Raw genomic sequence first — 115,343 nt, 5'->3', positions numbered from 1 at the left:
ATTGCGATAACACTTGCGATAGATGCAGCTAAGGCATCAATATAAATATTCACTTTAGCTTTGTGCATGCGTAACATGTTGTAAATAGCATGACCTTCAAAAACGTTACCACCAGCAGAATTAATATGAACATCAATTTCATTTACGTCACCTAGCTCATCCAGTCCTTCTTTGAATTTAACAGCCGTAACATCTCTGTCTTCCCACTCATAAGAAACAATGTCACCGTAGATATAAATCTCGCCTTTGTTGTTAGCTTTCCTGTTCATTTGGAAGTACTTCTGATTGCTTTTCATTATTATCACCACCTTTCAATGATTTACGCATTTCTATTGGCATATCAATTGGATATAGGTCACCACTAATTAATGGTTTATCACCATTTTCAACAGGTGGTAAATCTTCCCACCCACGAATTTCATTGATCGTATAGTAACCACTGCGCAATGCTTTGAAGTAAACTTCTGCTTGCGTTGCACTATCAGCACGTAGATATGATTTCACATTGAATTTGAAATAACGTCCCTTTTTCCTATCGTTTACTGTTAGTAGCTTTCGATTGAATTCTTCTTCATACTGCTTAATGATAGGTAATAACGTATGTTGTAAAAAGAACCTATTCAGTTCTTCATTTTTAGTAAAACTTGCTTTTGTATCCGCATTTAAAAAAATGGACGGTATTTGAAAAACATTTGCAACACGTTCCCTAGTCAAATTTTCTGAAGCGACAATATCTTCTGAGACATATTTTCTAGGTAGTTGTTCAATGTCTACACCAGGCTCACGAAAAAGTATTCCACCATTCTCTTGGTAGAAAGCTTTAAAGTCGTTTATAACTTGACTCCGCATTTCCTTATCGACATTACTTCCATAAGTCAAAATAAACGAATCTGGCTTATCCATCTCTTTTAAATTGAATGATCGTAAGGCTCTGTCGAAGTCCATAGTATTTTTAAGTACATCGATTGGACTTATACCTTTAACCATATTCGAAGCAACAATATGTTTGAAATGCAACACGTCCGTATTGTGCACGTATAAGTGTTTTCCTGATGCAGCGTGCACAACAAAATAAAGTTCGTTTGAATTATTCTCTATCGCCATCTCAACAATATCTGGGTTTAATAAATACAATTTTTGGGGTTGGTAATAAATATCACGTTCAATTAACACATAAGCATTTCCTTTTTCATTTCTAACGGTTTCAATTTGATTTATAAAATCAAAACTATTTAATGAATTGTTGGGCGATACGGTAATCAATTCTGACACTTCTGTACTAATCACTTCAAAGTTCTCATACAATTTTATTGGCATACTTGCCAATGAATTTGACAGTTTAGTCACAGCAGAAAAGATTGTTTCATTAGTTTCTAATGTGTTATTGATAATGCCCCAAAAACTTTTGTTTTTCCAAGGCGTGAAGTCGTACATATTATTAACCGTATTGTCTACCCAGTTACCTACTAACTTCTGCTTGATTCTCGTAAAAATGTTTTCAGCTATTTTCATCACCCCCTTAACTTCTTAGATCTTTAATACTAATAAATTCAATTTCTGATTTTGAAGTGTCGTTTACTATCTTGTTCATAATATCTGTGTAGGTGTTAAGTAATGCTGCAAAACCATCAATTTTACGATAACGACCTTGTTTAGATGGCAACCAGTTACCATTGCGGTCTTTTTTAAGATGAACGTTGTTGATGTACCACTTCATCAAAGGGTTGTTGTTAAAAACAACTTTGCCATCCAGAAACATTTCTTTTAAATCTTTTAACGCTGGACTAAGTGTTAGTGAACCTTGTCTTGTTTCTTCTGTTAAAAAACCATAATTTTTCAATTCTTGATTTAATTTATAAGCATTAGCACGGTCATAACATATCTTCTCGACAGGATGATGCTTGTTGATTTTTACTATCCAATCAAATACATCTTGATAATCGATATAAGATTTATCTTGAATAGTTAAAAACCCATCTTCTTCCCATTCTCTATATGGTATACGCTCGTTTGACAATTCAACTTTCTTCTTAGGTATCCAAGAATGAGAAAAAACTGCAATTCTACCGTCATCTAAAGCGAATGTAGCAACTGCTGCCGTGAAGTCTTCCGTTTCTGAAAGATCATATCCAACAGTACACGGTTTACCAACTAACTCATCAAAAGAAATAACATCATTGTTTTTCTTTAAAGTATCATAATCAATAAAACCCATTTCATCATTGTTAGCAAAGATATTGAAGCGTTTAGTAACGAAGTCACTTCGTTCAGCAGGTACACGTTTTGCTTTATTCCATTCTTCCTTCATTTCATCAAGGTTGATAGAAACGCCTAAATTAGGATTAGCTTTGATCCAATTGTCAGGATCATTAATATCATCAGAATCATCTAATGAAGCTAGAAAATAAAATGTACGTTCATCTTCAATTGCACCATCTAAAACATCTCTACCCGCTTCAACCATGTCGATTAATGGTCCGTCTAACACCGTACCTGCTGTCGTTATATAAATGATTAATGGTTGTTTTCTTGCAGCTCTTGAGTTTTTAATAACGTTGATAAGCTTATAATCTTTAAACTCATGAATTTCATCAAAAATGGCCATGTGTGTGTTCAGTCCATCTAGCTTTTCACTATCGGAAGCTTGCGGCATAATTTTAGAAAATGTTTTATCATAACGTATTTCATCTCGTAATGGTCTGAAATTCTGATTTAACTTAGGGCTTGCTTGAATCATTGCTTTAGACTCATCAAACAAAATTCTTGCTTGTTTCATAACATTTGCTAACAAATGAACTTCTGCTCCATTTTCACCATCTTGAGATACTCCGTAATTGGAAACGCCTGAATTCATTGTTGTTTTACCATTTTTACGCCCCATGAAAATTACACCTTCTTTGAAACGCCTGATTCTTGTTTCTTTTTGAACCCAACCAAACAAACTGCCAATAATAAAATGTTGCCAGGGTTGCAAAATCAAGCTATCAAAGTCGCCTTTAGATGGTTTACAAAATTTCTCGATAAATCGAATTGGCCTATGTGCTAATTCTTCATCAAACACCCAATTACTATCACTTTTCAAGTATTTCAAGTGTCTTTCACATTCTTTCTTAACATACTCACTTGCCACCATTTTCTCTTGAACAACTTGTTCTGCGTACCATGTTGTTAATAACTTAGGAGAGGGTTTGTTTAATATTTTAATAGTCACCGAAACCATCATCCTGTTTGATTACTTTTTCACGTTGAGATGCAGTCAGTCCAAGTGATTTTAACAAGTTATTCAAAGTCTGAACGGTCTTAGTAAGTTCAATACTTAATGGGTTTTTAACGATATTACTTGCTCCAGCTTTATTTGTATGTTCAATCATTAAATCAGATTTTTTTAATTCATCTCGTAATCTGCAATAAAATTCGTAAGTTTCGATATAAAGATTGATTAATAAATCATCAGATTTTTGATAGTCATCTAAATAATTAATCAATTGTTTCTTAGTCAACTTCATTGCATCGACCCCCTTTCATAGAAAAAATTCGTGATTGCGCCCGTATGGCCCACTCCGCTCCCAGACAAATGTTGTTATATCAACGTTTGTAGGGGGGCATGTTTTTCAGAGCTTCTTTCACATTTTTAAAACACGAACTTTTAAGCTGTTTTCTTTTTTATAATTTGTATCTTTTGCATGTATTTGATTGTGGCATTTTTGGCAAACAGACATCAGATTATCTATTTCTAACGCTTTACTAAAATCATGATCTACGTACACAATGTGATGTACGATTTTCGCATCTGTTATTTCACCATGTTCTAAGCACATTTGACATAGATAATTATCTCTATCTAAAGCAATTTCCCTAATACGCTCCCACGCTTTAGAACGATAGAACCAATCATGTTCATATTGATAGCGACCATTCTTACGTATGTTGTTATGATTAGTCATTATCTCAACTCCCTTCAAATAAAAAAGAGAGCTAGGCATAAACCTAACTCTAGTTCAACGCTAACATATTAACAATAAAGGAGTGAATATAGTGCAATTGCGCAAGGGCTACGTTGTGTGCTTTACTTGCACAATATCATAATATCACTTTATTTTATGCTCTATGCACAATCGATGCACACACTATTTCATCCCGACTTCATATGCTACTGCCTTTACAAAGTTCTTCCGTATCTTGCCTGCTGTGTTCCTATGCATATTACATTCATCAGCAATATGCTCCATCTTCATTCTACGATTAGGTTCCCAATACTTTAGATAAATAACCTTCTTGTATTCATCAGGAAGTTTACTGTACGCATACTCTATCGCATGAACCATCTCTTCCATATTCCGTAGCATCTTATTAGTCATAAGACGTGTCGCCATTAATTCCGTAGTACGTGTAGGTTCTCCAGATTGAAGCGGTCCATACACAATGTTCTCATCAATGGCTTTACTAGGATTAAGTATTTCCAAACGCAATCGTTTAATCTCACGTTTAGTAGATTCTAAATTATATATCTCACTTTCAATATATCTGAAAGTACCTGGTTTAATCTCGGTCATTGAATGCCCCCATAATTATTTTAAAAATATTACTTCTGAATTGGATGGAAAGGTCATAACTTCATATCCTTCAAACTGGTTCTCTAAATAGTTAAAGAAGCCCACTGTTTCTTCTGAGCTTGGTGGAATACCACCGATATGTTGCGGTATCACAATAATCTTTTTAGCATCTTCTTTAAATACAACTTTAAACATCATCTCACTCCTTCACTGTAATGATGGCATTATGCGCCCCGTAATCTATGCATTGCGTTCTATCATCCCTATACCACATTCTTATATATGGCGTGATTGTCAACTTTTTTAAACGTGGTATCTCTTCTAGCATTTCTAACCAAGTTGAACCAGATTTAACTTCACCTAGTTTTATGCCACGTTTATGATGGTCTTTTTTTAAATAAACTTTAGAGTATTTAGTCATCCACTCACCTCTGCTCTGATCCTGTTCAAATCTATATGATCGTATTCATTAAACACTTCATCACTATCTACTTCGTCATTGGCAGTGAAACGTAAATACAATCTATAAGTCATCAGTATTATTACGATTACTGTTAGTGTTAAAAAAGTATTTTTCAATGTCATCCCCCTCTACATCAATTCGTGATTTTATTTTTAGTTGGTCTACTTGCATCTCATTTACCGCATCGAAAAATTTAAGACAGGCTTTTTCTAAAAATTTAAGTCTTGCAAACAACATAGCAAATATCATAATGCAAGGCACTGCCATTTGACCGTGTTTTTCTCCTAATATTACACCAAAACCCATAAGTATATAACCAATAAATTCACAAGTGGCCACAACATATTTATTCTTATGATTTACATCCTGCAAAAAGTATCCAATAAACACTAGTATAGTAGTTACAATATAAGCATTAATATCCACTTGAACCAAACCCCTTTTCACCCCTATCCGATTCACTATCGAAATCTTCCACTACTTCTAATTCTGGCGTCCAAATAGGTACGATTACCAATTGTGCTAGTTTATCGCCTTTGTTTATTTTGTAGCTACCAGTCATAACTTCTTCTGAATCTAGTAGTGTAATATTCCCTTCGATATCTGATGCAACATTACTAAAATGATAAGAAACCCATTCTTCTAAAATCTCCTCATCATTCTTAATATTAATCTTCATATTTCCATGAAACCCTGCATCAATCTTACCTGTTTCAATCACAAGGTCTGTCTTGCTACTTACACCACTTCTTGATGTTAGTAGTCCTACATAGCCTTTTGGAATGTTAACAGCAATATCCGTAGCGATTAACGCTTTTTCTTGTGGTTCTAGTATAATCGTTTCTGCTGCGTAAATATCAAACCCAGCATCTGTACTGTGATTCCGTGTAGGCATTGTTGCGTTATCCGATAATAATTTGATTTGTAACTGATTACTCATTTCTCAATCTCCTTTAAAATATTTTGTAATTCATGTTTCAAATGGACGTACCAAATCCCATTGTTAGTAACTGCTAGCTTATACCTTAGATGTCGATTGAATAAATCAACCACTTTATCAAGATTGTCTTTAAGTTCATCCTTTTCTTTTCTCAACCTTGCAACATCTTCAATAAGCGAATCACGTTCTGCTTTGTAATCAAACAACGAATTCACCGTCTTTCCAAATTAGCTGCATTGTCATGTCGTCTTGTAAGATGTAAAAAGCTTTTATTGTATGCGCATGCTCTCCCTCAATTCTTATAATTTCTTTAATAGATATTGGGTCATCATAGTCAAAAAAATCTAGGCATTCTCTCCAGTTACATACCATTACTAAATTATCTAACTTAGTATTCTCATCAATTTTTTCCCAAATTACTACTTCTCCAAAAAGCTCATCTGGATTAGTTTTCTTGCCAACTTGACACATTTTTGACCCAGAATAGTCGGAAAAAACCACAAAATTATCTTCTTCATTAATGTATTTCCCACCTTCAATTTTCCCATCAAGGTATGAATCAATCAGCTCTCTCGCAGTTACTTTCTTCTTCGTTTTAATCTTCGGCATACTATTCTCCTTTCAATGTTTTAGATTCTTACCAGACCAGAACTTCATTATTGTTTGCGTCAAGAACATAAATAGACTTAATATTGTGTGATCCAAGATACTTATCCAGCACCTGCTTAATACTTGCACTCTTCTTAATTTTCAAAAGCCCACCATAACTATCATCTTTGAAAACTATTGCTAAATTATCGAACACCATATCATGTGTTACATTTATTTCTGTTAATACTTGAAACTTCTCATCTAAATCAACACTGTCTACCGTCAATGTGTTTTCATATTCATCCAATGCTACGCCAGAAAACTTCTGCTGTTTGTCTATCAATTCGTTGTTGAGTATTATTTGTAATAACTCAAGCAAACTTACTTCTTTCATCATTTTAACTTTCGTCACGACCATTCCCCCATTTCTTCTTTTCCCAACAATTAATCAATTCCTTATTCTCAACTTCTTTACCGTTCTCATAATCAACAATGGTTAATACGTCATCAACACTTAAATAACCTAAAGGCTCACATACTGTCCCGTCTTCTTTAATATAAGCTATCTCATATTCGCCTCGTTCGTAACCGTATGAACCCAAGCACCGAATGACGCTCAAAATACCACCACTGTTCGTACTAAATTCATATTTTTCACCTTCAAAACGTTCATACTTTTCAATGAAGTATGGCGATTTTAAAAATCGTTTCTCAAATTTAATCATCTCATCACTTCCTGTTCTATCAATATCTATACTTTTTCCAACGGATGATGCTAGTTCTCTTATATTTTCAGCCAATTGTTTTGCTCCTAATTTGTCCAGTGCATTACTCTTAATAAAAGTGACAACACCTTCCCATACTTCTTGCTCTTCCCTAGACATTTTCTAATCCTTATAATCCGGCTTCACTGGAATCCACATTTTAGGGTTGTAATTAATTTCATATTGATACTTGCTCACGTTTTTCGTAGTTACATCTTCCACAACGTAAGATACATTGTCGGACAATCCTATAATATGTTTTTGATATTCACCGTCTTGCTTTTCAACAACTACTTCCAACTGATTATCCTTTGTATCTGCTTTAATAGACATACGTCCAGACATTTGGAAAATAACGTCTTGTTTAATCGCATTGATAACGGTTATTTTTCGAACTGTGTTAAAGCTGTCTGATTCTTTTGTAAGATTCTCGTTGACTCTGTCGGCTTGCGAACAAGCACCCAATAAAATTGTTAATACTACTATTACTCCAATTAATCTTTTCATTTACATTTCATCTCCCTTAATAATTCTGGGTTTTCAAACACCTCGTCATTAATGTAAAAATTCTTTCCCGTTAATCACATCAATTGCCAAATTTAACTTCTCACGCAATTTTTCTTTAGTATCGTTTACCGAGAAAAACAAAGCTCTCTCTCCATAATCGCTGTACGCTCTATGATGATGTCTAAAAACAATGCCCTCTAAATGATACTCAATGTCTATTCTCTCTTTACTTTCCATAGATTTAATAAGTAAAAGTTGAGCAATGCTTGCAAGATTAGATATATCATTTAATTTAATAGTGAAGTTTTTAATATCTTGTGGAGCTAAAAATTCATTATCTTTTAGCCACAATAACCAACCGTCTCCTTTGAACTTCAACCCCGTCTTTTGATTAGCTACAAACCATTCTGCCATGACACGTGCCACATCATTTGTTGCTTCACGTTTATTATCAATAGACATCATGCCATCTTCTTCTATTTCAGCCATATAAATCTCATTTGTGATAGCTGATAAGACTAATTCTATATTTTGTAATGACATATTATTCCCCTTTTCTCCCTAGCTCTTCTAATCTATTCTTAACTTCGTTCCACGATATATAACCCTCTCCGTTTGTGAGTTCCAGAACCATACCGTACACAAATTGATTTGTGCTAAATTCTGCTCTGTCGGGATCAATATACGACTTACGATGCCCTTGTCGCGTGTCGGAACAGTAGCATAGAACAGGTTTGTTTAATATTTTTTCTTGTTCTTTAATCTCATCTTGTAAAACCCAATAAGTTTCTGGAATATCTCCGTTAATGTCAAATCTATTAATATCAGCTACCTTTTCTAAACGTTCAATCGTCTCTTGTGCCTGATACTTCATTCCTAGTACTATGCCTAATTCGGCAATAGTACCTAGCCCTTCATTGAGTACGTCGAATACGAAAATATCCGATTCTCTCATTGCTTTAAAGTCGTTAGCTAAAATACGTTCTGCTAGCCCTTCTTGCTTAGCATTAGCCTTATCATTGATTGATTTGTCTTGATGAGGTGAATAAGGTCTAACACCTTTAATCTCAGATATTTCTTTATGTTGCTTATCTCTATATTCAACCATCGCTTGATTTAAAATGTGTCCACCTAAATAGATTACTTTGTCTTTACTCATAGGAATGCCCTCCTATTATTTTTAATATCTTCACGATCAACCAACATAGTCACTCTGTCGTGATTCACTTTCACGACAAAACCTTCTACACCTTTGCCTTCTAATTCCTTCTGCAACTGCGTCGGTGTCTTTCCTGTTGTATTTACACGATAGCGTTGCTTAACATTATTAGTTAAATCACGTGTGTACGTTTCTCTATGCATTAGTCAGTACTCCTACTATTGCATCAACAACATTGACTGTTACCGCATTACCTGCTTGTTTATACAATTGTGAATTGCTTACACCTGCATTTTTAGCTTTATAAAATTGTTCATCTGAAAAACCTTGTAATCTCCAACATTCCAGTGGTGTGAGTTTTCGTATTCTTAGGCCACTTGATATTGGTAATATTGCAGTTTTAAAACCTTCTGGTCTTGTCGTTAACGTTGGACTTAACCCAGAATTATCAAAAGTTTTGTTATAAGCATTTATCGTCATACCATCTTTGATGATGTCTTTATTCTCATTTAATGTTTCGACCGCCTGTTTACCAAACCTTCCATACACTTCTTTTGGTACGACAACTCCTTGATTCACTTCACCTGCTTGAAGTGTATGTGCAATTTGTTTTCCAACCCTTCCACGCCTTGTCTCGCTTTCCGGATACGATACATTTACACTGTCTCCAACTTCTGCCATAGCATATCCTTTTTTAGTAGCTTCACAAACAGCTATACCATGACGATCTTGTGATGTTAAAGTGAACATTGGTTCACCATCCCTTTTAAATCTGCGACCATTTTGTCGCTTATTTATACGATCAGGTGTTAACACTGGGACTGCAATCTTCGGCTGTCTATCTCCGCCCTGCATAGCGTTTAATGTAGGACTGACTTTATTTATGCTATAAACTTTATCTCTATTGTTGTAGTCATACTTATTCAACTTACCACTTAGATCTTGATCTAACGTTAACTTCTTTGTCTTTTCTTTTGACAAGTAATACTTTTCATCAACATCTTGCTCTAGCACATCAATTAATCTCGTTGTAACATCAGTTTGTTTTTTCAATAAATCGAACAGTTTAAATCCAGTAAATAGATCTTTTCTAGTTACTAAGATGTACACTCTTTCTCTATTTTGCGGAACTCCCCAAAATTTAGAGTTAAACAAACCCCACTCGATGACATACCCCAATTCATCCAACGTTTGAATGATTGTTCCAAACGTTCTGCCTTTGTCGTGTGATAATAAACCTTTGACGTTTTCCAATAATACAAAAGATGGTTTGACTTCTTTAATCGCCCTTGCAATGTGGAAGAATAACGTCCCCCTCGTATCTTCAAACCCTGCACGTTTCCCTGCGATACTAAAGGTTTGACACGGAAATCCACCTGTGATGATGTCAACTTTCCCTTTGTATTTTCTCCAATTTTCGTTTGAATATTCTGTAACATCTCCTAAATTCTCCTCATTTTTAGTATTGTAAATGGCCTGGTAACTTTGCTTTGCGAATTTGTCTATTTCTCCATAAGCCAAACATGTGTGACCATGCTTTTCTAATGCGGTTCTAAATCCACCGATACCACTGCATAAATCAATAAAATTCATATTTTAAATCGCTCCAGTTCTTCAACAGTATATAAATTACTTTTGTGTTTAATATGCTTGAGCTTTTTTTCTGAATAAACACCGTCATATTGTTTGTAATAAGGACCATAACCTAACACACGTACATGTTCCTTTGCTGGTATAACTAACAATGCTGGATAGCCTTCTTTGTCGTATAAACGGTATCGAGCTAATAAACCATAGTTACTTCTCATTGGTTTCAGCCACCTTTTTTAAGTGATCACGATAACGTGTTGTATAATCAATAATCTTGTCTAATTCATCAATTTCATCATCTTTGTAACCTAATCGGTCAGTGTATTTTGATAGTTGAGATTTAAATGCACCACGCAGTTCTTCTTTCGAGTATCGTGTGCACCAATAATCAATTAGATCAAATTCAGCATCTCCGTAGTGTTTAGGACGTTTCTTATTTTCTAGTTTTTTACTAGAAGGTATTTTCTCCCAATCTGTTTCGTACGAGAGCCAACAGTTATCCCCTTCATCTGTAGTTACAACAAAACCATCATTGTACGTATCTAGAACCTTCGCTATCATATATCCATTTTTAGTATTAACCTTTATTGTATTTCCTATTTTTAGTCCATCCACATTCATCACTCCTCTAAATTAATTGTGTATTTCCATAAACGTCTGTTTTTATACGTGCAATAAGTGGTTGACCCATTAAATATCTTCCATACTCGCTCAACTTAATCTGCTGTGGAACACCTTTAATACGATTCATTCGCTCCTGCGCCTTCTTCGCTCGGTACCGTTTCAATGCTTCAGCGCACTTCCTTTCTTCAATGCTTTCTGTGTAATCAAGGTCATCGTTTGAATACTCTAAAGGTGTGTTCATCGCATCTTTTAAAGTCATCCCTTTACCAACTCGAATGCTAATAGTTCTAGCTGTAATGCCCCTTTCTTCTAACTTCATCAATTGTTCGTACGGAATTTCAATATCAATTCCACCAGCTTTTGTTTTGTAGACAATATTATCTACTGGACCAACGTAATTTAGTCCTAATTCAAGCGCCAAATCGATATCCCAACCATCAGCTAATCTTTGTTCAATAATTGCACTCGTAAGATTAACAGTGCTCTTCTTTTTTACTTGCGCTTTAGTTAGTTTTAATTTCGGGCGTTGCTTTAAGATATCTTTTATCGGCACGCCATTTCTCAGCTTTTTTCGAACGACAGATGCGCTTAAACCTGTGTATTTAACCATTTGATTAACACTAATGGGTTTACCGTTGTATTCGTATTTCCGTGATTTATCATTAGGTATTACTGGTAGTTCCATGCTATCCCTCCAATTCTTCGATAATTAACGCTGTGCGTGGTATACTCTCATATTTTTTGAATGTTCTGATTTCTACGATTTGATTATCGTCTTTCCACAACTTACCGTTACCTGCATCTAATACAGTTTTAAGTAAGTTATCTAGGTCTGGTTTAGTGCGCTTATATGAAAACAACCTTTCTCTCAATCGTTTTTCAGACCAACTTCGCAATGGTGGGAAGTAAAACTCTACTGTCAATCTGATAGACGACTCTATCTGTAAGTCAGGCATTTGCTCTGCTATAAAATGTTTGTGCCGTGTGTAATTGTTAGGCATGTATGTTCTGACAAACCGTCCTGCTCTAGTAAAGCGTGGACGTGGCGAAGCCATTGGTTTGTTTAAGTGTTTTTCGTCTTTATAAAAGATTTCAATTCTAGTTTCTCTCATTTTTGCTCCTTTGGTTCACATCTAATTCATCAAAAATCAATTCACTTACTTCATCATAGTCGTCAAACGGGCTTATACGCTCGCTCACAAGCAATCTATCGACCGCCCAACCCAATTGCACCATAAACAATTGCATGCGTGTGTTGTGGCTGTATTCAACGCTGAAGAGGTGTCTCAAAAAGTCTTTGAATTCTAGTACCGTCATGTAAAGAACCTCTGCGTTGATTTGTAGTATTCAAATTTCACAACACCAGTTGATCCATCTTTGTTTTTAGCTACGTTAACTTCTAATTCAGATTTATCATCTTCATGCACTTCATCACGGTTATAATAGTCATCACGATATAGCATAAATATCATGCTGGCATCCGCTTCAATACCACCCGATTCTTTTAAGTCGCTCATCATAGGACGTTTATCGTTACGTGACTCTACACCCCTATTCAATTGTGATAACAAGACTATGACGCAACCTGTTTCGTTCGCTATGATTTTAAGGTCACGACTTATCTTCTCTACGTCTACACGTCTATCATTAGAAGGTGTATCAGACGTCATCAGTTGCAAGTAGTCGATAAATATGACTTGTGGTTTATCCGACTCTTTAGATGCTTGCTCACGTATCCTAGATGGTGTTAGGTGGCTCTCATCAAAAATATTTATATTAAACTGCTTTATTTTATTCAGCGCGTTCATGACTTTATTCGTATTCTCTGTGCTTAATTCTGTTGGGCGTTTAATATCTGACAATGGAACGCCTTCAATCATTGCAACTAAGCGTTCTACAACAAGGTTTCCGGTTGTTTCTAAACTGAAAAATGATACTTCATAGCCAGACTTTGCAATGTTCCACATTGTGTTTAATGCAAATCCAGTTTTGCCCATTGACGGCCTTGCTGCTATTACATTCAATTGTCCTTTTTCAAAGCCGTATATTTTGTAATCGAGTAGTCCGTATCCAGTCTTAATCAACTCTTTTGGTTTATCACTCAATACTGATTCCATGACTTCTGCTAAAAACTCATCTGTTCTATTGCCTTGTTCAATGTTGATGTCTTTAAGACTATTTAATTGATCGAGTAAATATAGGTATTCTGTTTGATTAGGATTACTCAAAAAACCTTGAGAGTATTCTACAGCTTTACGCGTCACATAGTCGTTCAGTAGGTTGATTTGATCGTTCATAAAAAATGATAGGTCCGTACCCTTTGACTTACTAATCTGTGTTAAGCGGTCTACATTAACAAAACCTTGCTCGTCACGACATTTAAAGTAAATCTCATTGGGATTTACTTTCCCGACTTCAACAATGTAGCTAATAATCTTACTCACATCTTCATCAACAAACATGTAAGGCTTTAATTTGAATTTTGCATACAAGTCAGGCCACTTCATCAAGTTGCATAAAATCGACTCTTCTGTACTCAAACGATCAATCATTGTGACGCAACTCCTTGATGAAAGTCCTAGCTTTATCCCTAACCGCTTCATATTCTTTTTTATACGCAGGGTCATGCTCTAATTTGTACTGGTGTGTTTCTTCTACTGGTTTTTCTTTTATTTCAAATGCTTTAGGCTTAGTTGCTAATACGTCAGCTAATGTTGGTTTGTATTTACTTTGTTTGATGTAATTTCTTAATTTCTTTTCAGAGGATTTGTAATCGCCATCTTTAGTAAGGATAGATACCCACGCCTTATATTTAGATTCGTGGAATTCTATATTGTAGGTATCACTCACTAATGAGATAAGCTGGAAAGCCTCTTGCTCTGTCATAGGCATAGAATCAACCTCCGAATAACTCTTGTCTTTTTTGGGTTAAAAAGTCATTTGACTTACTAACTTTTTGGGGTGTTACTTTCTTTGTGGCATCTTCTTTATTACGCACACCTTTTGCAGCCCAATCTTCTAAAATTCTTATAAGGTAGCCGATACCTTTTTTATTCTTCTTGCAGTAATTAACAGCAACTTCCACTATATCTACCTTATTTTCATTAAAACGGGCTATGGCGTGTTCTAGTAGTTCTGCATTTAAAGGATTTTGTATAATCCCTAATTCGTCACTGATCATCATAAATAAAATCGACATCTCGTCCCTGTCTCTATTAATACTTGTATTATTATTACTTGTATTATTCTCTTTGACATTTGCGTCAATAGGGGTATTGACAGAATTATCAATAGGGGTATTGATTTTTGCGTCAATAGGTACTGACGATTGCATCAATGGGTACATTTTTCTTTGTTTGATTTCATTACCTTCTCTAATGATTTCGATGTGTAAATAACCAAATTTAGCAAGTTTAGATATTCTGCGGGATATAGTTTCTTTTACTACGTCATACAACTTCGCAAAGTAACCGTTGCTTGCTGTGCAGTAACCGTATTTATTGCTTAACGATGTGATTTCAGCGAATAATAACTTTTCACTGTCTGTAAGGCGGTTGTCGTATCTAACATTAGCTGTAATGATTGAATAGTAACTTGGTTGATCAGTCATTTGTATTCTCCTTTCTGGTATAATTTTTCTGAATGCTTTTGCATCAGATTGGGGGTGATAAAATGTATATCGATCCATTAAAAGATATCAGACCAATATTGAATAAAAATATTTCCAACTTAAGAAACACCGTGTTCGAAGCAACAAAACCTTCTAAAGAATTAAGAAAAACTATTAATCAGATGACAGAATTCAATAATATTTACAAAAATACGCTACTAAGTATTGATACTTCAAATTTGGTGAAAATCAAAGTGCCTACTATCGACATCTCGATGAATTTTAGAAATAATTTATTTTCTGAAAATACACTTCAAGCATTTAAGACCCAATCGAATTTTCCTATAAAGGAAATTACGCGAATTAACAATATACTTCGCTATTCTTTTATCAATACTGTTAACTTTCCTAGCGTTAGTGACTCCTTCAATTCTTCCTATCCAATAAATAATAAAAGAGAAAACAGAAAAGAAGATGACGTCGACGATACAAAATTGCAAAAGTATGCACCTCCAACTAAAAAAATGATTAATGCAACTTCATTAGTCTTCACCCCAAATATTTCGTGGGCTTTATTCTCTGGAGCAATGTATAATGAATCCGTTAATGTTCCTATTTCAATATTCGTGTTACTTATTTCATTAGTTTGTTTTTACTTAACATTTGAATACAAAAAAGATGATGAATAATTAATTTCTCGAAAAAGGCTTGCCTATAGCTTTTTTATAATTTCTAGCATTCCTAATCTCTTCCGCCAAGATGATATTAGGAGTGCTATTTCTCTCCTTTCAGCATTTTATTTAAACGTTCATCTACATCAACCCAACTGTCGTGTAGATGGTATTTATCATTAAAACTATCAATACCTATGTTGTGTTGCTCTGTGTGGTGGTCTGAACATAAAGCCAACACTTTATTTCCTAAGTGACTAATCTTACGTCTATTTCTACCTCTACCAACTGCTTGGTAGTGTGCTAGTTGTGAATGAGGTTTACCACATATTACACAGTTACGATTTACTGTTGACCAGTAGAGGAATGATTTGTCCTGCTTTAGTAAATCACTTGTCTTGTAATTAAGTGGTATATCGTTGTGGAACACCCAATCTAATATCACTTCGATGACTTGATTTGCTTGTGTCCGTGTACAGTTGCTTAATGAAATCTGTTCATCATAGCCGTAGTATGTTCTTACATACTCGATAAACATATGTCTCATATAGTCCATAGGCTGCCCTGTATGCGCCTCTATGTCGTTGCACAAGGCGAATATCTTACGACGTTGTTTGTCGGTGATTTTGAATGGATCTACGACATTTACATCAATCTCTACATCGAACCCGTTATCGAGTAGCAACGTTTCCTTATCGCCTAATTCAACACCCGAAATGACAACAGTTGTAGTGCCGTCATCTTGAGTGATGTAGCTAGTAATTAAAGGCATCTAATCACGTCCTAGAAAGGTAAATCCGAGAACTCGTCATCACTGTTATCAAAAGGATTATTCTGCGCTTGTCCTTGTTGTTTAGGTTGATTGTTAGATTGGCTATTATTTTTAGGTTCTAAAAATTGCACGCTGTCGCAAACGACTTCAGTTACATAAACACGTTGACCTTCTTTATTTTCGTAACTGCGTGATTGCATCCGTCCATCAACGCCTGCTAATCTACCTTTACTTAAAAAGTTTTTAACATTTTCAGCTTGCTTGCGGAATACAACACAATTGATGAAATCAGCCTGTTGTTCTCCATCTTTACTTTTGAAATTGCGATTTACCGCAAGTGTGAATGTTGATACGTCTACACCTGATGGCGTCGTTCTGAATTCAGGGTCTTTTGTTAATCGTCCTACTAATACAGCTCTGTTAAGCATTGTTATTTCCTCCAGTAATCGTTTTTGCATTGTTTCGTATTTTATTAAGGGCATCTGCCGCTTGTTTTTCTGTTAACTTATAGTCGTTTATGTTAAATTTTTGTTCTACTACATTTTGTGGTGCTTCTTTATCTGTTCCTTTAATCAAATTTGTAAAAGCTATAACTTCTTTTTTTAAAGTTCCTATTGTTTCGCTACTAGCCCATTGGGTTCTATTCTGTTGCTTGGGACTGTTGTTCTTTCCACTTGCTGCATTACCGTCATCATCTTGATCACTTGTAATGCCGAATATTGCAGATAATGAGTAACGTTTGAGGTAACTAATCAATGAACCAGCGCCTTGTGGTGTGTTCTTTTCAGCGTTCATAAAAACAGGGTCATACTCTATATATTCGCCACTTTCATGCATGAGCATTGTAGCAACACCAATTCGTCCACTGTTATCGTTTAATGCCCATTGTGTGTAAGAGAGTCCATGTGGCGTCGCAGCTTCGTCAATGGCTTCTACGACGTTCTCTAAGGGAACGTATTTAGATTTGAAGAAAGGATTACTTTTATCTTTAATCGGTTGTTTTACCTCTTTTCTAAATGCTACCATCGCCTTATTTATCTCAATTACTGATTCGGATTTCTTCATTTTGGAATCACCAAACTTTCACTCGCACTTAGTTCAGCACCTTCAACATCTACACCAGCTTTAATGTCCTCTTCAATTTGCTTTTTGTTTAACTTTGGTGGTTGTGGAATGTAGTATGCTTTATCGATTAAAGATTCATTAGTAACAACAACACTCGGTTTATTCTTACGTTTGTAAATATGATTAGTAGGTGTCTTGTATTTTCTTAAACCACGTTGTTCAAGCATTGTTGCTAGATAGCCTTTCAATCTGTCTGACAGATTTTCTTTCTGTTTTTTCATTTTCTGCAAACGTTTGATTTCTGCATCGATTACACCAACGTCCCCATCAACGCTACGCTTTAAGCCAATAATATTGTCGACTTTCTCGTGCGTTTCCGCTTCGATCGAGTCTAATGTATCTTGGATAATTCCAGGTTCTACGTCATCCCACATATCTAAGACTTGTAGGTAACGTTCATTGATTTCGAATAAATTAGTCATACTCATACCCCTTTCTTTTCAGTTCGTTTAACTCGATTTTTACGTCTTGCAATTCATCTTCTAATTGAGCTATTTCTTCCTTATAACGTGCTTCTGCTGTAATAAGTCGTTTTAATTCAAGGTAATCAATTGTCACTAAATCCATTTCGTTCACTCCTATTGTTTGTGTTATACTTTGTCTAGAATGTTTTTTAATTGTTTGACTGTTTGCTAATTGCTGTTAGCACTCAGTCTTTTTTAATTCATTCAGTACATAATGCGTGCTGTGATACGTCACTGCACTACTGATTAGTACTGATGCTATTAATGTCGTAAAGTATGCCCCACCGAATATCATCACGGTTGATAAGATGGCGCTAATCGCAACTACCATTACGTATGCTATTAATTCTTGTCTCATGTTAACCACCTCCTTTCAAATTTCTGTTTCTTTGAACATTAAGTTTTTCTCGATAAGGTCAATCGCTTTATCAACTTTGATATATCGCTTGTGACCTTTACCAAAGCGATACACACATTCTTTCTGAAAATCTGTATTGCATAGAACCTTTCGTTCTAAGTCATTCACAGAAAGCCCACTGATTTTGATAAAGTCATTTACATCTGCGAAGCCTATAAAATTCATTGTGATCACTCCTTTTTTTGTTATAATCACTTTTATTCCTGGTCTTTGATTGGAACTACAACTTCCCAATCATTTGCCATTAAGTCATCGGTTTTGTCGCTTCTTGAATATTCATTAGTACATCTCCTAAATTTCGAATTCCATTTGCTTGATCACGTACATCGTTGATTGTGACGGGAACCAGTTAGCAATCATGTCCATCACATCATTAAAATGTTTTTGGCGTATCTGTGTTCTCGTTTTAATCCCTGCCATTGTATTAATGTTGTTATTGATGTCTTTATACAATGGTTTGTTCACTTCTTTGCTATTAGGTAGTCCGTACAACTGTCTTATGTTTGCTACTCTCTGATGAACTGTTTTAGATAGAAAGCCATACTCTCCTGCGTCTAACTTTTGATTCTCTTTTAAATCAATCACATCAGCTTTTACACTTTTAATTTGCTCTCTTGTTTCTTCTGTTGCTTGAAACATCAATCTAAGTGCTTCCATTGGTTCGGTCGGCACTTGATAGCTACCTGTCTTTCTTAGTGTTGGCAAAACTTCTGATGTAACCCAACGCTTGAATCGTTTTGCACTTTCTAATTTTGATGAAAAGATTAGACTGTAAAGTCCTGATTCGTTGATGATAGTTTGATTTCTATTTTGACCTGCCGTAACGATTCGTGACGTCAGCTTATCATCTACATCTACGTGATCAGATAAAGCTTTTCTTGAGTTTGAGTAACCTAAAATGTCAGCCACATCTTTCCCTACAAAATATGGTTCATCATCAATTATTAATGTCCTCACTGGTAATTCTTCAAAATTAAAAATCTGTAATTCTTGCATCATTTGACCTCCTTTATTCAAAGTCATCGAGTGAAAGTTTACTCATGCGCTGTTCGTATAGATATAAATAATATTTTTTTAAATTTCGATACATTGTTGCTGCTTCTTCATATTCATCTTCTGACAAGTCAGAATTAAGCGTCACTCCAAAAATTGAAAGTGTTAGTTTTCTGATTAGGTCATGTATATCATTGACATAGCCTTTGTTGTGTTCGTAATGATCAAGATAGCGCTCATATTTTTTTAAAGATAACGGGTAATCAAGATCTTCAAGTAAATGTTTTGTAAAATCGTATTTCACATTAATCTTTTTGAAATCTCTGCAATCAATCCTTACCTCATTAAAATTAAGCGGGGAGTAATTGTATTCTTAGTAGTTATAGCTTTTCTTACTTCTTTCGCTATAATTTCTTTTAATTCTTCTTTGGTTAATGTAATTTGTTCCATAGTTTCCTCCTTAATTTGGTTGTTCGATTGTGGTTAGGTTGTTGCTAAGTTGTAATCCGTTCAATCGTATATGCTCCTTTCTGGTATACTCCTAATAAGGAGTTGAATAACTATGCTTACTAACGAAGCAAATTTTGTTTTGCATCATTTTTATCAAATATATAAAGACCGTTTAGATGAAGGGTATTCTGAAGAAATGGCTCGTTATTTTTATGATGATGAACAAGTGCATCATGATTATTTTTTAGGTTTTAATTTTGACGACTTTGTGACTTACACAAAAGAGCTTTCTTCAAATGAATACGTTACACTTGGATATGGCGATGGTGGGTTCGCTGAACTAATAATCAATCCAAAATTAATTATTGAAATGGAAAATTTATATAAAAATAATGTTAAAAAATTCATAAACGCTTTAATAGATTTAAAAAAACTAGTAGGAGCTTAATTCCTCTCCTGTCACAAACCATTCATCAGATACTAAGTCCTCTGCTAACGGTTGCCATCTTTGCTTATAGGACTTTTTATCTGGAATGGTATACAGCATACCGTGATGCGAGTCGTTTGTAGGCAAGATTTCGCCTCTTAACCCTTTATTTCTTAAATCTTTTCTATAAATAGATTTGCCTTTTTCTAAAGCTAACTTTGTTGCCTCTTGAATATTCATTAGTACACCTCCTAAATTTGGAATTGATTTAATTTTTCTAATATTGCATAATCACCATGACGTTTGGCAGTTTCAATTTGATTGTCAGTAAGTTTTAAATAGTTTCTAGGTAAATCTTCTAAAGTTGTGTCTTCAATAAGACACATTGCCTTTTCAAAATCTATATGCTTAATTGTTGTATAAGTAATTGAGTTGAAGTGTTTATTTAACCTGCTGTACAAACCCGTGATAAAATGGCAGCGCTTTTTGTGGTAAAGTTCATTCGATACCGCCGTACCTAAAAATTCATTTACTAATTGATACGATTTTTCAGCAACTTTGGCTTTAATAAATTTTCCTTCACCATGAGTGATTGCAAGATTATTTTCTAATTTATCCAACCTATTACTTGCACTGTTTTTTATTTCAATTACCTCTGCTTTAATATCGAGCGTCTCTTTCCACTGTTCATCCATTTTCTTATCATGCGTCAACATTTTTTCTTCGTGTTCAACCATCTTATTTAAAAGTTGTCTTGTATACTGTGCTTGTTGTACTAATTGATCCGCTTGCTTTACACTGATATCTATCAAATTTTTAGACATCTATAACATCTCCTTTATTAATTTGTTGGTTTATTTTTTTAGATAAATCTAGTAAATCTTCTGCTATTTTTTTGATTGGTTTTATTGCATATTCATTATTTAAAATATGTTCATCATGAATGAAGTAACACATAGGCGCTATTTCTTTAATAAGGTCATTACTTTTTCTCACTAGGTCATAGACTTCTTTCTGAGCTTTCAATCGACGCTGTCCATCATCTAATTTTCTGTTCATATCATTCAGTGCATTATTCAGTTGATCATACTTTGCTGATTTTTCGCTAACTTCATCTCTACGTTGTTTCATTTCTGCAATTTCTTTTTCTAATTTTTCATTGCGTTGTTCGATAAGTTTTTGATGATGACGTGATTGCTCTAAGGCAGCCTTTGTTTGTTGATAGTCATATGGTTCCATGTAGTGTTCAATCACTTCTGGTTCCTTATTCTGTTCATCTTCCAACTGTTTCAACGCTATCTCTTCAGAACGTTTAACCTGTTCAATTTGTGATTGTAATTGCTCGTTTTGTTTATCACGTTGTTTGAGTTGTTTCTTTAGCTCTCGCAATTCTCGAACAGTCATCTCGTCTGGCGTTTTAATTTCTCCAGTTGATGTTGTGTGTTCTTTGGTGCGTTCCGGTTCGGGCAAGGTTGCGATTTCATATAATGCTCTGCTACCTAAATTCATGTACGTGTATGAATTTGAGTTAAGTTCATTTGCGATTTTCATCATTTTATTAGCAGTGTCGTGATGTAAATTTATCGAACGTAGCCACTTACCAAATTCGCCATGAGCTAAGTCGTTTTCCTTAACATGTTTCAATCGTCGACCAATCTCGAAAATAGATTGACCAGCGATGTTTTGATAGCTTTTGATTTCAGTTTCAATAGTTGTTAGGTCATTACTTAGTTGTAATTCGTTCAATTATTATCACCTTCTATATTACGGTTTAACCGTTATTATTAGTTAAAAAAATAATGTCATTATAAGTGACGTTAAATTCTTTTTCTATTTTTTGTAATTGTGGAATGTTAGGGAATGTTTTTGCCTTTTCCCAGTTGTGCCATACATCTGCTGAAACTCCTACTTTAGCGCCCGCTTGTGCTTGAGTTAAATCGTATTTCGCTCGCAACATTTTTAAGGTATACGGTTCCTTTTTTACTTGCACACTTACCATTTATGTCACCTCCTGTTGTAAGAACTGACCTAAGTATATTACGGTTAAAACGTAATGTCAACACTTAAACCGTATTTTTTATTTTTCTCTTGTATTATTTACGGATTAATCGTATAATGAGTTTAAGTTATTAGATGAAGGGATTGAAAATAAATGCTAGGTAATAAACAAGTAATGGCTAAAAATATTTCTCGTCTTATGAAAGAAAATAATATCGACAGAAAGAAATTATCAAATGATTTAAAAGTGAAATATACAACTTTATCAGATTGGATAAACGCGAAAACATATCCGCGTATCGATAAAATAGAATTACTTGCTGATTACTTTAATGTTACTAAAGCTGATTTAGTAGAAGATAAAGAAAAACAAGTTTTAGAAACCCTACCAGTCAAAAAGATACCAGTTGTCTCTAAAATATCAGCAGGAATGCCTATTTATACAGAGGAAAATTTAATTGATTACATATATTTTGCTACTAAAAACCTCAATTCTAACAAAGAAGAATTCGGTTTGTGTGTGTCTGGAGATAGTATGGATAAATTATTTCAAGATGGTGATATTGTAGTCGTAGAAAAAGATGCAATTGTAGAAAATGGTCAGCTCGGAGTGGTAATGATTAATGGATATAACGCCACCGTAAAACGTGTTAGATACAATGACGATCAAATTATATTGATACCTGAATCAAACAATCCACAACACTATCCGCAAGTTTACGGTAAAAATGATGAAGTAAAAATAGTTGGTCGTGTTGTAGCAAGTCAAAGATTGTTTAGATAGAAAGGAGAGTTTTTATTGAGATTATCATGTTTGGGGTGTTTTAATATAAATAAAAAACAGTAGATGAAATCGAAGTGATAGGCAAAGTTATTTATAACTATCGAATTTTTGATTAATAGCGCCTATGTGGCGTGAGGAGACGGTCAAATTGGTGTATTTATTATCAATGGAGAAGCCTTTGTCAAAAAAGTTCGAGTGGAAGATGAGCCGCTCACTTAGAAGGCGATTTCACACAAGAAGAATTAGAAGAAATTTTACAATATGCCGAATTCGTTAAACAAAAACATAGAAAACAATAAAGGGGCAATACATATGACTATGTACGAACGATTAATGATTGAAAATAGTCATATCCCTATTAGTGATGGATTTAAATTAAGAGGTGGATTTAAGGGAATCTATGCTAATGGTGCTATTTTGATAGATAAAGATATGACAAGCTACCATAAACATGAAGTATTAGCTGAAGAAATTGCACATTATAAAATTTCATATGGAAACATATTAGACCAATCTGATATGTTAAATAAAAAGTTAGAAATAAAAGCAAGACGACTAGCTTATGAATCTGTCATAACTTTACAAGGATTGATAGACGCTTTTAAATACGGTGTACAAAATTTACATGAAATGGCTATTTTCTTTGAAGTTTCTAAAAGTTTTGTGGAAGAGACTCTAGATTATTATAAAATAAAATACGGACTAGGGGTTCAACATGGTGATTACCTTATTAGCTTTGAACCATTAACAATATATAAAGATTTGGAGTGAAAAGGATGGAAAAGAAAATTATATCAGTGGCGGCTTTTTTAAATGATTACAAATTAGTAATTTCAGCTGGAGCGGTAGATGGAATAGAAGTAGGTATGGAATTAAGTATCCTTTCTGAAAAAGGACAAGAAATTAAAAATCCTTTAACTTCTGAAAATCTTGGAAAAATACCACATATTAAAACTAAGATTTTAGTTATAGATGTACAAGACAAATTCTCAATTTGCATACCTAAACAACAAATCCGTCAATCACTTATTATGAACTACACATCGACTAAAGTCGATGGTTTCTAGGAACACTCATAACTTGATGTAATCATTGATTACAACAGAGGTTTAAGCTATTTTACTAAGGCTTGTTCCAAGCCAAAATTTAGTATATTTTTTGATGCATTGATATCACGGTCATGTTCTGTACTACATTCAGAACATATCCAACACCTAACATCTAATGTCTTTTTACCACTATCAAATCCACAGCTTGAACAGTATTGAGATGATTTGTAGGGATTAACAGTCATTGATGTCTTACTATACATTACACATTTGTATTCAATGAATGTTCTAAAAATTCGCCATGACTGACTTGCAATTGAACGTGATAACTTATGATTTTTCATTAAATTCGATGTTTTCAAATCTTCTAAGACGATTAAATCATAACGTTCAACTAAATCTGTCGTAATTTTATGGATATAATCTTTTCGTGTATTGACGATTTTTTCATGAATACGTGCAACTTGACGTTTTGCCTTTTGATAGTTCTTAGCATCTTTTAAAGGCATACCATTCTTAATTGCATTCAGTCTACGTCTTGCAACACGCTTTTCCCAATAATGTAACTGCTTTTTATACTTTAGATGTAAACGTTGCGAGGCATATTTCTTACCATCTGACGTAATTGCTAGATGTGTCAAACCTAAATCTATACCAACCGACTTACCTGTTTTTGGTAGTGCTTGATTATCGCTTTCTACCAATAATGAAATATAATAATATCCTGTTGATTTACGTGTAACCGTAACCGATTTAATACGACTGTTTTCAATGTGTTGGACGCTTGACTTGCATTTAACCCACCCTAGTTTGGGTAACTTGATGTAACGCTGATTATCATTAAAACGGATGTTGTTACCACGTATCGTGCTGAGGTATGACTGCCTTGTAATTTTCTTTGATTTAAATTTAGGATATCTTGAATAACCTTTAAAAAATCGGTCAAATGTCTCGGATAATGTTTTGACAGCACATTGAATCGCAACACTATCTATATCTTTTAACCATGGATATTCAAGTTTCAATGCTGGTAATAAAGCACTTAATTTTGGATAACTTAACATCTTAAGTTCATTATTATTCTGATAGCGCTGATTAATCATATTCAACATTTCATTCCATACAAAACGTGTACAGCCGAATGTCTGTTCAATTTTCAATTGTTGTGCTTTGTTTGGATATATCTTACATTCGATACCTCGATACATGATAACACCTCCTTCAATACTATTATACACATGACTATTAAAAAAATGAATTTAAATGTTATAATATTAAGTATTAGGGGGTATACATATGATTGTAAAAACAAGAACAAACGTTTATGATTTTAATTTTCATCTAGTGTGGATTACAAAGTATAGAAAGTCGATATTTGATACAAAAGAAAAGTGTGAAGCAATGAAAGGATTTTTAATAACAATCGCAAAGGAACATGATATAACCATTCAAGAAATGGAAGTAATGCCTGACCACGTTCATATGCTTATATCATTTCATCCTAAACATGCACCAAGCTCCATCGTCAAGACATTGAAAGGTAAGTCAGCACGTTTATGGTTCAAACAGTATCCTAAAACAAAAGCGTCATTGTGGGGTGGACACTTGTGGTCTCCAAGTTACTTCATGAGTACGCTCGGGAACATGTCTAAGAATACTGTTGAAAACTATATCAAAAATCAAACGAAAGAATTTAATGGAGGTCGTCCAAGACGTTGATTCATCACGGTAATGAATTATCGTGTTTTCTCAACTGACGACCCATGATAAAAACAATGCAAAATCAACAAAATAATAAACAACGATTTAAATTCGATGCAGAACCTATTAATAGAGAAGTTACTGATGAACTAATAAAAATAGGTGATATCGTTGAAATATAAATTAAAACGTGGTATGTTAAAAGCACTGAAAGCTCTCAACAAAGTGAGCCGAAAATTTAGATTCAGCCCGAATCACCCAAGTGCTTTAATTAGCATTTGGGGTTTTTTCGTTTTAGGAGAAATATTATGACTAAGTTCCTTACTTATGAAGAACTAATTGAAGAAATGAGAAAACTAGGGATTAACTTTGATGAAAATGATGATGTAATTGTAGCTATTAAGTATCATGGTTTCAATAAAATTATAACCGATTATGTAAAAACACTCGCAAAAACGAAAGGCAATATATCCTTCGAACTTATTGAATCACTTGTATTATTTGACTTTGATTTACAGACATTATTATTTAAATACATTATTCAGACCGAAACCACAATAAAGACCCTGCTTAGTCATAAAATTGGAAATAGATTAGGGATTAAGAATTCAGAGTATTTTAACGCTTTAAGTTATGAGAATTCTAAATCTATTGCAAAACGAATTAATTTCATAAACAAAAAACTCGCTCAAAGAAAAACATTTGAGAAAGTTCCCTTTTCAAAATATAAATCAAAAGATGACATACCACCATGGATCTTTTTTTCACAAATAAATCTAGGCGATTTCATTTATTTTTATCATGGGTCGTCAGTTGAGAAAACACGATAATTCATTACCGTGATGAATCAACGTCTTGGACGACCTCCATTAAATTCTTTCGTTTGATTTTTGATATAGTTTTCAACAGTATTCTTAGACATGTTCCCGAGCGTACTCATGAAGTAACTTGGAGACCACAAGTGTCCACCCCACAATGACGCTTTTGTTTTAGGATACTGTTTGAACCATAAACGTGCTGACTTACCTTTCAATGTCTTGACGATGGAGCTTGGTGCATGTTTAGGATGAAATGATATAAGCATATGAACGTGGTCAGGCATTACTTCCATTTCTTGAATGGTTATATCATGTTCCTTTGCGATTGTTATTAAAAATCCTTTCATTGCTTCACACTTTTCTTTTGTATCAAATATCGACTTTCTATACTTTGTAATCCACACTAGATGAAAATTAAAATCATAAACGTTTGTTCTTGTTTTTACAATCATATGTATACCCCCTAATACTTAATATTATAACATTTAAATTCATTTTTTTAATAGTCATGTGTATAATAGTATTGAAGGAGGTGTTATCATGTATCGAGGTATCGAATGTAAGATATATCCAAACAAAGCACAACAATTGAAAATTGAACAGACATTCGGCTGTACACGTTTTGTATGGAATGAAATGTTGAATATGATTAATCAGCGCTATCAGAATAATAATGAACTTAAGATGTTAAGTTATCCAAAATTAAGTGCTTTATTACCAGCATTGAAACTTGAATATCCATGGTTAAAAGATATAGATAGTGTTGCGATTCAATGTGCTGTCAAAACATTATCCGAGACATTTGACCGATTTTTTAAAGGTTATTCAAGATATCCTAAATTTAAATCAAAGAAAATTACAAGGCAGTCATACCTCAGCACGATACGTGGTAACAACATCCGTTTTAATGATAATCAGCGTTACATCAAGTTACCCAAACTAGGGTGGGTTAAATGCAAGTCAAGCGTCCAACACATTGAAAACAGTCGTATTAAATCGGTTACGGTTACACGTAAATCAACAGGATATTATTATATTTCATTATTGGTAGAAAGCGATAATCAAGCACTACCAAAAACAGGTAAGTCGGTTGGTATAGATTTAGGTTTGACACATCTAGCAATTACGTCAGATGGTAAGAAATATGCCTCGCAACGTTTACATCTAAAGTATAAAAAGCAGTTACATTATTGGGAAAAGCGTGTTGCAAGACGTAGACTGAATGCAATTAAGAATGGTATGCCTTTAAAAGATGCTAAGAACTATCAAAAGGCAAAACGTCAAGTTGCACGTATTCATGAAAAAATCGTCAATACACGAAAAGATTATATCCATAAAATTACGACAGATTTAGTTGAACGTTATGATTTAATCGTCTTAGAAGATTTGAAAACATCGAATTTAATGAAAAATCATAAGTTATCACGTTCAATTGCAAGTCAGTCATGGCGAATTTTTAGAACATTCATTGAATACAAATGTGTAATGTATAGTAAGACATCAATGACTGTTAATCCCTACAAATCATCTCAATACTGTTCAAGCTGTGGATTTGATAGTGGTAAAAAGACATTAGATGTTAGGTGTTGGATATGTTCTGAATGTAGTACAGAACATGACCGTGATATCAATGCATCAAAAAATATACTAAATTTTGGCTTGGAACAAGCCTTAGTAAAATAGCTTAAACCTCTGTTGTAATCAATGATTACATCAAGTTATGAGTGTTCCTAGAAACCATCGACTTTAGTCGATGTGTAGTTCATAATAGAGAAAAGTAACGAGAACATTCTTTTGATTTCAGGCTTTTCAGTATCTAAGATTGACAAATAGTCTAAATATATATAAGTAAACAGCCCAGCAACACCAGTTGAGCAAAGCAGAAGTATCATTTCCATTTAAGCACCTACTTTTTCTTTGATTATAACACATTTAATATCAGCATCTAAACATGTATGATATGGTGTTCGCTTCATATATACTTCATATATAACTGTATAAATTCATTAATAAGGAGGTTAATTAGTATGCGTAAATCACTAGGAATTTTATTCGCTAGCGCATTAATGTTAAGTGCTTGTGGAACAGATGGAAAAGAGAATGAAAAACAAAAGAAAGAAGAATTGAAACAAGAAACTAAGAAAAGAGAAGAATCTGAAACAAAACAAGTAAAAAAAGATAATCAAAAAAATGAAGAAGATGAACAATACTCTGCTCAACAATATCACGAAGATCAAATGCAACCACAAAATCAAGATCAATCAATCAACCAGCAAATACAAAGTTATGAGTCATATCCAACGCAACAACAACCAGAGATTTATAATCCTGCCGTTCAACAAGCGATAGATGAAGGAATTGACTTAAATAACCCTTCTGATGCTGAAATTGATAGATTGAGAGATCTTTCAAAAGAGTCGCCTTATGGTTTACAAACTGCACCATCGCAAGGGGGATATTAGCCAATACTGGGTAGCATGCCTACCCTATATATTTTTTATCATGGGTCGTCAGTTGAGAAAACACGATAATTCATTACCGTGATGAATCAACGTCTTGGACGACCTCCATTAAATTCTTTCGTTTGATTTTTGATATAGTTTTCAACAGTATTCTTAGACATGTTCCCGAGCGTACTCATGAAGTAACTTGGAGACCACAAGTGTCCACCCCACAATGACGCTTTTGTTTTAGGATACTGTTTGAACCATAAACGTGCTGACTTACCTTTCAATGTCTTGACGATGGAGCTTGGTGCATGTTTAGGATGAAATGATATAAGCATATGAACGTGGTCAGGCATTACTTCCATTTCTTGAATGGTTATATCATGTTCCTTTGCGATTGTTATTAAAAATCCTTTCATTGCTTCACACTTTTCTTTTGTATCAAATATCGACTTTCTATACTTTGTAATCCACACTAGATGAAAATTAAAATCATAAACGTTTGTTCTTGTTTTTACAATCATATGTATACCCCCTAATACTTAATATTATAACATTTAAATTCATTTTTTTAATAGTCATGTGTATAATAGTATTGAAGGAGGTGTTATCATGTATCGAGGTATCGAATGTAAGATATATCCAAACAAAGCACAACAATTGAAAATTGAACAGACATTCGGCTGTACACGTTTTGTATGGAATGAAATGTTGAATATGATTAATCAGCGCTATCAGAATAATAATGAACTTAAGATGTTAAGTTATCCAAAATTAAGTGCTTTATTACCAGCATTGAAACTTGAATATCCATGGTTAAAAGATATAGATAGTGTTGCGATTCAATGTGCTGTCAAAACATTATCCGAGACATTTGACCGATTTTTTAAAGGTTATTCAAGATATCCTAAATTTAAATCAAAGAAAATTACAAGGCAGTCATACCTCAGCACGATACGTGGTAACAACATCCGTTTTAATGATAATCAGCGTTACATCAAGTTACCCAAACTAGGGTGGGTTAAATGCAAGTCAAGCGTCCAACACATTGAAAACAGTCGTATTAAATCGGTTACGGTTACACGTAAATCAACAGGATATTATTATATTTCATTATTGGTAGAAAGCGATAATCAAGCACTACCAAAAACAGGTAAGTCGGTTGGTATAGATTTAGGTTTGACACATCTAGCAATTACGTCAGATGGTAAGAAATATGCCTCGCAACGTTTACATCTAAAGTATAAAAAGCAGTTACATTATTGGGAAAAGCGTGTTGCAAGACGTAGACTGAATGCAATTAAGAATGGTATGCCTTTAAAAGATGCTAAGAACTATCAAAAGGCAAAACGTCAAGTTGCACGTATTCATGAAAAAATCGTCAATACACGAAAAGATTATATCCATAAAATTACGACAGATTTAGTTGAACGTTATGATTTAATCGTCTTAGAAGATTTGAAAACATCGAATTTAATGAAAAATCATAAGTTATCACGTTCAATTGCAAGTCAGTCATGGCGAATTTTTAGAACATTCATTGAATACAAATGTGTAATGTATAGTAAGACATCAATGACTGTTAATCCCTACAAATCATCTCAATACTGTTCAAGCTGTGGATTTGATAGTGGTAAAAAGACATTAGATGTTAGGTGTTGGATATGTTCTGAATGTAGTACAGAACATGACCGTGATATCAATGCATCAAAAAATATACTAAATTTTGGCTTGGAACAAGCCTTAGTAAAATAGCTTAAACCTCTGTTGTAATCAATGATTACATCAAGTTATGAGTGTTCCTAGAAACCATCGACTTTAGTCGATGTGTAGTTCATAAATATACCAAACATACGTTCCTAAGGAGTGGTAAAAATGGCAACTTTCACAGTAACAAAACGGAAAAACAAGAATTCAACAAGCTGGCAGTATGATGTGAAGCACCCTTCTTTCAAGTCAGGTAAAAAGAGAAAGTCGGGTTTTAAAACTAAAGCAGAAGCTACCAATGCGGCACAACAACTTATACGTGATCTTGAAGATGGTAACTTTTTAGAAGACAACAAGACTTTTTCTGATTACTATAATGAGTGGTTGATTATCAAGAATAAAAGGGAGCTTGCCTCTCAACAATATTATTGGTACGAACGCTCTTTGAGACTGTTTAATGAGTATTTCGGGGACAGATTTTTAATTAAAAACCTTAAACGGTCTGAATACCAAAAATTCTTGAATGAATTTGGTCAGAACAGAGCCACAGAAACTGTAAGAAAAGTTCATGGTTGTTTATCGAGATGCATAAAAGATGCGGTTTACGATGGTTATTTAAAGAAAGATCCTACTTACCAAGTAGACATTCGGGGAACAAAAAAATCTAAAAGAGAAGAAAAGAAGTATATCACTATAAAAGATTACCTAGCTTTAATGGAGTACTTTAAAAGTCGTGATGAAGAAAGTTATATTTTTCTTTACATTCTATCAATAACAGGAGCTAGATTTAGTGACGTAATTAATATGCTACATATAGATTTAAATGAAAAAGACGAACTTATTCATCTTAGGGGGACAAAAACAAGTAACGCAGATCGGTTTGTAGAAGTTCCAAAAAAAGATATTAAGTTGATAAAATCCAAGCTATCTAAATTACCTAAACGCACTAATGGAAAACTCTTTAAACTTAGTCATAATGCAGTATTAAAATCCTTCAGATATGCAAAGAAACAAATCGGTCTTAACGATGACGATATTACCCCATACGCATTAAGACACACTCACACTTCTTATCTACTTTCAAAAGGTATCCCGATAGAATATATAAGTAAAAGGCTCGGTCATTATAACATCTCAATAACTTTAGAAGTCTATTCTCATTTGCTAGATGAACAAAAAAAAGAGCAAGGCCAACGAGTCAAAGAATTATTTTCTTGACACATATTTGACACTTGCAAATACAAAACCCTTTAATATCAAGGGTTTTCAGTGCTATATAGTGGAGACGGCGGGATTTGAACCCGCGTCCAAAGGTCCTGATACAAATGTTTCTACGTGTGTAGTCTATCGATAAGTTTCGCATCATGCAAGGTGACAGACAACCAACATGATACTAGTTTGATTCATCTCTCCACGTCAGACTTCAAACGGCAGTGACGTGTGTAGCCTACTTCAGTTGAATCACGTTAACCGCACATAGGCGATGCGGTTAGGTGATGCAGAGTGCGCTTAGGCAGCTACTGCGAAGTTGTTGTTAGTTTTGCCAGTTATTATAAACTGAGTGTGTTGATGACGAAGACAACCCTCCGACACGCTTCATAAGCTCGGGGGACCCCTGTCGAATCCATAAACGTCCCCATAACAATATAATGTGCTTTATTCTTCCTTATCAAAGCACATTATATCTTAACAAATATTAACGTACAGTGCAATGTTTAATACTTTTGCTTCATAGCACGTGCCATATCACGTTTGACTGCTTTTTCTTTTAAAGACTGGCGCTTGTCATACTTTTTCTTACCACGTGCAACACCTAACAAGACTTTACAATGCCCTTGTTTTAAATAAAGTTTAAGTGGCACGATTGAGTAACCAATCTCACGTGTACGATCTCCAAGTTTTACAATTTCACGCTTATGCAGTAGCAGTTTACGTGAACGTAACGGATCATGATTAAAACGATTCCCTTCTTCGTACGGGGCGATATGCATGTTTTGTAGGAAAATTTCACCGTTTTTCACTTGTGCGTAGCTGTCTTTTAAGTTAGCACTTCCACGTCGAATAGATTTAATCTCAGTTCCTTGTAATACAATGCCTGCTTCAATCGTATCTTCAATCTGATAATCATGTCGTGCTTTACGATTTTCTGCTAAGGTACCTTTACCTGACTTTTTCGCCATATGGTCTCACCTCAACTTATTTTTTCTTTCTTCGGGCTTTCTTTTTGATACTTTTATCTTTGTAAAACGGCTTGTGTTTCGTTTTTTGACGTTCATTCTTACCTTTGCGCTGTTTACGTTTCTTCTTACAGTCATTTTTACCTTTGAATTGATTGCCCTTCGTTTTGATCTGGATTGTTTTTCCTTGTTGTTTCTTATCACGACCGCCTTTCAAGTCGATTGGCATTCCTACTACTTGGAAGTCGATTTGACGTTCATCCACATCAACATGTACGACTTTTACTTTGATTGTGTCACCAATGCGATAGACTTTCGCTTTATGTTCTCCAATCAATGCCATATGATGTTCATCAAAGTTGTAATAGTCATCTGTCATATTTTGAATGCTGACAAGCCCTTCAATCGTATTCGGCAACTCAATAAACATACCGAAGTTGGCAACAGAACTAATAACCCCTTCAAACTCATCACCGATATGTTGAATCATGTACTCGGCTTTCTTCAATTCATCCGTATCGCGTTCTGCTTCAATCGCACGACGCTCACGGTTAGACGTATGCGTCGCAATCTCTGGTAGCGCATCTTCCCAACGACGCATTGCCTTGCCATCCATAGACTGCTCAATGAGATATTTTCGAATTAAGCGATGGACGATTAAGTCCGGATAACGTCTGATTGGTGATGTGAAGTGTGTATAATAATCCGCAGCCAACCCAAAGTGTCCAAGATTATCCGCTTCATATCGTGCTTGTTGCATCGAGCGTAGCATCATTGTTGAAATGACTCGATCTTCTGGTCGCCCTGTCACTTCTTCAGAAATTCTTTGTAATGTACTTGGATGAATTTCTTCACCAGTTCCTTTTATCATCATGCCGAAGTTTGTAATGAAGTCAAAAAATTGACGTAGACGTTCTGACTTCGGTTGTTCATGAATACGATATAAGAATGGAACATCTTTTTTATTGAAATGTTCAGCAATCGTCTCATTCGCCGCTAACATAAATGATTCAATTAAACGTTCCCCTTCACCACGTGTACGAATAACGACATCTTCTGGAATCCCTTCACCGTTTACCTGTACTTGTGCTTCAGGAATATCAAAGTCAATCTCACCACGGCGTTTACGCATTTCGATTAAACGATTTGAGAGTGTTTGTGCTAAATCCAACATCGGTGTCACTTCTGCATACTGTTGACGAATTGTTGGATTTTTTTCGGTAATAATTTCATTAACTGCGTCATACGTCATACGGGCATCTGAATGGATCACACTATCAAAAATCTCGTGTTTAACAACTTCACCACGTTTATTAATTTCCATACGACAACTCATTGTCAGTCTATCCACGTTGGGATTCAATGAACAGATACCATTGCTTAAACGATGTGGGATCATCGGAATCACACGGTCCACAAGGTACACACTTGTCGCACGATCATACGCTTCACGGTCGAGTGCGCTTCCTTCTGTCACATAATAGCTTACGTCGGCAATACTTACAGTTAGTTCAATATGACCATTGTCTATTTGTTTCAAGGCAATCGCATCATCAAGGTCTTTAGCGTCTGCACCATCAATAGTAATCGTTAAATCATCTCTTAAATCACGACGCCCCTTAATTTCTTCAGGTTTGATTGACTCTGGTACAGCTTCCGCTTCTTTTAACACATCTTCTGGAAATTCAATGTCGATCCCGTGTTGATAGATGATTGATAAAATATCTACACCCGGATCGTTTTTATGCCCTAAAATTGCAGACACTTGTCCTTCTGGGTTATTCGTACCGTCTGAGTATTGTGTAATCTGTACTAATACTTTGTGACCTTCGACGGCACCTAAGTCTTGTCCTTTCGGGATAAAAATGTCTTGCATAATGCGTTTATCATCTGGAATCACAAAACCGAAATGGCGCGCTTCAGAGAATGTTCCAACAACTTGTTGAACGGCATGACGTTCAATTGCTTTGACTTCTCCTTCAAACTTACCCTTTCTATAATCACCACGAGACTTTTGTACTTCAACAACGACCGTATCACCCTCCATCGCATAGTTCACTTTACTTGGTGGGATAAAAATATCCTCCATCATTTCATCTTCAGGACGTAAAAATGCAAAGCCCTTTTTATTTTGACTCAAAGTCCCCTTTACCAATCCTGGCTTAGGACCTTTCTTTTGGTATCGATCTTGCTTTGTACGTGTCACAATACCTGTTTGTTCTAACTCGTTTAAAACTTTAATCAAGTCACGAAATGACTCCGCACTACTCAAACCGAGTGCATCTTGAAAGTCAGAAACAGACATCGCACGATAATCATCTTCTTGAATTAGGTTTAATATTTCTTGTTTTAAATTCATTATTTGCCTCCTTTCCTATTAAACTTTTATCTATCACTGATTTTAATCGTTCCACACCAGTGATTCTAAAAATTGATAGACTTCTTCAAATACTTGTTCTTTTTCTTTATCTATTGTAATAACGTGACCTGAATTGTGATACCATGACAATGATTTATTGTCAGAAATAGCCGTATCGTGAATCACATTGGCAGAATCTGGGTTAATCATCTCATCATGTTCAGATTGAATCACTAATAATGGATCCATCACTTCATCAAGGCTATCTCGAACACCTTGAATGGTATCTTGTAGTTCTTTCAACGTCTCAGTTGGATGAAAAACATCCATTTCACTTTCAATCGTTGTTTCATCTTTTCCTTCATACTTCTTAAAATTACGCGCATAGTCCAAAAAGCCTTCGAACATGGAACCTTCTGTCTTAATGTATGCAGGTGTACACATCGTAACAATTCCCTTTACATCACGGTTTAAACTTAACTTTAATGCAAAAACGCCACCTAATGAAAGCCCTGCTACGGCGATTTCGTCATATCCTTGATCAATCAAATAATCGTAACCATCGAGTGCATCTTTGTACCAAACATGTGGACTCGATTTCAAAATTTCTTCTGGTGGTGCGGCATGCCCTTCATAATGTGGCGCATGAGAAGTGTAGCCTTTTTTCTGAAGGTAACGACCAAGTTGTCTCACATCGGAACTGTTACCAGTAAAACCATGTAATAATAATACTGCACGTTTTCCACCCTCAAACAAGAATGGCTTTGGAAGTTGAATTTTCATATTAAAATCGTGTCCTTTCATTGTCTGTCATGTAACTTTATTTTAGCGATTCGTATATTCCGTCTCAAATAAAAAAGTCCGACTACACAACTGTCGGACTCTACATATCAAAGTAACTGATACTTAACATTAATACAAAGAAAATAATTGATAGTACAATTGTCAATCTATGCAAAAATAAATCTATACCACGTTGTTTTTGTTTACCGAATAATTGCTCAGCTCCACCACTAATAGCACCTGATAAACCATTACTCTTACCTTCTTGTAATAAAACAACAGTGATGAGTGCGATACAGTCAATAATCAGTAATACAACAATAAAAGTATGCATCAGATTGTCCTCCATTCATCATATACGAAAGCTATTTTATCACATTATTCCCTTGACGACAATGCTGACTATCGGTTGAACGTCGTTTTACGCTTAATACTCGTCGTAATCATAAACGCTGCAACAGCGATTGAACCTAATACAACAATACCGTATGGCACTAATGCGAAGAAACCTTTCACATGAAAAATCGCACTGTAAAGAATAGGTGGGTTTAACAATGCGTTAAAAACTTGTGATATGAATACAGCAACCATAAACCACCATAAATATGGGTGTTGGAATTTTATAGCGACAACGCCTGCTGAATAAGCAAGGATGTACAAAATACCTGTGTAACGTAAGCTATTGCTTATCGCTTTAATAGCGTTCTCGCTCACTTTGTTACCTGATTGTTCGAGCATATGACTGATCACATGACCATCAACAATCATGACTTGATGTACCACAAGACAAACTGCAAATAAGAATGAGACATATGCTAATAACCTACCTGTGTGATTCGCACGTATCTCTGCGTCCGTATGTTGAGACATAGTGTTTTCCTCCAAAATGATTTAATCTCACTATACCAAATATACAGCGCAATGAAAACATAGAGCATCGCCATTACAAGAATGAGACTCGAGTTAAAACAAAATCTCTCAACTATTTCTCAAAATATGTTATCTCAAGCTTTTTATTGATGCTTCATATGATGTAAAACGGTATGGACAAATATAATAACAGCAATAAAGGCACCGACATAACCAACAAACGGATAAATTGTCGCAACTAATGAACCGAATGGCAATGTGCCACCAAGCATAAAGATAATGCCTAAAGCGACAGTAACGAATATATCAAGACGTGGATTGAGAAAGCGCATCGCTTCATTTTTAACGAGCCAATACATGGGTGCGGTTGTTGAATAGATACCTAAAATGATACACACCGCAAAAAATAATGCGATTACTGGGTGAATAGTATTGCCAATGTAAAGTAATGGCACTTCTAACTTGATGACTTCACTGTAATGAACGAGCATTGCAACAATCATCATTATAACTGTAATCATCAGACCTGCAGCACCACAGATTGCTGTTGCAACTGCTTCTTTTTTGTTATTCACTTCACTGCCAAGTTGTGTGAAAAAAACAGTACCCGCTAACATGTTATAGCAAAAGAATAAAATAGCAGATTGCCAAAAATGACCAACAGGTTGTAATTTTTGAGCCGCTTCTGGTAATGTGTCAAAAGATGGAATATGACTAAGATGTGTTAAAAATACATAACCACAAATACCAATGGTTAAAACAACAATAACAGGTCCAATCAGACCAATGATGTCTATAAGTTTATTCAATCCTAATATGACTGTTATCATCGCTAATACCCCCATACCAAGATATCCAACGGCAGAAGGCAACTTAAAATGCTCCGACACAACAGCTCCTGTCCCTGCAATCATAATGACAACAATGCTAAATAAAAAGAGCAATGCAAAATATTCAATGATACGACCTAGAATATTCCCACAGTAAACTTTGAAAATATCTCCCGGTTGTTTAAGCTTTAATTCATAACCTTTCAACATAATCATCGAACCTAATACACAGAATAAAACCATCGATATCAATGCACCCACAATGCCAATAGGCCCGTATGATGCAAAGAATTGCATGACTTCTTGTCCTGTTGCAAATCCTGAACCAATTAAGTATGCAATATATGCGCCACTTAACTTTAAAACTTTTTGCCAATTAATTGTATTTGTCATTATTCTTACCACCCTTGTCCTTCTACTTGATAATTATCAAGTGCTCCCTTTTCTAATGCGTCAATTACTGACTCTATAACAGTTAATGCCTGATCCAATGCTTCATCTGTAATCACAAGTGGCGGCTGAAATCTCAGGACGCTACCTGCAATCGCAATAATAACGACACCTTGTTCAAAACAAGCGTTGCATATTTTTAACGCAGCTTCCGCATCTTTCGTCTTATTGATCTTATCCGATACAATATCAATACCAATCGACAAACCTTCTCCTCTCACATCACCGACACATTGATATTTCGATAACCATTGCTGCATACGATGTTTAACCAATTGCCCCTTTCTCGCTGTTTCATCGATAAGATTCTCATCTTCCAAAATATCTAGCGTAGCAATCGCTGCTTCACAACATACTGGATTGGCTCCTGTTGTAAATAGATGCGCAGGTGCATCAAGTCCATCCATCACTTCACTACGACCGACAATAGCTGACATTGGCATACCACCCGCAATTGACTTACCATATGCAATTAAATCCGCTTCGATATCAAAATGTTCGACCGAACTGAACTTACCTGTTCGGCCAAAGCCTTGTTGAATATCATCAATTGCCAACAAAATACCATGTGCTCGACATATGTCAGCCAATGCTTCAAAATAACCTTGTATCGGTTCTAATAGCCCACCATCCCCTTGAAAAGTCTCAATCAAAATACACGCCACTTCTTCTGGCGGTACAAATGTTTCAAACATTTCTTTCAACGGTGCTAAGTATTCTTCAACAGTACTCGGTGTTACCGCCCCATACATACCACGATAAGCATCTGGATACGGAATATGGAAAAAACCTGGTAGTAATGGCCCTATTTTACGTCTCATATTTAACGAAATCGCTGATGCAGTAATCGAACCATATGTCGAACCATGATACGCATTTGTAAAACTAATCACATATGGCCTACCCGTATAACCTCGTGCAAACTTGATCATTCCGTCAACTGCATCTGATCCCGTTAAACCAAACAACACTTTTTTATCGAAATCCCCCGGTGATAATCGACAAAGTCGTTCCGCTAACTTAGAGAGCGGTTCATGGTGCATGTATGCAGGTGTATAGTGCACCATTTTCTCAGCCTGTCTCTGAATCGCTTCAACGACCTTTTTGGGTGTATGTCCTACATTTTGTGAACTCGCGCTTGATAATAAATCAATATATTGCTTACCATTCACATCCGTTAATGTTGCACCATGCGCTGACTCGATGACGAGCGGATAGTATGGTATTCGACCTGCTTTTGCAAAATACTTTTTGTCACATTCTATAACCTTCTTCACTTTATCTCCCGTTATCATTTCAACAACCCCTTTCAAATCAAAAAGTGCTTAATAATAATGAATATTACCAATTCAAAGGATAGTTGTAAATAATTTATCTGACTTTTCTGATAAATTATATTCTATTTTTATATTTTGTTAATATAGTAAAAATGACTGAAAATATTTTGTGAAAAGCAAAAAGACTACCCGTTTTGTAACGGATAGTCTTTGATCAGTTTCAAACCTTATTTATCTAAGTTGTAGAAAGATTTAATACCTTCATATTTTCCTGTTTCATATAATTCATCTTCAATACGTAATAATTGATTGTATTTTGCAATACGGTCTGTACGTGATAATGAACCAGTTTTGATTTGACCTGCATTTGTCGCAACAGCGATATCAGCAATTGTTGTATCTTCTGTTTCACCTGAACGGTGTGATACAACTGCAGTGTAACCAGCTTTTTGAGCCATTTCGATTGCTTCGAAAGTTTCAGTTAAAGTACCGATTTGGTTCACTTTGATTAAGATTGAGTTACCAATTTTGTTTTCGATACCTCTTTGTAAAATTTCAGTGTTTGTTACGAATAAGTCGTCACCTACTAATTGAACACGGTCACCGATGCGTTCAGTTAATAATTTCCAACCTTCCCAGTCATTTTCATCCATACCGTCTTCGATAGAGATGATTGGGTATTTGTTTACTAACTCTTCTAAGTAGTCAACTTGTTCTGCTGCTGTACGTTTCGCACCTTTTTCACCTTCGAATTTCGTGTAATCATATACACCGTCTTCGTAGAATTCTGATGATGCACAGTCAAAACCTAAGAATACATCTTTACCTGGTTCGTAACCAGCTGCTTTGATTGCTTCAAGAATTGTTTCAACACCGTCTTCTGTACCTTCAAATTTAGGTGCGAATCCACCTTCATCACCTACCGCAGTTACAAGTCCACGTGATTTTAAGATTTTTGCTAATGCGTGGAATACTTCTGCACCGATACGTAATGCTTCTTTGAATGTTGACGCACCAACTGGTAAGATCATGAACTCTTGGAATGCGATTGGCGCATCTGAGTGAGAACCACCGTTTACGATATTCATCATAGGTGTTGGTAATACAGTTGCGTTGAATCCACCTAAATATTTGTATAAAGGTTGACCTAAGAAGTCAGCAGCTGCATGTGCAACAGCGATTGATACACCAAGAATAGCGTTGGCACCTAATTTACCTTTGTTTGCAGTACCGTCTAATTGGATCATCATTTTGTCAATTGAATTTTGATCTAATACTTCAAATTCACCTTCGATTAATTCAGGTGCAATAATTTCGTTGACATTTTCAACAGCTTTTTCTACACCTTTACCAAGATAGCGTGATTTGTCGCCATCGCGTAATTCTACTGCTTCGTGTTCACCTGTTGATGCACCTGATGGTACTAAGGCACGACCGAATGCACCACTATCTGTTAATACTTCTACCTCTACTGTTGGGTTACCACGTGAGTCTAGGACTTCGCGAGCGTAAACATCTGTAATAATTGGCATAATGATTTAATCTCCTTTTTGTTAAGATGAATTCCCTACTATAAACATAGGTCAGGAAGTCCAACTTACATATTGTCTTCTTATTTTTATTATAACGATTGTGCATCGTTTCTCAAAATTATTTAGTGCTGAATCAATGTTTCACCTGTCATATCTGCAGGTTGTGTCACACCGAGTAAATCAATTAACGTCGGTGCTAAGTCACCGAGACGACCTGTTGGGCGTAGTGACACACCTTCTTTCGTTACAATAACAGGGACTGGGTTTGTTGTATGTGTTGTCATTGGTTGATCGTCGTCTGTTAACACTTCATCAGAGTTACCGTGATCAGCTGTAATAATCGCTGTACCATTCATATCGATAATCTTATCAACAACAGCACCTAAACATTCATCTACTGCTTCAATTGCTTTGATTGTCGGTTCTAACATACCACTGTGACCCACCATGTCTGGGTTTGCAAAGTTAAGGATAATTAAGTCTAAGTCTCCCTTATCCAACTCTTCTAACAATGCATCACGTACTTCATACGCACTCATTTCTGGTTTAAGGTCATATGTGGCTACTTTTGGTGATGCGATTAAGCGACGACGTTCACCTTTGAACTCTTCGTTTTGACCACCACTCATAAAGTAAGTAACATGTGGGTATTTTTCTGTTTCTGCAATACGCAATTGTGTTAAACCATGATCTTGTGCAACTTCACCAATTGTATTTTTCAAATCCACTTTTTCAAATACAATATGTGCATCAACATCATCATTGTATTTAGTGAACGTTGCATAGTAAAGGTCATTCACTTGTTCCACTGGGAAACCATCAAACGCTTTGTTTGTGAACACTTCTGAAAGCTGTGCTGCTCTATCAGGTCGGAAGTTGTAGAAAATAACAGCATCACCATCATTAACGCCTTCATTTTGACCTGATACAACGAATGGCTCAACAAATTCGTCTGTTAAACCTTCAGCGTAGTTCGCTTCCACACCTTCACGAGCTGTTGCATATTGCGTCTCACTGAAACCTCTGATTGCATCGTATGCCTTCAATTCACGTTCCCAACGTTTATCACGGTCCATTGAATAATAACGGCCTGATACTGAAGCAAACTGACCTACACCTAGTTCTTTGAATTGCGCTTCTGTTTCATCAATGTACGTTAATGCTGACTTTTGATCGACGTCACGACCATCTAAAAAGGCATGTACGTATACTTTATCAAGACCTTTGCGTTTTGCTAATTCTAAAATTGCAAAAAGGTGTTTATAGTGACTATGAACACCACCGTCTGATAAAAGACCGAAGATGTGCAATGCTGCTTCGTGATTTTTCGCATGATCAATCGCATCGTTTAAAACACCATTGTCAAAGAAATCACCGTCTGCAATAGACTTGTTAATACGTGTCAAACTTTGGTACACAATACGGCCAGCACCAATATTCATATGACCAACCTCAGAGTTACCCATTTGACCTTCAGGAAGACCAACGTCTAATCCACTTGCTTCAATTTGTGTCGTTGGATATTTTGCAGCATAACGATCAAAGTTCGGTTTATGCGCTAGCTTAACTGCATTCCCGTGTTCTTCTTCTCTATTTGCAAAACCGTCTAAAATAATAAGGGCTGTCGGTTGTTTCGCCATATTATTTTGCACCTTCTAACAATTGAACATAGTCTTCAACTTTTAATGAAGCACCACCGACTAATGCACCATCGATATCTGTTTCTGCCATGTATTCTTTGATGTTGTTTGGTTTAACACTTCCACCATATTGAATACGAACAGCTTGTGCTACTTCATCATTTGTTAACTTCGCAACTGTTGAACGAACTGCTGCACACATTTCATTTGCATCTTTAGCTGTTGAAGATTTACCAGTACCGATCGCCCAAATTGGTTCATAAGCAATGACAAGTTCTTTTACTTGTTCTTCTGATAAACCAGCTAAAGCTTTTTCTACTTGTCCTTCAACAACAGCGTTTGCTTTACCTTGTTCACGTTCTTCGTCTGTTTCACCAACACAAATAATTGGTGTCATACCGTGTTTGAATAACGCATGTGCTTTTTTGTTAATTTCTTCGTCTGTCTCGTGGAATAAGTCACGGCGCTCTGAGTGTCCGATTACAACGTAGCTTACACCTAAGTCAGCTAAAGCGACAGGTGATGTTTCGCCTGTGAACGCACCACTTTCTTCAAAGTATGCATTTTGTGCACCGATTTTCAAACCAGGTGCAACGCCTTCTTTTGTTAATGTCACTAATGCATCTAACTGAATCGTTGGTGCACAGATTACCGCTTCTACTTCATTTGTATCTGGAAGTGCTGGGAGCGCATTAACAAAGTCTTTTGCTTCTTGCACTGTTTTGTTCATTTTCCAGTTACCTGCAATAATTGGTTTTCTCACTTAAAACACTCCTAGTTTGTTAATAATATTTTCGTGTTCGCTTATTTATTTGCAATGGCTTTGATACCAGGTAATTCTTTACCTTCTAAATATTCAAGTGAAGCACCGCCACCAGTTGAAATATGTGTAAAGTCTTCTTCAAAGCCTAATTGCATTGCAGCAGCAGCTGAATCGCCACCACCGATAATAGTTGTTGCATCTTTCAATTCAGCAATCGCTTCGCATACACCGATTGTGCCTTGTGCGAAGTTACTGAATTCGAATACACCCATTGGGCCATTCCAAACAACTGTCTTTGCACCTTCAAGTTGTTTTTTGAACAATTCAACTGTTTCAGGACCGACATCAAGAGATTCTTGGTCTGCTGGAATTTCATCCATTGAAACTGTTGTAATCTCTGCATCGTTTGAGAATTCTTTCGCTACTTTACCATCAACTGGTAAGACAATTTGATCGCCAGCACGTTCAAGTAAATCTTTCGCAAAGTCAATTCTGTCTGCTTCTAACAATGAAAGACCGATTTCTTTGCCTTGTGCTTTTAAGAATGTGTACGCCATACCGCCACCAATTAATACTTTGTCGGCAATATTCAGTAAGTTTTCGATGACACCAATTTTGTCTGATACTTTTGCACCACCCAAGATTGCGACAACTGGCTTGTCTGGGTTTTCTACAACACCACCGATGAATTTGATTTCTTTTTCCATTAAGAAACCAGCTACTGTTTCAAGATGTGTTGAAATACCCACGTTTGATGCGTGTTCACGATGTGCTGTACCAAATGCATCGTTAACAAACACATCGCCTAATGACGCCCAATATTTACCAAGTTCAGGATCATTTTTTGATTCTTTCTTACCGTCTACATCTTCAAAGCGTGTATTTTCAAACATTAATACGTCGCCTTCGTTTAGCGCTTCAATGGCTGTTTCTAATTTTTCGCCACGTGTTTCAGGGATGAAAGTTACTTCTTTGTCTAATTTTTCAGACAAACGTTTTGCAACAGGTGCTAAAGATAACTTTTCTTTGTCACTTTCTTCTTTTACTTTACCTAAGTGTGAAAATACAACGACTTTTCCACCTTGTTCAAGAATATATTGCAATGTTGGCAACGCTTGAACAATTCGGTTATCGTTTGTAATTTCGCCATCTTTCATCGGTACGTTAAAGTCTGCACGAACAAGTACTACTTTCCCTTTTAAGGCTACATCAGTTACATCTTTCTTTGTCATGTTTAAAATCCTCCTCAAAACAATTGTTTCTTTCAGTTTAAACCAAATCTTGCTTTTTATTAAGAATTTTATTACTTACTTTCCATTCTTCCCTTTTAAAATAGGCGGAGAAGCGTTTGTGCTCCCCCGCCTAGTATCAAGCTACATTTCAGTTAGAAGCACGTATCGTCATTACGTCCTTAACTTATCGTATCACACGCTTATTTTGCGTGGTCTGCTAAATATTCTAAAGTACGAACTAATTGTGCAGTGTAAGACATTTCGTTATCGTACCATGATGCTACTTTAACTAGTTGACGGTTACCAACAGTCATAACACGTGTTTGAGTTGCATCGAATAATGCACCGAATGTCATACCTACTACGTCAGATGATACGATTTCATCTTCAGTGTAACCGAATGATTCGTTTGTAGCGTTTTTCATTGCTTGGTTTACTTCGTCTACTGTTACTTCTTTTTCAAGAACAACTGTTAATTCAGTTAATGAACCTGTTGCAACTGGTACACGTTGAGCGCCACCGTCTAATTTGCCAGCGATTTCTGGAATAACAAGACCGATTGCTTTTGCAGCACCTGTTGAGTTAGGGATGATGTTTTCTGCTGCTGCACGTGCACGACGTTTGTCGCCTTTACGGTGTGGTGAATCTTGAGTATTTTGGTCACCAGTGTATGCGTGAATTGTAGTCATAAGACCTTCAACGATACCGAATGAATCTTGTAAAGTTTTTGCAACTGGTGCTAATGAGTTAGTCGTACATGATGCACCTGAAACAACTGTTTCTGAACCATCTAATAATTCGTGGTTAACGTTGTATACGATTGTTTTCAAGTCGCCAGTACCTGGTGCTGAGATTAATACTTTTTTCGCACCTGCTTCGATGTGTGCTTCAGCTTTTTCTTTTGAAGTGAAGAAACCTGTACATTCAAGTACAACATCTACACCTAAGTCAGCCCAAGGTAATTTTGATGGTTCTGGTTCAGAGAATGATTTTACTTCTTTACCATTCACACGGAATCCACCGTCGATTACTTCTACTTCTTCAGTAAAACGTCCTTGCATTGTGTCGTATTTTAATAAGTGTGCAAGCATGTCGTCATCTGTTAAGTCGTTTACTGCTACAACTTCGATATTTTCAACATCTTGAATTCTTCTAAATGCTAAACGTCCAATTCTACCAAATCCGTTAATTGCTACTTTTACTGCCATGTGAGTGGCCTCCTTGAAATAATTATATTTTTTTATTGTTTTAATAAGTCTTGCGTAATAATTTTTGCTGCTGCCTCGTCAGTGACAAGTATGGTGTTCTTCGGCGCAATCTCTAAATATGCTTTAATTGCATTCCCTTTAGAATTCCCGCCAGCCACAGCAAAAATGTGTTCTTTTGATTGCACTTCTTCTAATTGAAGCCCAATCGTTTTAACCTTGTGAATAATTTCGCCTTGCTGGTTAAAATAATAACCAAAAGCTTCACCAACGGCATTATGATGTTGAAGTTTTCTAATGACTTCTGATGATGATTGTCTACGATTCGCCATTTTCAGCGCATCACCTATGCCGTGTATAATAAATTGCGATTGTCGAATTCTATTCAATGTGTTTACAACAGATGGTTCATGCATTAAGTTTTGATACGTTTGTTCGCTCACTTGATCCGGGACGTAAAGTGTTGTGTAATGTCCGCCCGTACGTTGTGCCATTGTTGAACAAATCGTATTTGCTTGAAAAACAACATTCTCTCCAAGTCCACCGCGTGCAGGTACAAAGAGTACGTTGAACGGTAGTTCTGACATCGCATTACTTACCGATGCCATTGTGGAGCCTCCAGTCACTGACACAATTGCTTCATCAAACAACTGCTTCTCTAGCAACTGTCCTGTAATACGACCCAACTCAACTTTGACATTTAAATCTGTATCACTATTACCAGGAATGACGTGGACTTCACTAATATTGAAATAATCTCGGATGAATTTGGCTAAGTGATGTTCATCAGAATAATGTGAAAAATATTCTTTTAACTGATACATCACATCAACACCTTCAGATGTGATCGTCATACCCGTTGGTTTTACCAAAATGAGATCTTGAAGTTTCAGCAAGTCCGTCTCTGATCTTAGTACTCGTTCAGTTATATTAAGAATCTCACTCAAAGTACGTCGACCAACCGGTTGATATTTCTGTATTGCTGTCAAAATTGAAAACCGTCGATACATTTTATCTATCAAGTCAGGCACAATTTTTTGTTGCACTTGAATCATACGTTTCAAGAGTGACGCCTCCTTAATAGTCAACAGGGGTCATATTCGAGCCAAGAGTGTGACGTTTTAAGTCCCGATGACTCTAAAAAAATATATCACCTGCTCTACAATTACATCATACTATGTTTTTTTATAAAACGCAAGTCAAAAGTTATCCCACTTCTAAATTTAACGGGACGATTTACGTCCAATTAATTGTTAAATCCATCATAGCACATCATGATTCTCGTTGTAAAAGATTTCACCCTAAAAAGATAGAATATACTCCGTCTTATTTTTATTACATAACGAATCAATCTTCCTTCCATATGATATGTAGATGTTTTATAGTAGATATGAGGTGAAGTTACGATGAAGCATAATCAACAACCTGAAGTAATAGACCCTAATGACCCACGCTATAAACGCCCAGAGCATTTTGATCCATCAAAAGATACTTATCGTACTACAACAGGTGGATATCAAATCTATACGCGTTCATTCGGGTGCACACCAGTTGGTTGTCTTCCCGGCTGTTTATTGTCCATCATTTTATCTATTGTTTTAACTCTATTGCTCAACTTATTATTTTAATGTATAAAAACGGAATCACACATGTCTCGTGCGATTCCATTTTGTATTTAACATTTCTTCTATTGTGACGTATTATTATTCGTTGATTGTTTCGATTGTGTTTGCGTTGATTGTTGTGCTTGTTGCGTACTAGGTTGTGCTTGTGACTTAGGTTGGTTTTGTTGTTGCGGTGCCGTTTGTTGTGGTGCTGTTTGTTGTGGCTTGTTCTCTGTTTGTGCTGGTTGAGAAGGTTGTGATGCTTTCGGTTTAGCTTCAGTTTTTTCTTCTTTTGGTGCTTCTTCTGATTTTTCTTCTTCCTTCTCTTTATCTTCATCTTCTTTAGGTTTTTCTTTTTTCGGTTGTGCCTTCTGATATTGACTACGCTGTTGTGCCGCCGCACGTTCTCTCGCAAGTGCTGCTTCTCTCTGCTGTTGTTCAATCAGTGCACGTTCTTCAGCCGCTCGTTGTTCTGCTTCCATTTTCTGCTTTTCTTTTAATTCTTTTTTCTTTTTTTCTTCTGCTTTACGTTTTTCCTTCTGCTCTTCCATTTGCTTATCTTTTAATCGTTGGTCTGACTTTTGTGATTGATCGACAAATGCAAAAACTGAAAAAACTAAGCTACCAATTAAAAACAAAACAACTGCAATGCTCAAACATCCCGCTAACTTTTTCTTACTTGTCCCTTTGCCATCATCTCTATATCTCGGCCCTTGATTACTCCGTTGTGGTGCTGCCATATATATTACTCCTTCTCTTTACTATCTCCAGTTATACAATATTACCAATTATTTCTTATTTATAATAGTAAATTATCTTTATTTGATTATCATACCCTATCGCAAGAAAATCAACCTTTCAACTTAAAATAACAACAAGTTTATCAAAAATAAATAATTGTAACCTTAAATAGTGGTGTTTTCTTTGTATGATGTTGCTTGTACAGGTGATATATTGTACGTTTACAAATCATACCATTATTAAAGATTGCTTATGAAGATAAAAAATAGACTGGAATGCTGCATCATTCCAGTCTCTACTAAAGGGAGTCAAAATAACCTTCGCTTGTATATTATGGGGTATACTGTTTAATTAAGAGATGTATTAATTTTTCGAAGGTACTTTCATTATATCGCACTTTGTGAAAAAATAAACATATTTCATATGAATATTATATGACTGTTTCATGTCTAAAACTTGAACAATATTTAGAAAAAGGATGTTTTATGATGACAACATATTTAATCAGTGGCGGCACAGGTCTGATTGGGCAACAATTGATCAACAAACTCTCAACTTCAAAAACGCATCATATTTATATTTTGACACGTACAACGCGTCATTCAGACAATCCACAAATCACATATATTAATTGGAATGAAGAAAGCTGGGAACAACAAGTCCCCAATGTTGATATCGTAATCAACTTAGCTGGGGCAACACTCAGTCGATATTGGACGAAAGGCTATAAACAGAAAATGATGACAAGTCGTATTCAATCGACACGTGCATTGTTTGATCTGTTCAGTACACGGGAAAAGGTTCCTCAAGTAATGTTCAATGCGAGTGCCATTGGTTACTATCCCCCTTCAAATACAGCGGTCTATACTGAAGCAACCCAGACTGCTCCCCATGACTTTTTATCAGAAATTGTTTACCAATGGGAACGACAAGCTGATCACTTTAATCAATTAGGCACGCGCGTCATTATCGGACGTTTTGGATTGGTTCTTTCCAATCAAGGTGGCGCATGGCCGGCTATGTCTTTACCTTATCGCTTTTTCATCGGTGGTAAGTTAGGAAATGGAAAACAACCCTATTCATGGATACACATTGATGATCTCGTGAATGCGATTGTCTATTTGATTCATACATCTGATACAACAGAGGCATACAACTTAACAGCACCAAATCCAGTCACACAACATGAATTCGGGCTCAAAATACAACAAGTGTTGAAATGCCCCCATTATACACGTGCTCCACAACATCTCTTACGTCTATTATTAGGTAAAATGGCTACTTTACTCATTGATACGCAATACGTCCTGCCTGAACGGCTAACAGAGTCAGAATTTCAATTTCAATATCCACATTTAACACAAGCTTTACAGGCACTTCATCACGATAATAAGCATACGGGTTAATCTCTCTATCCCATATGCTTACTTCATTACTTTAATTGTTTTTGATAAAATGCCAAATCAAGCCATTGATCAAACTTGTAGCCTACCTTTTTCAATGTGCCTATATGTTCAAACCCATGCTTTTCATGTAATAACTTGCTGCCACTGTTAGAATCATCAATACCTGCAACAACTGTTTGATAACCATGCTCTGTCAAAGTATATTCAACTTGTTCAAGCAAACGAGAAGCAATCCCTTTACGATGATATTCAGGATGCACATAAACTGAATGTTCAACGGTATATTGATAGGCTGGCCAGTTACGAAAAGCACCGTATGTTGCAAAGCCTGCCACTTTATCGTGTTGTAAATACACATAGACAGGAATGCCTTCCTTTTGTTTGGATTCCAGCCATTGTTGACGCTCAGATAACGTCACTTCATCATATGTGTAAACAGCTGTTGTTTCACGAATTGCATGATTATATATTTCCAAAATTGCTGGCAAGTCTTGTACCGTCGCTTCTCTAATCATGATATATCTTCTCCTTTTTAGACTTATCATATCAAATAAAGCTAGAGCGCAGCATTAATTGTCATCTCAAGCCCTTCTGGTGTTATCACAGTATCTTGATCTAGTGCATCACTCACAAGATTAAAAGCAACTAAACCATATGTTTCTAGTACATTTCGTCGAACATATCTCGATTGCCACGCATTGACTGCAATATGGTGATGATATGTGCCATCCGACATAAATACTGCTCGTGGCATTTCTGCAACACGCTTAAACGTAAATTGTTGATAAAATTCAGCCGATGCTTCTACATCATGTGTTTTCAAATGTAAATGACCAATCTTAGCATCGTCCGGCATTCCTTGCCATAACGTATTACCCGCTATCTCCAATAAACGATTACCATCCAACTCAAGTGTATCCATCACAACTTGATTGCCTTGCCACGTCCATGATGTTGCATCTCGATCGGCATACACTTCAATTCCGTTCCCTTCTGGATCGTTGAAATAGATTGCTTGACTGACTATATGGTCTCCACCTGATACCATCACTTGATGTCTCAACAAATGACGAAGCAATCGACCTACTTGCACTTCATCAGGTAACAATAGTGCCACGTGGAATAAACCTGCTTCACTCACACTAGCATGACGTCCATTTGTTAATGATTTCAAAATAAGCTGATCGCCATTTTCTCCTATATTTAACACTGCTTGTTCTTCTGTAATCATTGATGGTTCTAAACCAACTATCTCTGTATAAAATTCCACTTGTTGTTTTAAATCTTTCACATTCAATACAATCTGTGAAACATGTGCAAAATGATTTTGATGAAAATTCATAAACTCACTCTTTTCTTTATAAGTATAATTAATATACTAGGAACGTGCTACTCTGTCATTTATTCTGTTTAATACTTAATCAAAATAAAAAGGCATATCACATCATATGCGATACACCCTTTAGGATGAAGCTATTATTCGTGTTCTGGTACCATTACTTCGTCAATTAAACCGTAAGCTTTCGCTTCTTCCGCTGTTAAGAAATTATCACGGTCAGTATCTTTTTGAATTTGTTCAATAGATTGACCTGTACGTTCAGATAAAATTTTGTTGAGTTTCTCACGTGTTTTTAAGATGTGATTTGCAGCAATTTCAATTTCAGTTGCTTGACCTTGCGCACCACCTAATGGTTGGTGAATCATCACTTCTGCGTTAGGAAGTGCAAAACGTTTCCCTTTTGCACCAGCAGCAAGTAAGAATGATCCCATAGATGCAGCCATACCGATACAGATTGTTTGTACATCTGGTTTGATATGTTGGATTGTATCGTAAATTGCGAAACCAGCAGTTACACTACCACCCGGTGAGTTAATGTATAAATAGATATCTTTCTCAGCATCTTGCGCTTGTAAAAATAAAAGTTGTGATACAATTGAATTTGCAACATTATCATCAATTGCTGAACCTAACATGATAATACGGTCTTTCAATAGACGTGAATAAATATCGTATGCACGTTCTCCACGATTTGTTGTTTCTATAACTGTCGGAATTAAATTCATAAGTTCCTGCCTCCTATATTCTTGTTTATTTGTTTATAGTTTAACCCAAAAGTCAAAAATGGTCAAAGCTTAAGCATTCACTCATTTCATGTTATAATAGAAAACGTTCAAATCATCTTATTAACTCCTCGTAGTGTAATGGATAACACTTAAGATTCCGGTTCTTACAATGAAGGTTCGATTCCTTCCGAGGAGGTTAAAAACATTGATTTCATAGGCTTTCCAGGCATTTTGTGATCAATGAGTGGCAACACAACTCAGCATTCTCATTTATTTTAAACTAGAGCATGTCAAGTACGTTTGAAAAGTCATTCATTCAATAACTAACTGCCGTCATGATATTTATCATAATGAGAGAGTTAATACAATACAAACCTGTACGCAAAATAAGTGTACAGGTTTTTTCTTTAAAAATAACCATCCGCCGATTTATATTGGACAGGCCTGATTCCATTATTTCTTTCATACTATTCACAATTTCTTGCTTGCTACTTTTAACCCCTTCAATTTGATTCGTTGAAAATAGCTCATTGACAATCATATCTTTATGCAAAGAATCGGTAGCTACCTCTGGCAAGTTACTTGTGTATTCTAGTAATTTTGAATTATTTTTTTCTATATCTATTACCAGATTTAATATTTTAGACGTTGGTATATAGTATAATTGATACTTATCCTTTGTTTTATACGGTTTAATTGTTAGATTTATTAATTCAGCATTAGGAGCAGTTAGTCTTTTATTATACTCTTCTTCAAAAAAATGTGGTTTTTTATAAAAAATCTTGTACATATATTCCATCTTATCACCACCTAAGTTATATTTCTTTTAGATTTTATCACTGAAGGTAGTGAAAAACTATAAAAAGATGCGAGTAATATCTAAATTAACTACTTAGATTAATTAATGATGAAAACATCTAACTTCCAATGATTTTTCACATAGCCGCTTTCAATACATTTATCAACTTCGAGCGTACTTCCTTAATCACTAGTCGTTACATCTATTTCTACATTATTACTCAGAAATACATCACCATTAGTATATACTTCAATCTAATATGTTCTAGCTATAATAATATCAGTACTTTGTTTTTTAATCATATTAGCTGCACCTCAAAAAGAGTACTTTGTTATTTTTAAGGTGTAAAAACCTTTGTTTTTCACTTTTTAAAAGTTTTTATTAAAATTCTCTTTACTTTTACTCAAATACCCTGTATAGTTTAATTTATCGTAATAAAAGCTCGTGTAATTGAATTGTAGTTTATTTTGAAGAATATACTCCTTTTGATGAAAGAATTTTTTTACAGAAATAAAAACGTGCAATATGCACACGGAGGTATTCTTATGTATAACGGTACAGTAAAATGGTTTAACGCAGAAAAAGGTTTTGGATTTATCGAACGTGAAGAAGGAAACGACGTATTCGTTCACTTCTCAGCAATCGAAGGCGAAGGCTACAAATCATTAGAAGAAGGTCAACAAGTGGAATTTGATATCGTATCAGGTGACCGTGGTGATCAAGCAGCTAACGTTATCAAACGTTAATTTGTTATCATAATTTAAGAATCGAGACATTTCGTTAAGGAAGTGTTTCGATTTTTTTATGCCAAAAATAAAATACTAATCAATGCAATAATAGGTAACGTGCCTTGCTTGAAGAAGATACTTTTATCACTTGAGATACCGCCATATAAAGCAACACCAATGATGTACAATAACAACATGATACAAACTTCTCTCGGATTACCTGAGATGAATGCGCCATACAATAATAAAACACCGATTAAGCCATTATAAATGCCTTGATTTTTCAACAATACTTGCATATTATGATCACGTAATTTTTCCTTTGAGATATTAAATACACGACTCGTTTGGTCCGAGACTGTTTTAAACGTTTCAAGATACATAATATAAAAGAACTCTAAAGCCACTAATACAACTAGAATTGTCGATGTGATAGACATATTCTTCTCTCCTTTTTATCATTTTTATTCATCTTAACTCAGATGACTCTCATACTTTATGCTATTTCTACTAAAAAACACAATTGATTAAGCTTAAAAACATATATTAGTGATTTATATGTCATTAAATATTTCCTACTTTTGTTTAGACAATAAGAAAAAGTGGGACACCGAAATGCCCCACTCCAAGTCTCTACTAGTTACGTGCATCAACGATACACTTTTACCCCATAGATTTTATATTCATTTTTAGCGAATAATTAGTATTAATTATTCTTTCTCATCATTTCTGCGACGTGATCTGAATAAGAATACAGAACCCATTGCTGCAAATAATGATCCAAGAAGTGTACCTTCATAGTTTGTTTCATTACCTGTATCAGGGAGATGTTTCTTACCATCTTTGTCTTTGCCATCATGGTCTGCAGGCTTGTCGCCATCTTTATCCATTTCTGCATCAGCATCTGAGTCAGAATCACTGTCCGCATCTGAATCTGAGTCTGCATCTGAATCAGCATCGCTATCTGCGTCTGCATCACTGTCTGCATCTGAGTCTGCGTCGCTATCTGCGTCTGCATCTGAGTCAGCATCTGAGTCAGCGTCGCTATCTGAGTCTGCGTCGCTATCTGCGTCTGCATCTGAGTCAGCATCTGAGTCAGCGTCGCTATCTGCGTCTGCATCTGAATCCGCATCGCTATCTGCGTCTGCATCACTGTCTGCATCTGAATCAGCATCGCTATCTGCATCTGCATCTGAATCACTGTCTGCATCTGAGTCAGCATCGCTATCTGCGTCTGAATCACTGTCCGCATCTGAGTCAGCGTCGCTATCCGCATCTGAATCTGAATCCGCATCCGAGTCAGCATCGCTGTCTGCGTCTGAATCACTGTCTGCATCCGAGTCAGCATCACTGTCTGCGTCTGAATCTGAGTCCGCATCTGAGTCAGCATCGCTGTCTGCATCCGAGTCAGCATCGCTGTCTGCGTCTGAATCACTGTCTGCATCTGAGTCAGCATCGCTATCTGCGTCTGCATCACTGTCTGCATCCGAGTCAGCATCGCTATCTGCGTCTGAGTCACTGTCTGCATCTGAGTCAGCATCGCTATCTGCGTCTGAATCACTGTCCGCATCTGAATCAGCATCGCTGTCCGCGTCTGAATCTGAGTCTGAATCTGAGTCAGCATCGCTATCTGCGTCTGAATCACTGTCCGCATCTGAATCAGCATCGCTATCTGCGTCTGAGTCACTGTCTGCATCTGAGTCAGCATCGCTATCTGCGTCTGAATCACTGTCCGCATCTGAATCAGCATCGCTGTCCGCGTCTGAATCTGAGTCTGAATCTGAGTCAGCATCGCTATCTGCGTCTGAATCACTGTCCGCATCTGAATCAGCATCGCTATCTGCGTCTGAGTCACTGTCTGCATCTGAGTCAGCATCGCTATCTGCGTCTGAATCACTGTCCGCATCTGAATCAGCATCGCTGTCCGCGTCTGAATCTGAGTCTGAATCTGAGTCAGCATCGCTATCTGCGTCTGAATCACTGTCCGCATCTGAATCAGCATCGCTATCTGCGTCTGAGTCACTGTCTGCATCTGAGTCAGCATCGCTATCTGCGTCTGAATCACTGTCCGCATCTGAATCAGCATCGCTGTCCGCGTCTGAATCTGAGTCTGCATCTGAATCAGCATCGCTATCCGCGTCTGAATCTGAGTCTGCATCTGAGTCAGCATCGCTATCTGCGTCTGAATCTGAATCCGCATCTGAGTCAGCGTCGCTATCTGCATCGGCATCTGCGTCAGCATCTGAATCTTCTTTATGGAAACCAGAATCGATTGATAAATTATCTTCTGTTAGATCTACTTCTACTGTTGGACCATCTGAGTCTTTTTCATCATCGCCACCTTGATTTACAGTTGTTGGTGTATATCCTTCTGGCGTTTCAAATTCTACTGTGTAATGTCCTGGATCTAATTCTTCGAAAATGTATTTTCCATCTTCGTCTGTTTTTGTACGTCCAATTTCTTCACCTTGATCATTTTTCAAGACAACTGTTACACCTGAAATTGGTTTTTCAGTGTCATCTTGAACGCCATCTTTATTAGTATCTTCCCATACATAGTCACCTAGTTTTAATTTGGGGTTAATTGATCCATCTGCATTACCAGATCCTTTGTATATGAGGTTCTCATTATCCCAATAATATGAACTTCTGTTGCCTGTATAAACGTCTTGTGCATCCATTCTTACACGTGTTTTTACGTTTTCTTGAACATCACTATAATGTCCATCCACCACAACAACATACGTTTTATTTATTTTACCAAAATCGATTGTCGCTGTATTATCATTTTTATAAGTAACATAAGGTAATACATCATTTGTTACATCTTTATAATTAGGACTTTGTGGATCAATATAATAACTTTCTGTAATCTTTGAAGAATCCACAACCTCATAGATTTTTAAATTTGTTTGATCTTTTGAAATTACTGTACTACTTTTAGTGATATCATCATGATAACCTTGCAATGTTACTACTGTATTTTGTAAATTTCGTTTCATTGGGTTTACGTATACTGTTTGTTTGTATTCATTTTTACCAGAATCGATATCAATTTCTGTAATTGTAGATGTAATATTAGCACCATATTCATGACCTTGTGCTGGATTACCATAATCAATGTCTACAGTACCTCTATATGTTTGGTTTGCCATTCCAAACTCCACATCATAATGACCACTATTAGGCGTGTTTTTACGATCTGTAAAGATTGGCAACGTAAAGTTTCCTGATACTGTATCTTTATCATTTACATAATCAGTAAATACATAAGTTCCTTGTTTTGTTTCTGTATTATAAGTACCTGTTGCTACAATATCACCTGTCTTGCTTAATAAATCTGGTAAAGCTTGCGTGTTATTAACATTTGAATAGTCAATGTCGCCATCCAATGTTAAATTATGCGGCACCATAAAATTGAAATAATCATTTTCACGAACATTTCCTTCTATTTTAAATGCACCACTGAAGTTCAATGACTCCCCTTGGTTTGGATATAAAGGTCTATTCTCTAAAACTAAACTTTCCATGATAACATTTTCGTTTACTGATTTACCTGCTCCACTTTGAGCTGGTTCACCCGCTGCTCGGAAACCTGTCCCTGGTGTAATTGTTCCAATATTTTCTACTTTGTTTACTACTTCTTTATTTTCTGATACTTCTACATTATTATGTTCAACCGTTGCTTGGTTTTCTTCTGCTGTTTCTTTTACTTCTTCTTTTTGGTCCACTGGAACTGACTGTTCTGAATTTTGTGCTTCTTCTTTATTTGTGACAGTTGATTCTTCTTCATTAGTCGTTACTACTTCTTCTGTTTCCGGAACTTTTTCTGTTTCCGAAACCCCTTCTGTTTCAGAAACTGTTTCTTCTGTTTCTACTACCTCATTGTTTTGTTCATTGTTTTCTAATAATGATTTATCTGTTGTTTCAACAACACTTTCATCATTGTTTGATGTATTATCTGGTTGACCATTTGTTACTGATGTCTCTGCTGACTGATCTTGTTCTGCAGCTTTTACCTCTCCATTTGCAATCCCTAATGCTAATGTTGCACCAATAAGAATTGATGCTGTACCGACTGTGTACTTACGAATAGAGTATCTATTCTTTCGAGTGGGATCAAAATTCGAACTTTTTTTCAAATTAAACAACTCCTTTTTTAAATACATTGTATTACTATTACAATATTCTATATTAAAATACTATTTTACACAATAGTATTTATCCGATTTTCGACTTATTTTTAAATAACCAATTTTAGAATGCACCATATAATAATATATAAAATAAAAGATATTTATAACTGATGTAACCCTATAATAAAAGCTTGTTGCAATATTATCTTATATTTTTAGACAATTAATGATTTAATCCACCACTTTATTTTTACGAATTGTAATCAAATTTTATAAATATTATTATAAATAAGTAATTTATTATAGTTTTAAAAGAAAGAGATGAGTTTATTGTAGTTTTACTACACAAAAAAACACACATGTCAGCGATTAAGCTTTCATGTGTGTCATAATTATTATTTTATAAATGTATTCAACTGATACTATATCTCAAATTGTTCACCATTTCGGATTTTGTCTGCGAGTTCGTTAAGTTTGCGTAAGCGGTGATTCACGCCTGACTTAGAAATGGTACCTGTGCTAACCATTTCTCCAAGCTCTTTTAATGAAACATCTTGGTTTTCAATGCGGAGTTTCGCGATCTCTCTCAGTCGATCTGGTAAGTTGTCTAGTCCAATCTCTTCATCTATAAGTTCAATGCTCTTCACTTGTTTCATTGCAGCACTAACTGTTTTATTTAGATTGGCTGTTTCACAATTGACAAGTCGATTGACGGAATTTCTCATATCACGTACGATACGAACATCTTCAAACTTCAACAATGCTTGATAGCCACCTATCAAACTTAAAAATTCTGCAATGCGTTCTGCTTCTTTCATATACGTGATCCAACCTTTTTTACGTTCTAACTTTTTGGCATTCAATCCGTATTGATTCATCAGTTCTGTTAATCCTGCAGAATGACTTTCATACAATGAAAATATTTCGAGATGGTATGAAGAAGTTTCTGGATTATTGACGGAACCACCCGCCAAAAAAGCACCGCGTAAATAACTACGTCGCATATCATCCGTTGCTACCATCGATGCATCGATATCGTGCGTGAAACTTCCTTCTTTCAAAATACCTAATTCATCAAGTATTTCTCTCGCTTTCATCTTTATACGACAAATATATATATTATTCTTTTTTAGTTTCATTTTTTTACGTACTAATATTTCTACTTCCACATTAAATACTTTTTTAATTAGTGAATAAATACGTCTTGCAGTTGTCGCATTTTCTGTTTGAATATTGATGACAAATTGTTGATTAGACAGACTGAGTGCACCATTCATACGTATCAACGCACTGAGCTCTGCCATGGCATCATCATTATTCACTTCAACTCTTGTTAATTCGTTTTTCATGTCAGATGCAAAGCTCATATGATTGACATCCTCTCTTTCTAAAATCCGTCACCATGCTCTTTCGATTTTAATTGATCTGGATCGAACTCAATGGCGCTAATTTCTTGTAAGGCAATTTCATAAATCATCTCTGCAAGTATTTCTGTACGATGGCGGACGTAATGATTTTCTGAAATCAATGCGAGGTCTTTTCCAGTTACTAATTGTACGCCACGTTCTTTTAAAGCGACTTCATCATACAATACAGGTTGGGAGCCTTTTTCTTTATACTTCTCTAATACTTTATTATCAAACGTTAATTCGTTAGCAATGACAAAATCCAATACATTTTGTCCCAATTGTTGATGAATTGCATCAATATGATCAACAACAGAATAATAATCGGTTTCACCGGGTTGTGTCATAATATTAGAAACATAAAGCTTTTTCGCTTCACTTTGTACAAGTGCATCACTAATACCTTTTACACAAAGTGTTGAAATAACACTTGTGTACAGTGAACCTGGACCTAATATAATTAAGTCAGCATCCAACAACGCCTCAATCGCTTCATCCATTGGCTGAGCATCTTCCGGTTCTAAATATACACGCTTTATTTTCTTATGCTTTTTAGGGATATTTGACTCACCCACAACAATCTCTCCATCTTCCATTTCCGCACACAATTGTACGCTGGAAACAGTAGAAGGGATAACACGACCTTTTATATTCAAAATTTTACTCAATTCTTTAACTGCATGTCCAAAATCTTGTGTTATATTTGTCATTGCAGCTATTAATAGGTTGCCGAGTGAATGACCACTGATTTTATCTTCTTCAAAACGATATTTAAATAATTGTTCCAATGTAGGCTCTGCATCACTCAAAGCTGCTAATACGTTTCGTATATCACCTGGTGCTGGAATGTCCATCTCATGACGAATTTTCCCTGTACTCCCGCCATCATCTGCGACTGTTACAATTGCCGTAATATCTATCGGAAATGATCTTAATCCTCTCGCTAATACGGATAGGCCTGTTCCACCACCTATAAGTACTAATTTGAGCTGTTTCATTATTTATCTCCACTTTCGATATGTGCATCTCGATGGTACACATAAATATTATAGTCAAATATACGCTGAAGTTCGTCTGCTAAACGCTGTGCTAAAGCGACTGATCGATGTTGACCACCTGTACATCCAATTGCGATAACCAGTTGCGATTTGCCTTCTTTTTGATAACCAGGAATGGTAAAGCGCAATAAATCTAATAACTTATTATAAAATATCTCAGTTTCTTCCCATTTCATCACATAATCATAAACGGGCGCATCCATGCCTGTTAAAGGGCGCAATGCTTCATCGTAATATGGATTTGGTAAAAAACGCACGTCAAAAACGATGTCAGCATCAATTTGAATACCATGTTTAAATCCAAAACTTGTCACATTAATTGTAAACGAAGGGCCTTCATTTTGATTAAAATATTCCGCAATGCGTTTCTTTAGTTGCTTCGGTGTGAGCTTTGTTGTATCTACGATAAAGTTGGCAACACTTCTCACTCCGGTTAATAACTGGCGCTCTTCAGTAATTGCTTCCATTAACGTCAAGCCAGTCTTTTTTTGTAATGGGTGTTGACGGCGTGACTCTTTATAGCGTGAGATGAGCTTCTTTGTTTCAGCATCTACGTATAAAATATTTAATTCTACTTGTCCATCTTGTTTAATTTTATCGATTTCTTCAATGAAATTTTGAAAAAACTCACGACCACGCAAGTCGATACCAATCGCTACTTTATGCAGCGACGGTGTTCTTTCAGCCATTAATTCAATAAATTTTGGTAGTAATATCGGCGGTAAATTATCCACGCAAAAGTACCCTAAATCTTCAAGACTTTGAATTGCAACGGACTTTCCTGCGCCTGATAAACCAGTGACAATAATCAATTCTCGCTTTAATAACTCTTTATTTTCAATCTCATGCATATATATAACCACCATTCATTCTAGTCTCTATCAGTGTACATGAAAACCGTCTTAAGTAGTAGCTGTTATATAAAAAATTGCTGACATATACATAATGAAAGACTGAACAACTCTCATTCTCTTTGTTCAGCCTTTCTGCTATATGTTATATAGTGAAGATATACGAACGTCTAATCTTCTAATGATTCGATATATGCTTGAACACTTTGTGCGGCAATACTTCCGTCACCTGTTGCTGTGACGATTTGACGCAATCCTTTTTCACGTACGTCTCCTGCAACATAAACACCGGGAACTGCTGTACTCATGTCTTCATTTGCGATGACATAACCTGCTTCGTTCGTAATGCCTAAGTCTTCAAATGGTTTTGTGTTCGGTTGTGTCCCAATGTAGATGAATAAACCATCTGCTTCGACCGTTTGCTCTGAACCGTCTACTGTTGAAGCTAATGTCAATGATCCTACTTTACCATCTTTCGCATTGACTGATTTCAATGTATGGTTCCAGATAAAGTCGATTTTTTCATTTTTGAATGCTCGATCTTGTAAGATTTTTTGTGCGCGCAATTGATCACGTCGATGTACAATTGTCACTTTGTCTGCGAATTTTGTTAAAAATGTTCCTTCTTCAACTGCAGAGTCTCCGCCACCGATGACATATACATTTTTATTTTTGAAGAATGCGCCGTCACATACCGCACAGTAGCTGACACCACGACCACCTAACTCTTCTTCGCCTGGCACACCCATTTTTTTATGTTCTGCACCTGTTGCGATAATTACAGCCGTTGCTTCAACTTGGCTTGAGCCCAAGTCAATGATTTTGTAATCACCTTTATCTTCAATGCCTTTGATATCACCATATTTGTATTCTGCACCGAATTTTTTTGCGTGATCGAACATTTTATTTGAAAGGTCTGGTCCTGAAATCATCTCAAAACCTGGGAAGTTCTCAACTTCTTCTGTGTTAGCCATTTGTCCACCTGGCATCCCACGTTCGATCATCACTGTATTTAAATTAGCACGTGATGCATAGACAGCTGCAGTCATCCCTGCTGGTCCTGCACCAATAATAGCAACATCATAGCGTACTTGTTCTGTCATGGATAGTTCCTCCTCTTGTTTTACGTATCGTTCTTTTTATCATTGTTATTTTACGACATTTGTCTATATGGCTAAACTTATATGCTCATTAGCTCATCCAATGCTTCTCTGAATATTGTTTCAGATACATTAAACAGCTGACAAATTTGTTCGTGGGTTTTCGGTTCATTCGTTGTACTATAATATAAAAAAGTGACTGCCGCCACATAAGGTACAACCAAATCACGAGAGTTATCTAATGTTAAAAGGTCTTCCGCATAAGCAATCCATCTCAAAAACAACGCCGACTCATCTCGCAAGTCCGTCAGCTCATATAATCGCAACATCCCCCGATGTATAAAGTCTAACTTTGTCAAATGGAGATCTTGAATCAAATAGGACAAATACAGTTTTTCATAGTCACCTAATGATTCTAACAATGTCCACACATCACGAGTCATTAATACTTCTTTACCGTTTAATTGATTCAATAAGAACAAACCATATATGCGTCGATGCTGATCTTCACTCGTTAATAATGGTGCAATATGCTCATCAAAATACGTCACACGAGCATCGATGACCCATGGTGGCAAACCCGGATACGCACGATCAAATGCTGAAAGTTTATGCCAGAAATATTCGCTTTGTTCCCTATTTCCCAGGTAATAATAGTTCACAGAAAGTGCGTTAAATAATTGGAAAGTTTGTGACTTCCCTTTTCTATGGAGTGGCACGAGTAACTGTTGAGAGGCTTCATATTGTTTGAGATAACTTAAAACAATACCTAGCTTAAAAGTCTCATCGTCATTCATCGGCATAATTTTGTTCAAGCGTTTCAAATAATGCTCAAACAAATACTGTTCATTCATGTTGTGTAACAGTAACGTATAGTGACACAACGCATAAACGTCTGACGAATCTTCTTGTAATAAACGCTCATACATTTCTTTCGCTGCTTGATTCTCATTCAAATATAAGTAGCACATCGCAAGCAAGTTACGGACGATTCGGTTTTCTTGAATTTCATCATCTTGTCTTAAAATATATGCACGTGCTTCTAGTAAACGGCCTTCTCCAAACAAATATTGAAAAACAACTTGAACTGTGAACAACTGGCTTTCTTCTCGTAAAGTATCTTCTTCATGATAAGATACGTCAAACATGCTTTCTAGCTCTTCACGATAATCAGCATCCCCTGAAGAAAAAGCATAGTTCAAACCAAATAAATACGACTTATTAGGGTCATTCGCTGCCATATTTAATTGACTCAAGGCATAATACGCATCTTCTAAGTTTCGCCCCTCACTAATTTCATCATAATACAATGCTTCTGCCTTACGTACATTGCGAAGTTTTTCATAACATGTCGCAAGTGCTTGCTTCGCTTCAAAATGATCCGGTGACAATTCCAACACTTTTTCTAAGTAGTAGCGTGCTTTGTCATAAGCTTGTTGGCGTAACTTCTGCGTTGCAATTTTGTAATACAGTGTTACATCTTGATTAAATGGAATAATTTTCTGTTCTTGTGTCATCCTTGTCACCTCTCTCTATTTTTCCGGATATATTTGTATAGGTGCGCCATATGCCGTGGCGTTATCTGGTATATCTTTAGATACGACACTTCCTGCCCCGATGCGTACGTTGTTGCCAATTGTAACTCCTGGCAAAATAGTCACATTCGCTCCAATCAGCGTATTATCACCTATGTTCACATCACCGACACGCAGTGCACCTTGAATGAATTCATGTGTTAATATTGTCGCATTATACCCAATAATCACGTGATTGCCAATCGTAATCCGTTCTGGATACAACAAATCTGGAAGTGCTTTGAATGCAAACGCAGACTGCTTACCTATCGTCATGTGTAAAAGACGGCGATAAATAGTACGTTTCCAACTAACAAAAGGTATATAACGTGATACTTCAATAACTAAAGTATTTTTAAACATTTTGGTAAAACGAATATATTGATATAAGTACCATAATGGGTTGCGGTGCTCTGAGTGAATCGTCGTTAATTTTCGTGCCATGTTATCGACGCCCCTTATAAGGTGCACGTCCCGGCCAAGTCAATACAGATGCTTGACGATAATACATAGCCTTCTTCGACAAGCGTTGGATGACAACCAAAACAATGCCAATGACTATCAATACGATTGACATCATCTGTGCGACTCGTAAAGTATCTGCTAGCATCAAACTGTCCGTTCTTAACCCTTCAATGAAGAAGCGCCCTACGGAATACCAAATAAGGTATAGCGCAAATGTCTCTCCGATTCGTAAATGACGACGTAATGTGATAAGTAATACAAAACCAATCACATTCCAAACTGATTCGTATAAGAATGTTGGGTGATAGTATTGTCCGTTAATATACATATTATCGATGATAAAGTTCGGTAGTGACAGATTCTCAAGAAACGCCCTTGTGACTGGACCACCGTGTGCTTCATGGTTCATGAAGTTGCCCCATCTCCCAATACCTTGTGCCAAAATAATACTCGGTGCCACAATGTCAGCGATTTGTAATGGGTGCCAGTTTTTACGATAGCAATAATAAATCCCCATACCGAACGCACCGATTAAGCCACCGTGTATCGCAATACCACCATGCCATATCATTGGTATTTCGGCTGGATACTGACTGTAATAATCTAAATTGAACAGGACGAAATACAAACGTGCAGTAACAATTGCTACAATCACACAGATAATCAATAAATTGATCAAGTCATCTTCATGAAACCCTACTTTTTTCGCACTGCGTTGTGCAATCACATATCCTAATAATATTGCTGAGGCAATGATGATGCCGTACCATCTAATTGATAAACCGCCGAGTTGAATCGCAACTGGATCGATATAACCTATCATGGCTTGTCACCTTGCTTCAACTGACTATTTTTCATAATTTCAGCATTCAAGCGTTCATTGAACTCTTCTGCTGTATTAATCCCCATCACATTCAGACGATAGTTCATCGCCGCTACTTCGATAATTACAGCGACATTACGTCCAGGACGTATAGGCACCGTTTTTTTCGTAATATCTGTATCAAGAATTCTCAATTTCTCTTCATTCAGTCCAACGCGGTCATACATTTTACCTTCACGCCATGTCTCAAGGTTAATATTAAGTTGGATGCGTTTTTTCAATAAAATCGATCCTGCACCAAACAATGTCATCACATTGATAATACCGAGACCACGAATTTCTAGTAGATGACGAATAATTTCCGGCGCTTTACCGATTAACTCATCTTTCACCACTTCTTTAATTTCTACATTATCATCTGCCACTAGCCGATGACCGCGTTTCACAAGCTCAAGTGCTGTCTCACTCTTACCCACGCCTGAGTCACCAGTAATGAGTACACCGACGCCATATACATCGACAAGTACACCATGAAGGGATGTTGTGTTGGCAAGTTCATGTTCTAGATATGTTGTGAGACGTCCCATCACACGTGTTGTTGCTTCTTCAACATAGAGTAATGGTGTGTCCGTATCTTTTGCCGCTTCAATTAATTCATCTGGCGCTTCATGATCACGTGTAATAATAATTGCTGGTGTATCCGGACGACATAACTTACGCATACGCCCTTGACGTTCTTCATCACGTAATAAATTATAAAAAGACAATTCAGTCGTACCTAATACTTGGATACGGTTAGAAGAATAATGGGAGAAATAACCCGCCATCTCTAAACCAGGTCGTGAAATATCCGTGTTGTAAATCGGTCGGTCTAACCCACCTTCTCCTGCAACAACCTTCATGTCAAAACGTTCGATGACATCTTTTGTAGTTAACATCTCTTCACCTCTTTTTTTGGAACTCCACTCTATCATATCAAATTGTATATAGAACTGGGAACATAATTATATTCGTCATAATAGTTTAATATTTAACGAGGTTGTGACAGAAGTGTTTTAGGATTGAGCAGAACCCGAATAGCGAACAAAATTGCTTCTCAAATTTTGATGAGCTATGAAGTTCTGCCGAAATCCTTGCTTTTGGAACACTGACAGAACGAGGTTGTGACAGAAGCGTTTTAGGATTGAGCAGAACCCGAATAGCGAACAAAATTGCTTCTCAAATTTTGATGAGCTATGAAGTTCTGCCGAAATCCTTGCTTTTGGAACACTGACAGAACGAGATTGTGAAAAAAGCGTTTAGAATTCGAGCAGAATCAGAGCAATGAGACAAATCGCTTTTTGATTTTGTTGAGTTGCGAAATTCTGAAGAGAATTCTGCTTTTGGAACACTGACAGAACGAGGTTGTGACAGAAGTGTTTTGGGATTAGGTAGAAGTTCTAAATAAAAAAGCCATCGGGTACTACGCTGTATCAAACTTCATTTGATAACGTAACTTCCCTATGACTTTTTATTATATGATATAAATGCTATTTCTTCTTCAATTCTTCTGTCAATTGTTGTAATGTCTTCTCAAGTTGTTGAAATGGATTCGCTGTATCACCATTGTTTTCTTTCACTTTTTTCAACTGTTCATCAGCAGTTTGTACACCTTTGCGCACAGTATCTGTTACATTTTGCATTGCTTCTCGTACAAAATCTTCAACATTCAATTCTGTTTCTTTCGCAATCTGTTCATGACGGTTTGCAGTTGCTTCACTGTCTACTTTTGCTGAAGCTTCGTCTTGTTTCATCGCATCTAATAGCAATGTTGCATCTTCAACACTAATTTTACCATCAGCTAAGAGTTCTAACACTTTGACTTTTGCTGTATCCATTGCCTATTCCTCCATTCGTAATCGATCTCGTTCTAAAATACGTTTTAAATACTTACCTGTATATGACTGTTCGTTCTCTGCAATTTCTTCTGGCGTGCCGGTCGCAATAATGGTACCGCCACCGTCTCCACCTTCAGGACCTAGATCTATCAAATGGTCTGCCGTTTTAATGACATCTAGGTTATGTTCAATAATAACAACTGTGTCACCATTTTCCACTAATTTGTTTAACACTTTCAATAATCGTTGAATATCATCGACATGTAAACCGGTTGTTGGTTCATCAAGAATATAAATAGAACGGCCTGTGGAACGCTTATGAAGTTCAGAAGCTAGTTTTACACGCTGTGCTTCACCACCGGACAATGTGGTCGCTGGTTGTCCTAGTGTAATATACCCTAAACCAACGTCTACTAATGTTTGTAATTTTCGTTTAATCTTAGGGATATTTTCAAAAAAGTGTGTCGCATCTTCCACTGTCATAGCTAAAACATCTGCAATACTTTTCCCTTTATATGTCACTTCTAGTGTTTCACGATTGTAGCGTTTGCCTTCACACACTTCACACGGGACATACACATCTGGTAGAAAATGCATTTCAATTTTGATAATACCGTCCCCTTTACATGCTTCACAACGTCCACCTTTCACGTTAAAGCTAAAGCGTCCTTTTTGATAGCCGCGCACTTTGGCTTCATTTGTTGAGGCAAACACATCACGAATATCATCAAACACACCTGTATATGTGGCTGGATTAGAGCGTGGGGTACGTCCAATTGGCGATTGATCGATGTCTATAATTTTATCGATTTCTTCCATACCTGTAATCTCATCATGATCACCAGGACGTACTTTCGACTTATTGATTGTTTTCGCTAATGACTTGTACAATACTTCATTCACAAGCGAACTTTTTCCTGAACCAGAAACTCCCGTCACAACATTCATCACGGATAATGGGAAGTCTACATCAACATTTTTTAAATTATTACTACGTGCACCTTTTACAGAAATTTTACGGTCAGTCACTTCACGGCGGTGTTCAGGTAATGGAATAAACTTGGCACCACTTAAATATTGACCTGTAAGAGATTTTTTGTTCTTCATTACTTGTTTCGGCGTACCACTAGCAACGACTTCTCCGCCATGAACGCCTGCACCCGGTCCAATATCAACAAGATAATCCGCTTCATACATCGTATCTTCATCGTGTTCGACCACAATGAGTGTATTTCCTAAATCACGCATTTCTTTCAGCGTTCCAATCAAACGGTCGTTGTCACGTTGATGAAGTCCAATAGATGGTTCATCCAATACATACAACACACCGGATAGTCGTGAACCGATTTGTGTTGCCAGACGAATACGTTGTGCTTCTCCCCCTGACAATGTCCCTGAAGCTCGATCTAATGTTAAATAGTCTAATCCAACGTTATTTAAAAATGTTAAACGTGCTGAGATTTCTTTTAAAATCAAGCGTGCGATTTGCGCATCTTGTTCGGAGAGTTCGATGTTTTCATAGTAATCTAAGGCTTCACGAATTGATTGTGATACGACTTCTCCAATATTTTTACCCGCTACATAAACAGAAAGAGCTTCTTTGCTAAGACGTTGACCGTGACATGTTTCGCACGGTTGTTCCGCCAAATATTTACGCATCATTTCACGAGTATATTCTGATGGCGATTCATTAAAACGGCGTTCAATATTTGGTACGACACCTTCAAACGGCATCGTACGTTTTCGCTTTTCGCCAGAACGTGAATTAAAAGTAAATGTAATTTCTTTATCTCCTGAACCGTAAAGAACAATGTTCTGTTGACGTTCTGTCAACTTGCCGAATGGTTTATCCATATTGATTTTGTACACTTCGCATACACGTTTCAATAATGTTGGATAAAAGTCAGAACTTTTTGGTTCCCATGGTAAGATCGCACCTTCTGCCAGTGTTTTCGTACGGTCAGGAACAACAAGGTCTACATCAACTGTCAGTTTTTGACCTAAGCCATCACATGTTGGACATGCGCCGAAAGGACTGTTGAAACTAAACATTCTCGGTTCTAATTCACCAATTGTAAAGCCACAGATTGGGCATGCATGTTTCTCAGAAAACTCCAGTGGCTCTCCACCAATAACATCTACGACAAGACGTCCTTCTGATAGCTCAAGTACTGTCTCGATAGAATCTGCTAAACGTGTTTCAATGCCGGGTTTTACAACGAGACGATCGACGACAATCTCAATGGTATGGTTTTTATTTTTATCAAGTGCCGGTACATCAGTAATATCCATGATGTCACCATTTAATCGGACACGTACATAACCTTTTTTACTAATGTCTGTCAATAATTTTTCGTGTGTCCCTTTTCGATGATTCACGACTGGCGCTAACAGCTGAATCTTTGTACGCTCTTCCAATTCCATAATGCGGTCTGCCATCTGTTGGACGGTTTGCGATTCAATCTCTATACCGTGCTCTGGACATATTGGTTTTCCAATTCGGGCATACAATAAGCGAATATAATCATATATTTCTGTTACTGTGGCAACGGTCGAACGTGGGTTTTTACTCGTTGTTTTTTGATCGATTGAAATTGCAGGTGATAGCCCTTCTATCGTATCCACATCCGGCTTATCCATCTGTCCTAGAAATTGTCGTGCATATGCGCTCAAAGACTCCACATAGCGTCTTTGCCCTTCAGCATAAATCGTATCAAATGCTAGCGATGACTTACCCGACCCTGACAGACCTGTCATCACGATAAATTTATCTTTAGGCAACTCTATATCTACATTTTTTAAATTATGGGCGCGTGCCCCTTTCACTACTATTGATGGTCCTTTCATGTATGTCACCCTTCTGATTTAAGTTCAAATAATAAGTCTCTCAATTCTGTTGCTTTCTCGAAATCTAGTGCTTTCGCTGCTTCTTTCATTTGCTTTTCGATATTTTGAATCGTCTTTTGACGTTCTTTCTTCGTCATCTTCTTCGGCACTTCTTTACGTTCTGCTTCATTTGTCTCGTCCGTTTCCACAGTCGCACTGATCACATCATGAATCTTTTTGTTGATTGTTTTCGGTGTAATGCCATGTTTTTCGTTATAGGCCATTTGAATCTCTCGACGACGTTCTGTTTCATCAATCGCTACACGCATCGAATCGGTAATCTTGTCCGCATACATGATTACTTCACCTTTGTCATTACGCGCTGCACGTCCAATCGTCTGAATCAGTGAACGTTCTGAACGTAGGAACCCTTCCTTGTCAGCGTCCAATATGACGACAAGCGAAACTTCTGGAATATCGATACCTTCTCGCAACAAGTTGATACCGATTAAAACGTCAAAAGTTCCCATGCGCAAGTCACGAATAATTTCAATACGTTCTAACGTCTTAATCTCGGAGTGTAAGTAATTCACCTTCACGCCTGCTTCTTTCAAATAAGTCGTCAAATCTTCACTCATTTTTTTGGTTAATGTCGTAATTAAGACACGTTCATTACGTTCTACACGTGCTTGAATCTCACTCAACAAGTCATCAATTTGATTTTTAGATGGGCGCACGTCAATTTTAGGATCTAATAGACCCGTTGGACGGATAATCTGTTCGACCATCTCGTCAGTGTGTTCCATCTCATATGGGCCTGGTGTTGCAGAAACATAAACTAACTGATGTGCCTTCTCTTCGAATTCTTCAAACATCAATGGTCGGTTATCCAGTGCACTTGGCAAACGGAAACCGTGTTCAACAAGTACGTTTTTACGCGCCTTGTCACCGTTATACATCCCGCGAATTTGAGGCAACGTTACATGGGACTCATCAATCATAATCAACCAATCATCACCGAAATAATCGAGTAATGTATAAGGGGTTGAACCAAGCGGACGTAACGTAAGATGCACTGAGTAGTTCTCAATCCCTGAACAGAAGCCCATTTCACGCATCATTTCAAGGTCGTAGTTTGTACGCTGTTCTAAGCGCTGTGCTTCTAAAAGTTTGTTTTCACTGCGCAATTTTTCAAGTTGTTCAGCCAATTCTTTTTCAATTCTTTCAATTGCGACTTTCATTTTTTCTTCACGTGTTACGAAGTGAGATGCTGGGAAGAGTGCAAAATGCTCACGTTCTTTCAATACTTCCCCTGTTAAGTAGTTAATCTCGCTGACACGGTCTATCTCATCTCCGAAAAATTCAACACGAATACACAGTTCATCACGAGATGCTGGGAAGATTTCCACAACGTCTCCTCTCACACGGAATGTCCCACGTTGGAAGTCAATATCATTGCGTGTATATTGTACATCGACTAACTTACGCAGTAGTTCACTGCGATCCATCTCCATACCTGAACGGATACTCACAACTAAGTCTTTGTATTCTTCCGGGTTACCCAAACCGTAAATACAGCTGACACTTGCAATGATGATGACATCATCACGTTCAAATAATGCACTTGTTGCGGAGTGACGTAACTGGTCAATCTCATCATTAATCGATGCATCTTTTTCAATAAATGTATCCGTTGATGGTACATATGCTTCTGGTTGATAATAATCGTAGTAACTGACAAAATATTCAACTCTATTTTCAGGAAAGAATTCTTTAAATTCACTATATAATTGACCTGCTAGCGTTTTGTTATGCGCAATGATTAATGTTGGTTTCCCTGCACGTTTGATGACATTGCTCATCGTAAATGTTTTACCTGTTCCTGTTGCCCCTAACAAAGTCTGATGACGCTTGCCATCTTTAATCCCTTGTACTAACTCATCAATGGCCCGGGGTTGATCACCTTGTGGGTCAAACTGAGATACTACTTTAAAATCATGATGCTCCATGCATACTCGCCCTCTCATCACATAATCGTACTGTTATTTTACCAAAACTCAATATAAAAATACAAACATCTGTTCGTTTTTAACATTTCATTGCTCTATACCCTTTTCTTATTATCTTTTAAACGATGTCAAAAACGTAAAAATACCGTCTAAAACTCATAAACAGTTCTAAACGGTATCAATTATGACAGTCTATTCAACTCATTTAAAATCTTCTCGCTGATGTGTTTGTAGTGAATCTACAATGATATAGCCTGCCAATATGGATGCAACATCTATAAAGATAATCCATTCATCATGGAAGAAACCTTTATAAACCGAGGCCCCTATCAAAACAAGCGTAACGCACGTACCAATCCATTTACTTCGTGTGATTGCACTGAGTATTACAACTAACACACATGGAAAAAAAGCGGCTAACGCATACCATATCACTTCGATCACTGCTTTCTATTGTTTAATATATGCATCGTCGTTTCACGCAACTCTGTACGTGGAATGAATTTTTCAGTGAGCATCTCAGGAATAATATTATCGATAAAGTCTTGGACAGAATGTAAATGATCAAACTGCATAATCGTCTCTAAACTCATCTCATAAATTTCAAAAAAGAGCGGTTCTGGATTACGCTTTTGAATTTCGCCGAATGTCTCATACAGCAAGTCAATTTTGTCAGCAACAGATAGAATTTGACCTTCTAATGAATCATCCTTACCTTCTTGTAAGCGTTGGCGATATATGTCCTGATAGCTCTCAGGGATTTCTTCCGAGATAAATGTCTCGACCATTTCTTCTTCAACTTGAGAAAAGAGACGTTTCAACTCGCTACTCGCATATTTTACTGGTGTTTTAATATCACCTGTGAATACTTCTGCAAAGTCATGGTTTAATGCTTTTTCATATAAACTTTTCCAGTCTACTTCTTTACCATAATGTTCTTCAACTGTCCCTAAATATTGGGCGATCTTCGTCACTTTAAAAGAGTGCGCAGCAACGTTATGCTCAAAATATTTGAACTTTCCAGGTAAACGAATGAGTTTTTCTAAATCTGATAGTCTTTTGAAATATTGGTGAACACCCATAATCTTTGTTCCCTCCTTCATGCGCATCGTTATAGTTTATGATACTATAACACATTTTTTCACCTTCTCGCACATAGAATTGGTACAACATCTTGTTTATCTAATAAATATATTGATAGTCACCTATATTCGAAATGACACGTTGACTGATAACACCTTCTCCTTGCCAATTCATCTCTGAAATAAGAATCGTATGCTTATGACATGCTTCAACAATCGCCACATGACCATAACGTCCTTCTTGTGAGACAAGAATGGCATTCGCACGGGGGCGGTTAGAAACGGTATAACCCGCTTCCTGTGCATGAATCGCCCAATATTTCGCATCTCCCCAGTTATTTGAAATAGGTCGATGTCTTTGCCTACGTTGCTCAAATACATAGTAGGTACATTGACCCGATGTGTATGTGTTTTCAATCTGTTCGGCTGGCATTGTTTTGGGTGAAGTGTCATATTTTGTTGAGTTAGGTAAGAGCTGTGATAAGTCTGGTAATGACAGATGCGCCATTCCTTTGTTCGAAATTGCAATATACTGCACATCACCTTGAAGATTATATGGATTGAACTTCTGAAATGTATCGTAAGAAATATGTTGATTATGTAGAAAGTTTGGAAGTGTTTGATGTGGTGGTTTCATTAGAATATGATCAGCGGGTAATTTGAGTGTTTCATATTTTTTTAAATATCGGGGAGTTTGTGTCATATAATTCAGTTGTTTAATGCGTTCTGACGTCGTCGCAAACTGTTGGGCTAACTGGTAGATTGTCGTATCATTTGGCAATGACACTTGTTGAATCATTGTTGAAGGATGGGATAGCAATGTGGCAACCATGAATATATGAGATAGGAACATCATTTCATCTCCTTGAAAAAATATGGATTCAGTATAGCACGTCATTATCATAAAAATAGACGCATTACGCACTTGTGACACAAATGAAATAACATGGTGATTGTTGAGATTTTCGCTGAAATATCATAAAAAACCTCCACAAATTGTATGTGAAGGTTTTGATTCTTTATGATTACATTGTTTCAGAAGCATCGTTCATTTGACTGCGCAAATAGGCATCGATAAACATACCGATATCGCCATCCATCACCGCATTAACGTTCCCTGTTTCCACATTCGTACGATGGTCTTTCACCATTGAATAAGGATGGAACACATACGAGCGAATTTGACTACCCCAGCCAATTTCTTTCTGTTCGCCACGAATTGCCGCAAGTTCTTGTGCCTTTTGTTCCAACTCGAGTTGATACAACTTCGCTTTCAACATTTTCATTGCTGCTTCACGGTTTTTAATCTGTGATCGCTCATTTTGGTTATTAACGACAATGCCTGTTGGATGGTGGGTAATACGGATGGCAGATTCTGTTTTGTTAATGTGCTGTCCGCCCGCACCAGATGCACGGAATGTATCCACTGTAATATCATCCGGGTTCACTTCGATTTCAATCTTTTCATTGTTGAATTCTGGAATGACATCACACGATGCAAAGGAAGTATGTCTACGTCCGGATGAATCAAAAGGTGAAATGCGGACAAGACGATGTACGCCTTTTTCTGCTTTCAAATAGCCATAAGCATTATGACCTTTGATGACAAGCGTGACACTTTTGACCCCTGCTTCATCTCCTGCTTGATAGTCTACCACTTCGACTTTAAAGCCTTGTTGTTCGCAAAAGCGTTGGTACATACGCAACAGCATATTCGTCCAGTCTTGTGACTCTGTGCCACCTGCACCTGGATGTAACTCTAAAATGGCATTGTTCGCATCATGATCACCATTCAACAACAGTTGTAACTCAAAGCGATCTAACTTAGGCGCATAATCGCTCACTGTTTCTTCAAGGTCTGCTTTAATATCTTCATCAAGCTCTTCTTGCAACAGTTCATGCGTCGCATCCATCTCTTCAATATCTGACGCAATATCATAATAAGTCGTCACAATCGCTTTCAACGCATTGTTTTGATCAATCACTTCTTGTGCACGTTGTTGATCATCCCAAAACGTTGGTTCTGCCATCATTTCTTCATATTCTTGGATATTGGTCTCTTTGTTTTCTAAGTCAAAGAGACCCCCTAAGTTGTTCTAACTTTGTTGCATAGTCATCAATATGTCGCTTGATTTCAGATAGTTCCATCCACTATCGCTCCTTTACATCTGTTCCCTATCACCTATTTACCGTGACAGTTTTTATATTTTTTACCACTGCCACATGGACATGGGTCATTACGTCCGACGTCATCTTTTTTAACGATTGGCTGTGCTTTAACTTTTTCTTTACCATCATTTGCTGAAAGGTGTTGACCTTCAAGCTCTTTTGTTTTTTCACGCTGTACGTCATCATCGACAGAAACAATTGATTTCAATACAAATTTACTTACATCTTCTTCAATACTTTGCATCATATTATCAAATAATTGGTGACCTTCATTTTGATAGTCGCGCAATGGGTTTTGTTGACCGTATGAACGCAAATGAATCCCTTGTCGCAATTGATCCATCGTATCGATATGTGACGTCCAATGATTATCAATTGTGCGTAACAGAATCATCCGTTCGAACTCTGGCATTTGCTCGCCAAGAAGGGCTTTTTGACTCTCATAGATACGTTCAATTTTTTGCCAAACAATTTCATAGATATCTTCACGATCTTTGCCATTTATTTCAGCAACCTTCAGTTCACCTTCGTGTAAGAACACATCTTCAATGTAGTGAATGAGTGGCTCATAATCTGGGTTCTCTTCATCTTCGTTAACAAAGTATGAAATGGTACGATCAAGTGCTGTTTTGATCATCGCAATCACTAATGCTGAGCTTTCAGGCTCATCGATAATCTTGTTACGTTCTTCGTACATAATCTCACGTTGTTTTCGTAATACTTCATCATATTCTAAAATACGTTTACGTGCATCAAAGTTATTTCCTTCTACACGTTTCTGCGCCGATTCAACAGCACGTGACACCATCTTAGACTCGATTGGCGTTGTATCGTCCATGCCGAGTCGATTCATCATTGACTGCATGCGGTCAGATCCGAAGCGCACCATCAAATCATCTTGAAGTGACAGATAGAAACGGCTATCACCTTTGTCACCTTGACGACCTGAACGTCCACGCAACTGATCATCAATACGGCGTGATTCATGACGCTCTGTTCCAATAACAGCTAAACCGCCAAGATCTTCTACACCTTCTCCGAGTTTGATGTCGGTACCACGACCTGCCATGTTGGTCGCAATTGTTACAGCACCTTTTTGACCTGCACCTGAAACAATCTCCGCTTCTTTTTCATGGTTTTTCGCATTTAAGACGCTATGGCGAATACCACGTTTTTTCAATAACTCAGAAATGTATTCTGATGTTTCCACCGCTACTGTACCAAGAAGGACAGGTTGACCTTTACGGTGCTTTTCAATCACTTCTTCAACCACCGCATCGAATTTGCCTTTTTGACTAATATAGATTAAGTCACTGCGGTCCTCACGTTGTACAGGACGGTTTGTTGGGATTTGTGTCACAGTCATATTGTAAATGTTACGGAACTCTTCTTCTTCCGTCTTCGCTGTCCCTGTCATACCTGCAAGCTTATGATACATTCTGAAATAGTTTTGGAATGTAATTGACGCCATTGTTTTTGATTCGTTTTGAACTTTCACACCTTCCTTCGCTTCAATCGCTTGGTGTAAACCTTCAGAGAATCGACGTCCAGGCATTGTACGACCTGTAAATTGATCGACGATTAAAATTTCGCCTTCTGATACCATGTAGTCCACATCGCGTTGCATCGTATAATTCGCACGTAATGCAAGGTTGATATGGTGAATGACATCCACGTATTTCAAGTCATACAAGTTGTCGATTTTGAAAAAGCGTTCTGCCTTATCGATACCTTGTTCTGTCAATTGAATATTACGTGTTTGAACATCGTAGTTATAGTCTTCTTCTGACTTCAACATTTTCGCAAAAACATTCGCTTGTGTATACATCGTTGTAGACTTTTCAGCTTCCCCAGAGATAATCAATGGTGTACGTGCTTCGTCAATCAGAATCGAGTCCACCTCGTCAATGATTGCAAAGTGCATTGGACGCATAACACGGTCTTCTTTGTAGTTCACCATGTTATCACGCAAGTAGTCAAAGCCTAATTCATTGTTCGTACTATATGTGATATCTTGTGCGTATGCTTCACGCTTCGCTGTCGTATTCAAGCTATTCAAGTTAAGACCTACTGTTAATCCTAAGAAATTGTACAGTTCCTTCATTTCTTCACACTGTACAGAAGATAAATATTCATTGACCGTAATAACGTGCACACCTCTACCTGTTAAGGCATTCAAATAGGTTGGCATCGTTGCTGTGAGGGTCTTCCCTTCACCTGTTCTCATCTCAGCAATATCGCCACCATGAATGGCAATCCCCCCCATGATTTGAACTTTATACGGCGACATGTTGAACACACGTTTTGATGCTTCACGTACTAATGCAAATGCTTCAGGTAAAATTTCGTCTAATTTGTTATTTTGTTTTTTGATGTCATCTATATTTTGTACTTCTTCTTGGAATTTTTTTGTTTTTTGTCTGATTTCATCGTCCGTTAAAATTGCCATATCTTCTTCTAAGGCAAGAACTTTATCTGCAATTTTACTTAGACGTTTAATTTCTCTTTTGTTACCGTCAACCAGTTTGGATAAAATACCCATTTCGTTCGCTCCTTTAGCTTAAAACTCTATCGCTTACAACAACTCATCATAACATTATTTAGTAAACATTTATATTAATATACCTTTACAAATTACCATTATAGCATGATATGTATGTTTACTACATGCTCGGCGCATTTGTCTCATCAATTCCAATACTCGAAAATAAAGAGCCAAGGTACGGTACGCACCTTGACTCTTTCTATATACAATACGTATAGTTACGATTGTGTCACTATTCAGTTTCGATTAAGCCGTATTTACCATTTTTACGACGGTAAACAATGCTTGTTCCGTCTGTATCACGGTCATTGAAAACGAAGAAGTCATGACCTAAAAGGTTCATTTGTAATACCGCTTCTTCTGGATCCATTGGTTTTAAGTGGAACGTTTTAGAACGAATGATTTCGATATCAGAATCTGTTGCCTCTTCTACCTCAGGTTGCGTTGGTTGTGCGTCTACGAAGATATCTTCTTCGCTACCGCGATCACGGTGTTTACGGTTAACACGTGTTTTATATTTGCGCACTTGACGCTCTAATTTGTTAGTAATTAAATCAACGCCCGCATATAAGTCATCATGACGTTCTTCAGCACGGAGTGTTACATTTTTGAGCGGAATTGTCACTTCAATCTTCGTACCATTATTTTGATACGTTTTCACTTTTACATGTGCTGTTGCATTCGGTACATTTGTGAAGTAACGTTCAAGTTTACCGATTTTCTCCTCAATGTAATCTCTCATAGCATCTGTGATTGTGAGGTTGTCCCCATGAATTTCAAATTTAATCATAGTGCTCGCTCCTTTCAACCTCTTTTTATTATATTTCTTACTTATATTTTAACATGTTTGCGCTAACGTGCAAACGTTAACATATCTAATTTTCTGACTTTTGATGAAAATAGCTTAATAGCAGCATTATGAGCAGTTTTCCCTGTTGTGTAAATGTCATCTACAAGTAAGATACGTTTGTTTTCGAGCTTTTTTTCATCAGTCGTTTTTATCGGGTTTTCAATGCGAAACCGTTCCTTTTTCGATAAATCAAACTGTTTATGCCGATTGTCCATCACTAACAGTTCATGAAATTGCATGCCTTTTGATTGCAAGACGTATTTTACAGGATTAAATGTACGCAACGCATCATTTTGTGGTGATGAGGGCATTGGTATAACGATATCATACCGTGCTTTGGGCCAAATCATATAACGGGCAAGCACTTCTGCAAGACCGACATCTCTCATAAATTTATATCTTTGAATGATTTCTTTCAACAATCCATCATAACAGTACGGCGCATAAATATAATCAAATCGAACTACACTGTCACTGAGATGTTCACAAGTCATACAACTTCCTTCTATTAAGCAACCTTTGCAATATGGACATCGTGCATCATTGTTCAACCGACAACTAATGAGTTGGATACGACACTTTTCACACAATAAATGTGGTAGCTCAAATAAATTACTAAACGTAAAAGGTTCCGCAATCTTCGCATAACATACGAAACAATTCATACATCAATCCATCCTTTCTGTGCTGCCAGTCCGTTCATACGTCGAATTTCTTTACGCGCATGATACATTGCTCTTGTGCGTCCTTCATGAAAAAACAACACGTCTCCAGTCGGACAAGCAAGTTTGCGTCCAACTCGTCCCGCAATTTGAATCAATGCTGTCGACGAATAGCGATGGCTTTCCATCACCCAAGCATCAAGTGCCGCCATCGTAAATCCCCTTTCTAGAATCGTTGTCGTTAACACGACAGAATAATGACCGTTACGGAGTGACTCTACTTTTGTCAAACGTTCAGAATCTTCGCTGTACACATAACACATATCGGACACGTGGTACTGATATGTTTCATAAAACTGACACATTGCGTCGATATGACTAAAAAACAACAAAGTCGTTCGTCCTGCTGCTTGTTGTGCATGTATTCGCTGTAACAGACTATGTTGTATGCGATGATAACGTACTTTAAAATATTTAAAAACTGGCACGACGAGTGGCTGACGATGAAAGCGCGCGGGCAGTGTAACAATTCGCTCTCGCCCAACTTCTGTAATGAGGGACTGTGGTGGTGTTGCTGTCATATAAACGATACTTTTCCGTTGTTTGCTCGCTTGTTGCAACGCATTCATAAGTGTCTCATCCATTGATAATGGGAAGGCATCGACTTCATCTACAAATAAAACATCAAAATGTTGCTTAAACCGATAGAGTTGATGTACTGTCGATACGATAAAATGCCCATCGTATTGTTGATGACTCGATTGATGCAATATATCAATCGCTTCATCACAAAATGCGTCACACAATCGTTTACTCACTTCAATGACGACATCAACACGAGGTGATACAACAGCTACGTTATCACCCCGTTGACGTGCATATGAGATAGCTTCAAAAATCATTTCTGTTTTGCCTGCACCTGTCACCGCATGCAAAAGCAATGTCTCATAATGTGTCACTGCTTTTAACACCTTGTCAGACGCATACTGTTGTTGTTCAGAAAGATTGAACGGCAATTCATAATATGCATCAGATCGAACATTCACACTGTCAGTACGCCATATACGGTCAATCGTAGACATTCGCCCCATCTGGATACATTTACGACAATAGCTCATGGGCATACCAGTTGTACTTGCCGTATACGTATAAAAATCATTTTGACATTGTGTGCCACACTGCATACAACGTAAAACACCGTCAACAGTGATCACACCAAAAGACACTTCGGCGATCTGTTCCGATGTGAGATGAGACTTATCAGTGATTAATTGGCCGTATCGCATTCGCCATCCCCCCTTCATACCTATTACACGCTTCACCCGTTCAAAATACTTTTACAACAAAAAAACGACTAAAACTTATGAAAAAATTTTAGTCGCTTATCGTTTTATTTTGTATTGTGTTCATCCTTCAAATATTTGATATGGCGATCTGTAACACCAATACCAAATCCACCTAGTCCTAGATGCGATGAAATAACTGGACCAAACTCTGAAAAGACGATGTGTTTATCTGGATGACGTTCAACCATCTCATCAAAAACACGGCGTGACTCTGCTTTATGATCTCCACCGATAATCATAATAGTCGGATTCTCCATTTGCTCAACAAGTTCTAGTGCTCTTTCTTCAATCATTTTTAATGCACGTTTTTTCGTACGTACTTTTTCGTGTGGGACGATTAACCCATCATCGAATGTTAAGACAGGTTTCATTTTTAATAAGTTTCCAATCCATGCTTGTGCACCCGTAATTCGGCCACTTTTGTGCAAGTTTTTCAAATCATCGACAACTAAATATGCACCTGTCTTATCACGCATATCTTCTAGGTCTACTAATATTTCTTGAACATCTTTACCTGCTTCGATTAACTCAATTGCACGTAATGCGAACGCACCTTCTGGTAAACACGCAATTTTAGAGTCAAATGGATGTACGTTAATGCCATCGACCATATCAGCTGCTTGAATCGCTGTTTGGTATGCACCACTTATCCCGCTTGATAAATGTACGACAATAACATCCGTATAACCTTCATCTCTGTATGCTTCGTATGCACGAATCATCTCACCGATTGCAGGTTGACTTGTTGTTGGAATTGTTTCAGAATTTGCTAAGATTGTGTAGAATTCATCAGCAAAAATTGTTTCATTTTCTTTATAGTTTTCACCATTTTCTAAAGTAATGCTCAAAGGCACTGTACGAATATGGTATTTTTCTAAGATAGGTTGAGGTAGATAGCTTGTTGAATCTGTCATCACAGCTATTTTCATCTCATCGTCCTCCTCTATAAGTTAACACGTGCTCTCTTCACGCTCATTTTCAAATAAGATACAAATTACAGTGTACTACAATTCACAATGAAATGCCTGTTTTTAATTCATTTCACATACTCTTTTGTGTCATCATTGTTACACACTGCGCTTCAAAACTTTTGAAAACCAGTTTCAATTTTATCTTCTATTATCATACATGCTTTCAGATTAAATTTCATGCATTATTTACAATTTGACAATCGCACCTGCTTTCTTCTAATCGACATCCTTCACTATTCTTTCTTTTACGTTATATAGTATAATTGTAAACAAGAAATTATGAAGTAAAGGATGACAGAAATGACACGTTCAGTCGTTACAATCAAAGGCGAACATGAAATTGAAAATATCATTAACAAATCTCGATTTATTGCCCATATTATGCCTGTGGAAACTGAAGATGATGCGAAAGATTTTATCGCACAAAAGAAAAAAGAACATCGTGAAGCCACACATAATTGTTCAGCCTACACAGTTGGGGATACCATGCATATTCAAAAAGCAAGCGACGATGGCGAGCCAAGTGGAACTGCTGGTGTCCCGATGCTCGAAATGTTAAAAAAACATGATGTACATAACGTTGCTGTTGTTGTTACGCGATATTTTGGTGGTATCAAGCTTGGAACAGGTGGATTAATCCGTGCATACGGTGGCGCCGTGCGCGATGTTATCCAAGACGTCGGACGCATCATTCTTCGCCCTGCCATTCCAATGAAGGTGACGATTGATTATGACTTAACAGGCAAGTTCGAATATGAACTCCAATCAACAACGTTTTTCTTACGTGACACCGTCTATACTGACAAAGTAACATATCATATCGACGTGATTGAAGAAGAGCGTGACGCTTTCATTACCTTCTTAAATACGCACACACAAGCCAAATATGACTTAGAAGAATCAGATGTAAAACGACTTCCATTTGATTTGGAAGATAATTAATATCAAAATTCAAAGGACTGATCGCTCAAACTTGGCGGTCAGTCCTTCTCTTTTCAATAATTATTGTTCAAGTTCTGTCTCAGTTGCTTTTTGTGCAATACCGATAATCACTTGTGTTGCCAATGTCATCACATCAATTGATGCATATTCATATGGTCCGTGGAAGTTATCACAGCCTGTAAAAATATTCGGCGTCGGCAATCCCATATATGACAGTTGAGATCCGTCTGTTCCACCGCGTATCGGTTCTGTATTTGGTGTTATCTCTAAATCAGCAAATACAGCTTTCGCTAAGTCAATAATATGTGGATGTGGCAATATTTTCTCTACCATATTATGATACTGATCTTTAATCACAATATTGATGGGTTGGTAATGATAGCGTGCATTAATTTCTCTCTGAATATGAATCATCTGTTGTTTGCGCTTTTCGAACAATTCACGATCATGATCTCTAATAATATACTGCGCTGTCGCTTTTTCAACATTTCCTTCTAAGTGCATTAAATGATAGAAACCTTCATAACCTTCTGTATGCTCTGGCACTTCTTCAGCAGGCAGTAATTGATTGAAGTACGTCGCCAAGTTCAAAGCATTAACCATTTTATGTTTGGCAGAGCCCGGATGCACATTCACCCCTTCAAATGTCACAACCGCTTCAGCAGCATTAAAACTTTCATATTGTAGTTCTCCAAGTTGACTTCCATCCATTGTGTACGCAAAGTCTGCGTCAAAACGTTCAACGTCAAAGCGATGTGGTCCTCTGCCGATCTCTTCGTCTGGTGTAAATGCCACACGAATACGACCATGCGGAACATCTGGATGCGTCGTAAAATAATGCATTGCTTCCATAATTTCTACAATACCTGCTTTGTCATCGGCACCTAACAATGACGTCCCGTCCGTTGTCATAAGCGTGTGTCCCTTTACTTTCTGCATATCTGGAAATACTGCCGGATCAATCTCACGCCCAGAATCACCTAGTTGAATAACACCACCATCATACTGCTCAATCACTTGCGGTTTCACGTTAGCCGCATTGAAATCAGGTGATGTATCGACATGTGCTAAGAAACCAATCGTCGGCACATCTTTATCTATATTCGATGGCAATGTTGCAAATAAATAACCATATTCATCCATATCTGTCTCAAGCCCCATTGCCTTGAGTTCTTCTTCCAACAAGCGTAATAAATCCCATTGTTGTAGTGTAGAAGGTGTCGTCTCACTATAAGGGTCTGATTGTGTGTTGATCGTGACATAACGCGTTAATCTTTCTATAATTGCTGATTTCATCCTCATCCACTCCTCATATGCGGTTATTCATATGATAACCTTTACGATATGTTTTGCCTTTAAGTTTACCATAAGCCTGTTTTATCCGTGTATAGATATAGTAAAAAATCTCCGCACATAAAATACCGAATGCGATGGCTCCTGAGTTCAACGTCACTTCTAAAAATTGATTCACCGCAGCTGTATATGAATTAGTTACTAACAAACGGGTTGCTTCATAAGCTGCGCCCCCTGGAACAAGTGGAATAATACCCGGTACAATGAAGATGATAACTGGACGCTTGTAATGGCGACTCATCGTGTGACTCATCATACCTAAGATGAAGCTTCCGAAAAAGGCAGCCATTACGGTCCCGTAGTTCAAGTCGAGCGTGAATTTATAAATAATCCATCCCGTCGCACCTACAAACCCTGACGCTAATAACAGACGCTTTGGTGCATTAAACAAGATAGAAAATAACATCGTTGAAATAAAACTAATCAAATATTGTGCTACATAATACAATACCGTCGTCAATCATGCTCCCCCTCTCTAAAAAATAAGTAAAACAATCGCAACACCTGCACCGATTGCGAAAGCTGTCAATGCTGCTTCAACACCTCGTGACATACCCGCAAGTAATTCTCCTGCCATTAAGTCACGAATTGCGTTAGTGATGAGAATACCAGGTACGAGTGGCATAACACCTGCAATCGTAATGATATCTTGATTGATTGCCCAACCAATTTTGGTGAAAAATGCCGCAATGACAATCACCACAGTTGAACTGATAAACTCCGAAAAGAACTTAATCTGTATAAATCTCTGCACGATGTCGAATGTCAAAAACGCACCTGCCCCCGCTAATACCGCATACGGGAAATCATGACGAACGCCACCAAACATAAACATGAAGAATCCTGATGCAATTGCTGCAGATAGAAACTTCACGATAAAAGAATACTGTAATGATGCTTGTTCTAGGTGAATCAACTCTGACTTCGCTTCATCTAATGTCAATTCATTGCGTGAAATTTTACGTGAGACATTGTTCGCAATGGCAATCTTTTCCAAGTCTGTTGTTCGCTCACGGACGCGAACAAGTCGTGTATTCGTCCGATCGTTGAGCGAGAAGATAATCGCTGTCGATGTTACGAAAGAATAGGTATCTTCTAAACCAAAACTTGCCGCAATACGTCCCATCGTATCTTCTACACGATAGGTTTCAGCACCACTTTCAAGTAACACTTTACCCGCAAGTAACACTACATCTATGACTTTATTTTCATCTATAATCGTCAATGCTTCGGGCATGAAACATCCTCCTTTTTTATCCATCAAATCAATTGTCAGTCTACCTTGTAATAAAGGGCGTTGCAATACAAAAAGACAAATCAACCAAACTTTTTTCATCAGGTTTTCAATATAATAAGATTTACTCATGGCACATTTTACTTTTACATCCTAATCAATAATATGCCAAATTATGCATCAATCACAAAAGACCTCAAAATCCATCTCGAATTTTGAGGTCTTCCTATCGTTATTGTAACTTAATAATCGGGTTAAACATCACTTTGTTACGGCCTTCATTTTTTGCAACATATCATCTGTAAAGTTGATAATTATGTATTAAAGTTAGTAGTAAATTGATTAAATGGCCAAAAACGTATAATAACTTTCCCAACAACTTGTTGTTTGGATATTAATCCTAGTTCTGTACTCCTACTATCGATACTGTTTTGTCTGTTATCTCCTAATACTAAATACTTGTCTTTAGGAATGTTATCTTGACCATTCGAGCCTACAAGTGAACGTGTTGAAAAGTTTTCAGTCAATGTCTTTCCTACTTTATGACTTTTATTTTCTTCTAAGTAAGGTTCTTCTATCCTTTTTCCGTTAACATATAATTGGTCGTGTTTATATACAATATGATCGCCCGGCTTTCCAATTACACGCTTAATATAATTTGTATTTGCATCTTTGTGAAACACAATAACGTCGCCATGATCAATTTGATTCAACTGATTAGATATTTTACTAACAATCACACGATCTTGATCATTAAATGTTGGATACATTGACAGTCCGCTAACTTTATATACAGATGCAACAAATTGCGTGATAACTAATGAGATGACAACTCCAATAACGATGGCCACTAACCATTCAAATAGTCCCTTTTTCATACATTCACCTTCAATTTAGATATAAAAAATTATTCATATCATTTAAAGCAAGTATTTTAATGCTCTTTATATTTTAGAATAGCTTTTAATATTATTAGATTAGCATAGTCATAATTGGAATCATAGATTTTTCTTAGCTGTTGTCCACAACTGATATCTAGAAGACTCTATTTTCTATCACAAAAGACCTCAAAATCCATCTCGAATTTTGAGGTCTTCCTATCGTTATTGTAACTTAATAATCGGGTTAAACATCACTTTGTTACGTCCTTCATTTTTCGCAACATGCAACATATCATCTGCATCTTTGAAAACTTTGCGCTGTGATTTGTATACATCGTCTGTGAGATATCCAACACCAATCGATACAGACAACTTAATGACTGTTTTGTCAGGCAAGTGGAAACTTGACTTCTCAACAGCGACACGAATACTTTCTGCCAGTTTTACACAAGCATCTAAAGAACAATCACGTAACACAATCGAAAATTCTTCTCCACCATTACGGAAAATCTTCGTATCTTTTGGTACATAGTTTTCAAGTAAATGTGCCATTTGTTTTAAGACGGCATCTCCTGCCTGATGTGAATGGGCATCATTAACATCTTTGAAACCATCAATATCAATTAAAAGTAACCCTAAGCTTTGATTTTGTTGTTGTGCTTCATTCGATATCTCATTCAGATGTCTATCAAACTCTTTTACATTTCCAAGACCTGTCAGATAATCAATCTTCTCTTCATTCTCATAACGTTCAATTAGACGGAAGAATCGATGGACATCCATGTAAAAGAATGCTGTTACTAAAGTTGTCACAATTGAAAGTGGGACTAGGTAAAGCACTGCTTCCGTATCATAGTTCGGTGCAAACCATGCGATAACGAGTAAAATAATAATACTGATTACATTTAAAATTTGAATAGCAATAATGTGATTGTATTTAATAAATGGCCCAACCGTGCTTGCCACACCTGCTATAATAATTAATGCAATTGCAAATATCAGTGGCATTGATAAGACGAAATAGCCGACAAGTGCTAGAATAATTGCTGACAAAAATGTATAAATGGCATTTGTATACCGTCCTAAAAAAAGTATAGGTACAAATGATAAAAGAATTGCATAGCCAGCAATAGGCACTGGATAATATGTGAGTAGTAGTCCAACAATTGTCATTAAAACAGTCATATAACTTTTTGAAAAACGAAAATCATGTGATTCTGCATATTGCAGACGATGAAATACATAAATACCTGCAATTGTAACAGAGATATTATAAATAATTGCTTGAATCATAAGCGTCGTCTCCTTTGCATCAACATCTATTGTATTTGAAAAGTTACTTTTTGTCATCAGCAATGTTCAGAAAGCTTTTACAAAAATGATATGATTTATAGAGATATAATTGGTTAACATGTGATAAGATAAGTAAAGCTAGAAATTAAAACATCTCTTAATCTAAATTCAGTATGGTTCTGATATACGAACTTTCTATTTTGACGACATATATAATACATAAAAATTACATTTATTGACGAGGGTGACCTGATGTATACATTAACACTCATTGCAGTCTCTATGATTGTCAGTTTGATCGTAACGCCTGTTGTGATCGCTGTATCCAAAGAATTAGATATTGTTGACAAACCGAATTTCCGAAAGGTACATACAAAACCAATTTCTATGATGGGTGGCGCCGTTATACTCATCTCTTTCTTTATCGGCATTTGGCTCGGCCATCCGATTGAACGGGAAACAAAACCTTTACTATTAGGTGCCATTATTATATATCTTGTAGGGTTGATTGACGACTTATATGATATAAAACCGATTTTAAAACTGCTAGGTCAAACCCTTGCTGCTTCGATTGTTGTTATGTACGGCGTTACAATTGATTTTATTTCATTACCAATCGGTCCAACAATCCACTTCGGTTGGTTAAGCATTCCTATTACAATTATTTGGTTCCTTGCGATTATTAACGCTATCAACTTAATTGATGGCCTAGATGGGCTTGCTGCCGGAATTTCAACAATTGCTTACGTTACAATTGCATTTATCGCTATTTTGCAAGGTAACATTTTCATCATTATGATTTGTAGTGTTCAAATTGGTGCTTTATTAGGATTTTTAGTTTTCAACTTCCATCCAGCAAAAATATTTTTAGGCGATAACGGTGCCTTACTACTCGGCTTTATCATTGGTTTTGTCTCTCTTCTTGGATTCAAAAACATCACATTTATTTCACTGTTTTTCCCAGTGGTGATTTTAGCCGTACCATTTATCGATACACTATTTGCGATGATTCGACGCGTTAAAAAAGGCCAACATATTATGCAAGCAGATAAGTCTCACTTACATCACAAGTTGCTAGAATTAGGCTATACGCATCGTCAAACGGTCATATTAATTTATGCTATTGCCGTGATGTTCAGTGTCGTAAGCGTCATTCTTTACTTATCGCAGCCGTGGGGCGTCTTTTTAATGATTATTTTAATTATTATCACAATCGAACTCATCGTTGAATTTACAGGATTGATTGACAACGAATACCGCCCACTTTTAGATATGATTGCACGTCGTCGTTAATATAAAAAGAGCCGTAAACTCAAAAAGTCAAAGATACTTTTGGTTTACGGCTCTTTTTTTAGCGATTAATGCGCTGATATAACTTATAGATCAATGGTTTGACAGGTTTTATGAAGTCACCAATATATTCTTCCACATGTGCATTAAATCCTTCTTTGAAACGCTAAACACCAGCATCTTCTGCACCGTCACTAAAGTCTCCAGTAATACCATAGAAATTATAACGATCTATATGATGTTCCTTTGCAAACTTAATCATTTCCCATTGTAAACGATACGCCCCCATATACGCATTGTACTTCGGATTCGAACCACTTGATAAATAATACATTTCATGTTCATTATAGATATAAAGCGCAGCCGCTAAGTCTAATATAGTACCATCCGTTTCAATCAGTTGTTCTGTTTCTGCTAACTTCTTCTCTTGTTTCTCTAATTGTTGCTTCACTTGTTGATGTTTGGTCTTACTTTTTTTAGAATTTGGATTTTCTTGTAACTTTTGTTCCGCTTCTTTAAGTGCTTGATATAAAGATACCGTTTTTTCTTTTTGCTTTTCCAACAAATTCTCTAAATCAATATAAGCCAACTTCAACATACTATTTCCTGAATATATACGTTGCATCTTCTCAAAATAATCTTGATCACGGAACTTGAAACCATGTTTTTCTTCAGCCATTCTGAACAACTTAAAGAATCGATCTGTTTCATCGATAGATAGCGTACGAACTTGTACATCCATCTCGTATGTTTTTTAATATTACGTCTCGTTTGATAATCCATTTCTTTCAGCAATTGATCTTCTGATTTATCTGCCAAATCCAATACAGACAACCAACGAATTTGACTGGTTTGAGAATAACCAACTGAATATCCTTGATGTTCAAAACCAAGTTGAGCTATTTGTTTAATGAATAAGTCGTTATCATAATGTTTCAATATATTGCCTTTCGTATCACGTAGATTTTCTAATAAGTATGGATCTGTTAATACAAAAAGACAATTGTGTTTTTTTAAATACTCTGTCAAATGGTAGTAGAAAAATTTCACAAGATACAAATCTTGATAATCCATGACAGGCCCTCTATGTGTATAAAAATATTTAAAAAACTTTAAGCTTCTTGCTTCCGTAAGTAGGCATGCGGCTAAAACAGTGCCATCTTCATCTTTCACACCTACTAAGTGGACATCTTTTTGATTCACACTACGAAACGAAAAGTGTTCATGACTTTGTGTATAATGCAAGAAATTATCTTTTACAAATGTTTCAAACTCATGTTGATTTAAACGACCAAACTCCATTAATTGAACAACTCCTTTTTATACATTTAGATATCATTATTCTAACATAAACAGCAAAAAACCAGGCATCTCAACAATGCCTGGTCTCTTAAATTTTACGGAGGGAGAAGGATTCGAACCAACGCAAGCATAAAGCTCCTAACTAAATATAAAATTTAGTCCCCTTAAGCCAGACTTGGGTATCCCTCCAAATTTATCATCTGAATACATAATAACTTTTCCAAAAAAATATGTCAACAATAAAACTTTATGGTATTATAATATTGTAAAATAATATATGGGTGATTACATTGAAAGAAATCAAAAAGAACTTCTTATTTTCTAAAAGCATTACTCTGTCAATAACTACATTTGCATTGGGGTCTATTTTTGTATTGAATAGTGACTATGCAGAAGCATCTGAATTAAAACCATCTCTTCATGATTCAACAATTAACATTAATACTTCTAATGATTCAAACGTCGACTCTAACACTTCTACTTCTATTGATTCAAACGTCGACTCTAACACTTCTACTTCTATTGATTCAAACGTCGACTCTAACACTTCTACTTCTATTGATTCAAACGTCGACTCTAACACTTCTACTTCTATTGATTCAAACGTCGACTCTAACACTTCTACTTCTATTGATTCAAACGTCGACTCTAACACTTCTACTTCTATTGATTCAAACGTCGACTCTAACACTTCTACTTCTATTGATTCAAACGTCGACTCTAACACTTCTACTTCTATTGATTCAAACGTCGACTCTAACACTTCTACTTCTATTGATTCAAACGTCGACTCTAACACTTCTACTTCTATTGATTCAAACGTCGACTCTAACACTTCTACTTCTATTGATTCAAACGTCGACTCTAACACTTCTACTTCTATTGATTCAATAAAACCAAAACCTGACACAAACTCAATAAACAATTTTGATAGTTTTTTTCGTAAAGCAGCAACATCTAGTCATGATGCACGATGGCTAACTCAATATAAAAGAGGATATGGACCTTATCCACTAAATATCAATAATGGGAGACACTACGGTATAGATTTCTTCATGAATATCGGAACTCCGGTCAGAGCAATTTCAGATGGAAAAATAGTAGAAGCTGGATGGAGTAATTATGGTGGTGGTAATCAAATTGGATTAATTGAAAAAGATGGTATCCATAGACAATGGTATATGCATTTAAGTAAATTCAACGTTAAAGTTGGAGATGTTGTTAAAGTAGGTCAAATTATAGGATGGTCGGGTAGTACTGGGGCTTCTACTGCTCCGCATTTACATTTCCAAAGAATGACCAATAATTTCTCAAATGCATCAGCACAAGATCCCCTACCATTTTTAAAAAGTGCTGGATATGGCAGTAAAATTACTACTAAACCTACTACTAAACCTACTACAACTAATAATGGTTATAAGGTTAATAAATACGGGACTCTATACAAGGCTGAGTCAGCTAGTTTTACTGCAAATTTTGAAATAATAACAAGAACTACTGGTCCTTTCAGAAGCATGCCTCAAGCTGGTGTTCTTAAAGCTGGACAAACTATTAAGTATGATGAAGTTATGAAACAAGACGGCCATGTGTGGATTGGTTATACTAACTCTAAAGGAGCTAGAGTTTACGTACCAGTTAGAACTTGGAATAAAGCAACTAATGAATTAGGTAAACTATGGGGAACAATCAAATAATAATTGTTATCGATTGAAAATAATAATTAGTACAAACCTTTTACTTCTTATTAATTGTATAATATAAGCTTTCTCTTTTTAATAAATATAGTATATCAACATATTTATGTTCGATAAATATGTCGATATACTTTTTATATTTCACTGATAGAAATAACAAATAGAAATGTAGCATAATGATTATACGTTAAATTAATATACTAAAATAAGTATCGTAGTAGATATCTAAAATAAAAAATATGTTTACTAAAATTTTCAATTATAGCCATCCATACCATAAAAAGCATCTACAACTTTTATGAAAAAATATGAGTTTCACTTTCACCTCTTAAATTATTAACGAAAGAAAAAATCGAACCGTCGAAAGTATATGGTTTCTATATTAAATATAAAAAAATGTTTTCTTAAGACAAACTCAGTTAACTCAAAACTACTAATTCTATCCAGTACACCTTTTTCATCGAACAACGCAACAATTTACGAAACAATACACTTTTAATTACTTAGAGCAATTATGCATTAAGTAATTTAATCGCTTGTATCGTATAGTTGCGTAACTGAACACCTAATTTGAAGTCTGTATATGTTTTTGGCATTTCAATGAATGTATTAAACATTCCTGTAACACCTAATGCTTCAAACTGTGCGAATTTATCCGTTGTACCGCATATCGCAATGCTTTTCTTATCATACTGTTTGGCAAGCTCTGCAATGCGCAATGAAGACGTTTCGATTAACTGATCTTGTTCGTTCAAGCCTTCACCGAAGATAATCAAATCTGCCTGCTGCACTAATTGTTCCAACCCCATAATTTGATCAACAAGTATGTGACTCGTCACAATTTCAGCACCTAATAGTGCTGTTGAGATTGCGGCTATACCACCTCCTGCTCCTCCACGTTCAATCGGTGCCAAAGTAATGTGTAAGTTACTTTTAAATAATTCACTGAAATACCATAACAAATTATCGATTTCCACTGCTTCTTCATATGTGATGCTCACTTCTGTATAGCGCTGTAATATCTCGCTTTTTTTACCATAAAAATGGCTGTCAAAATCACTCAAAACTTGAATACGTGCATCATAAAGGTCATCGCGTAGTTCTGACACATCGATACGACGAATGTGTTTGATTTGTCCCACGCCTTGTCGCATGTCCACTTCTTCTCCATCATCGTTATAAAAGTGCACACCTAGCGCTTGAAGCATTCCTGCACCGCCGTCAAAGACATGCGTTCCTCCAACAGAGACCGCTATATGATTCGTCCCTTGATCTAATGCCGCATTGATCATTTCGCCCAACCCGTAACTCGTCTGTTGAATGGGTGGTACGTCTGCTCTGAGAAACTGACTCGCTTCTATCACAGTCAATCCTGTATCAGTTTGACCATATGTTGCGGTCACAGGACGCATTTGTGCATCGTGAACATCTATTTGATACTGAGTTCCTGAATGCCATAATAAAGTTGCTTCTAATAACTCATGACGTCCATTAAATAATGGCACTTGTACAATATCAGCACTTTCAATTTGACTCGCCACCGCTTCTTCAACATAACGATTGGCTTCGTAGCTAGAAATAATCCCTTGATATGCATCCACGGCTACTAGTACTTTCATCTCGTCACCTCATTCGTTCAATCATTGTCTCATTTTACCACAAAATACCATAAAAAAAGAACGTGTCGCCTCCTCATCATTGTACTCAGAGTCCTATCACGTTCTTCTTTTAATTATCCTTCTGCTTCAGCGAGCGAAGATACATTAATATTTTGATGGCTGTCATGCCATGCAACATTCCCTTCCACAAAATAAAGGGCTTGTGGTGTTTCATGTTTTATGCCTGTCTTTTCTTCGATATAGTTAGATAGTGCTCTGTCTTGTTGTACGACTACATAATAGCCATCCATATCTCGTTCATACAAAAATTTGTTAAATTGATCCAATGCACTTTCTGAAATTGGACAAGTATCGCTATGTTTCAAAATAAAAATATCATGATTGTCATGAATGACTTGTTCGAATTGGTCTATCGAAGTTAGCTTAATCGCCATGTTATTCTTCACCTCTAAGTAAAATTTCAATTCGTCTCTTAGGCAAACTTTCCATCTTACATTCGTTTCGTAACGTTTACCATTATACACATTATCATTCTTGTTGTTAACCATTAATTTATGTTGTGTTTTTGTACGATATTGATATGTTTGTTCATCACACACTTTGACGCAAATTGACTGTCTCGTGATGTTCGTAATCCGCTATCTATTAACCATACCCTTTTTTACCTCTCTTCAATCACTTACAAGTCTTGGTGCGCTTGTTTAAATGCACGATCATAATGTTTGAGATCTTTAGAATCTGTCATCAAACTATTCACATCTGTCTTCTCAAGTGACGCACTATATTCTATGGCCTTTGCACGTTCATTGTAATAATGTTCAAGGTTATAATACATCTCAATGGCGCTCTGACGTGCTTGACTTACTGAATTGTTGTGCAGTTGTTTTTGATTTAATGCACGAATTTGTTGTTGAATGAGCGGGATTGTCTGTGACTTAAACACTTGTGCATCCGGATTCTCCCCTGCATCTTCTACACTTTTTTTAATCTCTTCATTATTTTTCTGCAATATCTCTTCCAAAGCAGCCGCTTCTTTTGCCCCTGTTGCTGATGTTTGTGCATCTGCAATATAGCTCTCTACTTGTGCACGATGCCATTCAAATGATTGGGTATCATTTAAAATATTTTCATTCGTCTCCATTGATTTGATATATTGAGACACAAAGTGTTTGAGACGTTCAATTTCTTGTTCTTTTCCCTCTAGCCCCTTCAAATAAAGTTGCTTTATCTCTTTTAACTTTTCATTAGACGTTGGTAATTTCTCGGCTTCTTGTTGATAATCATTAAATTTAGGTATTAATTCTTTATGAATCTTTTCTTCTAATTCTTGGAATGATTCTTTATGTTTATCCGTTGCTTCTCCTTTAACCCAGTGATTCAATTTATGGAGCTTCAAATCATCCAATGTTTCATTAAATATTTTTTCTTTCGATTCAACATGTGACAGCTGTGCATCAAACGTCTCTTTATCCCGTTGTGATTGTCCACCACATGCTGTCAACATCATGATACTTATAATACTCAATGTTAATAGCTTCTTTATCTTTTTCATGTTAGCCCCCTTAACATTTCGTATTATACCGAAACATATTTAACTTGAAAATAATATGTGTTATAGTAATGCAGAATTATTGCACAACACTATGAGGAGGCGCCTATGTATCCATATGTTCAACCCTTCGTCACCAATCTAACCAAAGCAGAAATGGCACATCAATATGAGTCATACCGTACACTGCTATTTGACTTGTTAGATTCGCCAATTAAGTCCACTCAGCACATTGGCGGAACAAAACATTTTAATTATCCGACTGAACCCATTTTAGATATTTTAGTCGGCGTTGATAACTTACACGATATTACATCATTAGATGAGAAACGACTTAATTACGCAGGATTTTATCGTCTACATCACACGTACCATAAAAAGGTAATGATGGCACGCTTCCATAATCTAACTGATTTGAAGCAACAAGTACGCTTACATATTATACAGAGAAACACACCTTTGTTTGATGAGTATATTGCGATTGATCAGTTACTGACAGAATCATCAGAAGCAAGTGCGTTTTTTGCAGAAAAGAAGCAAGCATTATTTTCAGATAGCCAAAAGATCAGAGATTACGAAGAAGGAAAACAATCCCTTTTTTCACAACTTCGTACAATGTTATAAAGCTGATACATGACTTTCCATACTGAGAACAGTTAAAATAGAGATAATGATAATAGAAAGGATGTTACACAGAATGAATTCGAACATCTTGCAAGACCTTAAACAAATGATCCCCTCAGACATTATTAAAGTTGATGAACCACTCAAAAAATATACGTATACAGAAACAGGTGGTATTGCTGATTTTTACATTTCACCGAAACGTTATGAAGATGTTCAACAAGTGGTGAAATATGCCTATGACAACGAAATCCCAGTGACTTATTTAGGAAACGGTTCGAATATTATTATTCGTGATGGTGGAATTCGTGGGATTGTCTTAAGTTTGTTGGAACTTAATCATATCCAATCTTCTGATGCTAATATTATCGCAGGAAGTGGTGCAGCGATTATTGACGTATCTCGCAAAGCACGTGACTTATCACTCACAGGACTCGAGTTTGCTTGTGGCATTCCTGGATCAGTTGGTGGTGCTGTGTACATGAACGCTGGCGCATACGGTGGCGAGATCAAAGATGTGATTGATTATGCACGTGTCATCGATGAAAAAGGTAATATGATTCAACTCACGCACAATGAATTGGCGCTCGATTACCGCAACAGCATTATTCAAAGTGAACATTACGTTGTACTTGAAGCTACTTTTACACTAGCGCCTGGCAAACAAGAAGACATCCAAGCTGTGATGGATGACCTTACAGAACGACGTGAATCAAAACAACCACTTGAATACCCTTCATGTGGAAGTGTTTTCCGCCGACCACCCGGTCACTTTGCTGGTAAACTCATCCAAGATGCGCAATTGCAAGGTCACCGTGTCGGTGGTGTCGAAGTTTCTAAAAAACATGCAGGTTTCATGGTTAATGTTGATCACGGCACAGCGACTGATTATGAAAATCTCATCAAACACGTCCAACAAGTTGTTAAAGAGAAGTTTGATGTCAATCTTGAACGTGAAGTACGTATTATTGGCGAATCACTTGATGAAACATCAACAGAAGGATAAGTCAGATGGTATACATTTATGGCGCAACTGTCGACAACGAAACACGGTGTGTGCATTACCACACTGAACTTGATATCATCGCTATCAAGTTCAAGTGTTGCGACAAATACTATCCCTGTATCCATTGCCATAACGAAGCAGAAACACATCCAGCTGAACAGTGGCCAGCGAACAGCTTTGATCATACGAAAGCTATTCTTTGTGGTGTTTGCCAGCATGAAATGACGATTCAAAGCTATATGGACCATATACAGTGTCCCAACTGCTACGCCCCGTTCAACAGTCGATGTCAGCTTCACTACCATTACTATTTTGAAGTATAACGAAGAAGCGGTACGCACATATCTCCATATGTGCGTACCGCTTCTTTAGTTTATTCATTAAAATAAAAAGTCTTCATCACGTAATGCTTCAACATTCAAGGCTAACGTATAACCATCACCTTTTACTGAGAAGAAGTCATGGTTTTTCGTTGTTGTATCCAATGCATTCTCAATGATCGGATTGAATTCTCTCTCTTCAAAATACGGCTCGAAACCTAAATTCGATAACGCTTTATTGCCGTTATATCGAACGTAATTCAAGACGTCTTCAGTTAAGCCGATTGGATCATACAAACTACGTGTATAAGATTCTTCATTCGCATAAAGTTCTTCTAACATCTTGTACATTTCACGGTCGGCTTGTTGCTTTTCGCTCTCGGATAGTTCATTGCGCAAACTTTGTGCATCCAAACCTGTGAACACGCCATGAATTGACTCATCAAGCAAAATTTTACGGATAATCTCACCAGACGTTGTCATACGGCCTTGTCCCGCTAGATACAATGGATAGTAAAATCCAGAATAGAACAGGAATGTTTCTAAAAATACACTCGATACACGCGCCATATATTGATCATAAATAGAGGCTTCTTTTTTCCATAATTTATGATAATTACCAACAATTTTTTCAGATTTGAACTTCAAATGTGGTTCTTCTAACACCCATTTATCTAATAATTCGTTCGTCTCTTTAGAGGGTAACAATGTCGTGAAAATGTGTGAATAACTTTTCGCATGAATTTGTTCCATCATTCCCATAAAAGAATAAACTGCTTTTTTACGCAAATCTTTCGTATGCATCATAATGAGCGGCATGCCGTCATCTGCTTGATGTGTATCTAAACCTGTTAAACCTGCCAATGCCTTTTTAAATGCATCTTGTTCAGCTTCCGTTAATGTTTTCCAGCTTGCAATGTCTTTGGAAACTTTAAACTCCGTTTCCACCCACATCTGTGCAATATTTTGGCGCCAAAACATATTCGTCATGTCTTCTTGTGTATTCCAATTAACAGCAATCATTGACATAAAAATCTCCTATCTATCATTTTTCACATATGAATTATTTAAACATGAATGATGATAGCGTGACGATCATCACTGATCACAAATAGTCACGCATCGTTCATCGCTCTATTACGTCATTCCTTCTATATCGCACAGCTTGTACATTCTTCAACGCTCAACAATTTGTTACGCGTATAATAGAGTGATTTAAGCCCTTTATGGTGTGCATAAACATAGAGACGTGCCAATTCTCGTGTTGAAATATCTGAGTTAACATATAAAATTGTTGAGATGCCTTGGTCAATATGTGTTTGAATCGTTGCAATCAAATCGATTAACTTCATTTGATCTGTATTGAATGCCGACTTGTAATACCACATTGTTTGTGGTGACAAGAATGGCATTGGGTAGAACGTCTCTGCATTTCCGTACGTACGTCGTTCAATTTGATCAACAATTGGCATAACAGAACTTGTTGCATTTTGCACATAAGAAATACTTTGCGTTGGTGCAATTGCCAAACGATACGCATGATAAAGACCATACTTTTTAACATCTGCTTCTAATGCACGCCAATCTTCTTGTGTTGGGATTTCATGTGGACCAAACAATGCTTTTACTTTGTCAAATTGTGGTAAAAACGCTTCTGACGTATAACGTTCAAAATAACGTCCACTTGCATAGTCAGATTGTTCAAAGCCTTTGAAAGCTTCTCCACGTTCTTTCGCAATTTGCATTGAACGTTCAATTGAATAATAGTTCATCATCATAAAGAAGACATTCGCAAAATCTTTCGCTTCTTCAGACTCATAGTTGATTTGGTTTTTAGCTAAATAACCGTGTAAGTTCATCACACCAAGCCCTACCGAATGAAGCTCGCTATTCGCTTTTCTCACACCCGGTGCATTCTGAATATCTGCTTCATCACTTACAACTGTTAATGCGTCCATACCTGTATGAACTGAGTCACGGAACTTATCAGACTCCATCACATTAACGATATTCAGTGAACCTAAGTTACATGAAATATCACGTTTGATTTCATCTTCAATACCATAATCATTAATAATAGATGTTTCTTGAAGTTGGAAAATCTCCGTACATAGATTACTCATCTTAATTTGACCGATATTACTATTCGCATGTACTCGGTTCGCATTGTCTTTGAACATCAAATATGGATACCCTGATTGCAATTGTGTTTGTGCAATCATGTTCAACATCTCACGTGCATCTTTACGTTTCTTCATAATATTTGGATTCTCAACAAGGCGGTCATAGTATTCATCGATATTGATATCATCTAATGTAATACCATATTCTTGTTCGACCGTGTGTGGTGCAAACATATAGAAGTCCTTTCCTTCTTTCGCCAAGTCAAAGAACTTAGACGGCACGATTAAACCCGTTGAAATCGTTGATAAACGTAAATCTTCATCGGCATTTACTTTTTTCGTATCTAAAAATTCTTCAACGTCGTAATGGAAAATATTGAGATACACCGCACCTGCCCCCGGACGTTGACCGAGTTGATCAGCATAGCTGAAACCACCTTCAAGTGCTTTGGCAACAGGTAATACACCTTTTGCCACACCTTTGATTCCTTTGATTGCTTCACCACGTGCACGCAACTTAGATAAGTTGATCGCAACACCGCCGCCAATCTTACTCAATTGCTTCGCTGTCGAATCAATGAAGTTAATTGAGTTCAAACTGTCATCAACTTCTAATAAGAAACATGACACCAACTCACCACGTCTCGCACGACCCGCATTTAAAAATGTTGGCGTTGCTGGTTGATATCGTTGGTCAATCATTGCTTGAACAAAGCGTTTTGCTAACGCAACATCACCTTTTGCCAAGTACAATGAAACAATCGTTACGTGTTGATGATAGTTTTCTAGATATTGCGATTTATCATTTGTTTTTAATGCATAATCTTTGAAAAACTTACTTGCAGACATATAACTCGCAAACTTAAATGACAAACCATTCGCAAAGTCAATAATCTCTTGTAGTTGTTCTTCTGTATAGTCATTAAATACATTGTAGTAGAACTGATTTGCAACTAAGAAATGAAGGCGGGCTAATTCGCTATCAAAGTGGACGGTTTTGTCATGAATCTCTTCCAAGTAAACATTCAATGCTTCTTGGTCTTTCTCCAAATTAAAAAAGCCATTCTCGTTTCTTTTCGTCACTTCATTGTTTAACTCAATATGATTGTATTGCTTCTCTTCCATAGCTTTCATCAAAATTAACCACCTTCTCCTTAAATTCTAACGTATCCTTCAAAGTACCGTGTAATTCAAATTTCATAAGTAACGGTACTTGATACATTTCTGAAATTGTGACCCCTGCTTTGGCAAAGTTATTGCCCCAATTACGGTTACCACTTGCTGCTACACCTTTTAGCAGATGATGATTCACCGCTAAAAATTCCGTCACAGGTGTTGGTACTTCACCAAATCCAATTGTGCCTGTAACTAAAATAAATGGCTCTGAAACTGGTTCAGAGGCATTTATTTCTGTTATCTCATATAAATTATTTAATTCTGTGCGTTTGAGAAATCGTCTAACATTGCCAGTAAAAGAATAATATACCACTCTCATGAAACAACCACCTTTCACACACGCTCCCCATGTTTGGGTCAGCGTTTATCGATTTCTAAGCGTACAATTTATAATGTCTAAATCCCTACCAATAGAAAGCATGATATGTATTTCATTACACTCTGATTACGAACATACATTCCCTGTCTATAAAAAAGAATTTGTACATAAGAATTCATGATGAAAATAAAAATCATAAAGTACTTAGAACGCCTTCAATTTTTTGAATTTGATTCATGCATAATATCTTATTCGTTACACAGCAATAAGATATATGCAGTGTATTCAAATAATACAAAACACAATATGTAGTGTGCGTTGTATTATTTGAATACAACATTCTGTGCTTCATTATACCTAACTCGTACTATAAAGGGAAGGGAAAAATATTGAACTATTACATCACCGTGCTGGCACAGTGCATCAAAAAGCGATGGTATCAATGTGTAGGACTTTTTAAAAATTCTTTGAACATATCGTTTCAATTTTTGAATTGTAATTCCAGAGAGTTACCACAGAACGTATGTTCCGTTTGTAATGTATTTATTATTTAAAATCAACGAACCTAATGTATCATCATTTCAATCTCAAAAGCAAAAATTTGAAATGTAGCACAACCATTCCTTTTGTGCTACGATAGAAACGTTGAAAATTAAGTTAATGTAGAGGCGATTACATGAACTCAAAAATGAAAGGCATCATCGCAATCTTAATATCTGCTATTGGTTTTAGCTTTATGGCAGTTTTTTTTCGTCTTGCTGGCGATTTACCTGTATTTCAGAAATCATTAGCACGAAATTTTGTAGCGATGTTTATCCCTTTGTTTTTCATCTTGAAATATAAACAACCTTTTTTTGGTAAATTAAGTAGCCAACCTCTGCTAATTACACGATCAATGCTCGGCTTAACAGGTGTTTTACTCAACATCTATGCCATCGATCATATGGTATTAAGTGATGCAGACATCTTAATGAAACTCAATCCTTTTTGGACGATTTTACTCAGTTTAGTCATCTTAAAAGAACATATTGAGCGCTATCAATTCATTGCAATGATTGTTGCGATTATCGGTATGTTCTTTGTCGTCCAACCTGAACTTTCATCCGATGTAATACCTGCAGTTATTGGTCTACTATCTGGTATCTTTGCAGCTGCTGCTTATACTGCAGTTCGTGCACTCAGCACACGAGAAGCACCTTATACAATTGTGTTCTATTTCTCATTCTTTTCTGTTGTGGCACTTTTACCATTCGTCTTGTTCACTTATGAACCTATGACAAGTATGCAAATCACTTATTTAGTCTTTGCTGGGTTGTCTGCCGCTGTGGGACAGATTGGTGTGACAATTGCTTATAGTTATGCACCTGCCAAAGATATTTCTATTTTCACTTATGCATCTATTTTATTTACCGCACTCATTGGTTTTATCCTGTTCGGGGAATCACCTGATTTTTATGCGGTCATTGGCTACGTCATCATTTTAACTGCAAGCTATTATATGTTTGAAGTTGCACGACGTTCAGCGTCACCTAATCGACGTCAGTCACAATCTAAAACTTAAATGATAAAGGAGGTCTTGTGATGTCTGAAGGACGTTCAAAAGAAGACTTACAAGATATTACATTACTTGGTAACCAAAATAACACTTACAACTTTGATTATCGCCCGGATGTACTCGAGTCATTCGATAATAAACATCAAGGTCGTGATTACTTTGTTAAATTTAATTGTCCAGAGTTCACATCACTTTGTCCAATTACTGGACAACCTGATTTTGCGACAATTTATATTTCATACATTCCAAATGTGAAAATGGTTGAATCAAAGTCACTGAAACTCTACTTGTTCAGTTTTCGGAATCATGGAGATTTTCATGAAGATTGTATGAATATCATTATGAATGATCTCATCGACTTAATGGACCCACACTATATTGAAGTATGGGGTAAGTTCACACCACGCGGTGGAATTTCAATTGATCCATATACGAACTATGGTCGTCCAAATAGTAAATATGAAAAAATGGCTGAATATCGTATGATGAATCATGATCTCTATCCAGAGACGATTGATAATCGATAATTCCAGCCTACTATACGCATTCATGTGATGGTTGTCTCATGATGAACATCTTAGAAATCTTTCACTTTTTAAGTGTCAGTTTTCATAAGTGTTCAATCAAACGGCAATCATCACTTTTTTTAATAATTTATAACAACAAATCTAACATATTATTTTTTCAGAATTTTCTTGTTAAAAACAGATAATAGGTATAAAATAGTATTTATTCTCACGAAAGGAAAGGGGAATTATTATGAGCAAACATTACACGAGAGAGGAAATCCTGAATAGTACACCACGTACAGGTTTCTTCGGGCACCCAAAAGGACTAAGCACCCTATTCTTCACAGAGTTTTGGGAGAGATTTAGTTATTATGGTATGAAAGCCATTTTAGCCTATTACATTTATTACTCTGTTGCAAAAGGTGGCTTCGGTATCGATCAAGGTGTCGCACTTCAGATCGTATCAATGTATGGGGCGTTAATCTACATGAGTGGCGTTATCGGTGGTTGGATTGCCGACCGTATTATCGGTACACGACATGCGCTGTTCTATGGTGGTATTTTAATTATGGTGGGGCATATTTTACTATCACTACCGAACAACTTCACACTCTTATTAGTCGCATTACTATTCTTGATTATCGGTACAGGTTTATTAAAACCAAACATTTCTTCAACAGTCGGCTTATTGTATGAAAAGAACGATCCACGAATGGATTCAGCATTCACCATTTTTTACATGTCAATCAACTTAGGTGCATTAATTTCACCATTGATCATCGGTTGGACTCAAATCAATGTTGGTTTCCATGCTGGATTTGCTATTGCAGCTGTCGGAATGTTCTTTGGACTACTTACATATTTCTTAACGAACAAAAAATATTTAGGTTTAGCAGGGTTAGAAGTACCTGACCCATTGACTAAAGAAGAACGTGCAAAATTCATCAAAATTTTAAGCGCGATTGCCATTGTTGTAGTGATTGTATGTGTATCTCTTGCTATGTTAGGTCAACTTACGATCGCAAACTTCGCTAATTTTGTTACATTCTTAGGTGTTGGTTTGCCACTATTCTATTTCGTAAAAATGCTTACGAGCAAGAAAACAGCAGACTACGAACGCAAACGCGTCTATGCATACATCCCACTGTTCATCGCATCTGTGGCATTCTGGATGATTCAAGAACAAGGTTCAACTGTATTAGCACAATTTGCAGATACAAAAACGCAACTTGACTTAGCAAAAGTAACGGGTGGTTTAATTGACTTCCACATTCCACCAGCGTGGTTCCAATCATTGAATCCACTGTTCATCGTCGCTTTTGCACCTTTATTCTCAATATTATGGGTGAAACTTGGCCGCTTTAATCCACCAACTGTTATCAAATTTGCAATCGGTGTATTATTAGCAGGTGTATCATACTTAATCATGGTGATTCCTTTATCTGCTGGTGCAGAGTTAATCAACCCATTCTGGTTAGTCGCAAGCTTCTTAATCGTTACATTAGGTGAGCTTTGCTTATCACCAATTGGTTTATCAACAACAACTAAATTGGCACCTGAAGCCTTTACAGCGCAAATGATGAGTGTCTGGTTCTTATCTAATGCCATGGCACAAGGTATCAATGCACAAATGGTGACAGTTTATACAGCTATTAGCTCAAACCAATACTTCTTATATTCAGGAAGTATTGCCCTTGCAATCGGTGTGTTACTATTCGTCGCATCACCATTCATTAAAAACTTAATGCAAGGTGTTAAATAATCAATATATGATAAAATAAGCACTTTCTCATTGAATGAGAAAGTGCTTATTTACGTCTTCTCTTTTCAAACGAACAGCCACCCTTCCTAGATAATGGAACAGGTGGCTGTTGATGATTATTTCAAAAAGTATGCTTCTACTTCACGCCAATTTTCAAGACGTTCGAAATCAGTATTTCCTTGATTGTGTGGTGCACCAAACATCAACGATTTTCCTTTAAAAATACTGAGTTGTTTTGGGTTATCATCTATTAAATAATCAGTAGCCGCAATATTTTTACGTCCACAGAATACGAAATGCTGTGGATCTAAAAATGGAAAATATTTACGCAACCATTCATACTTATCATGGAATGAAGTCGGCACATCCATTGCTGCTGTCACGATATATACATCGTATTTTTCAGCAAGTCTCTCTACAACTTCTTGGGCGTCTTTGATGACAGGTAAACGACCGAAGAAACCATCCGCTTCCAAGATTTCACGAATCACTTTTTTATGTTCTGGCATAATATCATATATCTTCTTACCCATAATTTGTTCGATTGTGATACCAAGTTGCGTACGTTCATTGAATTCCTCTAAAATTGCACCGAACGTATCTGCCAAAACTTCATCCATATCAATTCCGATTGATTCTCTCATGCTATCGCTCCTTGTGACTGTCGTAACTCTGTCTTTATTATAGCAAAATGCACTCTCTACGTCCTTTTGAACACCCCTTAAAATTCAGAAAGCACTTGTCGAATCACTTCATTTTGTTCAGGAAATCCAAACGTAATACGCACACCATTTGGAAAGGCACGTGCAATAATACCCGCTCTCAGCAAAGCTTCATCTAGCTCAGCCACACGATCTGTTTCAACAAAAATAAAGTTTGTTTGTGTTGGGTATAGTGTCAAGGTTGTATCAATGTTCTCAAACTTTTCACGTTCTTCTTTATTCAATGCCACAGTTTTTTCTAAATTTGCTTGATCTTTGAAGGCAGCAAGTGCCGCTTGTTCGGATAAGCGTGTTGTGTTGAATGGTGGACGAATGACATTAAGTTGATCTGCTAACGTTGTCGATGCAATCATATACCCAATACGTAGTCCTGCTAAGCCGTATGCTTTAGAGAATGTGCGCAACATCGCAATATTGTCATACTTCTTCATCAGTGCAATCGTATCTGGATAGTCATCTGCTGTCACATATTCCGCATAAGCTTCATCAAACAAAATTGTAACATGTGACGGTACTTTTTGAATAAACGCTTCAATGTCTTCAGTATTATGATAAGTTCCCGTTGGATTATTGGGATTACAAATCCATACAAGTGCTGTCTCTTCATCCACAGCATCTGCAATTGCATCTAAGTCAAATGCCCCATCTCTTAATGGTACTTGAACAAAACTCGCATCTTCAACAACTGCATTATGGAAGTATTGACCAAATGTCCCTTCACTTGTAACTACCTTATCTCCAGATCGAATCACAGTTCGAGAGATGATGACAATCATTTCATCTAAACCCGCACCAAAGACAACCTGTTCTGGCGCAACATCATAATGTGTCGCAATCGCTTCTTGTAATAGGGGGGCATTAGGTTCTGGATACAAAAACAAGTCATCCACATGAGCTTTGACCGCCTCTTTCGCTTTTGGTGATGGACCATAGACATTCTCGTTTGAAGCGAGTTTATGTAATTCACCCGTAATCCCTAGTTTTTTCTTCAAAGCCTCTGGTGATAAGCCAGGTGTGTATGCACGTAACTGCGATATTTGTGACTTCATAATCAAAACCTCCGTTTTATCTGAAAATTTAAAATATGTTAATTATTATAACGATTAAAGTCCAAAATATCTAGTGTTGCTTATGTTTATCTTTAAGAAAACGTAGCAGAATTTCAAAATAGATTCTGCTACGCTCTAAGTTTAATCAATTAAATGTTGTTTTTTCAAATACGCTTTTGCGACATCATAAGGGCGTTCCCCTTTTTCAGCAACACGATAATTCATGTCTTGCATTTCCTCATCTGTAATTTTACCTTCAAGTTCATTTAATGCAGAAGCCACTTCAGGATGTTCATCAAGAAAAGCTTGTTTAAACAACGGAGCTCCTTGATAAGGCGGGAAAACTTGCTGATCATCTTCTAAGACCACCATATCATACTGTTTCAATTCTGCATCTGTTGAGTAAGCATCAATCAAATTAATGTCACCTTTTTCTACGGCTTGATATCGCAACTTCGGTTCCATTGTTTTCACTTGATTAAAGTTCAAATCATAGGCTTTTTGTACTTTAGGATAGCCATCTTCACGGTCATTAAATTCTAAAGTAAATCCTGGTTTAATGTCATTTTCAACCCGCTTCAAGTCACTGATTGTTTTCAAATCATGTTCTTCGGCAAACGATCTTTTCACCGCTAAAGCATATGTGTTATTATATTTCATCGGTTTAAGTAATGTCATGTCATACTTCGACTCCAAGCTTGTTTTTGCTTGATTGTAAACTTCAGACTCGTTATTTGATTTCGGTTGCTCTTTCGTTAATTCACCTAAAACTGTACCAGTAAATTCTAAATAGCCATCAATTTCATCAGCTTTTAACGCATTAAATAAGAAAGTCGTTTTACCCATACCATCTTTAACATCAACTGTATAATCTGTTTTTTCTTCAATGATCAACTTATACATGTTCGTAATAATTGATGGTTCTGTCCCTAACTTTCCTGCCACTGTAATCTTATCTTCTTTTTGTGCGAGCATAGGCGCGAGAGAAACGCTTAACATAACAACAAGTATTGCTGCAAGTGTCATCATCATTCTGCGATAAGAGACACGGCTTAATACACGTAAGATTATATCAAATGCAATCGCTAATAATGCAGCTGGAATCGCACCTATTAAGATGAGTGACGTATTATTGCGGTCAATACCGAGCAAGATTAAGTCACCTAATCCACCTGCTCCAATGAGTGCAGCTAATGTTGCTGTTCCGATGATTAAAACCATTGCTGTACGCACACCAGCCATAATGACTGGCATTGCAAGTGGGAGTTCGACACGCAGTAATCGTCGTGCTGGCTTCATACCAATCCCTTTCGCCGCTTCAATAAGAGATGTGTCTACGCCGACAATTCCAGTATACGTATTGCGAAGAATTGGCAATAACGCATAGATTACTAATGCAATCACTGCTGGTACGGTACCAATCCCAAACAATGGAATCATTAAGCCGAGCAAAGCAAGTGATGGAATCGTTTGAAGGACAGCCGCTACATTGATAATTGGCTCAGATAATTTCGGTGTCTTCGTCAATAAAATACCGAGTGGTACACCGATGAGCACAGCAATTAATAACGCAATAAATGACAGTTCAATATGTTCAAGTAATGCTCCGAACAATTCACTTTTACGTTCGGACAGTGTTGAAATAAATGTATTCATCGTGCGTCACCTACCTTGTTCTGAGATAGGAAACGAAAAATATCTTCTCTCGTGAGACGCCAATACTGACCGTCCATTTCAATCATCACCGCTTCATGTGTCGCTAGTTCACGATACACATCGCTCACTGCATCGTTTCGATGAACGATTGGTAAGGTGTCTTCATTTCCTGTAACTGGTGCACCTGCTAATTCAACAATTTTACCAATAGAGAAGTGATTCAGTACGACACTTGTAAGATTCCCAATAAATTGACTCACAAATTCATTTTTCGGTGCTTTGACAAATTCATTCGGAGTCCCAATTTGTTCTACACGCCCTTGATTTAATAAGCATATGCGATCGCCAAGTTTGAATGCTTCTTCAATATCATGCGTCACAAAAACAATCGTTTTTTTAATTTTACTTTGCAATGCCAGTAAATCATCTTGAAGTTTTTCTCTCGTAATGGGATCTAACGCACTAAACGGCTCATCCATAAGAATCACAGGTGGGTCTACTGCCAGAGCACGTACAACACCTACACGTTGACGTTGTCCACCTGACAGTTCACTTGGCATGCGATCTCGAAATTGTTCGGGTGGCAATCCAACCATATCTAACAATTCATCAACACGTGCATCAATATCTTGTTTGTTCCATTGTTTCATCAACGGCACTTGTGCGATGTTGTCACGAATGGTCATATGTGGGAAAAGTGCAATTTGTTGCAATACATAACCCATATCCCAACGCATCTCATAGACTGAATAGTCACTGATCGGTTTCCCCTTGAAGTAAATATAACCTTCAGATAAGTCAATCAAGCGATTAATCATCTTCATCGTTGTCGTCTTACCTGAACCAGAAGGACCAATGAGCACGAAGAACTCGCCTTCTTTCACTTCTATATTGACACGATCGACTACTGTTTTGTTGCCATATCGTTTTGATACATTTTCAAACTTTATCATTGTCTCACTTCTTTGTCTTTTTTTAATTACTTAAACATACCATACCCATATCTTCAAATCTTACCCATATTTAAACACATTTTTTCAAAGTTTTATCCTTATTTGCTTGTTCTTCACAAAAAGAAACACTGGTCTTGTGCAAAAGGCATTGTACTTAATACCCTTTTACACTTTAACCAGTGTTGAATGTAGAATTTGCTTATGATTGAATCAAATCAATGATTAAAGCTCTTCAATAAACTCAAAGATTTTTCGGTTGTTGCCCTCTTCATAAGCGTATTCTAGATAATATTCAATATGTTTTAACACATCATCTGGGACTGTAAAGCCATTAGCAATATTTTCTTTTACTTCACTAACAGTATCTTCAATCGTACTTACTGATTTACCAAGCTCATTTTTCGTAAAGTCTAAATAGCCTTTTTTGTAGTGTTTTTTATAGAACTCTTCTAAATCAAATTGAGTAAAGATAACTGGTTTCTTCATGAATAATACATCGAAGAACACAGAAGAATAATCTGTTATCAACATGTCACACTCGATTAACAAATCTTGTACATTTTGTTCTTTAGGTACGATTTCAATTTTATCTGATTCTGGTTGATCAAAGTATTCAAGAAAATCTCTCATTTCGTAATGCGGGAAGAACTTCAATTTGATATTCTTTTCTTCTATTGCTTTAATCAATTCTTCATTGTTAAGCAAATTGTTATAGAACTCATAGTAATCCGATGCTAAGAACTTCGTTGGATCTTGCTTGTCATCATCTGACGTTTTATTGTATGATCCTGACGTTAAATCTTTTCTCCATGTTGGCATTAATAAAATAACGCGTTCTTCTTCATCATTAAACTGGATTGGTTCATTTGAAGAAATATTTTCTTTTAATTTTTTATAACGTGGAAAACCAGATCGAATCAATTGGTGATCATTATAATAGGCATTATTTTTTAATAACGTTTCTTCAGCTTTATTTGTCACAACAATTCCTTCAAATCCAATTCGATAATTTGAAATCGCTTGGACAACATTATTATATGTTACACCATGTTGTAAAAATACACGTTTATAGTTAATGAGATCTCCAAATATACGATAGTATTCTGGTTTGGTATATGCTGAAGGTCTCATATAGCTATCCGGATCATACGAGTTTACCAGTGTATCTGCTGATAATAAATATAAATAGTGTCTGATAGAATCCTTACGTACAACTTTTCCATATTGTGCAGCTTCTGAATACGCTTCTGATTGCTTATCAGCTAAATAATAATATTGTTTCCTTTTATTATATTGAGCATTAACATATTTAAAAAATGATGCACTGTTATCTTGAAATGTATCTGGTCTCTCTCCAACCAACACAATTTTTTTATGTTTTAATACTTGATGTGCAGCATGATGCATCAAACGCAATCCGCCACCAACACGAATTTTTGACTTATCAAAAATTCGTTCTTTTTCTTTTGCAAGTTTTTCTTTCCATGTTGGGTTCGCAATAATTTTAATTGTATGGTTTGGTAAAACATCAATTGATAATTTATCGTCTACTTTACCTTTAAATCGATGGAATAAATGATGTGCTTGTGTTATCACTTGTCGACGCTCTTGAGTGGCATCTTCAATAAGCTTAATTCCAACTGTATACTCATTCTCATTTCTATTAATCAATGACTTAGGAATATTAACCTTAACACCACAAATAGAGTCACTTTCTTGTACGATATAAGGGGAATCTAACTTATTAAATTTGTAGACTGGCAATTGAATCTTTCTACCTCTTTTTGGCGTCAATTCAAGAATAAGTGAATTTTCTAACTGGTGGTCAATAACAGCATTATTTGACAGTAATTCACCAATAAGTTCAATACCGAACTCACGTTCAATCATACGCTCCATAGATACATATAAATGGACTGTATTAATTTCTTGTACATCTGCATACTCAGAAGACACAATAATACCGTCACGTATAATGATACGACCAACTTTTAGTTTAGGGTTAACAAATAATGCTTCATTATTTGTCACTAATGCATAATAAGCTATTTTTAAAGCACGGTGTTTGCTCAACTTTTCTAGTACTTTAAAGCTCATATCTTTATAAACAGGTTGGATTTCTTTGAATAACCACTTACGTTCTTCTTCATCAAAATCTACATACTGTTTTAAAATGATGTTATTTAAATACCCATGGAAAGTCTTATAAATAAACTTTTCAACAGCATATTTAATTTGATATACTTCTTGATTTTTTAGTATCTTTTCGTGCAATAATTTAATTAATTCAATATAATCATAATAATTCTGTTCTTTTTTGAAAACAGAATTCATAATAGAAGTTCCATCTTCTCGCTGTCTATATAAATAGATAACTTCATCCACAACACCAATTTTTTGTTCTGCTACCATCAATGGAATAATTGAAAATGCATCTTCAAAATGACGGCCTACTGGAAACAACTCTTTTTTATCAAGTAGAATATCTGTTCTAAAGATTTTATTGCATGCAGATGGATTTTTTATCAGTTCCTCGCCACCCACTGATAAATCAATTATAATATTGCCATTGCCATAGTATTTTTTCCATTCATAATTAGGGGTTTTCATTGGAAATGTAACTAAGTTACCGACTACAATACTCAATTCTTTTTCTTCAGCAAAATCATAAAGTGTTTCACAGGCTCTATGTGTATACATATCATCAGAGTCTAAAAACATTGTGTACTTACTAGTAACAAATTGTAATCCATAATTCCGTGCATCTGATAAACCACCATTTTCTTTTAAATGATACGAAATATTCGGATACCTTAAAGCATATGCTTCAGCAATTTCAGTACTACCATCTTCACTTCCATCATCAATTAGTAGGACTTCAAGGTCAAAGAAAATTGTTTGGTTAATCAATGACTCAATAGCTTCTTCCAGGTAGTCTTCCACATTATATATAGGTACTATAACGGATATTTTACTCATGTTGATGTCTCCTAACATTTATTCTCGTTCTTAATACTCTCTACTTCATTGTAAATTTAATAATGTATATTATCAACAATATTTTAATTGAATTTGTTTGTATTCTCCAATATCTATAATAATTGACTATTATATTGTTATTTATTTGCGAAAAACCATCTCAACTGTTCAATATAACAATTGAGATGTTTTTATATCCAAAATAGGAATTTCTTACTTATATTAAATTGATTGACGGCTTTACATTTTAATGAAAAGAATTATTTTAAAATACAATTTTTCAGCTGAATAATTCCCCTTTTTATACGTTGCAAAAGAGACTGTACATTATCTTGCATACTTTTTTCGACTTTTGTTTCTTTGTTAGTTTTGCCAACTGGTTGCTCAACTGATACTTTTTTCGTAATTAATTCAATCGTACGATTTGGTCGTATATTTAATGAAATAGGCTGAGTTTTTTCTCTTTTGTATTGATGAAGTAGATTGTGTGCAAGAACACCAATGTATCTATGCTCTTGTGTTGTTTCTTCAATGATGCACATTTTCAATTCAAAATGATTATCCTTTCCACTAATGGCTGACATAGGGATACGCACCATAATTCCACAAGAGGCATCGTTCTCATCTTTATAATACGGTGATTCTAATTTGTTGAATTTCTGAACTGGGTATTCTACCACTCGACCTTTAGGACCTTTCAATTGAAATACGAATTCATTTTGAAGATGATGATCGATTTCCACGTTATTTGAAATAAGCTCACCGATTAATACAAAATCTTCATTGTCTTCAATAAATCTTTCAATAGACGCATATAAGTGAATGGAATGCATTTCTAGCTCACATAAGTATTCTGGATTTATCAAAATTTGATCCCGAATAATAATACGATTGACCTCTAATATCGGATTCACAAATAATGATTTATTATTCGTAACAAGTGCATAATAAATCGTTTTCATCACACGATGTTCGCTTAGCTTGTCCAACATCTTATAGTTTATATTTTGATAAATCGGTAATATTTGATCAAATATCCACGCTCTTTCTTTTTCATCAAATGAAATATGATCTTTCAAAAATATATTTAATAAATACCCATGAAAAGATTTAGTAATAAATTTTTGAACACCATAAACAATTTGCTTGTTTGTCTCATCTACGATTAATTGATTGTGAAGTGTTTTTATTAAATCAATGTAATCATAATAATTTTTCTCTTTCGTATAGATTGAATTCATGATTGATGAACCGTCTTCTCGTTGTCTGTATAAATAGACTTTTTCATCAACAAGTCCAATTATACGTTCATTAGCCATTAATGGAATAATTGAGAAGGCATCTTCAAAGTGACGCCCTACTGGGAAAAACTCATCTTTTTGTCGCAACAAATCTGTTCTGAAGATTTTATTACATGCTGATGGAGATTTTAATAATTCTTCACCGCTTACTGATAAATCAATCACACGATTACCATGTCCAAAATATCTTTTCCAGTCATAGTTTGGTGTGTTACCAGGAAATATAAACAAATTCCCAATTACAATATTCAAATTATTCTCTTCAGCGAAATGATACAAAACTTCACAAGCACGAGGTGTATACATATCATCAGAGTCTAAAAACATTGTGTATTTACTTGATACAAACTGTAAACCAAAGTTTCTCGCATCTGATAAACCACCATTTTCTTTATAATGATACGAAATATTCGCATACTTCTCCGCATATGTTTTTGCAATTACTCCACTGCCATCTTGACTACCATCATCTACTAAAATCACTTCAAGATCATCAAAAATTGTTTGATTAATTAATGAATCAATCGCTTCTTTTAGATAACTTTCTACATTGTATATCGGCACTATAATAGATACTAAGCTCATAAATAGGTCTCCTACCTTAATTTAATTTTCATTCAATATAATCATGCTTACTACTCAGTTAGCTCATTAACAACTTTATCTTTAAGGCTAAGAACTGTAAATTATTACAAAAATTAATAGCAAACTTTATATTGAATAGCATGTACAAAACACTCGAAAAACATTCATCTACTATCGACTGTTGCAATTCTACATTTCAAAATATAGCATAATTCTACCCGTATGGATTCTCTTTTTTTGTCCTATACACTATATTTAATATTATACGAGATGAGACTTTATTATTTCATGAGCTTATCATATCTCTTAATTTTAAACCGTTTCATCAGTTGCACTGTCTTCTGGCATTTCATCTATAATCATTTCAATAGTACGGTTCTCTCTTATATTTAATGAAATGGGCTGATTTCCTTCTCTTTTATATTGATGTAATAAATCATGTGCAAGAACTCCAATATATTTGCGCTCTTGTGTCGCTTTCTCAATAATGCACATTTGTAATTCTAAGCTGCCAATTTTGTTGTTAACATATGACTTAGGAATTCGAACTTTAATACCACAAGGTGCGTCATTCTCTTGCTTACGATACGGTGATTCTAACTTGTTGAACTTCTGAACAGGACATTCTAGCGTTTGACCTTCTAATTCTTTCAATAGAAATACAAATGAATTTTGAAGATTGTGATTAATATAAGCATTATTCGAAACCAATTCACCAATGAAAACATAATCTTCATCATCTTCAATAAACCTTTCGATAGCTGCATATAAGTGGATAGAATGCATTTCAAGCTTTCTTAAATAATCTGGATGAGTTAATATTTTATCTCTAATCACGATTCTATCAACATTCAAAATAGGATTAACAAAAAGTGATTTATTGTTTGTCACAAGTCCATAATAAATGGTTTTCATTATACGGTGCTCACTTAGCTTCTCTACCATTTTATAATTCACATCTTGATAAATTGGTTGTATTTGATCGAACGTCCATGCTTTTTCTTCTTCACTAAATGTAATAAGATCTTTCAAAAAGATATTAATTAAAAAGCCATGATATGATTTAGTAATAAATTTTTGAACTGCGTAAATAATTTGTTCATTTTTCTCACCCACGATTAGTTGATTATGCAGTGACTGTATTAATTTGATATAAACATAATAGTTCTCTTCATTATTATAGACAGTATCCATATAAGAAGAAGCATCATCACGTTGTCTATATAAATAGACTTTCTCATCTACAAGCCCTATTACTCTTGTCTCAACCATCAAAGGTATCATAGCAAAAGCATCTTCCATACGAAGCCCAACCGGAAATAACTCTTCTTTATCAAGTAAAATTTCCGTTCTGAATATTTTGTTGAATGCTGAAGGCATCTTGATAAGTTCTTCCCCCGCTACTGATAAATCAATCACTTGATTACCATGACCAAAATATTTTTTCCAATCATAATTTGGACTTTTACCCGGATATAGTTCCAGCTCACCTACAACAAGTTTTAAGTTCTTTTCTTCTGCAAAATTATAGAGAGATTCACAAGCTTGAGGCGTATACATGTCATCTGAATCCATATACATTGTATATTTACTTGTTACAAATTGTAGGCCATAGTTGCGTGCATCTGATATCCCCCCATTTTCTTTATGATAATAAGCAATGTTTGGATATTTTTCTGCATAACTTTTTGCAATCTCCGTACTACCATCTCGGCTTCCATCATCGATCAAAATGACTTCAAGATCCTGGAAAATTGTTTGATTTACTACTGAGTCCAGTGCATCTATGATGTAATCTTCAACGTTATAAAACGGTATAATCATCGATATTTTACTCATGAACAAAGTCTCCTAACGTGTGTAAGCGTGCTCTTTAATTTATCGTTACTACTTTATTTTAAATTTCACGGTGTTGTTACGCAACTAATTTCATGTACTTTTCTGAATATTCATTTCTATACTTTTTACATTTTTCTCTATTTTGTAAATCTTTCGAATGTGTTCTATAAATTAACCATTCTCTTACTTCATGCTATGAACAAGTGAAAAATCACCCTAACTGTTAGATTCTATTTCTAACAATTAAGGTGACGTAAAAGTGGGCATTCCACTCTAAAAACTATACTGACTTATTTAATTATCTTGATTAAGATAGAATTCTGTTCACACAATTAAAGTTCTTCTATAAACTCTAAAATTGCTTTGTTATTGTCTTCTTGATATGCATATTCTAAATAATGCTCAATATGATTCAATACATCTGTTGGCACTGTAAATCCATTTTCAATATTTTCTTTAACTTCGTTTACAGTATCTTCAATCGTATGAACTGATGTACCAAGTTCATTCTTCGTAAAGTCTAAATACCCTTTTTTATAATGCGTTTTGTAAAAAGCATCTAAATCAAACTGCGTAAAAATAACTGGTTTTTTCATAAATAGTACATCAAAGAATACAGAAGAAAAGTCTGTCATCAACATATCACATTCAATTAATAAATCTTGTACATTTTGTTCTTTTGGTACTATCTCTATTTTGTCTGACTTTGGTTGATTGAAATATTCAAGAAAATCTCTCATTTCATAATGCGGGAAGAACTTTAATCTAATATTTTTTTCTTCTAATGCTTTTATCAATTCTTCATTATTAATTAGATTATTATAGAATTCATAGTAATTTGAAGCTAAAAATCTAGACGGATCAATTTTTTGA

The 115,343-nt window shown here is 36.1% G+C and carries 122 protein-coding genes, 1 other RNA gene and 4 pseudogenes (2 of these 127 cut by a window edge); 23 read left to right on the top strand and 104 right to left on the bottom strand.

Features of this window, described 5'->3' with window-relative positions; genetic code table 11:
- The 26 genes from C7J88_RS09725 to C7J88_RS09595 all read right to left on the bottom strand — a co-directional run.
- On the bottom strand, positions 1-296 hold the start of the coding sequence (locus tag C7J88_RS09725) for a head maturation protease, ClpP-related (protein WP_095115764.1). It extends 478 nt beyond the left edge of the window; 296 of the gene's 774 nt are visible here — the first part of the coding sequence; the start codon lies at positions 294-296; its stop codon lies off the left edge, out of view.
- Positions 253-1,512: a phage portal protein gene (locus C7J88_RS09720; RefSeq protein WP_095115762.1), complete on the bottom strand. Its 1,260-nt coding sequence runs from the start codon at positions 1,510-1,512 to the stop codon at positions 253-255. Before C7J88_RS09720 ends, C7J88_RS09725 begins: the two co-directional genes overlap by 44 nt.
- 7 nt (positions 1,513-1,519) lie before the next feature.
- On the bottom strand, positions 1,520-3,211 hold the full coding sequence (locus C7J88_RS09715; protein WP_095115760.1) for a terminase large subunit: 1,692 nt from the start codon (positions 3,209-3,211) through the stop codon (positions 1,520-1,522).
- Positions 3,201-3,506, bottom strand: a complete 306-nt coding sequence (locus tag C7J88_RS09710) for a P27 family phage terminase small subunit (RefSeq protein ID WP_095115758.1) — start codon at positions 3,504-3,506, stop codon at positions 3,201-3,203. Before C7J88_RS09710 ends, C7J88_RS09715 begins: the two co-directional genes overlap by 11 nt.
- A 117-nt stretch (positions 3,507-3,623) precedes the next feature.
- Positions 3,624-3,944, bottom strand: a complete 321-nt coding sequence (locus C7J88_RS09705; RefSeq protein ID WP_095115756.1) for an HNH endonuclease — start codon at positions 3,942-3,944, stop codon at positions 3,624-3,626.
- 183 nt (positions 3,945-4,127) lie between these two features.
- Positions 4,128-4,553: a DUF722 domain-containing protein gene (locus C7J88_RS09700; RefSeq protein WP_095115754.1), complete on the bottom strand. Its 426-nt coding sequence runs from the start codon at positions 4,551-4,553 to the stop codon at positions 4,128-4,130.
- A 15-nt stretch (positions 4,554-4,568) separates the two neighbouring features.
- A complete protein-coding gene (locus C7J88_RS09695; protein WP_095115752.1) occupies positions 4,569-4,748 on the bottom strand; it encodes a hypothetical protein in 180 nt (59 codons plus the stop codon).
- 328 nt (positions 4,749-5,076) lie between these two features.
- Positions 5,077-5,442 (bottom strand): hypothetical protein, encoded by a 366-nt coding sequence (locus C7J88_RS09685; protein WP_095115748.1) that lies wholly within the window; start codon positions 5,440-5,442, stop codon positions 5,077-5,079.
- Positions 5,432-5,956: a dUTP diphosphatase gene (locus C7J88_RS09680; RefSeq protein WP_095115746.1), complete on the bottom strand. Its 525-nt coding sequence runs from the start codon at positions 5,954-5,956 to the stop codon at positions 5,432-5,434. Before C7J88_RS09680 ends, C7J88_RS09685 begins: the two co-directional genes overlap by 11 nt.
- A complete protein-coding gene (locus C7J88_RS09675; protein WP_095115744.1) occupies positions 5,953-6,171 on the bottom strand; it encodes a hypothetical protein in 219 nt (72 codons plus the stop codon). The genes C7J88_RS09680 and C7J88_RS09675 overlap by 4 nt, the downstream gene beginning before the upstream one ends.
- Positions 6,155-6,565 (bottom strand): hypothetical protein, encoded by a 411-nt coding sequence (locus C7J88_RS09670; RefSeq protein ID WP_095115742.1) that lies wholly within the window; start codon positions 6,563-6,565, stop codon positions 6,155-6,157. The genes C7J88_RS09675 and C7J88_RS09670 overlap by 17 nt, the downstream gene beginning before the upstream one ends.
- A 28-nt stretch (positions 6,566-6,593) precedes the next feature.
- Positions 6,594-6,959 (bottom strand): hypothetical protein, encoded by a 366-nt coding sequence (locus C7J88_RS09665; RefSeq protein WP_095115740.1) that lies wholly within the window; start codon positions 6,957-6,959, stop codon positions 6,594-6,596.
- Complete coding sequence (locus C7J88_RS09660) at positions 6,946-7,431, bottom strand: hypothetical protein (RefSeq protein WP_095115738.1); 486 nt, start codon at positions 7,429-7,431, stop codon at positions 6,946-6,948. The genes C7J88_RS09665 and C7J88_RS09660 overlap by 14 nt, the downstream gene beginning before the upstream one ends.
- Before the next feature lie 3 nt (positions 7,432-7,434).
- Entirely contained in the window at positions 7,435-7,818 is a 384-nt protein-coding gene (locus C7J88_RS09655; protein ID WP_095115736.1) for a beta-sandwich lipoprotein, read from the bottom strand.
- 48 nt (positions 7,819-7,866) lie between these two features.
- Complete coding sequence (locus tag C7J88_RS10650; protein WP_229709427.1) at positions 7,867-8,361, bottom strand: DUF7446 family protein; 495 nt, start codon at positions 8,359-8,361, stop codon at positions 7,867-7,869.
- A gap of 1 nt (position 8,362) precedes the next feature.
- Positions 8,363-8,977 carry a nucleoside 2-deoxyribosyltransferase gene (locus tag C7J88_RS09645; protein ID WP_095115734.1) on the bottom strand — a complete coding sequence of 205 codons (615 nt, stop codon included), beginning with the start codon at positions 8,975-8,977 and terminating at the stop codon, positions 8,363-8,365.
- Entirely contained in the window at positions 8,974-9,180 is a 207-nt protein-coding gene (locus C7J88_RS09640; protein ID WP_095115732.1) for a hypothetical protein, read from the bottom strand. The genes C7J88_RS09645 and C7J88_RS09640 overlap by 4 nt, the downstream gene beginning before the upstream one ends.
- Positions 9,173-10,570 (bottom strand): DNA (cytosine-5-)-methyltransferase, encoded by a 1,398-nt coding sequence (dcm, locus tag C7J88_RS09635; RefSeq protein ID WP_095115729.1) that lies wholly within the window; start codon positions 10,568-10,570, stop codon positions 9,173-9,175. The genes C7J88_RS09640 and dcm overlap by 8 nt, the downstream gene beginning before the upstream one ends.
- Positions 10,567-10,785, bottom strand: coding sequence for a hypothetical protein (locus C7J88_RS09630; protein ID WP_095115727.1), 219 nt, complete (start codon positions 10,783-10,785; stop codon positions 10,567-10,569). The genes dcm and C7J88_RS09630 overlap by 4 nt, the downstream gene beginning before the upstream one ends.
- On the bottom strand, positions 10,775-11,128 hold the full coding sequence (locus tag C7J88_RS09625) for a DUF3310 domain-containing protein (protein ID WP_249027475.1): 354 nt from the start codon (positions 11,126-11,128) through the stop codon (positions 10,775-10,777). The genes C7J88_RS09630 and C7J88_RS09625 overlap by 11 nt, the downstream gene beginning before the upstream one ends.
- Before the next feature lie 67 nt (positions 11,129-11,195).
- Entirely contained in the window at positions 11,196-11,876 is a 681-nt protein-coding gene (locus C7J88_RS09620; protein ID WP_095115723.1) for a hypothetical protein, read from the bottom strand.
- Between the two features lies 1 nt (position 11,877).
- A complete protein-coding gene (locus tag C7J88_RS09615; RefSeq protein ID WP_371866995.1) occupies positions 11,878-12,288 on the bottom strand; it encodes a RusA family crossover junction endodeoxyribonuclease in 411 nt (136 codons plus the stop codon).
- A gap of 1 nt (position 12,289) precedes the next feature.
- Complete coding sequence (locus tag C7J88_RS09610; protein WP_095115719.1) at positions 12,290-12,508, bottom strand: hypothetical protein; 219 nt, start codon at positions 12,506-12,508, stop codon at positions 12,290-12,292.
- Positions 12,505-13,743 (bottom strand): DnaB helicase C-terminal domain-containing protein, encoded by a 1,239-nt coding sequence (locus C7J88_RS09605; protein WP_095115718.1) that lies wholly within the window; start codon positions 13,741-13,743, stop codon positions 12,505-12,507. Before C7J88_RS09605 ends, C7J88_RS09610 begins: the two co-directional genes overlap by 4 nt.
- Complete coding sequence (locus C7J88_RS09600; RefSeq protein WP_095115717.1) at positions 13,736-14,083, bottom strand: replicative helicase loader/inhibitor; 348 nt, start codon at positions 14,081-14,083, stop codon at positions 13,736-13,738. The genes C7J88_RS09605 and C7J88_RS09600 overlap by 8 nt, the downstream gene beginning before the upstream one ends.
- A gap of 4 nt (positions 14,084-14,087) precedes the next feature.
- Entirely contained in the window at positions 14,088-14,801 is a 714-nt protein-coding gene (locus C7J88_RS09595) for a helix-turn-helix domain-containing protein (protein ID WP_095115715.1), read from the bottom strand.
- A gap of 62 nt (positions 14,802-14,863) precedes the next feature.
- Between C7J88_RS09595 and C7J88_RS09590 the strand changes: the two genes are divergently transcribed.
- Positions 14,864-15,490: a hypothetical protein gene (locus C7J88_RS09590; RefSeq protein WP_095115713.1), complete on the top strand. Its 627-nt coding sequence runs from the start codon at positions 14,864-14,866 to the stop codon at positions 15,488-15,490.
- 85 nt (positions 15,491-15,575) lie between these two features.
- On the opposite strand, the gene C7J88_RS09585 is transcribed toward C7J88_RS09590, so the two are convergent.
- From C7J88_RS09585 to C7J88_RS09550, 9 genes and pseudogenes are all read right to left on the bottom strand, one after another.
- On the bottom strand, positions 15,576-16,244 hold the full coding sequence (locus C7J88_RS09585) for a putative HNHc nuclease (protein WP_095115711.1): 669 nt from the start codon (positions 16,242-16,244) through the stop codon (positions 15,576-15,578).
- An 11-nt stretch (positions 16,245-16,255) separates the two neighbouring features.
- Positions 16,256-16,672, bottom strand: coding sequence for a single-stranded DNA-binding protein (ssb, locus tag C7J88_RS09580; RefSeq protein WP_095115709.1), 417 nt, complete (start codon positions 16,670-16,672; stop codon positions 16,256-16,258).
- The gene (locus C7J88_RS09575; RefSeq protein WP_095115707.1) at positions 16,665-17,309 is read right to left on the bottom strand and encodes an ERF family protein; all 645 of its coding nucleotides are present in this window, start codon (positions 17,307-17,309) and stop codon (positions 16,665-16,667) included. Before C7J88_RS09575 ends, ssb begins: the two co-directional genes overlap by 8 nt.
- Positions 17,306-17,791, bottom strand: coding sequence for a siphovirus Gp157 family protein (locus tag C7J88_RS09570; protein ID WP_095115705.1), 486 nt, complete (start codon positions 17,789-17,791; stop codon positions 17,306-17,308). Before C7J88_RS09570 ends, C7J88_RS09575 begins: the two co-directional genes overlap by 4 nt.
- The gene (locus C7J88_RS10480) at positions 17,784-17,936 is read right to left on the bottom strand and encodes a hypothetical protein (protein ID WP_157728665.1); all 153 of its coding nucleotides are present in this window, start codon (positions 17,934-17,936) and stop codon (positions 17,784-17,786) included. Before C7J88_RS10480 ends, C7J88_RS09570 begins: the two co-directional genes overlap by 8 nt.
- A 75-nt stretch (positions 17,937-18,011) precedes the next feature.
- Positions 18,012-18,191, bottom strand: a complete 180-nt coding sequence (locus C7J88_RS09565; RefSeq protein ID WP_095115703.1) for a hypothetical protein — start codon at positions 18,189-18,191, stop codon at positions 18,012-18,014.
- Positions 18,192-18,206: 15 nt separating this feature from the next.
- Positions 18,207-18,416, bottom strand: a complete 210-nt coding sequence (locus C7J88_RS09560) for a hypothetical protein (protein WP_095115701.1) — start codon at positions 18,414-18,416, stop codon at positions 18,207-18,209.
- A gap of 126 nt (positions 18,417-18,542) precedes the next feature.
- On the bottom strand, positions 18,543-19,247 hold the full coding sequence (locus C7J88_RS09555) for a BRO family protein (RefSeq protein ID WP_095115699.1): 705 nt from the start codon (positions 19,245-19,247) through the stop codon (positions 18,543-18,545).
- Positions 19,248-19,260: 13 nt separating this feature from the next.
- Positions 19,261-19,694: pseudogene (locus C7J88_RS09550) on the bottom strand (hypothetical protein).
- 112 nt (positions 19,695-19,806) lie between these two features.
- Between C7J88_RS09550 and C7J88_RS09545 the strand changes: the two are divergent.
- A complete protein-coding gene (locus C7J88_RS09545; RefSeq protein WP_095115697.1) occupies positions 19,807-20,142 on the top strand; it encodes a hypothetical protein in 336 nt (111 codons plus the stop codon).
- Here the strand turns inward: C7J88_RS09545 and C7J88_RS09540 are convergent.
- From C7J88_RS09540 to C7J88_RS09525, 4 genes are read right to left on the bottom strand one after another with little or no spacing between them, the layout of a single operon-like run.
- Positions 20,128-20,361, bottom strand: coding sequence for a Thoeris anti-defense Tad2 family protein (locus C7J88_RS09540; protein WP_020219729.1), 234 nt, complete (start codon positions 20,359-20,361; stop codon positions 20,128-20,130). The genes C7J88_RS09545 and C7J88_RS09540 overlap by 15 nt on opposite strands.
- Before the next feature lie 11 nt (positions 20,362-20,372).
- A complete protein-coding gene (locus C7J88_RS09535) occupies positions 20,373-20,945 on the bottom strand; it encodes an ORF6C domain-containing protein (protein WP_095115695.1) in 573 nt (190 codons plus the stop codon).
- Positions 20,938-21,867, bottom strand: a complete 930-nt coding sequence (locus C7J88_RS09530; RefSeq protein WP_095115693.1) for a DUF3102 domain-containing protein — start codon at positions 21,865-21,867, stop codon at positions 20,938-20,940. Before C7J88_RS09530 ends, C7J88_RS09535 begins: the two co-directional genes overlap by 8 nt.
- Before the next feature lie 25 nt (positions 21,868-21,892).
- Complete coding sequence (locus C7J88_RS09525; RefSeq protein ID WP_095115691.1) at positions 21,893-22,120, bottom strand: helix-turn-helix transcriptional regulator; 228 nt, start codon at positions 22,118-22,120, stop codon at positions 21,893-21,895.
- Between the two features lie 153 nt (positions 22,121-22,273).
- On the opposite strand from C7J88_RS09525, the gene C7J88_RS09520 reads away from it, so the two are divergent.
- The 3 genes from C7J88_RS09520 (at position 22,274) to C7J88_RS09505 (ending at position 23,970) form a co-directional block, all read left to right on the top strand.
- The gene (locus tag C7J88_RS09520; protein WP_095115689.1) at positions 22,274-22,903 is read left to right on the top strand and encodes a helix-turn-helix domain-containing protein; all 630 of its coding nucleotides are present in this window, start codon (positions 22,274-22,276) and stop codon (positions 22,901-22,903) included.
- Between the two features lie 261 nt (positions 22,904-23,164).
- On the top strand, positions 23,165-23,674 hold the full coding sequence (locus C7J88_RS09510) for an ImmA/IrrE family metallo-endopeptidase (protein ID WP_249027474.1): 510 nt from the start codon (positions 23,165-23,167) through the stop codon (positions 23,672-23,674).
- Positions 23,675-23,679: 5 nt separating this feature from the next.
- A complete protein-coding gene (locus C7J88_RS09505) occupies positions 23,680-23,970 on the top strand; it encodes a hypothetical protein (RefSeq protein WP_095115685.1) in 291 nt (96 codons plus the stop codon).
- Between the two features lie 47 nt (positions 23,971-24,017).
- Here C7J88_RS09505 and C7J88_RS09500 read toward each other — a convergent pair whose 3' ends face one another.
- Positions 24,018-25,160, bottom strand: a complete 1,143-nt coding sequence (locus tag C7J88_RS09500; protein WP_095115676.1) for an RNA-guided endonuclease TnpB family protein — start codon at positions 25,158-25,160, stop codon at positions 24,018-24,020.
- 88 nt (positions 25,161-25,248) lie between these two features.
- Between C7J88_RS09500 and tnpA (C7J88_RS09495) the strand changes: the two genes are divergently transcribed.
- Complete coding sequence (tnpA, locus tag C7J88_RS09495; protein ID WP_095115679.1) at positions 25,249-25,671, top strand: IS200/IS605 family transposase; 423 nt, start codon at positions 25,249-25,251, stop codon at positions 25,669-25,671.
- Positions 25,672-25,961: 290 nt separating this feature from the next.
- A complete protein-coding gene (locus tag C7J88_RS09490) occupies positions 25,962-26,483 on the top strand; it encodes an Abi family protein (protein ID WP_095115683.1) in 522 nt (173 codons plus the stop codon).
- Between the two features lie 17 nt (positions 26,484-26,500).
- Here C7J88_RS09490 and tnpA (C7J88_RS09485) read toward each other — a convergent pair whose 3' ends face one another.
- Positions 26,501-26,923 (bottom strand): IS200/IS605 family transposase, encoded by a 423-nt coding sequence (gene tnpA, locus C7J88_RS09485; RefSeq protein WP_095115679.1) that lies wholly within the window; start codon positions 26,921-26,923, stop codon positions 26,501-26,503.
- 88 nt (positions 26,924-27,011) lie between these two features.
- Here tnpA (C7J88_RS09485) and C7J88_RS09480 point away from each other — a divergent pair, with 88 nt between their 5' ends.
- Together C7J88_RS09480 and C7J88_RS09475 are read left to right on the top strand one after the other, a co-directional pair.
- Positions 27,012-28,154, top strand: a complete 1,143-nt coding sequence (locus C7J88_RS09480; protein ID WP_095115676.1) for an RNA-guided endonuclease TnpB family protein — start codon at positions 27,012-27,014, stop codon at positions 28,152-28,154.
- Between the two features lie 344 nt (positions 28,155-28,498).
- A complete protein-coding gene (locus C7J88_RS09475; protein ID WP_095115681.1) occupies positions 28,499-28,933 on the top strand; it encodes a hypothetical protein in 435 nt (144 codons plus the stop codon).
- An 86-nt stretch (positions 28,934-29,019) separates the two neighbouring features.
- On the opposite strand, the gene tnpA (C7J88_RS09470) is transcribed toward C7J88_RS09475, so the two are convergent.
- Positions 29,020-29,442, bottom strand: a complete 423-nt coding sequence (tnpA, locus tag C7J88_RS09470; RefSeq protein ID WP_095115679.1) for an IS200/IS605 family transposase — start codon at positions 29,440-29,442, stop codon at positions 29,020-29,022.
- A gap of 88 nt (positions 29,443-29,530) precedes the next feature.
- On the opposite strand from tnpA (C7J88_RS09470), the gene C7J88_RS09465 reads away from it, so the two are divergent.
- Together C7J88_RS09465 and C7J88_RS09460 are read left to right on the top strand one after the other, a co-directional pair.
- On the top strand, positions 29,531-30,673 hold the full coding sequence (locus C7J88_RS09465) for an RNA-guided endonuclease TnpB family protein (RefSeq protein ID WP_095115676.1): 1,143 nt from the start codon (positions 29,531-29,533) through the stop codon (positions 30,671-30,673).
- 120 nt (positions 30,674-30,793) lie between these two features.
- Positions 30,794-31,843, top strand: coding sequence for a tyrosine-type recombinase/integrase (locus C7J88_RS09460; protein ID WP_095115674.1), 1,050 nt, complete (start codon positions 30,794-30,796; stop codon positions 31,841-31,843).
- Positions 31,844-31,902: 59 nt separating this feature from the next.
- On the opposite strand, the gene ssrA is transcribed toward C7J88_RS09460, so the two are convergent.
- The 14 genes from ssrA to C7J88_RS09390 form a co-directional block, all read right to left on the bottom strand.
- Positions 31,903-32,263: a transfer-messenger RNA gene (ssrA, locus tag C7J88_RS09455) on the bottom strand.
- A 77-nt stretch (positions 32,264-32,340) separates the two neighbouring features.
- Positions 32,341-32,805 (bottom strand): SsrA-binding protein SmpB, encoded by a 465-nt coding sequence (gene smpB, locus C7J88_RS09450; RefSeq protein ID WP_095115671.1) that lies wholly within the window; start codon positions 32,803-32,805, stop codon positions 32,341-32,343.
- Between the two features lie 16 nt (positions 32,806-32,821).
- A complete protein-coding gene (rnr, locus tag C7J88_RS09445; protein ID WP_095115669.1) occupies positions 32,822-35,161 on the bottom strand; it encodes a ribonuclease R in 2,340 nt (779 codons plus the stop codon).
- A gap of 42 nt (positions 35,162-35,203) precedes the next feature.
- Entirely contained in the window at positions 35,204-35,944 is a 741-nt protein-coding gene (locus tag C7J88_RS09440; RefSeq protein WP_095115667.1) for an alpha/beta hydrolase, read from the bottom strand.
- A 100-nt stretch (positions 35,945-36,044) separates the two neighbouring features.
- Complete coding sequence (gene secG, locus C7J88_RS09435; RefSeq protein ID WP_095115665.1) at positions 36,045-36,278, bottom strand: preprotein translocase subunit SecG; 234 nt, start codon at positions 36,276-36,278, stop codon at positions 36,045-36,047.
- Between the two features lie 68 nt (positions 36,279-36,346).
- Positions 36,347-36,814, bottom strand: a complete 468-nt coding sequence (locus C7J88_RS09430; protein ID WP_095115664.1) for a hypothetical protein — start codon at positions 36,812-36,814, stop codon at positions 36,347-36,349.
- Between the two features lie 143 nt (positions 36,815-36,957).
- Positions 36,958-38,037, bottom strand: coding sequence for a YkvI family membrane protein (locus tag C7J88_RS09425; RefSeq protein WP_095115662.1), 1,080 nt, complete (start codon positions 38,035-38,037; stop codon positions 36,958-36,960).
- Between the two features lie 5 nt (positions 38,038-38,042).
- The gene (locus tag C7J88_RS09420) at positions 38,043-39,389 is read right to left on the bottom strand and encodes an aspartate aminotransferase family protein (RefSeq protein ID WP_095115660.1); all 1,347 of its coding nucleotides are present in this window, start codon (positions 39,387-39,389) and stop codon (positions 38,043-38,045) included.
- Between the two features lie 209 nt (positions 39,390-39,598).
- The gene (gene eno / locus C7J88_RS09415; protein ID WP_095115658.1) at positions 39,599-40,903 is read right to left on the bottom strand and encodes a surface-displayed alpha-enolase; all 1,305 of its coding nucleotides are present in this window, start codon (positions 40,901-40,903) and stop codon (positions 39,599-39,601) included.
- A gap of 122 nt (positions 40,904-41,025) precedes the next feature.
- Complete coding sequence (gene gpmI / locus C7J88_RS09410; protein WP_095115656.1) at positions 41,026-42,543, bottom strand: 2,3-bisphosphoglycerate-independent phosphoglycerate mutase; 1,518 nt, start codon at positions 42,541-42,543, stop codon at positions 41,026-41,028.
- A 1-nt stretch (position 42,544) separates the two neighbouring features.
- Positions 42,545-43,306 (bottom strand): triose-phosphate isomerase, encoded by a 762-nt coding sequence (gene tpiA, locus C7J88_RS09405; protein ID WP_095115655.1) that lies wholly within the window; start codon positions 43,304-43,306, stop codon positions 42,545-42,547.
- A 41-nt stretch (positions 43,307-43,347) separates the two neighbouring features.
- Complete coding sequence (locus C7J88_RS09400) at positions 43,348-44,538, bottom strand: phosphoglycerate kinase (protein WP_095115653.1); 1,191 nt, start codon at positions 44,536-44,538, stop codon at positions 43,348-43,350.
- A gap of 200 nt (positions 44,539-44,738) precedes the next feature.
- Complete coding sequence (gene gap / locus C7J88_RS09395; RefSeq protein WP_095115651.1) at positions 44,739-45,746, bottom strand: type I glyceraldehyde-3-phosphate dehydrogenase; 1,008 nt, start codon at positions 45,744-45,746, stop codon at positions 44,739-44,741.
- A 32-nt stretch (positions 45,747-45,778) separates the two neighbouring features.
- Positions 45,779-46,807, bottom strand: a complete 1,029-nt coding sequence (locus tag C7J88_RS09390; RefSeq protein WP_095115649.1) for a sugar-binding transcriptional regulator — start codon at positions 46,805-46,807, stop codon at positions 45,779-45,781.
- Between the two features lie 342 nt (positions 46,808-47,149).
- Here C7J88_RS09390 and C7J88_RS09385 point away from each other — a divergent pair, with 342 nt between their 5' ends.
- Positions 47,150-47,371: a hypothetical protein gene (locus tag C7J88_RS09385; RefSeq protein WP_095115647.1), complete on the top strand. Its 222-nt coding sequence runs from the start codon at positions 47,150-47,152 to the stop codon at positions 47,369-47,371.
- A 59-nt stretch (positions 47,372-47,430) separates the two neighbouring features.
- Here C7J88_RS09385 and C7J88_RS09380 read toward each other — a convergent pair whose 3' ends face one another.
- Entirely contained in the window at positions 47,431-48,087 is a 657-nt protein-coding gene (locus C7J88_RS09380) for a DUF4887 domain-containing protein (protein ID WP_095115644.1), read from the bottom strand.
- A 489-nt stretch (positions 48,088-48,576) separates the two neighbouring features.
- Here C7J88_RS09380 and C7J88_RS09375 point away from each other — a divergent pair, with 489 nt between their 5' ends.
- Complete coding sequence (locus tag C7J88_RS09375; RefSeq protein ID WP_095115642.1) at positions 48,577-49,494, top strand: TIGR01777 family oxidoreductase; 918 nt, start codon at positions 48,577-48,579, stop codon at positions 49,492-49,494.
- Between the two features lie 26 nt (positions 49,495-49,520).
- Here C7J88_RS09375 and C7J88_RS09370 read toward each other — a convergent pair whose 3' ends face one another.
- The 4 genes and pseudogenes from C7J88_RS09370 to C7J88_RS09355 all read right to left on the bottom strand — a co-directional run bounded on the left by C7J88_RS09370 (position 49,521) and on the right by C7J88_RS09355 (position 52,357).
- The gene (locus C7J88_RS09370; RefSeq protein WP_095115640.1) at positions 49,521-50,009 is read right to left on the bottom strand and encodes a GNAT family N-acetyltransferase; all 489 of its coding nucleotides are present in this window, start codon (positions 50,007-50,009) and stop codon (positions 49,521-49,523) included.
- Between the two features lie 41 nt (positions 50,010-50,050).
- Positions 50,051-50,836 carry a VOC family protein gene (locus C7J88_RS09365; RefSeq protein WP_095115638.1) on the bottom strand — a complete coding sequence of 262 codons (786 nt, stop codon included), beginning with the start codon at positions 50,834-50,836 and terminating at the stop codon, positions 50,051-50,053.
- Between the two features lie 134 nt (positions 50,837-50,970).
- A pseudogene (clpP, locus tag C7J88_RS09360) lies at positions 50,971-51,561 on the bottom strand (ATP-dependent Clp endopeptidase proteolytic subunit ClpP); the annotation flags it as partial.
- Between the two features lie 313 nt (positions 51,562-51,874).
- Positions 51,875-52,357 carry a Fic family protein gene (locus C7J88_RS09355; RefSeq protein WP_229709391.1) on the bottom strand — a complete coding sequence of 161 codons (483 nt, stop codon included), beginning with the start codon at positions 52,355-52,357 and terminating at the stop codon, positions 51,875-51,877.
- Positions 52,358-52,902: 545 nt separating this feature from the next.
- On the opposite strand from C7J88_RS09355, the gene C7J88_RS09350 reads away from it, so the two are divergent.
- Complete coding sequence (locus C7J88_RS09350) at positions 52,903-53,103, top strand: cold-shock protein (RefSeq protein ID WP_044360936.1); 201 nt, start codon at positions 52,903-52,905, stop codon at positions 53,101-53,103.
- A 56-nt stretch (positions 53,104-53,159) separates the two neighbouring features.
- On the opposite strand, the gene C7J88_RS09345 is transcribed toward C7J88_RS09350, so the two are convergent.
- The 22 genes and pseudogenes from C7J88_RS09345 to fakB1 all read right to left on the bottom strand — a co-directional run bounded on the left by C7J88_RS09345 (position 53,160) and on the right by fakB1 (position 80,793).
- A complete protein-coding gene (locus C7J88_RS09345) occupies positions 53,160-53,525 on the bottom strand; it encodes a DUF1304 domain-containing protein (protein ID WP_095115633.1) in 366 nt (121 codons plus the stop codon).
- 270 nt (positions 53,526-53,795) lie between these two features.
- Positions 53,796-57,197 (bottom strand): annotated as a pseudogene (locus C7J88_RS09340) (fibrinogen-binding adhesin SdrG C-terminal domain-containing protein); the annotation flags it as partial.
- 446 nt (positions 57,198-57,643) lie between these two features.
- Positions 57,644-58,588, bottom strand: a complete 945-nt coding sequence (gene whiA, locus C7J88_RS09335) for a DNA-binding protein WhiA (RefSeq protein ID WP_095115629.1) — start codon at positions 58,586-58,588, stop codon at positions 57,644-57,646.
- A gap of 20 nt (positions 58,589-58,608) precedes the next feature.
- Entirely contained in the window at positions 58,609-59,625 is a 1,017-nt protein-coding gene (locus tag C7J88_RS09330; RefSeq protein WP_095115627.1) for a gluconeogenesis factor YvcK family protein, read from the bottom strand.
- Positions 59,625-60,536 carry an RNase adapter RapZ gene (gene rapZ / locus C7J88_RS09325; RefSeq protein WP_095115626.1) on the bottom strand — a complete coding sequence of 304 codons (912 nt, stop codon included), beginning with the start codon at positions 60,534-60,536 and terminating at the stop codon, positions 59,625-59,627. Before rapZ ends, C7J88_RS09330 begins: the two co-directional genes overlap by 1 nt.
- Positions 60,537-60,706: 170 nt before the next feature.
- Entirely contained in the window at positions 60,707-61,639 is a 933-nt protein-coding gene (gene trxB / locus C7J88_RS09320) for a thioredoxin-disulfide reductase (protein ID WP_095115624.1), read from the bottom strand.
- A gap of 77 nt (positions 61,640-61,716) precedes the next feature.
- On the bottom strand, positions 61,717-63,153 hold the full coding sequence (locus tag C7J88_RS09315) for a tetratricopeptide repeat protein (protein ID WP_095115621.1): 1,437 nt from the start codon (positions 63,151-63,153) through the stop codon (positions 61,717-61,719).
- A 15-nt stretch (positions 63,154-63,168) separates the two neighbouring features.
- Complete coding sequence (locus tag C7J88_RS09310) at positions 63,169-63,654, bottom strand: acyltransferase (protein ID WP_095115619.1); 486 nt, start codon at positions 63,652-63,654, stop codon at positions 63,169-63,171.
- Position 63,655: 1 nt separating this feature from the next.
- Positions 63,656-64,498: a prolipoprotein diacylglyceryl transferase gene (lgt, locus tag C7J88_RS09305; protein ID WP_095115617.1), complete on the bottom strand. Its 843-nt coding sequence runs from the start codon at positions 64,496-64,498 to the stop codon at positions 63,656-63,658.
- Positions 64,495-65,436: an HPr(Ser) kinase/phosphatase gene (gene hprK / locus C7J88_RS09300; RefSeq protein ID WP_095115615.1), complete on the bottom strand. Its 942-nt coding sequence runs from the start codon at positions 65,434-65,436 to the stop codon at positions 64,495-64,497. The genes lgt and hprK overlap by 4 nt, the downstream gene beginning before the upstream one ends.
- A gap of 591 nt (positions 65,437-66,027) precedes the next feature.
- The gene (locus C7J88_RS09295) at positions 66,028-66,375 is read right to left on the bottom strand and encodes an SHOCT-like domain-containing protein (protein ID WP_095115613.1); all 348 of its coding nucleotides are present in this window, start codon (positions 66,373-66,375) and stop codon (positions 66,028-66,030) included.
- A 3-nt stretch (positions 66,376-66,378) separates the two neighbouring features.
- Complete coding sequence (gene uvrA / locus C7J88_RS09290; RefSeq protein WP_095115611.1) at positions 66,379-69,222, bottom strand: excinuclease ABC subunit UvrA; 2,844 nt, start codon at positions 69,220-69,222, stop codon at positions 66,379-66,381.
- A gap of 5 nt (positions 69,223-69,227) precedes the next feature.
- A complete protein-coding gene (uvrB, locus tag C7J88_RS09285) occupies positions 69,228-71,210 on the bottom strand; it encodes an excinuclease ABC subunit UvrB (RefSeq protein ID WP_095115609.1) in 1,983 nt (660 codons plus the stop codon).
- A 201-nt stretch (positions 71,211-71,411) separates the two neighbouring features.
- Positions 71,412-71,645, bottom strand: coding sequence for a CsbA family protein (locus tag C7J88_RS09280; RefSeq protein WP_095115607.1), 234 nt, complete (start codon positions 71,643-71,645; stop codon positions 71,412-71,414).
- Positions 71,646-71,650: 5 nt separating this feature from the next.
- Positions 71,651-72,292 (bottom strand): YfbR-like 5'-deoxynucleotidase, encoded by a 642-nt coding sequence (locus tag C7J88_RS09275; RefSeq protein WP_095115605.1) that lies wholly within the window; start codon positions 72,290-72,292, stop codon positions 71,651-71,653.
- Between the two features lie 100 nt (positions 72,293-72,392).
- Positions 72,393-73,124 (bottom strand): CHAP domain-containing protein, encoded by a 732-nt coding sequence (locus C7J88_RS09270; protein ID WP_159031418.1) that lies wholly within the window; start codon positions 73,122-73,124, stop codon positions 72,393-72,395.
- A gap of 193 nt (positions 73,125-73,317) precedes the next feature.
- Positions 73,318-74,440 (bottom strand): peptide chain release factor 2 gene (prfB, locus tag C7J88_RS09265; protein ID WP_103289520.1). Its coding sequence is split into 2 segments (ribosomal slippage): positions 73,318-74,367 and positions 74,369-74,440, totalling 1,122 coding nucleotides; the frame shifts between segments, so codons are not numbered across the junction.
- Positions 74,441-74,474: 34 nt separating this feature from the next.
- Positions 74,475-77,003 carry a preprotein translocase subunit SecA gene (gene secA, locus C7J88_RS09260; RefSeq protein ID WP_095115600.1) on the bottom strand — a complete coding sequence of 843 codons (2,529 nt, stop codon included), beginning with the start codon at positions 77,001-77,003 and terminating at the stop codon, positions 74,475-74,477.
- A 235-nt stretch (positions 77,004-77,238) separates the two neighbouring features.
- On the bottom strand, positions 77,239-77,796 hold the full coding sequence (gene hpf, locus C7J88_RS09255) for a ribosome hibernation-promoting factor, HPF/YfiA family (RefSeq protein WP_095115598.1): 558 nt from the start codon (positions 77,794-77,796) through the stop codon (positions 77,239-77,241).
- Positions 77,797-77,858: 62 nt separating this feature from the next.
- Positions 77,859-78,350, bottom strand: a complete 492-nt coding sequence (locus tag C7J88_RS09250; protein WP_095115596.1) for a ComF family protein — start codon at positions 78,348-78,350, stop codon at positions 77,859-77,861.
- A gap of 167 nt (positions 78,351-78,517) precedes the next feature.
- Positions 78,518-79,804, bottom strand: coding sequence for a DEAD/DEAH box helicase family protein (locus C7J88_RS09245; RefSeq protein ID WP_095115594.1), 1,287 nt, complete (start codon positions 79,802-79,804; stop codon positions 78,518-78,520).
- A 104-nt stretch (positions 79,805-79,908) separates the two neighbouring features.
- Positions 79,909-80,793 carry a fatty acid kinase binding subunit FakB1 gene (fakB1, locus tag C7J88_RS09240; RefSeq protein WP_095115592.1) on the bottom strand — a complete coding sequence of 295 codons (885 nt, stop codon included), beginning with the start codon at positions 80,791-80,793 and terminating at the stop codon, positions 79,909-79,911.
- Between the two features lie 342 nt (positions 80,794-81,135).
- Between fakB1 and C7J88_RS09235 the strand changes: the two genes are divergently transcribed.
- The gene (locus tag C7J88_RS09235) at positions 81,136-81,777 is read left to right on the top strand and encodes a YigZ family protein (RefSeq protein WP_095115590.1); all 642 of its coding nucleotides are present in this window, start codon (positions 81,136-81,138) and stop codon (positions 81,775-81,777) included.
- A 60-nt stretch (positions 81,778-81,837) separates the two neighbouring features.
- On the opposite strand, the gene pepT is transcribed toward C7J88_RS09235, so the two are convergent.
- From pepT to gdpS, 5 genes are all read right to left on the bottom strand, one after another.
- Positions 81,838-83,073 (bottom strand): peptidase T, encoded by a 1,236-nt coding sequence (pepT, locus tag C7J88_RS09230; RefSeq protein ID WP_095115588.1) that lies wholly within the window; start codon positions 83,071-83,073, stop codon positions 81,838-81,840.
- Between the two features lie 13 nt (positions 83,074-83,086).
- A complete protein-coding gene (locus C7J88_RS09225) occupies positions 83,087-83,578 on the bottom strand; it encodes a threonine/serine exporter family protein (protein ID WP_371866980.1) in 492 nt (163 codons plus the stop codon).
- Between the two features lie 27 nt (positions 83,579-83,605).
- Complete coding sequence (locus C7J88_RS09220; protein ID WP_095115584.1) at positions 83,606-84,367, bottom strand: threonine/serine exporter family protein; 762 nt, start codon at positions 84,365-84,367, stop codon at positions 83,606-83,608.
- 311 nt (positions 84,368-84,678) lie between these two features.
- Positions 84,679-85,242, bottom strand: a complete 564-nt coding sequence (lepB, locus tag C7J88_RS09215) for a signal peptidase I (protein WP_095115582.1) — start codon at positions 85,240-85,242, stop codon at positions 84,679-84,681.
- Positions 85,243-85,467: 225 nt separating this feature from the next.
- The gene (gene gdpS / locus C7J88_RS09210; RefSeq protein ID WP_095115580.1) at positions 85,468-86,538 is read right to left on the bottom strand and encodes a GGDEF domain-containing protein GdpS; all 1,071 of its coding nucleotides are present in this window, start codon (positions 86,536-86,538) and stop codon (positions 85,468-85,470) included.
- Between the two features lie 252 nt (positions 86,539-86,790).
- Between gdpS and C7J88_RS09205 the strand changes: the two genes are divergently transcribed.
- Positions 86,791-87,831 carry a glycosyltransferase family 4 protein gene (locus C7J88_RS09205; protein ID WP_095115578.1) on the top strand — a complete coding sequence of 347 codons (1,041 nt, stop codon included), beginning with the start codon at positions 86,791-86,793 and terminating at the stop codon, positions 87,829-87,831.
- A 58-nt stretch (positions 87,832-87,889) separates the two neighbouring features.
- Here the strand turns inward: C7J88_RS09205 and C7J88_RS09200 are convergent.
- A pseudogene (locus tag C7J88_RS09200) lies at positions 87,890-89,130 on the bottom strand (aminoacyltransferase).
- Positions 89,131-89,548: 418 nt separating this feature from the next.
- Positions 89,549-90,040: a hypothetical protein gene (locus C7J88_RS10675; protein ID WP_282956680.1), complete on the bottom strand. Its 492-nt coding sequence runs from the start codon at positions 90,038-90,040 to the stop codon at positions 89,549-89,551.
- Here C7J88_RS10675 and C7J88_RS10800 point away from each other — a divergent pair.
- Positions 89,940-90,824 (top strand): peptidoglycan DD-metalloendopeptidase family protein, encoded by an 885-nt coding sequence (locus C7J88_RS10800; RefSeq protein WP_408640783.1) that lies wholly within the window; start codon positions 89,940-89,942, stop codon positions 90,822-90,824. The two genes, C7J88_RS10675 and C7J88_RS10800, sit on opposite strands and share 101 nt — an antisense overlap.
- A gap of 512 nt (positions 90,825-91,336) precedes the next feature.
- Here C7J88_RS10800 and C7J88_RS09185 read toward each other — a convergent pair.
- The 3 genes from C7J88_RS09185 to C7J88_RS09175 form a co-directional block, all read right to left on the bottom strand.
- Positions 91,337-92,443 (bottom strand): glycerate kinase, encoded by a 1,107-nt coding sequence (locus tag C7J88_RS09185; protein ID WP_095115574.1) that lies wholly within the window; start codon positions 92,441-92,443, stop codon positions 91,337-91,339.
- 113 nt (positions 92,444-92,556) lie between these two features.
- Entirely contained in the window at positions 92,557-92,877 is a 321-nt protein-coding gene (gene ytxJ / locus C7J88_RS09180; protein ID WP_095115572.1) for a bacillithiol system redox-active protein YtxJ, read from the bottom strand.
- A gap of 245 nt (positions 92,878-93,122) precedes the next feature.
- Positions 93,123-93,995 (bottom strand): EMYY motif lipoprotein, encoded by an 873-nt coding sequence (locus C7J88_RS09175; RefSeq protein ID WP_095115570.1) that lies wholly within the window; start codon positions 93,993-93,995, stop codon positions 93,123-93,125.
- A gap of 105 nt (positions 93,996-94,100) precedes the next feature.
- On the opposite strand from C7J88_RS09175, the gene C7J88_RS09170 reads away from it, so the two are divergent.
- The 3 genes from C7J88_RS09170 to C7J88_RS09160 all read left to right on the top strand — a co-directional run bounded on the left by C7J88_RS09170 (position 94,101) and on the right by C7J88_RS09160 (position 95,945).
- Complete coding sequence (locus tag C7J88_RS09170; RefSeq protein ID WP_095115568.1) at positions 94,101-94,616, top strand: GrpB family protein; 516 nt, start codon at positions 94,101-94,103, stop codon at positions 94,614-94,616.
- 73 nt (positions 94,617-94,689) lie between these two features.
- Positions 94,690-95,622, top strand: coding sequence for a UDP-N-acetylmuramate dehydrogenase (gene murB, locus C7J88_RS09165; protein ID WP_371866978.1), 933 nt, complete (start codon positions 94,690-94,692; stop codon positions 95,620-95,622).
- Positions 95,623-95,627: 5 nt separating this feature from the next.
- Positions 95,628-95,945, top strand: coding sequence for a CHY zinc finger protein (locus C7J88_RS09160; RefSeq protein WP_095115564.1), 318 nt, complete (start codon positions 95,628-95,630; stop codon positions 95,943-95,945).
- A gap of 57 nt (positions 95,946-96,002) precedes the next feature.
- On the opposite strand, the gene nrdF is transcribed toward C7J88_RS09160, so the two are convergent.
- From nrdF to nrdI, 3 genes are all read right to left on the bottom strand, one after another.
- Positions 96,003-96,965 (bottom strand): class 1b ribonucleoside-diphosphate reductase subunit beta, encoded by a 963-nt coding sequence (gene nrdF, locus C7J88_RS09155; protein WP_095118108.1) that lies wholly within the window; start codon positions 96,963-96,965, stop codon positions 96,003-96,005.
- A gap of 128 nt (positions 96,966-97,093) precedes the next feature.
- On the bottom strand, positions 97,094-99,199 hold the full coding sequence (gene nrdE, locus C7J88_RS09150) for a class 1b ribonucleoside-diphosphate reductase subunit alpha (RefSeq protein WP_095115562.1): 2,106 nt from the start codon (positions 99,197-99,199) through the stop codon (positions 97,094-97,096).
- Positions 99,162-99,560 carry a class Ib ribonucleoside-diphosphate reductase assembly flavoprotein NrdI gene (gene nrdI / locus C7J88_RS09145; RefSeq protein ID WP_095115560.1) on the bottom strand — a complete coding sequence of 133 codons (399 nt, stop codon included), beginning with the start codon at positions 99,558-99,560 and terminating at the stop codon, positions 99,162-99,164. Before nrdI ends, nrdE begins: the two co-directional genes overlap by 38 nt.
- Positions 99,561-100,236: 676 nt before the next feature.
- On the opposite strand from nrdI, the gene C7J88_RS09140 reads away from it, so the two are divergent.
- The 3 genes from C7J88_RS09140 to C7J88_RS09125 all read left to right on the top strand — a co-directional run bounded on the left by C7J88_RS09140 (position 100,237) and on the right by C7J88_RS09125 (position 103,386).
- The gene (locus C7J88_RS09140; RefSeq protein ID WP_095115558.1) at positions 100,237-101,121 is read left to right on the top strand and encodes a DMT family transporter; all 885 of its coding nucleotides are present in this window, start codon (positions 100,237-100,239) and stop codon (positions 101,119-101,121) included.
- 20 nt (positions 101,122-101,141) lie between these two features.
- Positions 101,142-101,642 (top strand): preQ(1) synthase, encoded by a 501-nt coding sequence (gene queF / locus C7J88_RS09135; RefSeq protein ID WP_095115556.1) that lies wholly within the window; start codon positions 101,142-101,144, stop codon positions 101,640-101,642.
- Between the two features lie 232 nt (positions 101,643-101,874).
- Complete coding sequence (locus C7J88_RS09125) at positions 101,875-103,386, top strand: peptide MFS transporter (RefSeq protein WP_095115554.1); 1,512 nt, start codon at positions 101,875-101,877, stop codon at positions 103,384-103,386.
- Between the two features lie 116 nt (positions 103,387-103,502).
- Here C7J88_RS09125 and C7J88_RS09120 read toward each other — a convergent pair whose 3' ends face one another.
- The 8 genes from C7J88_RS09120 to C7J88_RS09085 form a co-directional block, all read right to left on the bottom strand.
- Positions 103,503-104,030, bottom strand: a complete 528-nt coding sequence (locus C7J88_RS09120) for a 5' nucleotidase, NT5C type (protein ID WP_095115552.1) — start codon at positions 104,028-104,030, stop codon at positions 103,503-103,505.
- Positions 104,031-104,107: 77 nt separating this feature from the next.
- Complete coding sequence (hisC, locus tag C7J88_RS09115; RefSeq protein WP_095115550.1) at positions 104,108-105,157, bottom strand: histidinol-phosphate transaminase; 1,050 nt, start codon at positions 105,155-105,157, stop codon at positions 104,108-104,110.
- Positions 105,158-105,298: 141 nt separating this feature from the next.
- Complete coding sequence (locus C7J88_RS09110) at positions 105,299-106,813, bottom strand: ABC transporter permease/substrate-binding protein (RefSeq protein WP_095115548.1); 1,515 nt, start codon at positions 106,811-106,813, stop codon at positions 105,299-105,301.
- Positions 106,810-107,766: an ABC transporter ATP-binding protein gene (locus tag C7J88_RS09105; protein WP_095115546.1), complete on the bottom strand. Its 957-nt coding sequence runs from the start codon at positions 107,764-107,766 to the stop codon at positions 106,810-106,812. Before C7J88_RS09105 ends, C7J88_RS09110 begins: the two co-directional genes overlap by 4 nt.
- 222 nt (positions 107,767-107,988) lie before the next feature.
- Positions 107,989-110,745: a bifunctional glycosyltransferase/CDP-glycerol:glycerophosphate glycerophosphotransferase gene (locus tag C7J88_RS09100; protein ID WP_159031417.1), complete on the bottom strand. Its 2,757-nt coding sequence runs from the start codon at positions 110,743-110,745 to the stop codon at positions 107,989-107,991.
- 260 nt (positions 110,746-111,005) lie between these two features.
- Positions 111,006-112,631 carry a glycosyltransferase family 2 protein gene (locus C7J88_RS09095; protein ID WP_095115541.1) on the bottom strand — a complete coding sequence of 542 codons (1,626 nt, stop codon included), beginning with the start codon at positions 112,629-112,631 and terminating at the stop codon, positions 111,006-111,008.
- 312 nt (positions 112,632-112,943) lie between these two features.
- Complete coding sequence (locus C7J88_RS09090) at positions 112,944-114,470, bottom strand: glycosyltransferase family 2 protein (protein ID WP_095115539.1); 1,527 nt, start codon at positions 114,468-114,470, stop codon at positions 112,944-112,946.
- A 332-nt stretch (positions 114,471-114,802) separates the two neighbouring features.
- On the bottom strand, positions 114,803-115,343 hold the final stretch of the coding sequence (locus C7J88_RS09085; protein ID WP_106904269.1) for a bifunctional glycosyltransferase/CDP-glycerol:glycerophosphate glycerophosphotransferase. 2,216 nt of this gene lie beyond the right edge of the window; 541 of the gene's 2,757 nt are visible here — the last part of the coding sequence; its start codon lies off the right edge, out of view; its stop codon occupies positions 114,803-114,805.

Origin of the sequence: Staphylococcus muscae (genome assembly GCF_003019275.1) — a bacterium.
Taxonomy (GTDB): Bacteria; Bacillota; Bacilli; order Staphylococcales; family Staphylococcaceae; genus Staphylococcus; species Staphylococcus muscae.
The sequence above is the reverse complement of the archived record's forward strand: the minus strand, read 5'-3'. Positions and strand labels throughout refer to the sequence as shown.

Excerpts from the sequence above, each read along its gene's own strand:
- C7J88_RS09380 (WP_095115644.1), bottom strand. The coding sequence starts at position 48,087 with ATGGCAGCACCACAACGGAGTAATCAAGGGCCGAGATATAGAGATGAT.
- C7J88_RS09640 (WP_095115732.1), bottom strand. The coding sequence starts at position 9,180 with ATGCATAGAGAAACGTACACACGTGATTTAACTAATAATGTTAAGCAA.
- C7J88_RS09440 (WP_095115667.1), bottom strand. The coding sequence starts at position 35,944 with ATGAAAATTCAACTTCCAAAGCCATTCTTGTTTGAGGGTGGAAAACGT.
- C7J88_RS09670 (WP_095115742.1), bottom strand. The coding sequence starts at position 6,565 with ATGCCGAAGATTAAAACGAAGAAGAAAGTAACTGCGAGAGAGCTGATT.
- gdpS (WP_095115580.1), bottom strand. The coding sequence starts at position 86,538 with ATGATTCAAGCAATTATTTATAATATCTCTGTTACAATTGCAGGTATT.
- C7J88_RS09090 (WP_095115539.1), bottom strand. The coding sequence starts at position 114,470 with ATGAGTAAAATATCGATGATTATACCGTTTTATAACGTTGAAGATTAC.
- C7J88_RS09345 (WP_095115633.1), bottom strand. The coding sequence starts at position 53,525 with ATGTCTATCACATCGACAATTCTAGTTGTATTAGTGGCTTTAGAGTTC.
- C7J88_RS09560 (WP_095115701.1), bottom strand. The coding sequence starts at position 18,416 with ATGAATTTTATAGGCTTCGCAGATGTAAATGACTTTATCAAAATCAGT.
- C7J88_RS09350 (WP_044360936.1), top strand. The coding sequence starts at position 52,903 with ATGTATAACGGTACAGTAAAATGGTTTAACGCAGAAAAAGGTTTTGGA.
- C7J88_RS09620 (WP_095115723.1), bottom strand. The coding sequence starts at position 11,876 with ATGGAACTACCAGTAATACCTAATGATAAATCACGGAAATACGAATAC.
- C7J88_RS09095 (WP_095115541.1), bottom strand. The coding sequence starts at position 112,631 with ATGAGCTTAGTATCTATTATAGTGCCGATATACAATGTAGAAAGTTAT.
- nrdI (WP_095115560.1), bottom strand. The coding sequence starts at position 99,560 with ATGAGAGTGGTATATTATTCTTTTACTGGCAATGTTAGACGATTTCTC.
- C7J88_RS09700 (WP_095115754.1), bottom strand. The coding sequence starts at position 4,553 with ATGACCGAGATTAAACCAGGTACTTTCAGATATATTGAAAGTGAGATA.
- C7J88_RS09365 (WP_095115638.1), bottom strand. The coding sequence starts at position 50,836 with ATGAATTTTCATCAAAATCATTTTGCACATGTTTCACAGATTGTATTG.
- C7J88_RS09235 (WP_095115590.1), top strand. The coding sequence starts at position 81,136 with ATGACACGTTCAGTCGTTACAATCAAAGGCGAACATGAAATTGAAAAT.
- hpf (WP_095115598.1), bottom strand. The coding sequence starts at position 77,796 with ATGATTAAATTTGAAATTCATGGGGACAACCTCACAATCACAGATGCT.
- C7J88_RS09110 (WP_095115548.1), bottom strand. The coding sequence starts at position 106,813 with ATGAATACATTTATTTCAACACTGTCCGAACGTAAAAGTGAATTGTTC.
- C7J88_RS10480 (WP_157728665.1), bottom strand. The coding sequence starts at position 17,936 with ATGGATTTAGTGACAATTGATTACCTTGAATTAAAACGACTTATTACA.
- rapZ (WP_095115626.1), bottom strand. The coding sequence starts at position 60,536 with ATGCATGAGATTGAAAATAAAGAGTTATTAAAGCGAGAATTGATTATT.
- C7J88_RS09610 (WP_095115719.1), bottom strand. The coding sequence starts at position 12,508 with ATGACGGTACTAGAATTCAAAGACTTTTTGAGACACCTCTTCAGCGTT.
- C7J88_RS09505 (WP_095115685.1), top strand. The coding sequence starts at position 23,680 with ATGGAAAAGAAAATTATATCAGTGGCGGCTTTTTTAAATGATTACAAA.
- C7J88_RS09125 (WP_095115554.1), top strand. The coding sequence starts at position 101,875 with ATGAGCAAACATTACACGAGAGAGGAAATCCTGAATAGTACACCACGT.
- C7J88_RS09490 (WP_095115683.1), top strand. The coding sequence starts at position 25,962 with ATGACTAAGTTCCTTACTTATGAAGAACTAATTGAAGAAATGAGAAAA.
- C7J88_RS09720 (WP_095115762.1), bottom strand. The coding sequence starts at position 1,512 with ATGAAAATAGCTGAAAACATTTTTACGAGAATCAAGCAGAAGTTAGTA.
- C7J88_RS09660 (WP_095115738.1), bottom strand. The coding sequence starts at position 7,431 with ATGTCTAGGGAAGAGCAAGAAGTATGGGAAGGTGTTGTCACTTTTATT.
- C7J88_RS09590 (WP_095115713.1), top strand. The coding sequence starts at position 14,864 with ATGTATATCGATCCATTAAAAGATATCAGACCAATATTGAATAAAAAT.
- C7J88_RS09425 (WP_095115662.1), bottom strand. The coding sequence starts at position 38,037 with ATGACAAATACAATTAATTGGCAAAAAGTTTTAAAGTTAAGTGGCGCA.
- C7J88_RS09710 (WP_095115758.1), bottom strand. The coding sequence starts at position 3,506 with ATGAAGTTGACTAAGAAACAATTGATTAATTATTTAGATGACTATCAA.
- C7J88_RS09385 (WP_095115647.1), top strand. The coding sequence starts at position 47,150 with ATGAAGCATAATCAACAACCTGAAGTAATAGACCCTAATGACCCACGC.
- C7J88_RS09250 (WP_095115596.1), bottom strand. The coding sequence starts at position 78,350 with ATGACTTGTGAACATCTCAGTGACAGTGTAGTTCGATTTGATTATATT.
- pepT (WP_095115588.1), bottom strand. The coding sequence starts at position 83,073 with ATGAAATCAGCAATTATAGAAAGATTAACGCGTTATGTCACGATCAAC.
- nrdE (WP_095115562.1), bottom strand. The coding sequence starts at position 99,199 with ATGAAAGCTATGGAAGAGAAGCAATACAATCATATTGAGTTAAACAAT.
- C7J88_RS09570 (WP_095115705.1), bottom strand. The coding sequence starts at position 17,791 with ATGACTAATTTATTCGAAATCAATGAACGTTACCTACAAGTCTTAGAT.
- murB (WP_371866978.1), top strand. The coding sequence starts at position 94,690 with ATGAATTCGAACATCTTGCAAGACCTTAAACAAATGATCCCCTCAGAC.
- trxB (WP_095115624.1), bottom strand. The coding sequence starts at position 61,639 with ATGACAGAACAAGTACGCTATGATGTTGCTATTATTGGTGCAGGACCA.
- C7J88_RS09220 (WP_095115584.1), bottom strand. The coding sequence starts at position 84,367 with ATGCCCGAAGCATTGACGATTATAGATGAAAATAAAGTCATAGATGTA.
- C7J88_RS09705 (WP_095115756.1), bottom strand. The coding sequence starts at position 3,944 with ATGACTAATCATAACAACATACGTAAGAATGGTCGCTATCAATATGAA.
- C7J88_RS09520 (WP_095115689.1), top strand. The coding sequence starts at position 22,274 with ATGCTAGGTAATAAACAAGTAATGGCTAAAAATATTTCTCGTCTTATG.
- C7J88_RS09500 (WP_095115676.1), bottom strand. The coding sequence starts at position 25,160 with ATGTATCGAGGTATCGAATGTAAGATATATCCAAACAAAGCACAACAA.
- C7J88_RS09540 (WP_020219729.1), bottom strand. The coding sequence starts at position 20,361 with ATGAATATTCAAGAGGCAACAAAGTTAGCTTTAGAAAAAGGCAAATCT.
- C7J88_RS09375 (WP_095115642.1), top strand. The coding sequence starts at position 48,577 with ATGACAACATATTTAATCAGTGGCGGCACAGGTCTGATTGGGCAACAA.
- C7J88_RS09275 (WP_095115605.1), bottom strand. The coding sequence starts at position 72,292 with ATGGGTGTTCACCAATATTTCAAAAGACTATCAGATTTAGAAAAACTC.
- C7J88_RS09535 (WP_095115695.1), bottom strand. The coding sequence starts at position 20,945 with ATGTCTAAAAATTTGATAGATATCAGTGTAAAGCAAGCGGATCAATTA.
- C7J88_RS09140 (WP_095115558.1), top strand. The coding sequence starts at position 100,237 with ATGAACTCAAAAATGAAAGGCATCATCGCAATCTTAATATCTGCTATT.
- C7J88_RS09400 (WP_095115653.1), bottom strand. The coding sequence starts at position 44,538 with ATGACAAAGAAAGATGTAACTGATGTAGCCTTAAAAGGGAAAGTAGTA.
- lgt (WP_095115617.1), bottom strand. The coding sequence starts at position 64,498 with ATGATAGGTTATATCGATCCAGTTGCGATTCAACTCGGCGGTTTATCA.
- C7J88_RS09310 (WP_095115619.1), bottom strand. The coding sequence starts at position 63,654 with ATGGCACGAAAATTAACGACGATTCACTCAGAGCACCGCAACCCATTA.
- C7J88_RS09630 (WP_095115727.1), bottom strand. The coding sequence starts at position 10,785 with ATGAGAAGTAACTATGGTTTATTAGCTCGATACCGTTTATACGACAAA.
- C7J88_RS09420 (WP_095115660.1), bottom strand. The coding sequence starts at position 39,389 with ATGATAACGGGAGATAAAGTGAAGAAGGTTATAGAATGTGACAAAAAG.
- C7J88_RS09460 (WP_095115674.1), top strand. The coding sequence starts at position 30,794 with ATGGCAACTTTCACAGTAACAAAACGGAAAAACAAGAATTCAACAAGC.
- gpmI (WP_095115656.1), bottom strand. The coding sequence starts at position 42,543 with ATGGCGAAACAACCGACAGCCCTTATTATTTTAGACGGTTTTGCAAAT.
- C7J88_RS09370 (WP_095115640.1), bottom strand. The coding sequence starts at position 50,009 with ATGATTAGAGAAGCGACGGTACAAGACTTGCCAGCAATTTTGGAAATA.
- secG (WP_095115665.1), bottom strand. The coding sequence starts at position 36,278 with ATGCATACTTTTATTGTTGTATTACTGATTATTGACTGTATCGCACTC.
- ytxJ (WP_095115572.1), bottom strand. The coding sequence starts at position 92,877 with ATGGCGATTAAGCTAACTTCGATAGACCAATTCGAACAAGTCATTCAT.
- C7J88_RS09245 (WP_095115594.1), bottom strand. The coding sequence starts at position 79,804 with ATGCGATACGGCCAATTAATCACTGATAAGTCTCATCTCACATCGGAA.
- rnr (WP_095115669.1), bottom strand. The coding sequence starts at position 35,161 with ATGAATTTAAAACAAGAAATATTAAACCTAATTCAAGAAGATGATTAT.
- secA (WP_095115600.1), bottom strand. The coding sequence starts at position 77,003 with ATGGGTATTTTATCCAAACTGGTTGACGGTAACAAAAGAGAAATTAAA.
- smpB (WP_095115671.1), bottom strand. The coding sequence starts at position 32,805 with ATGGCGAAAAAGTCAGGTAAAGGTACCTTAGCAGAAAATCGTAAAGCA.
- C7J88_RS09575 (WP_095115707.1), bottom strand. The coding sequence starts at position 17,309 with ATGAAGAAATCCGAATCAGTAATTGAGATAAATAAGGCGATGGTAGCA.
- C7J88_RS10650 (WP_229709427.1), bottom strand. The coding sequence starts at position 8,361 with ATGTCATTACAAAATATAGAATTAGTCTTATCAGCTATCACAAATGAG.
- C7J88_RS09480 (WP_095115676.1), top strand. The coding sequence starts at position 27,012 with ATGTATCGAGGTATCGAATGTAAGATATATCCAAACAAAGCACAACAA.
- C7J88_RS09120 (WP_095115552.1), bottom strand. The coding sequence starts at position 104,030 with ATGAGAGAATCAATCGGAATTGATATGGATGAAGTTTTGGCAGATACG.
- C7J88_RS09645 (WP_095115734.1), bottom strand. The coding sequence starts at position 8,977 with ATGAGTAAAGACAAAGTAATCTATTTAGGTGGACACATTTTAAATCAA.
- C7J88_RS09185 (WP_095115574.1), bottom strand. The coding sequence starts at position 92,443 with ATGAAAGTACTAGTAGCCGTGGATGCATATCAAGGGATTATTTCTAGC.
- tnpA (WP_095115679.1), top strand. The coding sequence starts at position 25,249 with ATGATTGTAAAAACAAGAACAAACGTTTATGATTTTAATTTTCATCTA.
- ssb (WP_095115709.1), bottom strand. The coding sequence starts at position 16,672 with ATGCTTAACAGAGCTGTATTAGTAGGACGATTAACAAAAGACCCTGAA.
- C7J88_RS09565 (WP_095115703.1), bottom strand. The coding sequence starts at position 18,191 with ATGAGACAAGAATTAATAGCATACGTAATGGTAGTTGCGATTAGCGCC.
- C7J88_RS09315 (WP_095115621.1), bottom strand. The coding sequence starts at position 63,153 with ATGACACAAGAACAGAAAATTATTCCATTTAATCAAGATGTAACACTG.
- C7J88_RS09205 (WP_095115578.1), top strand. The coding sequence starts at position 86,791 with ATGTATACATTAACACTCATTGCAGTCTCTATGATTGTCAGTTTGATC.
- C7J88_RS09600 (WP_095115717.1), bottom strand. The coding sequence starts at position 14,083 with ATGCCTATGACAGAGCAAGAGGCTTTCCAGCTTATCTCATTAGTGAGT.
- lepB (WP_095115582.1), bottom strand. The coding sequence starts at position 85,242 with ATGAAAAAGGGACTATTTGAATGGTTAGTGGCCATCGTTATTGGAGTT.
- fakB1 (WP_095115592.1), bottom strand. The coding sequence starts at position 80,793 with ATGAAAATAGCTGTGATGACAGATTCAACAAGCTATCTACCTCAACCT.
- dcm (WP_095115729.1), bottom strand. The coding sequence starts at position 10,570 with ATGAATTTTATTGATTTATGCAGTGGTATCGGTGGATTTAGAACCGCA.
- uvrB (WP_095115609.1), bottom strand. The coding sequence starts at position 71,210 with ATGGAGCATCATGATTTTAAAGTAGTATCTCAGTTTGACCCACAAGGT.
- uvrA (WP_095115611.1), bottom strand. The coding sequence starts at position 69,222 with ATGAAAGGACCATCAATAGTAGTGAAAGGGGCACGCGCCCATAATTTA.
- C7J88_RS09355 (WP_229709391.1), bottom strand. The coding sequence starts at position 52,357 with ATGGAATATATGTACAAGATTTTTTATAAAAAACCACATTTTTTTGAA.
- eno (WP_095115658.1), bottom strand. The coding sequence starts at position 40,903 with ATGCCAATTATTACAGATGTTTACGCTCGCGAAGTCCTAGACTCACGT.
- C7J88_RS09625 (WP_249027475.1), bottom strand. The coding sequence starts at position 11,128 with ATGATAGCGAAGGTTCTAGATACGTACAATGATGGTTTTGTTGTAACT.
- hisC (WP_095115550.1), bottom strand. The coding sequence starts at position 105,157 with ATGAAGTCACAAATATCGCAGTTACGTGCATACACACCTGGCTTATCA.
- C7J88_RS09270 (WP_159031418.1), bottom strand. The coding sequence starts at position 73,124 with ATGGTTGCCACATTGCTATCCCATCCTTCAACAATGATTCAACAAGTG.
- C7J88_RS09695 (WP_095115752.1), bottom strand. The coding sequence starts at position 4,748 with ATGTTTAAAGTTGTATTTAAAGAAGATGCTAAAAAGATTATTGTGATA.
- C7J88_RS09680 (WP_095115746.1), bottom strand. The coding sequence starts at position 5,956 with ATGAGTAATCAGTTACAAATCAAATTATTATCGGATAACGCAACAATG.
- C7J88_RS09100 (WP_159031417.1), bottom strand. The coding sequence starts at position 110,745 with ATGAGTAAAATATCCGTTATAGTACCTATATATAATGTGGAAGACTAC.
- nrdF (WP_095118108.1), bottom strand. The coding sequence starts at position 96,965 with ATGATTGCTGTTAATTGGAATACACAAGAAGACATGACGAATATGTTT.
- C7J88_RS09170 (WP_095115568.1), top strand. The coding sequence starts at position 94,101 with ATGTATCCATATGTTCAACCCTTCGTCACCAATCTAACCAAAGCAGAA.
- C7J88_RS09510 (WP_249027474.1), top strand. The coding sequence starts at position 23,165 with ATGCCGAATTCGTTAAACAAAAACATAGAAAACAATAAAGGGGCAATA.
- C7J88_RS09175 (WP_095115570.1), bottom strand. The coding sequence starts at position 93,995 with ATGAAAAAGATAAAGAAGCTATTAACATTGAGTATTATAAGTATCATG.
- C7J88_RS09605 (WP_095115718.1), bottom strand. The coding sequence starts at position 13,743 with ATGATTGATCGTTTGAGTACAGAAGAGTCGATTTTATGCAACTTGATG.
- C7J88_RS09330 (WP_095115627.1), bottom strand. The coding sequence starts at position 59,625 with ATGAAACAGCTCAAATTAGTACTTATAGGTGGTGGAACAGGCCTATCC.
- queF (WP_095115556.1), top strand. The coding sequence starts at position 101,142 with ATGTCTGAAGGACGTTCAAAAGAAGACTTACAAGATATTACATTACTT.
- C7J88_RS09525 (WP_095115691.1), bottom strand. The coding sequence starts at position 22,120 with ATGGTAAGTGTGCAAGTAAAAAAGGAACCGTATACCTTAAAAATGTTG.
- tnpA (WP_095115679.1), bottom strand. The coding sequence starts at position 29,442 with ATGATTGTAAAAACAAGAACAAACGTTTATGATTTTAATTTTCATCTA.
- C7J88_RS09465 (WP_095115676.1), top strand. The coding sequence starts at position 29,531 with ATGTATCGAGGTATCGAATGTAAGATATATCCAAACAAAGCACAACAA.
- C7J88_RS09105 (WP_095115546.1), bottom strand. The coding sequence starts at position 107,766 with ATGATAAAGTTTGAAAATGTATCAAAACGATATGGCAACAAAACAGTA.
- C7J88_RS09295 (WP_095115613.1), bottom strand. The coding sequence starts at position 66,375 with ATGGATACAGCAAAAGTCAAAGTGTTAGAACTCTTAGCTGATGGTAAA.
- tnpA (WP_095115679.1), bottom strand. The coding sequence starts at position 26,923 with ATGATTGTAAAAACAAGAACAAACGTTTATGATTTTAATTTTCATCTA.
- whiA (WP_095115629.1), bottom strand. The coding sequence starts at position 58,588 with ATGAGCTTTGCATCTGACATGAAAAACGAATTAACAAGAGTTGAAGTG.
- C7J88_RS09655 (WP_095115736.1), bottom strand. The coding sequence starts at position 7,818 with ATGAAAAGATTAATTGGAGTAATAGTAGTATTAACAATTTTATTGGGT.
- C7J88_RS09585 (WP_095115711.1), bottom strand. The coding sequence starts at position 16,244 with ATGCCTTTAATTACTAGCTACATCACTCAAGATGACGGCACTACAACT.
- C7J88_RS09160 (WP_095115564.1), top strand. The coding sequence starts at position 95,628 with ATGGTATACATTTATGGCGCAACTGTCGACAACGAAACACGGTGTGTG.
- C7J88_RS09430 (WP_095115664.1), bottom strand. The coding sequence starts at position 36,814 with ATGTCTCAACATACGGACGCAGAGATACGTGCGAATCACACAGGTAGG.
- C7J88_RS09595 (WP_095115715.1), bottom strand. The coding sequence starts at position 14,801 with ATGACTGATCAACCAAGTTACTATTCAATCATTACAGCTAATGTTAGA.
- C7J88_RS09475 (WP_095115681.1), top strand. The coding sequence starts at position 28,499 with ATGCGTAAATCACTAGGAATTTTATTCGCTAGCGCATTAATGTTAAGT.
- C7J88_RS09555 (WP_095115699.1), bottom strand. The coding sequence starts at position 19,247 with ATGCAAGAATTACAGATTTTTAATTTTGAAGAATTACCAGTGAGGACA.
- hprK (WP_095115615.1), bottom strand. The coding sequence starts at position 65,436 with ATGTTAACTACAAAAGATGTCATCGAACGTTTTGACATGAAGGTTGTT.
- C7J88_RS09545 (WP_095115697.1), top strand. The coding sequence starts at position 19,807 with ATGCTTACTAACGAAGCAAATTTTGTTTTGCATCATTTTTATCAAATA.
- gap (WP_095115651.1), bottom strand. The coding sequence starts at position 45,746 with ATGGCAGTAAAAGTAGCAATTAACGGATTTGGTAGAATTGGACGTTTA.